Annotated in this window: 70 protein-coding genes, 2 tRNA genes, 1 pseudogene and 1 riboswitch; of the genes and pseudogenes, 42 read left to right on the top strand and 31 right to left on the bottom strand. The window is 74.9% G+C overall.

Translation table 11 applies throughout. The features are described 5' to 3' along the window. Positions 1-250: 250 nt before the first annotated feature. Positions 251-1,576, bottom strand: a pseudogene (locus ACFC1T_RS28180) (SpoIIE family protein phosphatase); the annotation flags it as partial. Positions 1,577-1,746: 170 nt separating this feature from the next. After that, entirely contained in the window at positions 1,747-3,096 is a 1,350-nt protein-coding gene (locus tag ACFC1T_RS28175) for an NAD(P)/FAD-dependent oxidoreductase (RefSeq protein ID WP_375892935.1), read from the bottom strand. A 574-nt stretch (positions 3,097-3,670) separates the two neighbouring features. Here ACFC1T_RS28175 and ACFC1T_RS28170 point away from each other — a divergent pair. Continuing rightward, the gene (locus tag ACFC1T_RS28170; protein WP_375892933.1) at positions 3,671-4,543 is read left to right on the top strand and encodes a TetR/AcrR family transcriptional regulator; all 873 of its coding nucleotides are present in this window, start codon (positions 3,671-3,673) and stop codon (positions 4,541-4,543) included. 433 nt (positions 4,544-4,976) lie between these two features. Then, positions 4,977-7,241 (top strand): sigma-70 family RNA polymerase sigma factor, encoded by a 2,265-nt coding sequence (locus ACFC1T_RS28165; protein ID WP_375892931.1) that lies wholly within the window; start codon positions 4,977-4,979, stop codon positions 7,239-7,241. 92 nt (positions 7,242-7,333) lie between these two features. Here the strand turns inward: ACFC1T_RS28165 and ACFC1T_RS28160 are convergent, their stop codons facing one another. From ACFC1T_RS28160 to ACFC1T_RS28150, 3 genes are all read right to left on the bottom strand, one after another. Beyond that, a complete protein-coding gene (locus ACFC1T_RS28160) occupies positions 7,334-8,038 on the bottom strand; it encodes a DsbA family oxidoreductase (RefSeq protein ID WP_375892929.1) in 705 nt (234 codons plus the stop codon). 128 nt (positions 8,039-8,166) lie between these two features. Beyond that, entirely contained in the window at positions 8,167-8,688 is a 522-nt protein-coding gene (locus ACFC1T_RS28155) for a universal stress protein (RefSeq protein WP_375892927.1), read from the bottom strand. Between the two features lie 180 nt (positions 8,689-8,868). Further along, entirely contained in the window at positions 8,869-11,028 is a 2,160-nt protein-coding gene (locus tag ACFC1T_RS28150; RefSeq protein ID WP_375892925.1) for an asparagine synthase-related protein, read from the bottom strand. A gap of 770 nt (positions 11,029-11,798) precedes the next feature. On the opposite strand from ACFC1T_RS28150, the gene ACFC1T_RS28145 reads away from it, so the two are divergent. From ACFC1T_RS28145 to ACFC1T_RS28105, 9 genes are all read left to right on the top strand, one after another. Beyond that, on the top strand, positions 11,799-13,226 hold the full coding sequence (locus ACFC1T_RS28145; protein WP_375892924.1) for an MFS transporter: 1,428 nt from the start codon (positions 11,799-11,801) through the stop codon (positions 13,224-13,226). A gap of 87 nt (positions 13,227-13,313) precedes the next feature. Continuing rightward, positions 13,314-13,375, top strand: a tRNA-Ser gene (locus ACFC1T_RS28140). A gap of 433 nt (positions 13,376-13,808) precedes the next feature. Continuing rightward, the gene (locus tag ACFC1T_RS28135) at positions 13,809-15,386 is read left to right on the top strand and encodes a TROVE domain-containing protein (protein ID WP_375892922.1); all 1,578 of its coding nucleotides are present in this window, start codon (positions 13,809-13,811) and stop codon (positions 15,384-15,386) included. 475 nt (positions 15,387-15,861) lie between these two features. Further along, a complete protein-coding gene (lhgO, locus tag ACFC1T_RS28130; protein ID WP_375892938.1) occupies positions 15,862-17,097 on the top strand; it encodes an L-2-hydroxyglutarate oxidase in 1,236 nt (411 codons plus the stop codon). Positions 17,098-17,201: 104 nt separating this feature from the next. Beyond that, entirely contained in the window at positions 17,202-18,032 is an 831-nt protein-coding gene (gene trmB, locus ACFC1T_RS28125) for a tRNA (guanosine(46)-N7)-methyltransferase TrmB (protein ID WP_375892920.1), read from the top strand. A 116-nt stretch (positions 18,033-18,148) separates the two neighbouring features. After that, complete coding sequence (locus ACFC1T_RS28120; RefSeq protein WP_375892919.1) at positions 18,149-19,465, top strand: PrsW family intramembrane metalloprotease; 1,317 nt, start codon at positions 18,149-18,151, stop codon at positions 19,463-19,465. Between the two features lie 87 nt (positions 19,466-19,552). Continuing rightward, positions 19,553-19,626: transfer RNA gene (locus tag ACFC1T_RS28115), tRNA-Met, on the top strand. Positions 19,627-19,823: 197 nt separating this feature from the next. After that, complete coding sequence (locus ACFC1T_RS28110; RefSeq protein WP_375892917.1) at positions 19,824-20,651, top strand: hypothetical protein; 828 nt, start codon at positions 19,824-19,826, stop codon at positions 20,649-20,651. A 400-nt stretch (positions 20,652-21,051) separates the two neighbouring features. Then, the gene (locus tag ACFC1T_RS28105; protein ID WP_375892915.1) at positions 21,052-22,185 is read left to right on the top strand and encodes a hypothetical protein; all 1,134 of its coding nucleotides are present in this window, start codon (positions 21,052-21,054) and stop codon (positions 22,183-22,185) included. On the opposite strand, the gene ACFC1T_RS28100 is transcribed toward ACFC1T_RS28105, so the two are convergent. The 4 genes from ACFC1T_RS28100 to ACFC1T_RS28085 form a co-directional block, all read right to left on the bottom strand. Then, a complete protein-coding gene (locus ACFC1T_RS28100) occupies positions 22,182-22,643 on the bottom strand; it encodes a GNAT family N-acetyltransferase (protein ID WP_375892913.1) in 462 nt (153 codons plus the stop codon). The genes ACFC1T_RS28105 and ACFC1T_RS28100 overlap by 4 nt on opposite strands. 36 nt (positions 22,644-22,679) lie before the next feature. Next, entirely contained in the window at positions 22,680-23,426 is a 747-nt protein-coding gene (locus ACFC1T_RS28095) for a hypothetical protein (RefSeq protein WP_375892912.1), read from the bottom strand. A 158-nt stretch (positions 23,427-23,584) separates the two neighbouring features. Next, positions 23,585-24,328, bottom strand: coding sequence for a sensor domain-containing protein (locus ACFC1T_RS28090; RefSeq protein WP_375892910.1), 744 nt, complete (start codon positions 24,326-24,328; stop codon positions 23,585-23,587). A 113-nt stretch (positions 24,329-24,441) separates the two neighbouring features. Further along, the gene (locus ACFC1T_RS28085; RefSeq protein WP_375892909.1) at positions 24,442-25,068 is read right to left on the bottom strand and encodes a GNAT family N-acetyltransferase; all 627 of its coding nucleotides are present in this window, start codon (positions 25,066-25,068) and stop codon (positions 24,442-24,444) included. A gap of 42 nt (positions 25,069-25,110) precedes the next feature. Here ACFC1T_RS28085 and ACFC1T_RS28080 point away from each other — a divergent pair, with 42 nt between their 5' ends. Continuing rightward, a complete protein-coding gene (locus ACFC1T_RS28080) occupies positions 25,111-26,034 on the top strand; it encodes a hypothetical protein (protein WP_375892907.1) in 924 nt (307 codons plus the stop codon). A gap of 57 nt (positions 26,035-26,091) precedes the next feature. On the opposite strand, the gene ACFC1T_RS28075 is transcribed toward ACFC1T_RS28080, so the two are convergent. Continuing rightward, positions 26,092-26,955 carry a M23 family metallopeptidase gene (locus tag ACFC1T_RS28075; protein WP_375892905.1) on the bottom strand — a complete coding sequence of 288 codons (864 nt, stop codon included), beginning with the start codon at positions 26,953-26,955 and terminating at the stop codon, positions 26,092-26,094. A 12-nt stretch (positions 26,956-26,967) separates the two neighbouring features. Continuing rightward, positions 26,968-27,126, bottom strand: a riboswitch (cyclic di-AMP (ydaO/yuaA leader). A gap of 196 nt (positions 27,127-27,322) precedes the next feature. On the opposite strand from ACFC1T_RS28075, the gene ACFC1T_RS28070 reads away from it, so the two are divergent. The 12 genes from ACFC1T_RS28070 (at position 27,323) to ACFC1T_RS28015 (ending at position 39,689) form a co-directional block, all read left to right on the top strand. Then, positions 27,323-27,613 (top strand): YiaA/YiaB family inner membrane protein, encoded by a 291-nt coding sequence (locus ACFC1T_RS28070; RefSeq protein WP_375892903.1) that lies wholly within the window; start codon positions 27,323-27,325, stop codon positions 27,611-27,613. Between the two features lie 102 nt (positions 27,614-27,715). Further along, on the top strand, positions 27,716-28,540 hold the full coding sequence (locus ACFC1T_RS28065) for an alpha/beta fold hydrolase (protein ID WP_375892901.1): 825 nt from the start codon (positions 27,716-27,718) through the stop codon (positions 28,538-28,540). Between the two features lie 29 nt (positions 28,541-28,569). After that, entirely contained in the window at positions 28,570-29,151 is a 582-nt protein-coding gene (locus tag ACFC1T_RS28060; protein WP_375892899.1) for a TetR/AcrR family transcriptional regulator, read from the top strand. A 1,289-nt stretch (positions 29,152-30,440) separates the two neighbouring features. Then, the gene (locus ACFC1T_RS28055) at positions 30,441-31,565 is read left to right on the top strand and encodes a PP2C family protein-serine/threonine phosphatase (RefSeq protein ID WP_375892897.1); all 1,125 of its coding nucleotides are present in this window, start codon (positions 30,441-30,443) and stop codon (positions 31,563-31,565) included. A gap of 31 nt (positions 31,566-31,596) precedes the next feature. Further along, on the top strand, positions 31,597-33,759 hold the full coding sequence (locus ACFC1T_RS28050) for a SpoIIE family protein phosphatase (protein ID WP_375892895.1): 2,163 nt from the start codon (positions 31,597-31,599) through the stop codon (positions 33,757-33,759). 286 nt (positions 33,760-34,045) lie between these two features. Further along, positions 34,046-35,272, top strand: coding sequence for a sensor histidine kinase (locus tag ACFC1T_RS28045; protein ID WP_375892937.1), 1,227 nt, complete (start codon positions 34,046-34,048; stop codon positions 35,270-35,272). Between the two features lie 81 nt (positions 35,273-35,353). Beyond that, on the top strand, positions 35,354-35,767 hold the full coding sequence (locus ACFC1T_RS28040) for a roadblock/LC7 domain-containing protein (RefSeq protein WP_375892893.1): 414 nt from the start codon (positions 35,354-35,356) through the stop codon (positions 35,765-35,767). Continuing rightward, positions 35,764-36,111, top strand: a complete 348-nt coding sequence (locus tag ACFC1T_RS28035; protein WP_375892891.1) for a DUF742 domain-containing protein — start codon at positions 35,764-35,766, stop codon at positions 36,109-36,111. The genes ACFC1T_RS28040 and ACFC1T_RS28035 overlap by 4 nt, the downstream gene beginning before the upstream one ends. Then, entirely contained in the window at positions 36,089-36,715 is a 627-nt protein-coding gene (locus tag ACFC1T_RS28030; protein ID WP_375892889.1) for an ATP/GTP-binding protein, read from the top strand. The genes ACFC1T_RS28035 and ACFC1T_RS28030 overlap by 23 nt, the downstream gene beginning before the upstream one ends. Beyond that, positions 36,712-38,265 (top strand): cytochrome P450, encoded by a 1,554-nt coding sequence (locus tag ACFC1T_RS28025; protein ID WP_375892888.1) that lies wholly within the window; start codon positions 36,712-36,714, stop codon positions 38,263-38,265. Before ACFC1T_RS28030 ends, ACFC1T_RS28025 begins: the two co-directional genes overlap by 4 nt. Next, positions 38,250-39,350 (top strand): cytochrome P450, encoded by a 1,101-nt coding sequence (locus tag ACFC1T_RS28020; RefSeq protein WP_375892886.1) that lies wholly within the window; start codon positions 38,250-38,252, stop codon positions 39,348-39,350. Before ACFC1T_RS28025 ends, ACFC1T_RS28020 begins: the two co-directional genes overlap by 16 nt. 81 nt (positions 39,351-39,431) lie before the next feature. Beyond that, entirely contained in the window at positions 39,432-39,689 is a 258-nt protein-coding gene (locus ACFC1T_RS28015) for a hypothetical protein (protein ID WP_375892885.1), read from the top strand. 120 nt (positions 39,690-39,809) lie between these two features. On the opposite strand, the gene ACFC1T_RS28010 is transcribed toward ACFC1T_RS28015, so the two are convergent. Both ACFC1T_RS28010 and ACFC1T_RS28005 read right to left on the bottom strand, forming a co-directional pair. Further along, a complete protein-coding gene (locus ACFC1T_RS28010) occupies positions 39,810-40,619 on the bottom strand; it encodes an isocitrate lyase/phosphoenolpyruvate mutase family protein (RefSeq protein WP_375892883.1) in 810 nt (269 codons plus the stop codon). Positions 40,620-40,630: 11 nt separating this feature from the next. Further along, the gene (locus ACFC1T_RS28005; RefSeq protein WP_375892882.1) at positions 40,631-41,119 is read right to left on the bottom strand and encodes a carboxymuconolactone decarboxylase family protein; all 489 of its coding nucleotides are present in this window, start codon (positions 41,117-41,119) and stop codon (positions 40,631-40,633) included. A 224-nt stretch (positions 41,120-41,343) separates the two neighbouring features. Between ACFC1T_RS28005 and ACFC1T_RS28000 the strand changes: the two genes are divergently transcribed. The 4 genes from ACFC1T_RS28000 to ACFC1T_RS27985 all read left to right on the top strand — a co-directional run bounded on the left by ACFC1T_RS28000 (position 41,344) and on the right by ACFC1T_RS27985 (position 44,454). Further along, positions 41,344-42,123 (top strand): NRDE family protein, encoded by a 780-nt coding sequence (locus ACFC1T_RS28000; protein WP_375892880.1) that lies wholly within the window; start codon positions 41,344-41,346, stop codon positions 42,121-42,123. 207 nt (positions 42,124-42,330) lie between these two features. Continuing rightward, positions 42,331-42,510 (top strand): hypothetical protein, encoded by a 180-nt coding sequence (locus tag ACFC1T_RS27995; protein WP_375892878.1) that lies wholly within the window; start codon positions 42,331-42,333, stop codon positions 42,508-42,510. A gap of 136 nt (positions 42,511-42,646) precedes the next feature. Next, positions 42,647-43,564 (top strand): undecaprenyl-diphosphate phosphatase, encoded by a 918-nt coding sequence (locus ACFC1T_RS27990; RefSeq protein WP_375892876.1) that lies wholly within the window; start codon positions 42,647-42,649, stop codon positions 43,562-43,564. A gap of 119 nt (positions 43,565-43,683) precedes the next feature. After that, entirely contained in the window at positions 43,684-44,454 is a 771-nt protein-coding gene (locus ACFC1T_RS27985) for a glucose 1-dehydrogenase (RefSeq protein WP_375892874.1), read from the top strand. Positions 44,455-44,562: 108 nt separating this feature from the next. On the opposite strand, the gene ACFC1T_RS27980 is transcribed toward ACFC1T_RS27985, so the two are convergent. Next, a complete protein-coding gene (locus tag ACFC1T_RS27980; RefSeq protein WP_375892872.1) occupies positions 44,563-45,462 on the bottom strand; it encodes a sigma-70 family RNA polymerase sigma factor in 900 nt (299 codons plus the stop codon). A gap of 186 nt (positions 45,463-45,648) precedes the next feature. Here ACFC1T_RS27980 and ACFC1T_RS27975 point away from each other — a divergent pair, with 186 nt between their 5' ends. Continuing rightward, positions 45,649-47,082 (top strand): PLP-dependent aminotransferase family protein, encoded by a 1,434-nt coding sequence (locus ACFC1T_RS27975; RefSeq protein ID WP_375892870.1) that lies wholly within the window; start codon positions 45,649-45,651, stop codon positions 47,080-47,082. 75 nt (positions 47,083-47,157) lie between these two features. Here the strand turns inward: ACFC1T_RS27975 and ACFC1T_RS27970 are convergent, their stop codons facing one another. From ACFC1T_RS27970 to ACFC1T_RS27930, 9 genes are all read right to left on the bottom strand, one after another. Continuing rightward, a complete protein-coding gene (locus tag ACFC1T_RS27970) occupies positions 47,158-47,364 on the bottom strand; it encodes a DUF6126 family protein (RefSeq protein WP_375892868.1) in 207 nt (68 codons plus the stop codon). Between the two features lie 32 nt (positions 47,365-47,396). Beyond that, positions 47,397-48,041, bottom strand: a complete 645-nt coding sequence (locus ACFC1T_RS27965; RefSeq protein WP_375892867.1) for a helix-turn-helix domain-containing protein — start codon at positions 48,039-48,041, stop codon at positions 47,397-47,399. A gap of 100 nt (positions 48,042-48,141) precedes the next feature. Then, positions 48,142-49,875 (bottom strand): pyruvate dehydrogenase, encoded by a 1,734-nt coding sequence (locus tag ACFC1T_RS27960; RefSeq protein WP_375892865.1) that lies wholly within the window; start codon positions 49,873-49,875, stop codon positions 48,142-48,144. Positions 49,876-50,001: 126 nt separating this feature from the next. Next, entirely contained in the window at positions 50,002-52,407 is a 2,406-nt protein-coding gene (locus tag ACFC1T_RS27955; protein ID WP_375892863.1) for a glycoside hydrolase family 65 protein, read from the bottom strand. Next, a complete protein-coding gene (locus ACFC1T_RS27950) occupies positions 52,404-53,162 on the bottom strand; it encodes an HAD family hydrolase (RefSeq protein WP_375892861.1) in 759 nt (252 codons plus the stop codon). The genes ACFC1T_RS27955 and ACFC1T_RS27950 overlap by 4 nt, the downstream gene beginning before the upstream one ends. A 101-nt stretch (positions 53,163-53,263) precedes the next feature. Next, positions 53,264-54,064, bottom strand: a complete 801-nt coding sequence (locus ACFC1T_RS27945) for a VOC family protein (protein ID WP_375892859.1) — start codon at positions 54,062-54,064, stop codon at positions 53,264-53,266. 234 nt (positions 54,065-54,298) lie between these two features. Then, positions 54,299-54,748 carry an SRPBCC domain-containing protein gene (locus ACFC1T_RS27940; RefSeq protein ID WP_375892858.1) on the bottom strand — a complete coding sequence of 150 codons (450 nt, stop codon included), beginning with the start codon at positions 54,746-54,748 and terminating at the stop codon, positions 54,299-54,301. Between the two features lie 124 nt (positions 54,749-54,872). Continuing rightward, positions 54,873-56,633: an LCP family protein gene (locus ACFC1T_RS27935; RefSeq protein WP_375892856.1), complete on the bottom strand. Its 1,761-nt coding sequence runs from the start codon at positions 56,631-56,633 to the stop codon at positions 54,873-54,875. Positions 56,634-56,926: 293 nt separating this feature from the next. After that, the gene (locus tag ACFC1T_RS27930; RefSeq protein ID WP_375892854.1) at positions 56,927-57,913 is read right to left on the bottom strand and encodes a LuxR C-terminal-related transcriptional regulator; all 987 of its coding nucleotides are present in this window, start codon (positions 57,911-57,913) and stop codon (positions 56,927-56,929) included. Between the two features lie 370 nt (positions 57,914-58,283). On the opposite strand from ACFC1T_RS27930, the gene ACFC1T_RS27925 reads away from it, so the two are divergent. The 3 genes from ACFC1T_RS27925 (at position 58,284) to ACFC1T_RS27915 (ending at position 60,201) form a co-directional block, all read left to right on the top strand. After that, the gene (locus ACFC1T_RS27925; protein WP_375892852.1) at positions 58,284-58,520 is read left to right on the top strand and encodes a hypothetical protein; all 237 of its coding nucleotides are present in this window, start codon (positions 58,284-58,286) and stop codon (positions 58,518-58,520) included. A 146-nt stretch (positions 58,521-58,666) separates the two neighbouring features. Further along, entirely contained in the window at positions 58,667-59,557 is an 891-nt protein-coding gene (locus ACFC1T_RS27920; RefSeq protein WP_375892851.1) for a hypothetical protein, read from the top strand. Further along, the gene (locus tag ACFC1T_RS27915) at positions 59,491-60,201 is read left to right on the top strand and encodes a VOC family protein (protein ID WP_375892849.1); all 711 of its coding nucleotides are present in this window, start codon (positions 59,491-59,493) and stop codon (positions 60,199-60,201) included. The genes ACFC1T_RS27920 and ACFC1T_RS27915 overlap by 67 nt, the downstream gene beginning before the upstream one ends. Positions 60,202-60,245: 44 nt before the next feature. On the opposite strand, the gene ACFC1T_RS27910 is transcribed toward ACFC1T_RS27915, so the two are convergent. After that, on the bottom strand, positions 60,246-62,789 hold the full coding sequence (locus ACFC1T_RS27910; RefSeq protein ID WP_375892848.1) for an AAA family ATPase: 2,544 nt from the start codon (positions 62,787-62,789) through the stop codon (positions 60,246-60,248). Positions 62,790-63,029: 240 nt separating this feature from the next. Between ACFC1T_RS27910 and ACFC1T_RS27905 the strand changes: the two genes are divergently transcribed. The 7 genes from ACFC1T_RS27905 to ACFC1T_RS27875 all read left to right on the top strand — a co-directional run bounded on the left by ACFC1T_RS27905 (position 63,030) and on the right by ACFC1T_RS27875 (position 74,220). After that, positions 63,030-65,306 carry a TOMM precursor leader peptide-binding protein gene (locus ACFC1T_RS27905; protein WP_375892846.1) on the top strand — a complete coding sequence of 759 codons (2,277 nt, stop codon included), beginning with the start codon at positions 63,030-63,032 and terminating at the stop codon, positions 65,304-65,306. A gap of 21 nt (positions 65,307-65,327) precedes the next feature. After that, positions 65,328-66,854 carry a SagB family peptide dehydrogenase gene (locus ACFC1T_RS27900; protein WP_375892845.1) on the top strand — a complete coding sequence of 509 codons (1,527 nt, stop codon included), beginning with the start codon at positions 65,328-65,330 and terminating at the stop codon, positions 66,852-66,854. Further along, positions 66,851-67,663 (top strand): HlyD family efflux transporter periplasmic adaptor subunit, encoded by an 813-nt coding sequence (locus ACFC1T_RS27895; RefSeq protein WP_375892844.1) that lies wholly within the window; start codon positions 66,851-66,853, stop codon positions 67,661-67,663. Before ACFC1T_RS27900 ends, ACFC1T_RS27895 begins: the two co-directional genes overlap by 4 nt. A gap of 12 nt (positions 67,664-67,675) precedes the next feature. After that, complete coding sequence (locus ACFC1T_RS27890) at positions 67,676-69,958, top strand: NHLP family bacteriocin export ABC transporter peptidase/permease/ATPase subunit (protein WP_375892842.1); 2,283 nt, start codon at positions 67,676-67,678, stop codon at positions 69,956-69,958. Beyond that, positions 69,955-72,867, top strand: a complete 2,913-nt coding sequence (locus ACFC1T_RS27885) for an NHLP bacteriocin export ABC transporter permease/ATPase subunit (protein WP_375892840.1) — start codon at positions 69,955-69,957, stop codon at positions 72,865-72,867. The genes ACFC1T_RS27890 and ACFC1T_RS27885 overlap by 4 nt, the downstream gene beginning before the upstream one ends. 24 nt (positions 72,868-72,891) lie before the next feature. After that, complete coding sequence (locus ACFC1T_RS27880; protein WP_375892839.1) at positions 72,892-73,254, top strand: YciI family protein; 363 nt, start codon at positions 72,892-72,894, stop codon at positions 73,252-73,254. Positions 73,255-73,500: 246 nt separating this feature from the next. Continuing rightward, complete coding sequence (locus ACFC1T_RS27875; RefSeq protein WP_375892837.1) at positions 73,501-74,220, top strand: G1 family glutamic endopeptidase; 720 nt, start codon at positions 73,501-73,503, stop codon at positions 74,218-74,220. A gap of 58 nt (positions 74,221-74,278) precedes the next feature. On the opposite strand, the gene ACFC1T_RS27870 is transcribed toward ACFC1T_RS27875, so the two are convergent. The 8 genes from ACFC1T_RS27870 to ACFC1T_RS27835 form a co-directional block, all read right to left on the bottom strand. Further along, positions 74,279-75,472, bottom strand: a complete 1,194-nt coding sequence (locus ACFC1T_RS27870; RefSeq protein WP_375892835.1) for an MFS transporter — start codon at positions 75,470-75,472, stop codon at positions 74,279-74,281. 111 nt (positions 75,473-75,583) lie between these two features. Continuing rightward, positions 75,584-76,357, bottom strand: coding sequence for an alpha/beta fold hydrolase (locus tag ACFC1T_RS27865; RefSeq protein ID WP_375892833.1), 774 nt, complete (start codon positions 76,355-76,357; stop codon positions 75,584-75,586). Beyond that, on the bottom strand, positions 76,347-77,288 hold the full coding sequence (locus ACFC1T_RS27860; RefSeq protein WP_375892832.1) for a Rieske 2Fe-2S domain-containing protein: 942 nt from the start codon (positions 77,286-77,288) through the stop codon (positions 76,347-76,349). Before ACFC1T_RS27860 ends, ACFC1T_RS27865 begins: the two co-directional genes overlap by 11 nt. Before the next feature lie 25 nt (positions 77,289-77,313). After that, complete coding sequence (locus tag ACFC1T_RS27855; RefSeq protein ID WP_375892830.1) at positions 77,314-78,573, bottom strand: flavin monoamine oxidase family protein; 1,260 nt, start codon at positions 78,571-78,573, stop codon at positions 77,314-77,316. After that, positions 78,570-79,757: a cytochrome P450 gene (locus ACFC1T_RS27850; RefSeq protein ID WP_375892829.1), complete on the bottom strand. Its 1,188-nt coding sequence runs from the start codon at positions 79,755-79,757 to the stop codon at positions 78,570-78,572. Before ACFC1T_RS27850 ends, ACFC1T_RS27855 begins: the two co-directional genes overlap by 4 nt. Before the next feature lie 19 nt (positions 79,758-79,776). After that, complete coding sequence (locus ACFC1T_RS27845; protein ID WP_375892827.1) at positions 79,777-80,637, bottom strand: ABC transporter permease; 861 nt, start codon at positions 80,635-80,637, stop codon at positions 79,777-79,779. Further along, entirely contained in the window at positions 80,634-81,626 is a 993-nt protein-coding gene (locus ACFC1T_RS27840; RefSeq protein ID WP_375892825.1) for an ABC transporter ATP-binding protein, read from the bottom strand. Before ACFC1T_RS27840 ends, ACFC1T_RS27845 begins: the two co-directional genes overlap by 4 nt. A gap of 93 nt (positions 81,627-81,719) precedes the next feature. Then, on the bottom strand, positions 81,720-82,088 hold the full coding sequence (locus ACFC1T_RS27835) for a hypothetical protein (protein WP_223886012.1): 369 nt from the start codon (positions 82,086-82,088) through the stop codon (positions 81,720-81,722). 337 nt (positions 82,089-82,425) lie between these two features. Here ACFC1T_RS27835 and ACFC1T_RS27830 point away from each other — a divergent pair, with 337 nt between their 5' ends. The 3 genes from ACFC1T_RS27830 to ACFC1T_RS27820 are packed head-to-tail and all read left to right on the top strand — an operon-like array spanning position 82,426 to position 84,841. Further along, positions 82,426-83,754, top strand: coding sequence for a cytochrome P450 (locus tag ACFC1T_RS27830; protein ID WP_375892824.1), 1,329 nt, complete (start codon positions 82,426-82,428; stop codon positions 83,752-83,754). Next, a complete protein-coding gene (locus ACFC1T_RS27825) occupies positions 83,751-84,596 on the top strand; it encodes a class I SAM-dependent methyltransferase (RefSeq protein WP_375892823.1) in 846 nt (281 codons plus the stop codon). Before ACFC1T_RS27830 ends, ACFC1T_RS27825 begins: the two co-directional genes overlap by 4 nt. Before the next feature lie 59 nt (positions 84,597-84,655). Continuing rightward, positions 84,656-84,841 carry a hypothetical protein gene (locus tag ACFC1T_RS27820; protein ID WP_360237855.1) on the top strand — a complete coding sequence of 62 codons (186 nt, stop codon included), beginning with the start codon at positions 84,656-84,658 and terminating at the stop codon, positions 84,839-84,841. Positions 84,842-84,971: the final 130 nt, after the last annotated feature.

The raw sequence follows: 84,971 nt of genomic DNA, 5'->3' as shown, positions 1-84,971 counted from the left end.
ACGTTTCAAACTCTAGCCGATCCCCGCTCCGAAAAGCGAATCCGGCCGCAATCCGATAAACAGCGCACGCCGAATAAGCACCGAGCCGAGACGCGAAAAAGCGAAACGACCGGCACGAACCGGAAGTGGTGTTTCAAGGGATTGGCTGCCGCGGGGCCGTCCGCGCAGATGCGTGTCCGGTGCTCCATGACAGGCAGCTCGAAGAACACTAGACCTCTGGAGTGGCCGAGTCAAGCACGGCAAGCGAATTTTCGGTGCCGCCCGCGGTGCCGCCCGCGGCGCCCTGCCTGCCCTCGTCCGCCGGCAGCTGGAAGGCCAGGACGGCGACGTCGTCGTCGTGCTCCGAGGTCACGCCCATCGCCCGGAGGAGCCGGGCGCAGATCACCTCGGGGGCGCCGACCGCGCCGGTGAGGGTGCGGGCCAGCAGGTCGAGGCCCTGGTCGATGTCCTCGTCGCGGCGCTCGACCAGTCCGTCCGTATAGAGGACGCCGGTGGTGCCGGGGAGCAGGCGCAGGGTGTGGGAGACGTGCAGGCCGTCCCCGGTGCCGAGCGGGGGACCGTTCTGTTCCTCGCTGCGCAGGATGGTGCCGTCGGGGCAGCGCAGCAGCATGGGGAGGTGGCCGGCCGACGCGTAGGAGAGGGTGCGGCGGCTCGGGTCCCAGACGGCGTAGGTGCAGGTGGCGATCTGGTTGGCGTCGATCTCCATGGCGAGGCCGTCGAGCAGGCGCATCACCTCGTGCGGGGGGAGGTCGAGGCGGGCGTAGGCGCGTACGGCGGTGCGGAGCTGGCCCATCACGGCGGCGGCCCGCAGGCCCCGGCCCATGACGTCGCCGATGACGAGTGCCGTGCGACCGCCGTCGATGGCGATGACGTCGTACCAGTCGCCGCCGACCGCGGCCTCGGCGCCGCCCGGCTGGTAGGTGGCGGCGACCCGCAGGTCGGCGGGCTGGTCGAGCTTCTGCGGGAGCAGGCTGCGCTGGAGGGTGACGGCGGCCTCGCGCTGGCGGCGTTCGGCTTCGCGCAGGCGGGCGGCGGCGAGCACCTGGTCGGTGACCTCGGCCGCGAAGATCAGGACGCCGGCGGGCGGGCCCTCGGCGGGGGTGTCGCCGGTGTCGCCCGGGCCGAGCGGGACGCAGGAGACGTTGTAGTAGCGGTTGCCGGTGAGCCCGAGGATGCAGCGCGCCTTGACGCTCCGGGGGCGGCCGCCGCGGATGACCTGGTCCATCAGGGGCAGGACGCCCATGGTGCCGAGCTCGGGGAGGGCCTCCCCCGCGGGCAGGCCGGTGGGGCGTTCGCCGAAGAGTTCGCGGTAGGCCCGGTTGGCGTAGCCGAGCTGGTGGAGCGGGCCGTAGGTGACGGCGACCGGGGCGGGGATGCGGTTGAGCACCTCGCGCAGGTTCTGCGGTTTGAGGGGGTCGAGGAGTTCGGCGGTGGCGGCGGGGCTGGTGGGGTCCCGGGGGCCGGGGACGACGATGCCGTCGGTGGAGGGCGTGCCCTCGTCGGTGCCGGCCCCGTTGGACGGGGCGGCACGCCAGGGGACTCCGGTGAGCCGGGCGCTCCAGCGCATGAGGTTCAAACGACGGCCGCTTCCTCGTTTTCCAGGCATATCATCACTTTTTGTGTGCACAGCATCACATGGGGTAATGACCAGTTCGGGCTGATCCTGTCAGGCGGAGGCCCGGTTCCGGAAGTCGCGCGCCCGGCGTGGCCGTCGGTTCGGCTCCGGACCCCTGGCGGCGGGGTCGCTCATCGGGGGGCGTCCGGCCCGGCACCGGACGGCCGTTCCGGCCCGGAATCGAAACCGCCCTCGAAGGCCGAACGCGGGTTCTCCATCGCCCCCAGCGAGACCACCTCGCGGGAGAACACCCCGCCGAGCACCCAGTCCATCAGCACCCGGACCCGTCGCTCCGCGCTCGGCAGCCGCCGCAGGTGCCGGGCCCGGTGCAGCCACCACGCCCGCCGTCCGGTGAGCCGGCCGCCGCGCCGGGTGTGGGCGACGGCCCGGTGCAGCCCCAGCGAGGTGGAACAGGCGGCCGGCCCGGGGCGGTACTCGACGAGGCCCGGCGCGTGCGGTCCACCCGCCAGCGCGACCGCGATGTTGCGGGCGAGCAGCTCGGCCTGGGCGAAGGCGTGCTGGGCGTTGGGCGCGCAGGGGGCGCCGTCCGCGTTCGGGTCGGGTACGGCGGCGCAGTCGCCGGCCGCCCAGACCCCGGGCAGTGCCCGCCCGTCCGGGCCGACGGCCTGGAGGGTGGCCAGGCAGCGGACCCGGCCGGCCGTGTCCAGCGGCAGGTCGGTGTCGCGCAGCAGCGGCGAAGGCCGGACGCCCGCCGTCCAGACCAGGGTGCGGGCGCCGAAGCGGCTGCCGTCGGAGAGCGTGGCGACCCCGTCGGCGGCGGACTCCAGGGTGGTGCGCAGGCGGACGTCGACGCCGCGTTCGCGCAGCTGGCCGAGGGTGTGCTCGGCGAGGTCGGCGGACTCCTCGGCGAGGATCCGGTCGCCGGACTCGACCAGGACCCAGCGCAGGTCCTCGGCGCGGACGTTGTGGTAGCTCCGCACGGCGGTGCGGGCCATGTCCTCCAGCTCGGCCAGCGCGCCGACGCCCGCGTAGCCGGCGCCGACGAAGACGAAGGTGAGCGCGGACTGCTGCAGGGCCGGGTCGCGGGTGGCGGAGGCGAGGTCGAGCTGCTCCAGCACGTGGTTGCGCAGGTGCACCGCCTCGCCGACGGTGGAGAAGCCGAGCCCGTGCTCGGCCAGGCCCGGCACCGGAGCGGTGCGGGAGACCGACCCCGGGGCCACCACCAGGACGTCGTAAGGGAGTTCGAGCGGCGCCGGGGTCTCGCCGGGGCTCGCGGCGTCGGCCAGGGCGCGCCGGGCGGCGTGTTCGACGCGGGTGATCCGGGCGGTCACCACCCGGCAGTGCGGCAGGGCCCGGCGCAGCGGGACGACCACGTGCCGGGGATCGATCGAACCGGCCGCGACCTCGGCCAGCAGCGGGTGGTAGGTGGAGTACGCCTGGGGCTCGACCACGGTGATCTCCACCTCGCGGCGCCGCAGCTGTTCCCACAGGACGCGCTGGAGGTGGAGTGCGGTGGCCATCCCGGCGCAGCCGCCGCCGACGATCAGGATCCTGATGGTGCACCTCCTGCCGGTGTGACGATTCGTCCCGGCCTCGCGGCCGGGGGTGTCCCCCCATCACGCCCCCCTATGAAGGACCGTCGGGGGTGGTCTTGTCCACAGTCCGTACGGGGCTGGTTGCGACGGAAGTGACGGGCGTGGCCAGTTGTGCTTCCCGGGCGACTTTCTGACGCACTTTCGGCTTCGAAGAGCCGTGAACTATGGTCGGATTGTGTGCCGGAGCGGCCACCGCCATGACAACCGGCGGCGACGCACCGTGGAGCGGCCACTACGGCCAGTTCCAGCGTTGGCGCGAGATCCCGACTGGGGGAGAGTCATCCGGGGAAGGGTAGTTCCCGGACGAGGCCCCGGTCGGTGCCGACGCGCCGAGCCGGACGCCGATGCGGTCCGGCGGCACGACCGTGGTCACCGGAACGCGACGGGCGGCACGAGCAATGGGTCATCTGGTCACTTCTGACGAGCTGAGCTGCACCGGGGGGTGCAGGGGCGGGCGACGACAGGGTCCGGTTTCGGACGCCTGCGGGGGAGAGTTGGGATGATGGAACAGAAGCAGGCATTGGGGCGGGCGAGCACACCGCACGCCGGACAGGGCATGGTCCCGGAGCAGCGCGGCCCGGTGGACCTGCCACCGGGCGGGATGTCGTACGCGGCGGTCCCGTACCGGACGGAGCCCCCGCAGGCCACCGCGCCGGTACCCGGGGCCCGGCTCCGGGTCGACGCGCGGCGGAACCTGGAGAGCGTGCTGCGCGCGGCCCGGGAGGTGTTCGGCGAGTTCGGCTACGGCGCTCCGATGGAGGAAGTGGCGCGCCGGGCCGGGGTCGGGGTCGGCACGGTCTACCGGCGGTTCCCGAGCAAGGAGGTGCTGGTCCAGCGGATCGCCGCCGAGGAGGTGGCCTGGCTGACCGCGCAGGCGCGGGAGTCGCTGTACGGCGGCGACGGCGCCTGGGAGGCACTGGCCGGCTACCTGGCCCGGGCGGTCGGCACCGGGGCGGGGCGGCTGCTGCCGCCGGAGGCGTTCCGGTACGCGGAGGAGCTGGGCCGGGTGCCCGAGCAGCGGGCTCCGGAGGCGCCGGCTGCCGTGCGCTTCGACCTGCGCGGCGAGGAGTCGCGCTCCGGGGCGCCGGTCGAACCCTCGGCGGCGGACGCCGATCCGCGGCTGCTGCTGCAACTGCTGGCCGCCCTGGTGGCGCGGGCCGGTGCGGCGGGCGAACTGCGGCCGGGCGTCACGGTGTCGGACGTGGTGCTGGTGCTGACCGCGTCGGTACCGGTGCACGCGGCGCGGCCCTCGGTCACGGCGCCGCCGTCGGCCGGTTTCACGGCGACCGGTCCGCAGCCCGACGGTCAGTCGGCTCCGGGGCCGGCGGACCGGCTGCTGCAGCTCCTGTTGGACGGTCTGCGGGCCCGCTGACCCCGGCTCGGACCGCCCCGGGGCACGGGGCGGTGCCGGTCGCGTCGGTACGGGCGTCGGTCCAGGCACGGTCGACGCACCCGACGGGCCCGGGAGTTGGACGGGAGCCGGACAGGAATCGGGCAGGACTCGGACGGGAGTTGCGCGGGACACCGGCGCGCGGACAGGGCACGCGCGCCGGGTGCGGCCATCGTGCGACCCCGCGCAACACGCTGGGCGAACACGGCGCGAGGGCCCCTCGGAAGAGTGGGTACCGGCCGGTCCGGCTACCGCCCGTCCCTGCGCTATGCCATCCTTTGCCCGTGGTTGGAGCCAATGTCCCGATGCGCGCCCTTCGCGCGCCGTCGGCGCCGTACGCCGGGGAACCGTGCGCCTACGCACTCCCGCGCGCCCTGCCACACTACGGGGGCTGTCGTGGAATCTGGGGTCCGTTGTGAGCGCCGAGGAACAGAACGACTACGGGTACGGCCTCGACTTCGGAGGCTACTCCGGTAGCGCGGCCGAAGGGTCCGCCGCGGGCCCCGGCGGCACCGGGGCCGCCCAAGTACCCGGCGCCGCAGCCGGTTCGGGCCCGACCCCCGGTTCGAGCCCCGGACACGTCCCCGACCAGGCCGGGATGCCCAGCCGCGAGACGCTGTCCGCCTCCGCCGCCGCGCTGCCGCCCGGCCGGGTGCCCGGCCAGGCCCCCGCCGGCCGCGGCCGCGTCGCCCCCGAGGCCTTCGTCGGCGACGGGCGGACCGCCCGGCCCGGCGCCCGGCCCACCGTCCCGGCCCCCGCCGACCCGGTCGACGGCGACCGCCCGCCCTCCGACGCCGAGTTGACCGCCCGGGTCCGGGCCGGCGACGACCGCGCGTACGAGGAGATCTACCTCCGGCACGCCGACTCGGTGCGCCGCTACGCCCGCACCTGCTGCCGGGACAGCTTCACCGCCGAGGACCTCGCCGGCGAGGTCTTCGCCCGCACCCTGCAGGCGCTCAAGGCGGGCAAGGGGCCCGAGTTCGCCGTCCGCGCCTACCTGCTGACCGCCGTGCGCAACGTCGCCGCCGCCTGGACCCGCAGCGAACGGCGCGAACAACTCGTCGACGACTTCGGCGTGTTCGCCCAGACCTCGGCCGCCGTGGTCGACTACGACCTGGCCGACCCCGGCGCCGACGCCTGGGCGATGGCGATGGCCGACCAGCGGATGGTCATGCAGGCCTACGCCGAACTGCCCGAGGACGACCGGATGGTGCTCTGGCACACCGAGGTCGAGCAGGAATCGCCCAAGACCGTCGCCGTGATGCTCGGCAAGACCGCCAACGCCACCGCCGTCCAGGCCCACCGGGCCCGCGACCGGCTGGCCGCCGCCTTCCTCCAGGCCCACGTCTCCGGCAGCCAGGCCGGCAGCTGCGAGGCCTACGCCAACCGGCTCGGCGCGTACGCCCGCGGCTCACTGCGCAAGCGGGCCTCGGCCGAGGTCGGACGGCACCTCAAGGAGTGCGACCGCTGCACGGCGGCCTGCCTCGAACTCGCCGAGATCAACACCGGCCTGCGCGCGCTGCTGCCCGGCGGCGTGCTGGTCTGGGTCGGGGTCGGCGGGTTCAGCGCCGCGGCGGCCGCCCTGGGCGGAGCCGCCGCCGTCGGCGGCGCGGCCGCCGCAGGCACGGCGGCCGCGGCGGCCGGCTCCTCGGGCACGTCCGCGGGAACCGCGGGGGCGGCCGGAGCCGCCGGTGCCTCCGGCGCGTCCGGCGGCAGCGGGGCCGGCGCGGGTGCCCTGGCCGGCGAGGGCCTCGGCACCGCCGCCAAGGCCGGGATCGCCGCCGCCGTGGCGGTCGCGGCCGCCGCCGTGGCCGCGTACGCGCTGACCGGCTCCCCCGAGCCGACGCCCCCGGCCGCCGCCCCGCCCGCCAGCAGCGCGCCGGTCGCCCCCGCCCCGGCGACCCCGGCCCCGGTGCTCCCCGCGTCCGCACCGCCCGCCCCGGCCCCCGACAGCGCCGCCCCGGCTCCGGCACCGCCCGCGACCAGTCCGAGCGCCGCTCCCAGCCCCGGTCCCAAGCCCAGCGCCAGGGCGAGCCAGGCGCCGGCGACCACCCGGGCACCGCGCAGCGAGCCGCCCGCGGTCACCCCCGAACCGCCCGCCGTCCCGGTGCCGACCCTCCCGCCGGTGCCGACGCCCGAGGTCCCCGTCGTCCCGACGCCGACCCTCCCGCCGGTGCCCGAACCGACCGTCGCCACACCCACCCCGCCCACACCCACCCCGCCCGCGCCCAGCGACTACTGGGGCGACTCGCTGCCCGTGGTCAAGCCCGGCCACCACCGGGTCCCGCCCGAGGGGCCGAGCATCCGGCAGCAGGGCAGCGACCGGTTCTGGCAGCACGACGGCGGCTGGATCGGCGGGGAGTACCACCGGCACGCCATCACCGTGCACGCGCCGGCCACCACGCTGATCGACCTCAACCGCGGCTGCACGTCCTTCGACGCGGTCGCCGGGGTGGACGACGCCACGCTCAGCCCCGGCGGGGTGGTCTTCACCGTCCAGTCGGGCGACGGCGGCACCCTGTGGCGCTCCCGGATCCTCGCCGCCGGGGACGACGCGGTGCCGGTGCACGTGCCGCTGGCCGGGCAGAAGTCGATCCGGCTGGTGGTCACGCCGGCGAGCGGGATCTGGTCGGCGCTGAACGTCGCGGACTGGGCACAGGCCCGGTTCCGGTGCACGTGACGCCCTGAGAGGTGACGGTGAAGGGGCCCGGGGCCGTTCCGGCTGGTTGCCCGGAACGGGCCCCGGGCCCCTCGTCACTCGGCTGCTGGGCGTCAGACCGCGCAGGAACCGTCCGCGCAGGCCTCACCGGCCGGGGCGACCTGCACCGGTACCGGACGGCGCTCGCCGATCTCGGCGGCGACCTGCTCCAGCACCTTGCGGAAGGTCTCGGCGTCCTGCCCGCCCTGGACCGCCCACTTGCCCTCGAACACGAAGGTCGGCACGGCGGTGATGCCCAGCTCGCGGGCCTCGGCCAGCTGCGCCCGGACCTCGGCGGTGCCCTCCTCGCCCGCCAGGTAGGCCGTCACCCGCGCGCGGTCCAGGCCCGCTGCGACGGCCACGTCGGCCAGCGCGGCGCGGTCGCCGACGTCCACGCCGTCGGTGAAGTGCGCCTTGAGCAGCGCCTCCTTGAGCCGGCCCTGCACCTCGGCGCCGTACTCGGCCTCGGCGAGGTGCAGCAGGCGGTGGCCCAGGAAGGTGTTGGCGTGCAGGGCGGCGTCGAAGTCGTACGTGATGCCCTCGGCCAGGCCCAGCTCGGCCACCCGCGCGTCCATCGCGACCGACTGCGGGCCGTAGCGCTCGGCCAGCCAGGCGCGGTGCGGGCTCGCCGTCGCCGGGGCGTCGGGGACCAGCTGGTACGGGCGGTAGACGACCTCGACGGCCTCCTTGCCCGGGAAGTCCGCCAGGGCCTGCTCGAAGCGGCGCTTGCCGATGTAGCACCAGGGGCAGGCGATGTCGGACCAGATCTCGACCTTCATGTTCGGGGGGCTCCAAGGGGCGTCTCGTGGCGGATGTACGAGATAGGTGAACGATGAACCATCTCGGTACATTCCCGACACCGCGCCGGAAGGCCCCGGGGTCGCTCGAGCGCGCCCCGACGATACGGTCAGCCCTCGGCCGGCGCGGGGACCACCAGGACCGGGCAGGCCGCGTGGTGCACCGCCGCCGAGCTCACCGAACCCAGCAGCAGCCGGACGAACCCGCCGTTGCCGCGGGTCCCCACCACCAGCGTGTGCTGCCGGGTCGACGCCTCCAGCAGCACCTCGATCACGTTGCCCAGCACCACGTGCAGCGACAGCTCCCCCTCGTACGGCCGGACCCGCTGCCGCAGCACCGTCCCCACCGCCCGGCGCAGCCCGTCCGCCATGCTCTCGACCAGCGTCTCCACGCTCTCCTGCACCAGCTCCGCCATGCCCGGCGGGTAGCCGGCCGGCGCCGGGTTCACCACGGCCAGCACGTACAGCGGAAGCCCGAACAGCTCCGCCTCCGTCATCGCCCGGTCCAGGGCCCACAGCGAACCGTCCGACCCGTCGCAGGCCGCCAGCACCCCGGGCGGCCTGCCCGTCGGCGGCCGCCCCAGCACCGACAGCACCACGGGAACCTCCCGCCCCGGGCCCACACCGCCCACCGCACACGCTCCTCACCGCGGACACAGAACCACGCCATCATCCCGCCCGGCCCCCGCCCCGCCCGGCGACGCCGCGCCGGGCGGGGCAGGGCGGGGCGGGGCGGGGTCGGGGGGTGGATTCGGGCGGGCCGGGGGCTGGGGGCTGGGCAGGACGAGCGGGGCGGCCCGGCGGCTGTGGGGTCAGGGGGTGAGGGCCGGGGGTTGGGGGCGGGGGAGCCCGGTCCAGCAGGCGCCGTGGCGGCGGGCGCGGAGGCGGCGGAGCCAGAGTTCGGTGGAGACGAGGTCGGCCAGGCCGGCCAGGGCGGCCGGGGAGAGCGGGGTGGCGGGGTCGGTGGAGTGGGCGAGGCCGGCGCGGACGGCGGGGAGGTCGATGAGGCCGGCCTCGGCGAGCAGGGGGGCGTCGAAGAGCTCGGCGAGGCCGTCGGCGGCGAGGCGCAGGCCGGCCCGGGTGGGGGCGGTGCGGTCGGGGCGGGGGCCGCGGCCCCAGTCGGGGGGCAGGTCGGTGCGGCCGGCGCCGGTGAGGACGGCGTGCAGGAGGGCGTGCCGGGCGCCGGGCTGGAGGCGGACGTCGTCGGGGAGCAGCCTGGCGGCGCGGACCACCTGGTTGTCGAGGAAGGGCGCGTGCAGCCGCTGGCCGGGCCGTTCGGCGGCGTGCAGGAGCGTGCGGTAGGAGCGTGCCTGGCGGTAGAGGGCGTGCCGGGCCCGGTGCGCGCCCGGGTGTTCCTCGGGCGCCGGTCGGCGCGCCGCCAGCCGCAGTCGGAGGGCGACCGAGGAGAGCGCCTCGTCGGAGAGCCAGCGGGCGGCCGGGCCGGGGACGCACCAGGCGAGGTCGACGGCCGAGCGGTCGCCCGCGGTGCCGCCGCCGTCGGGGACGTGCCGGGCGGTCAGCTTGGCGGCGGCCTCGTCCAGTGCCTCGGCGTAGCGGACCCGGGAGAGCCGGTGGGCGGCCCGGACCACGGTGAGCGGGGTGCGCAGCGCGCCGGTCAGCACCCCCGCGGCGGCCCGGTCGGCACCGGCCAGGGCCGCGACCGGGGGCAGCAGTTCGCGGGGCCGGCCGGCCCGGATCAGGTCGGCGAGCCGGGCCGGGTGGCCGTCCAGGACCTGGCGGGCGCCGTAGCCGGTGAGGTGGTCGGTGCCGCCGGCGTCGAAGCGGGCTCCGGCCCGGGCGGCGGCGACGAGTTCGGGGCCGGGCTCGTCGGTGAGCGGGCCGGACTGCGGGTCGGTGCGCAGGACCGCGTACGGGAGGGTGTCGGGGCCGGGGTCGAGCACGGTGTGCCGCAGCCGCGGGGTGTCGGGGGCGAGCGCGAGGCTGGTGGGCGCTTCGGTCTCGCCGAGCGTGACGGCGGCCAACTGCTCGGGGGCGGAGGGGCCCTGGGCGGCCTCCCGGGCCCAGGAGCCCTTGACCGCGCCGCTCCTGGCCCCGGCGGCACTCCGGCCGCCGGTCGCGGCCGGCCCCGTCGACGCACCCGGAGCACCGGCCGGCACCGGCGGCAGCGGCACGGCGGCCGCGAGCAGGGCCACGGTGGCGGAGGCCGTCCCGTACGAGAGGTCGACGCCGAGCCGGGCGCGCCCGGCCGGGTCGGTGGCCGGGGCGGGGGTACGGACCCGGGAGCGGACGGACTCCAGCAGGGCGCGGGTGAGTTCGCGGATGGCGGGGGCCTCGTCGCGGGGCTGTTCGGCGCCGGGCGGCTCGTCGTAGGCGTCGAGGTACGGGCGGCCGCCGCGGACGGCGAGCACGTGGCCGGGCGGCACCCGCTGGACGCCCAGGTACGGCGTGCCGGTGCCGAGCGCCTCCGGGGACTCCGGGCAGGCGAGCCGGGCGGCGAGGTGGCCGGTGTCCAGCGCGGCGCCGACCAGGTCGGCGAGCGGAAGGGCGGCGGTGGCGTACGCGGTACCGCCGGCCCAGGGGGTGTGGAAGACCGGCTGGGCGCCGGCGAGGTCGGTGAGCAGCAGGGTGGAGCGGGTGCCGGTGCGCAGCACGACGGTGTAGCTGCCGGGCCAGGCGGTGAGGTGGCGGACGGCGCCGCCGCGGGCGGCGGCGAGGCCGGCGGCGAGTTCGGCGTCGGTGGCGCCGCAGTGGCCGAGGACGGCGAGCCGGGTGGTGGCGGGGGTGTCCTCGACCGGGTCGGGGGTGGTAGGGCCGGTGGTGACGACGGGGCGGGCGCCGGGGCGGAGGGTGACCAGGCGGATCTCCTCGGGCCGCCAGTCGCCCACGGCCCAGAGCGGGTTGGGGCCGGTCCACAGGGGGCGGGCGGCGATCGGGGCGACCGTGGCGAGGGCCTCGTGCACCGGCGCGCCCGGCCGGGGCGTGCCCGTGCTCCAGCCCGTCAGCCACCGCATCGCGCCTCCACCGGACGAGGACCTGCACTCGCGCGGCGCGTCCGGCGCCGGGCGGGCGGCCGGGTGGGTGCCGGGGGCGGCCCGTGGGCGCGTCCGGGCGTGCCCGCGTTCCGGCGCGCCGTCTGGAGACATCGTGCCACCACCGGGCGCTGCCGGGGCCGGTGTTGTCGGTTCCGCTTCCGTTTCGACGGGCCCGGCGCGGGTGTCGGGCGCGGGAAGGCGAAGGGGCCGGGCGCGGGGAGGCGGCCAGGACGGCGACGGGGGCGGGGTCGGGGGGTGGATTCGGGCGGGCCGGGCCTCCCCCTCCCCGGCCCGGACCGCCCGGGCGCACGCCCTTGACATGGGCATCGCGAGATGGCCGAAAGGCGTCGCCCCGCCCGGGAGGGCATCCGCATGCCCTCCCGGACTTCGCCGCCACCCGCGGGGATTGAGGCGGCGGCGTCCCCCGGCCCGCCGGGTCCTCGACGGCGGGCCGACCCACGACCACCAGCGAATCGCCGAGCAGCCGGTCGGGCCAGGGGGCACGGCCGGGCGCACGTGAACACGGGACCGGAGCACGACGCTCCGGCGCACGGCGCGGCCGAACCGCTCCGGGTGGTCCGGACCAACCCCCGCGGCGGCCCGGCGCCGCGCCGCCGGGTGCGCGATCCCGCCATCCGGAATGCGGCCTCTTAACCGTCGGAACGCGTCCGACTACTCTAGGTACAGCAGCTACGGCCCGGTGCCGCCCGGGCCCCGCGCACAAGGCCGCAGGAGGTGCCGCCGCCACCATGACCGTCAGCCCACGAGGACCGAACGAACGGCTCGGCACGCTCCTGACCCTCGCCCAGATCAGCAACGCCGGACTGGCCCGAAGGGTCAACGACCTTGGCGCGCAACGCGGTTTGACGCTGCGGTACGACAAGACCTCGGTCGCCCGCTGGGTCAGCAAGGGCATGGTCCCGCAGGGGCCCGTCCCGCACCTGATCGCCACCGCGATCGGCGGCAAGCTCGGCCGGCCCGTCCCGCTGGAGGAGATCGGCCTGGGCGACACCGACCCGGCGCCCGAACTCGGCCTGGCCTTCCCGCGCGAGGTGGCCGACGCGGTGCGCTCGGCCACCGACCTGTTCCGGGTCGACCTCGACCTGCGCCGCGGGCCCGGCGGCGGCCGCTGGAGCGACAGCCTGGCCGGCACCTTCTCGGTCGCCGCGTACGCCACGCCCGTCTCCCGCTGGCTGATCAACCCGGCGGACGGCTCGGTGGCCCGCGACGTGCCGCGCTCCCCCAGCGAGAACTCCTCGTACCGGGTCGGCCACTCGGACGCGGTCAAGCTCCGCGAGGCCGCCCAGGAGGCCCGCCGCTGGGACTCCAAGTACGGCGGCGGGGACTGGCGTTCGTCGATGGTGCCGGAGTGCCTGCGGGTGGAGGCGGCGCCGCTGCTGCTGGCCTCGTACAGCGACGCGGTCGGCCGGGCGCTGTTCGGCGCGACCGCCGAACTGACCAGGCTGGCCGGGTGGATGGCCTTCGACACCGGCCAGCACGAGGCCGCCCAGCGGTACTACATCCAGGCCCTGCGGCTCGCCCGGGCCGCCGCCGACGTGCCGCTCGGCGGCTACGTGCTGGCCTCGATGAGCCTCCAGGCCGGCTACCGGGGCTTCGCCGAGGAGGCCGTCGACCTCGCCCAGGCCGCGCTGGAGCGCAACCGCAGCCTGGCCACCGCCCGGACCATGAGCTTCTTCCACCTGGTGGAGGCACGGGCCCAGGCCAAGGCTCGCAACGCGGCAGCGTGCGCGACGGCGCTCGGCGCGGCGGAGAGCGCACTCGAACGAGCACGCGCCGGGGACCCCGATCCGGCGTGGATCGACTTCTACGCCTACGACCGGCTGGCCGCCGACGCCGCCGAGTGCTTCCGCGACCTCGGAGTGCCCTCCAAGGTCCGGCAGTTCACCCGCGAGGCACTGGCCAAGCCCACCGAGGGCTACGTCCGCTCGCACGGCCTGCGGCTGGTGGTCTCGGCGATGGCCGAGGCCGAGGCGGGCAACCTGGACGCCGCGGTCGCCGCCGGCGAGCGCGCCGTCGAGGTGGCCGGCCGGATCTCCTCGCAGCGCAGCCGGGAGTACGTGGTGGAGATGCTGCGGCGGCTGGAGCCCTTCCAGGGCGAACGGCGGGTCCGCGAGCTGACCGAGCGGGCGCGGGCGGTGATCGTCGCTCCGGCGTGACGTCCGAGTGGCGCGGCGTTCGGGCCCGGCGATAAATGGGGTGCACCTGCGGGAGGGGACTGGATATGTTCTCTCTCGTCCAGGTGCGCAGGCGGAGGTTACTTCCACTCTTAATGGGCGTGTCGCGGGTTCGAGTCCCGCCACCGGTACTTTCGCACCGGTGTAGCTCAGTTGGCAGAGCAGCTATGTCACCTCAGCCGTCCTTGAACTCTGGACACCCATACCTGAATAGAATTCCGCACCTCCCGGTGCGCCGGCAGCGGTTACTTCTGTGGAGTGCCCCTTCGACGGGGTGCGTTGAAGCAAACCCAAAAACCGCAGCCGAATCCATTGATCTCGGGAGGCAGCTGCGCTTCGGAGTGCCCGGTGCGCAGGCGGGGGTTACTTCGGATCTTGTGGTTCCGGGTTCAAATCCCGGGCGTGCCGTGCGCGAGCGCGGCCGCTAGCTCAATCCGGTAGAGCACAAGGCATATACCTCCGCCGACGTCGGTCGTCGTTCGACGACCGGCACGATCTCGGGCACCCCAGCCGCAGCATGCCTCCCTCCCGCTGACGACCGAGCACGCCGAGGGGGGCTGCAGCATGTCCAGGTTCAACATCCGCAAGACCAAGGCCAGTCCGAAGTCACCGGTGACCACGACCGGGAAGCGCACCACCAACCACAACGGCGGCGTCGGGTTCGCCCGGGACGCCAAGTCCGAACTCTTCCTCCTCGCCGTGGCCAACATGGTCGGGCAGGACACCTTCTACGAGCGCGGCGGCGCCCGCGACGACCGCTACACCGCGCTGGTGCGCGAACTCGCCGTCAGCGACCCGGAGTGGACCCTCGGGCTGCTGCGCTGGCTGCGGTACGGCGCGCAGCTGCGCACCGCCGCGCTGGTCGGCGCCGCCGAGTTCACCCGGGCCCGGCTGGACGCCGGTGCCCACGGGCACTCCCGGCAGGCCGTCGACGCCGTGCTGCGGCGGGCCGACGAGCCCGGTGAGCTGCTCGCGTACTGGACCTCGCGCTACGGCCGGGCGCTGCCCAAGCCGCTCAAGCGCGGCGTCGCGGACGCGGTGCGGCGGCTGTACGACGCCCGCGCGCTGCTCAAGTACGACACCGCGGGCAAGGGCTACCGCTTCGGCGACGTCCTGGAGCTGACCCACCCGGCACCGGACCCGGCCAAGCCCTGGCAGGGCGCCCTGTTCCAGTACGCGCTGGACCGCCGGCACCGGCCGGAGGAGGCCGTCCCGCCCGCCGTCGACCAGATGCTGACCGCCAACCGCGAGCTGCTCGCGCTGCCCGTCGGGGAGCGCCGGGCGGCCGTGACGGCGGAGGACGGCGCGGAGCGGCTGGCCGCCGCCGGGCTGACCTGGGAGGCGTTGGCGGGCTGGCTGCAGGGTCCGATGGACGCCGCGGTCTGGGAGGCGGTCATCCCGTCCATGGGCCCGATGGCGCTGGTGCGGAACCTGCGCAACTTCGATCAGGCGGGGGTGTCGGACGCGGTCGCGGCCGAGGTGGCCCGGCGGGTCTCCGACCGGGGAGAGGTGCGGCGCTCGCGCCAGTTCCCGTTCCGCTACCTGGCCGCGTACCGGCACGCGCCCTCGCTGCGGTGGGGGCACGCGCTGGAGACGGCGCTCGGCCACTCGCTCGCCAACGTGCCCGAGCTGCCCGGCCGGACGCTGGTCCTGGTCGACCGCTCCGGCTCGATGTTCGACCGGCCCAGCGCGCAGACCCAGCTCAACCGGGCGGACTCGGCGGCGATCTTCGGCACCGCGTTGAAGGTGCGGGCGGCCGAGGCGGACCTGGTCGAGTTCGGCAGCGTCAGCCGGGTGGTCGAGGTCGGCCGCGGGGAGGCGGTGCTGCGGGTGCTGGGGCGCTTCTCCAACCTCGGCGGCACCAACACCGCCCAGGCCGTCCGGGACCACTACCGGGGCCACGACCGGGTGGTGATCATCACCGACGAGCAGCCCGGCGCCGGGTACGGGGGCAGCGATCCGCTCACCGCCGTACCGGCCCACGTGCCCGTCTACACCTGGAACCTGGCCGGCTACGCCACGGGCCACGGCCCGAGCGGCGGTGCCAACCGGCACACCTTCGGCGGCCTGAGCGACGCGGCCTTCCGGCTGATCCCCCTGCTGGAGGCGGGGACCGACGCCGGCTGGCCCTGGGAGGTCTGACCACGACGCGGCCGGACGGGGGCGGCGGCGACGCGCGGAGCCGGGGGGCTCTGCGCGGCGGCGCCACGGCCGCACAGAGGGGGGCGCGGCGCGCGGAGCCGGGGGGCTCTGCGCACCGCACCACGGCCGGTCCGGGGGGACCGGCCGATGCCCCGGGGGGCGAGGTGGGCGGCAGGACACTGCCGCCCACCTCGGCATGCCCCGGGCCGACCGGACGAAGGACGAACCCACGACCGGACGAAGGCCGGACCGACGAAGGACGACCGGACGAGGGTCGAACGGACGAAGGACGCGTACCCGCGCAGCGGAGCCTTGACGGGCCGACCGCCGCGCGACGTCCGCCCCGCCCGTCACGCGGTCTCGACCCCCGCCCGGAGCCGTGGCAGCATCTGCGGCGGAAGCCGGGGCGGGGGCGACGCACGCCGCCCGTACCGGCTTCGGCGACGGCGACCCGGCGGTGGACGAGGAGCGCAGCGTGGCGGACGACTTCGATGTCCTGGTGGTCGGCGGCGGGATCGTCGGGCTGGCCACGGCGTACGCCCTGACCCGGGCCAGGCCCGGGCTGCGGCTGGCGGTGCTGGAGAAGGAGAACGGCTTCGCGGCGCACCAGACCGGGCGCAACAGCGGGGTGATCCACAGCGGCGTGTACTACCGCCCCGGCTCGTACAAGGCCCGCTTCGCGGTCGCCGGCGCCGCCGAGATGGTCGAGTTCTGCCGTGAGCACGGCCTCCCGTACGAGGTCACCGGCAAGCTGATCGTGGCGACCGAGGACGCCGAACTGCCCCGGCTGGCGGCGCTGGCCGAACGCGGGCGGGCGAACGGCATCCCGGTCACCGAGCTGGACCGGGCCGGGATCGCCCGGTACGAGCCGGCCGTGGTCGGGCGGGCCGGGCTGCACGTCGGCACCACCGGCATCTGCGACTTCCCGGCGGTCGCCACGGCCTACGCCCGGCTGGCCCGGGAGGCGGGCGCCGAACTGCGGCCCGGCACGGCGGTGCGGGCGGTGGCCCGGCGCCGGGACGGGGTGACGGTCGGCACCTCCGGCGGGGAGCTGCGCTGCGGGGTGCTGGTGAACTGCGCCGGGCTGCACAGCGACCGGATCGCCCGGCTGGCCGGGGACGACCCGGGGGTGCGGATCGTCCCGTTCCGCGGGGAGTACTACGAACTGGCCGAGCACCGGCGGGACTTGGTCCGCGGCCTGGTGTACCCGGTGCCCGACCCGGCCTTCCCGTTCCTCGGGGTGCACCTCACCCGGGGCATCCACGGGGACGTCCACGTCGGCCCGAACGCGGTGCCCGCGCTGGCCCGCGAGGGGTACGACTGGCGGACCGTCCGCCCGGGCGACCTGGCCGAGACCCTCGCCTTCCCCGGCACCTGGCGGATCCTGCGGCGGCACTGGCGGTACGAGGTCGGCGAGTTGCACCGCTCGTTGTCCAAGCGGGCGTTCACCGCCGCCGTCCGACGGCTGCTGCCCGCCGTCACCGCCGCCGACCTGGTGCCGGCCACGGCCGGGGTGCGGGCCCAGGCGGTGGCCCGGGACGGCTCGCTGCTGGACGACTTCGCCTTCGCCGGCTTCGACCCGGCGGACCCGCGCTCCCCGCGCCGGGCGGTGCACGTGCTGAACGCCCCCTCCCCCGCGGCGACGGCCTCGCCGCCGATCGGCCGCGAGGTGGCCCGCCGGGCCCTGGCCGCCCTGGAGGCCGGCGGCTGAGCCCGCCGCCGTACCGGCCCGGCGGAGCGCGCGGCCCCGGCCCGGATGAGCCCCGTCACACACCCCTCCGGGTGCCCCGCGCGGCCCCGTAGACTCGGTTGATTGTGACTTCCACCGCCCCGATCCCCCAGCAATCGCCGTCCGCCCGGCTGTCCGCGGCGCCGGCCGCCTACCCCGCGCCGATGTACCCGCACAAGGCCACCGAGGAACAGCACCGGGAGCGGCGGATCCGCAGCTTCCAGCCGCGCCGGGGCCGGATGACCAACGCCCAGGCGGGCGCCCTGGACCGGAGCTGGGAGACGTACGGCGTCCCGATCGACGGCACCCCGCTCGACCTCGCTGAGCTGTTCGACGGTCTGCCGGTCACCCTGGAGATCGGCTTCGGCATGGGCGAGACCACCGCCGCGATGGCCGCCGCCGACCCGTCGACCGGCATCCTGGCCGCCGACGTGCACACCCCCGGCCACGGCAACCTGCTCGGCCTGCTGGAGCGGGACGGTTCGCGGAACGTCCGGCTGGCCGCCGGGGACGCGATCATCCTGCTGCGCGACATGCTGCCGGACGCCTCGCTGAACGGCCTGCGGGTCTACTTCGCCGACCCGTGGCCGAAGCCCAAGCACCACAAGCGCCGACTGGTCCAGCCGTCCTTCCTCGACCTGGTGCTGCCCCGGCTCGCCCCGGGCGCCCTGGTGCACTGCGCGACCGACTGGGAGCCGTACGCGGAGCAGATGCTGACGGTGCTGTCCGCCTCTCCCGAGCTGGAGAACCTGCACCCCGAGGGTGACGGGACCGGCTGGCTGGAGCCCGCGGACCACCCGGACGGCAGCGTCCCCGGCTACGCGCCCCGACCGGACTGGCGGCCGGTCACCAAGTTCGAGCGGGCCGGGATCGCCAAGGGCCACGTGGTGCACGACCTGCTGTTCCGCCGCCGCTGACCCGTCGGCAGCCGTTCGAACGGGCCGCGGCGGGCTGACCGGCCGGTCGCGGCCGGGACGAACGGTTCGTCCCGAGTCCTCCCGACGGGCCGCCGCCGTGGCCTACCCTGAGCCGCATGGGCAGCCCGCCCGGCGGCGGGCCCCGGGCGACCGCCCGCACCGCCGCCGACGCACCGGGTACGGTCCCGCGCACCGGCGTCACCCGGACCATCCCGGGGCCGCGGAGGCGCCGGGCCGACCGGCTGCTGTCCCGGCCCGGCGGCACGGCACCGGCCGCCCCGGCCACCCTCGTCGCCGGTCGGCTCCCGGCCGGCCCGACCACGGGTCGCGTCCGCTCGCTGGCGCTCTCCTCCGTCACCACCTCCGCCGTCCTGACCCTGGCCTGCTGCGGGGTGCTGATCCTGCACCTGGTCCAGCGGCAGACCGGCACCGTCGGACTGCTGGTGGGGCTGGGCCTGGCGATGGTGCCGCTGCCCTTCGTGCTGGGCGGCCTGGCCTGGCTCAACCTGACCGCCCGGGTGCCGCTGCGGCACACCGTGTTCTGCCTCGGCTGGGGCGCCTGCGCGGCCACCACGATCGCGATCCTCGCCAACAACTGGACCGCCGACTACCTGACCGCCCACCACCACGCCTTCGGCGGGCTGCTCGGCTCCGGCGTCGCCACCCCGGTGATCGAGGAGAGCGCCAAGGCCACCGCCCTGCTGGTGCTGCTGCTGCCGCTCGGCCAGCGGCTGCGCTGCCACGGCCGCCGCTCCGGCCGCCCCTGCGCGCCGCTGCTGCACCGGGCGCCCGCGCCCCGGCGCCCCCGCCCGTACCAGCGCCGCCCGGCCGGACCGCACGCCCGGGGCCGGCTGCGGCTCCGCCCGTACCTGCGGCCCCTGCCCTACCTGCGCCCGGCCCCGGGCACCCCGGGCACCCCGGGCGCCGCGCACCGCCGCTCCCGGCCGCGCACCCTGGCCGCCGGGATGGTGCTCGGCGGGATGACGGCCTGCGGCTTCGCCTTCACCGAGAACGCCCTCTACCTGGGCCGGGCCTTCACCACCGACCAGCGCAACCGACTGGACAGCATCGGCCTGGGCGATCCGCCCAGCCTGCGCGACTTCGACAGCACCGTGCAGACCTTCGTCCTGCGCGCCCTGCTCTCCCCGTTCGCCCACCCGCTGTTCACCGCGCTCACCGGGATCGGCCTGGCCGTCGCCCTGACCACCGGGCGGCGCTGGCTGGCCCGGCTGGCCGCACCCGCCGGACTGCTGCTGGCGATCGTGCTGCACGGCACCTGGAACGCCGCCGCCGACCTGGGGACGGACGGGTTCCTGGTGGTCTACGCGGTGCTGATGGTGCCCTGCTTCGCAGCCCTGGTCGGCTTCGCGCTCTGGGCCAGGGCCCGGGCCGCACGGCACGGCGGGCGGTCCGGGGAGCGACACGGAAGGTGATTTTCCGGCGACGCAGGGTGAGTTGGGGCCGTCCTGCAGAACCGATTTCCCATCTCGGCGACTTCCCCGTATTGTTGTGTTCACCGACGCGGGGTGGAGCAGCTCGGTAGCTCGCTGGGCTCATAACCCAGAGGTCGCAGGTTCAAATCCTGTCCCCGCTACTCAGTAGCCGAAAGGGCCCGGAGGATTCGTCCTCCGGGCCCTTTCGTTTTCCCGCCACACCCAGGGCACGGTCCCGCCACGAAGCGGTAACGGCACCCCGTTTTCAAGATCTGCTGTCAGACCGCTCCCCCATACTGAGGAAAATTTCATCCAAGTGGGGGGCGGCGGGACCGTTCCCTGGATAAGGAACGACCTCATGCTGTCGAAGCGCCTGGCGAGCACCGCCGCGATCTGCCTCCTCCTGGGAGCCGGCACGGCCGCCTGTGGCGACAACAAGGACTCGGACAAGGCCGCGGCGCCCGCGACCACCACCGCCGTGGCGGCCGCGACTCCGACCGCCACGCCGACTCCGACTCCGACCGTGGCGAAGCTCGACACGGACAAGCTGACCGCCCAGGAGATCGAGAAGAAGGCCAAGGACGCGCTGGCCGGCGCCACGTCGCTCAGGATCAGCGGCAAGATGGCGAGCGACGAGGGCGAGATGACCATCAACATGGTCATGGACTCGAAGGGCGCGTGCCAGGGCAGCATGGCGCTGCCCGGGATGGGCTCCTTCGAGCTCCTCAGCGACGGCAAGCAGTACTTCCTCAAGCCGGACGCCCAGTTCTGGAAGACCTTCGGCGGGCCGAAGGGCGACGCGGTCGCCGAGGTGTTCAAGGGCCGCTACCTGACCGGCTTCCAGGACGACCCGAAGATGAAGGACCTGACCGACTTCTGCAAGCTCACCGACGCGAGCAACCAGATGCTCGACGACGGCTCCAGCACCCCCACCAAGGGCAGCGCCGGCACCGTCAACGGGGTGAAGACGTTCAGCCTCCGACAGAAGGACGACAAGGGCGAGGAGTCGCTGCTCCACATCGCCACCGAGGGCAAGTTCTACCCGGTGCGGATGGAGAAGACCACCGGCTCCGACAAGGGCCAGGTCGACTTCACCGACTACGACAAGCCGGTCACCATCCAGGCCCCGTCGCCCGACAACGTGATCGACTACACCAAGTTCCAGGACAAGGTGAAGGGCGCCTGAGCGGCGCCCGCGAATAATCCGTTGCCCTCCCGACAGGAGGCTGCCTACAGTGGCGGCACACTGAAAGGAGGTGATCCTGAGTTGAGTTCCATCAGGATGTGTGAGGTGGCTGCTCGCTAGAGCCGCCCCTGCCTGCGCAGGATGAGGCCCCTGGCCTCCGGCAGGCGAAATCCACAGCAGTCACCCGACCCGCAGGCTCACCGGTACATCCCCGGTGCCTCGGCGTCAGGCCAGTGCACGGGCCTGCGTCGAGGAGCAGCCTGCGGGTCGTCTGCGTTTCCGGCCGCCCGTCGTAGCCGCGGCACCCCCGGGTCGTTCCCGTGCTGGGGCCGCAGCGCTAGAGTCGGCGCGGCCCCGCGGTGGCGACGGGGCGCAGCGGCGCGGACACAGGGGGTGGGCGATGGCGAGGGTACGGCGACGGGCCGGCGGGTCGGCGCTGCGGACGGCGCAGTGGACGGCCGCCGGGGTGCTGACCGGCACGGGCCTGCTCGGACTGCTGCTGTTCGCGCTCGGCCGGGCCCAGGCCTGGCAGGCGCTCGGCGGCGGCCTGGTGGTGGCCGGCGCCTCGACGGTGCTCGGCGGCGCGCTGGGCTTCCTGTTCGGGGTGCCCCGGGTGAAGAGCGGCTCCGGCGAGCCGCAGGGCTCGTACGCGCCCAACACCAATCTGGAACAGGTCTCCGACTGGCTGACCAAGGTGCTGCTGGGTGTCGGGCTGACCCAGCTCGGCTCGCTCGGTGAACGGCTGCACCAGCTCGGTACGGCGCTGGCGCCCGTGCTGGGCGGGGAGGACGCCGCGGTGCCGTTCGCGGCCGCGCTGGTGCTGTACTTCCTGGTGCTCGGCTTCCTGGCCGGCTGGCTGGTGACCAGGCTGGCGCTGCCCCGGGTGCTGACCGAGACGGACGAGGCGCTGGACCTCTTCCTGGCCGGGCAGGACCGCGACCGGCACGGCGACAAGGTGGGCGCCGACGACCTGCGGGTGCGCGCGATGCAGCAGCTCGGCCTGCTCGGTGGCAGCGCGGAGCAACCCGCCGCGCTGGCCGCCCAGTTGCCGCCGTCCTCGGACTCCCCCGCCGGGCCGGACGGCGTGGTGGCGGAGGTCCGCTCGACCGCGACGCGCTCGGCGCTGACCGCCGACCAGGTGCGGGCCCTGTTCGCGGCCGGCTCGGAGGGCCGCCGGATCCAGGCCCTCGCGCTGATGCAGGGCGATCCCTCGCTGGCGGACCTGCCGAGCGTGCTGGAGGCGATCGAGCACCCCCGCTCGGGGTTCGAGCAGTACCACGCGCTGCTGGCCGCCCGGGGCCTGCTCTCCCGGCTGCCGGGCGCCGAGGCGCAGCGGCTGCGGGACGCGGTGGCGGCGCAGTTGGTCGACCCGCAGGGCATTCCGTACGGGTCGGACCGCAGTTGGCTGGCGGAGAAGATACTGTCCCGGCTCCAGGCGGCGGCCTTCGTCCCCGCGCAGCCGACGCCGACGCCGGTGGCGTCGGCGGCAGTGGCGTCGGCGGCAGTGACCGTCGACCCGCCGGCGAATCCCTAGCCGGTGAACCCCTTTACCGTGAAGCGCAGTTCGGGCTGCGACCAGGGGGTCTTGGGCTGCGGCGGGCGGGTGCCGGTGCGCACGGCGCCCACCTGGAGGTAGAAGCCCTCGGCGGGCGGGTGCGAGACGACCTTGACCGCCGCGATCCCGGCGGCCCGGGCGCGGTCGAGCATGTCGGCGATCAACACCCGTCCGATGCCCAGTCCTTGGGCGTCGTCGGCGACGAACATCAGGTCCAGTTCGGCCGGTTCGTGGATCAGCCCGTAGAAGCCGAGCAGCCGGTCGTCGGTACGGTCCACGGCCATCCGCACCTCGTGGCGCTCGATGTAGTCGGGCCGCACGGCATAGCCGTCGATCATCGCGAAATACGCACCGCGGTAGGCGGCGGAGGCCTGGATCAGCGCGGTGAGCCGGTCGGCGTCGGCGGGCCGGGCGGGCCGGATCGTGGTCTCGCTCATGCGAGCGAGTATAGGGGCCAACCGGCCCAGTGACCATTACAGGAGTATGGCCGGTTCCGGCCCGCGGGGCCGACCCCGGGCGGCCCGGAGCACCAGGACCCCGCTGGTGCGGCCGCCTTCGTGCGGCACCCGGTGGACCTCGCTGGCGATCCGGCGCTCGCCGAGCGCGTACCGCAGCCGGTCGAGGTGGCCGCAGCGGCGGCCGCGACCGTCGTTCAGCGGCTGGACCCGTACCTCCCCGTCCGCGGCCGTCACCCGGACCAGCTCGGCCAGCGCGGCCAGCTGCCGCTCCGGGCCGAACAGTTCGGGGTAGGCGAAGATCAGGTAGCCGCTCAGGGTGAGTGCGAAGGCGCCGTCCGCGAAGGGCAGCCGGGGCAACGCGGCGGCCAGGTAGCACTGCGGGTGGGCGGCCGAGTCGGCGGCGAACAGCCGACGGGCGCGGTCCCAGCTGCGCAGGTAGCGGTCCGGGCGGGCGGGGCGGCGCAAGGGGTACAGCTGCGGGCGGGCCGCCATCGCGACGGCCATCGACGCCCGGGCGGCCCGTGCCCGGGCGGCCAGCTCGGGCGGCGGCAGCGCGTACGCCGGGTCGACGGCGATCACCCGGCAGCCCAGCTCGCGCGCCTCGGCGGCCAGGCCGGACGTACCGCCCGGGCAGTCCAGCAGCGGGCCGGGCAGGGCGGCGAGCCGGGCGCGGGTCAGGCCGAACAGGGCGCAGTACTCGTCCAGCGGACGGGAGGTGACCAGGACGTCCGGGGCCGGCACGGGGGTGGGGGCGGTCGCCACCCGGCCATCCGAACACGGGGCCGCCCCACCCGCATCCGGAAGGCGTCCGGAGCACGGGCGGGGCGGAGGCAAGACAGAGGCAGGGCGGGGCAGAGACGGGGGCGGAGCGTCAGGAAGCGGCGCGTCAGGGAGCGGGCCGGGAGCGAGCGGGCCGGGCCTCAGCGGCCGAGCAGCCCCCGGGTGGCGGCCCGGTTGACGTTGGTCAGGCCGCGGACCAGCCGCGCGGTGAGGAAGATCAGCAGGACCCCGATCGCCGAGAACGCGGCGATCTGCCAGGTGCCCTCCACGTAGTAGGCGTGCCGGACGTGGTGGCTGTCGGTGAAGTCGAACAGCTGGTACCCGTGCCAGGAGGTGTAGCGCGGGAAGACCCAGTGGTAGAGCGGGTAGAGCGCCATCGCCCAGCCGAGCAGCAGGAACGTCAGCGTGAGGCAGAAGCTGAACACCGCCCAGGGGAACATCACCAGCTGGTACAGCGCGGCCTTCCAGCCCGCCCCGTCGGCCAGCCGTGCGGTGATCGAGCCCCAGCTGCCCGGGCGCACCTGCTGCACCGGCGCCGGGCCGGGCACGTCCAGCGCGAGCATCCCGCGCACCCGGGCCCGCTCGGCCCGGCCGAGGCCCCGGGCGGTGCTGGTCAGGGCGGCCAGCACCGGCAGGCCGAGGACGGTGACGAAGGTGCCGACGCCGAGGCAGAACAGGACGATCGCGACGACGAAGCCGACGATCGCGACCGGCAGCCCGGTGAGCGCGTAACCGACCTCGCGGTAGTAGTGCCCGGAGAACGGCGCCCGCCAGAAGCCGGGCGGCTCCTCGGTGCGGCGGGCCCGGGCCGGACGGGCCCCGTCGTCGCCGTAACCGCCCGCGGCGTCCCACCCCTGACCCAGCGTGCTGCCGCTGCTGCTCATCTCCCGGTCCCCGGCCCCTCGTTGTCGTGGTCTTCCGTACTCGCTGACGTGGTCAAGTCTGGCCGAGGCGGGGCCCGGTGGGTATCGGGCCGACCGGCGGATCGGGGGTGGGGTTAACCCCCCTGCCCGGCCTCGCGCCCCTGCCCGGCTCCCGGGCGCGGCGCGGGCGGGCCGGACCACTCGTCGGCGAGCAGCGCGTAGCGGTACGAGTCGCGCCAGGCGCCGCCCTTGTACAGGTCGTGCCGGACGTGCCCCTCCAGCCGGAAGCCGAGTCGGGTGAGCACCTTGGCCGAGGCCGTGTTCTCCACGTCGACCCGGGCGGCCAGCCGGTGCAGGCCGAGCGCCCCGAAGGAGAGCTCGCAGAGCAGTCCGGTGATCTCGCCCGCGTAGCCGCGGCCCCACACCGGGCGGCTCAGCACGTAGCCGAGGCGGGCCGAGCGGTACTCGCCGAGGGTGAGGGCGGCGTGCGCGACCGGCAGCGCGTCCTCCGGGTCCCCGGTGTCCCCGGCGTCCTCGCGCCGGACGACGGCGAGCCGGTAGACGCCCCGCTCCTCGGCCATCGCCTCCTCCAGGTAGAGCTCGATCTGGTCGGCGCAGGTCTCGCGGTCGCGCGGCTCGAAGGGGAGGTAGCGGGTCACCTCCGGGTCGCCGTACAGCGCGTGCAGCGCGTCCACTTCCTCCGGGGTGTGGCGGTACTCGCGGAGGGCGAGTCTGGGGCCGGTGAGGCGTACGGGGACCATGGCTGCCGACCCTACCCGCGTCCGGCGGCTACCGTTCGGAACATGAACGACGAAGACCTGCGGCTCGCCCCGCGCACCAGGGCCGCCGACCTGCTCGCCTGGGCGGCCGGCCAGGACCGCGCGCCGGTGGCCGAAGCGCCGCTGCGCGCGGTGCTGGCGCTGCTGGAGCTGGGCGGGGGCAGGATGCACGACGGCTGGCCCGAACTCACCTCCGACGAGGTGGAGCACCTGCTGTACGAGCGGCTCCACCTCTACGTCCAACCCGCGCCGGAGCAGGACCCGCTCGCCTACGGCGAAGCCGTACGGCTGCTGGTCGACCACCAGCGGGCCGCGAAGCGGCTCAACGCCAAGCGCCAGGAGCGGCTGCACGCCGAGGCCGAGTGGCAGGGCGAGGTCGCGGCCGGGCTGCTGCACCGCGCCGACCTGGTGACCTGGCCCCGGCTGTACGCGGTGCTGCTGCACGCCCACGGGGTGGACGTGACGGACCCGGCGGCCGTCCGGGACTGGCTGGCGGGCTTCGCCGCGCTCGACGAGGAGCAGCGGCTGGCCGGGTACGAGGCGCTGACGACGACCGGCTGGCTGGACGAACCGGACGAGCAGGGCTGGGGGCCGGGCCGGGTGCTGTCCGTCGGCATGGCCACCGACGGCGCGCGGCTGCTGCTGGAGCAGGGCCTGATGCGGCGCAGCTACCGCAACCTGGCCGAGCTGAACGCGCTGGGGCGCCCGATGCCGGACGAACTGACCGGTGGCTTCGAGGAGTTCGAGGCGGCGGCGGCCGAGGCGGCGCTCGACCTGCTCGGCGAATGGACGGTGCCCGGACTGCCGCGCCTGCTGGTGGAGGAGTTCCCGGAGCTCGCGCCGGAGCCGGGGGCGGCCGAGATCGACGCCTACCTGGCGCAGCTGCCCGCGGAGGAGCAGGAGCAGCCGGAGGGGTCGGAGGAGCCTCAGGAGCAGGAGCAGCAGTGAGCCGACGTGGCAGGGCCCCGGGCGTGCGCCGCCGGGGCCCTGCCACGTCCGTCGGTCCTACGGGGTGAGGCCGCGCTGCTGGAGCCAGGTCTCCGGGTCGACCGGGGCGCCGCCGCCGGGGCGGACCTCCAGGTGCAGGTGCGGGCCGGTGACGTTGCCGGTCGCGCCGACCTTGCCGATCTGCTGGCCGGCGGTGACCTTGCCGGAGCCCTTGATGATCGAGGAGAGGTGGCAGTACCAGATCTCGGTGCCGTCGGGCAGGGTCTCGACGATCCGGTAGCCGTACGAGCCGGACCAGCCGGCCGAGGTGACGGTGCCCTGGCCGACGGCGTAGACCGCGGTGCCGGTGTCGGCCGCGAAGTCCAGGCCGGTGTGCAGGTGGGCCCAGTAGCGGGCGCTCTGGCCGTAGTGGGCGGAGAGGTCGTAGTCCTTCACCGGCAGGGTGAGGGCGGCGGCCTTGGCCCGCTCGGCCTCCTCGGCGGCACGCTTGGCCTCCGCCTCCTTGGCGGCGGCCTTGGCCTCGGCCTCCTGGGCGGCCTGGACCCGGGCGCCCTCCTCGGCGGCGGTGCGCTGGCTGTCGGCCTGCTGCTGGATCCGGGCGGCGAGCGCGAGGCCTGGGTCGGCGGCCAGGGCGACCGTCTCGTCCGGGGCCTCGACGGCGGGCGCGGCGGCCGGGGTCGCGGAGGCGAAGCCGGTGGCGCCCAGGGTGGCGGCGACGGCGGTGACGCCGAGCAGCGGGGAGGCGCCGCGGGTCTGACGCGGCATCCGGTGGCGGTTGGCCTCGGCCTCCGGGGCGAACGGCTCGGCCGGTCCGGCGGACCCGCCGTCGCGGGGCTCGGCGCCGTGCGGGCCGGGGTGGTCGAGGAGCTGGGTACCGGCTGCGGGGCCGGCCGGGTGTGCCGGGGTGTGCGTCGACGCCACGGAGGCGCGCTCCTTTCCTTCCTTCGCGCCTACCGGGTTAGCTGACGGGTTCGGAGCAGGAAGGTCTCCTACGGCCGGGCCGGAGCCCCGCCGATTCACCCCAAGGAACGTGGTTCCCCGGCTCCCTGACCTGCCCGGAGGCCGGTCGGTGGGATTAGGCGACGGCGCACGGTGCCGTCTGGGTACGGCATTGACGACCGCGCTGCGTTATCAGACGTTAATCCTAGGACGCTCCGATTCCAAGCCATCCGCTCGGGGCCGCTGGGGAACAGGTGATCGGACGTCAACGAACGACCCCTCAGCCACCCGGTCCATCTGAGTACTCCTACTCATGTGCGACCCGGCCGCCCCGCCGCATCCTGGCGCCATGAGCACACCGATGCAGTCACGGACCACGGCCGCGTACTTCGTCCAGGCCGTCCTCTCCTTCGCCCTCTCCGGCACCGCCCTCGCCGCCGGGATCGCCTACCTGCCGGTCGGCGGCTGGACCCGGGCCTTCCTCGGGATCGGCCTCCTCTACACCGTCACCTCCTCGTTCACGCTGGCCAAGGTGGTCCGGGACCGGCAGGAGTCCTCGGACACCGTCGCCCGGGTCGACCAGGCCCGGCTGGAGAAGCTGCTCAGCGAGCACGACCCCTTCCGGGTCGAGGGGGCGTGAACGGAAGAGCGCCCCCGGTACCGGCCGGACGCTTGACGGCTAAGGCTATTAGCCTTAGCTTTATGGCTACAGGCAGAAACGAGCGAGTCGGCGGAGGCCACCATGAACGGCACCAGCACCCCGAGCACCCAGTACCTCGACGTCCCCGGCGGCCGCCTCGCCTACGACGACACCCGGCAGGGCGACGGCACCCCCGTCGTCCTCCTCCCCGGAATGCTCGACTCCCGCCGCGCCTACCGGCACCTGCACCCGCTGCTCACCGCCGCCGGCCACCGGGTCGTCACCATGGACCTGCGCGGCTTCGGCGACTCCTCGATCGTCTGGGACGACTACGGCCCCGCCGCCGTCGCCACCGACGTCCTCGCCCTGCTCGACCACCTCGGCATCGAACGGGCCGTCCTGGTCGGGCAGTCCTACACCGGGGCGACGGTCGTCAAGGTCGCCGGCGACGCACCCCAGCGGGTCGCCGGGATCGCCCTGATCGACGCCTTCGTCGAACACCGGGCCAACGCCCTCATGCAGGGCGTCATGGTCGTCATGGGCGCCGCCATGGTCCGGTGGCCCGGCGTCTGGGGCTTCTACCTGCGCAAGATGGCCTACCCCGGCCCCCGCCCCGCCGACCTCGACGGCTACGTCGACGGACTCGTCGCCGCCCTGCGCACCCCCGGCCGGCGCACCGCCACCCGCGGCCACGTCACCGGCGACTCCGCACCCGTCGGCTGGTGCGCGGCCGTCCGCTGCCCGGCCCTCGTCCTCATGGGCAGCAAGGACCCCGACTTCCCGAAGCCCGAGGCCGTCGCCGACCTCCAGGCCGAGAAGCTCGGCGCCCGCAAGGTGATGATCGACGGGTCCGGGCACTACCCGATGGCCGACAACCCGCAGGCCGTCGCCGACGCCCTGCTGCCCTTCCTCGCCGAACTCGCCTGAACCCCCCGCCCGTACGGAGAAACGAAGCCATGCCCCGCGTAGGACTGACCCCCGACCAGGTCGTCGACCACGCCCTCGCCCTCATCGACGACCAGGGCGGTGAAGCCCTCACCCTCGCCTCCGTCGCCACCCGGGCCGGCGTCGCCACCCCCTCGCTGTACAAGCACGTCAGCGGCGGACTCGGCGAACTGCGGCGCCTCATCGCCGTCCGGGTCACCGAGGAGCTCGCCGACCGGCTCGCGGACGCCGCCGTCGGCCGCAGCGGGGACGACGCCGTCACCGCCGTCCTGCGCGCCTACCAGGCCTACGCCACCGCGCACCCCCACCGCTACGCCGCCCTCCCCCAGGCACCCCAGCCCGACGACGACCTCACCCGCGCCGCCACCCGGCTCGTCGGCGTCATCATCGCCGTCCTCCGCGGCTACGGCCTCGACGGCCCCGAAGCCATCCACGCCGCCCGCACCGTCCGCTCCCTCGCCCACGGCTTCGCCTCCCTCTCCATCGCCGGCGCCTTCCAACTCGCCGAGGACCTCACCACCACCCACGACCGCCTCATCACCACCCTCACCACCGCCCTCCACACCTGGCCCGGCACCGCCACCCCCGCCTGACCACCCCGGGCCCACCCCCACCCGCACAGCACCTGAGCGGCGCAGGAAGTCGGCCCGGCCGACTTCTGGTGCGGCGGGGCTGCCGGTCGGCCGACTTCTCGCGACCGCAACCCCGCGAAACCGCACCGCAGAAGCCCGCCGGAGCGGAGCCCGGACCGCGCGCTGGAAGTCGGCCCGGCCGACTTCCAGCGGCGCGGGCTGCGGATCGGTCGACCTGAGCGGGCAACGGCCGCCGGCCCATCGACCAACCCGCGGGGCCGGAGTAGTGCGCAGGAAGTCGACCTGGCCGACTTCCTGCGCAACACCACGTAGACAGGGGCCTACCAGGCGAACGGCCACGCGCGCCTCGGGCCACAGGGGAACGCGGCGGCGTCGGCGGGCGCGCCAGAAGTCGGGCGGGCCGACTTCCTGCGCTTGCCGCCCCCACGGAACCCCACCGCAGAAGCCCCCCGGGGCAGAGCCTGGGCCACACATTGGAAGGCGAGCTGGCCGACTTCCAGTGGCGCGAAGCTGCCAGCTGGGCCGGGGAAGCGCACAGGAAGTCGACCTGGCCGACTCCTGGCGAGGCGAAGTTGCCGGCTGGGCCGGCGCGGCCGGGGGTGAACAGGCTGACTCCTGCGCAGCACCTCGTAGGCAGGGGCCTACAGGGCGACCCGCCGCGGGCCTCGGGGGCGGAGAAGTGCTGCGGCATTGGTGGGCGCGCCAGAAGTCGGCCCTATCGACTTCTCGTGCGAGGCCGGTCGAGAAGGAGCCCGGCGGGGACGACCGGGGCAGCCGAAAGGCGCGGCTCTACCGATCGGCAGGATCAGGCGGACGCCTCGGCGAGGAGGCCGATCTCTCCGAGAGGCAGGGGCTGTGCGCAGGAAGCGGCGGAGGGAGCACGGAGCTGCGGGCTTTGCCGGGTGACGGGCAGCCGAGAGGCGGCGGCAAGAAGCGGCGCGCCAGAAGTCGGGCGGGCCGACTTCTGGCGACAGCGGGTCGCCTGGTTGTCGAGCCGCTGGGGCGAGGGCATCGCCGTAAGGAACCGCAGCAGTGTCGGCGGCCGGCGCTCAGGTGCGCACCGGAAGTCGGGTGGGCCGACTTCTGGTGCGCGTGGGGCCGGAACGGGCTTGGTGGAGACGGGTGGAGCGCAGCAGTGGGCACCTCGGGGGAGGAGGGTTGCGGGGCGGCAGGCGGGGGCGGGTGGGAGTGGGAACTGCGCTGAGGGGGGTGGGAGGGGAGGGGTTAGTGTGGCCGGGCTGACTGGTGGTCACGACAGGGGACCGCCCACGCCTTCGCGGAGGTTCCGGGTGCCCGCACTGATAGCGAGGGTGCGGCGGTGGTACGGCCGGGTGCTGGACGGGGACGTCCGGGCCGGGCGGGTGGCGCTGGGGGTGCTGCTCGGGGTGACGGTGGTGCTGGGGGTGCTGCCGGTCCTGTTGCCGTACGGGTGGCCGCCGTCGGCGCTGGTGCTGCCGGTGGTGGGTGGCGGGTTGGTGCTGCGGCGCGGGCAGTTGCGGGTGCTGGTGTGCGCGGCGCTGGCGGGCGGTCTGCTGGGGGCGGTGGTGCAGGACCCGCACGGGGTGCGGCTGGGGGTGACGCTGGTGGTGGCGGCGACGGGGGCGACGGTGCTGACCGCGAACCGGTTCCGGGACCGGCTGGGGCTGCGCGGCACCCAGGGCGATTCGATGCTGCTGGAGCTGGCGGAGCACAACCGGGCCCTGGCCCGGCTGCCGGAGCGGCTGCTGGACTGGCACTTCGACAGTGCGCTGGCCCCGGCGGGCGGCACGTCGTTCTCCGGGGACTTCCTGCTGTGCGCCCACCGGCCGGAGGAGGACCTGCTGGAGCTGGTCCTGGTGGACGTGTCGGGCAAGGGCAGTCGGGCGGCGGCCCGGTCGACGCACCTGTCGGGGGCGTTCGCGATGCTGCTGGGCCGGGTGCCGCCGGAGGCGTTCCTGCCGGCGGCCAACGACCACCTGGTGCGGATGGGCTGGGAGGACGACTTCGCCACGGCCGTGCACCTGGCGCTGCACCCGGCGACGGGCCGCTACCGCCTGTTCAACGCGGGCCATCCGCCGCCGGTGCGGTTCTGCCGCCGGGCGGGCTGGGTGCCGTCGGAGCACGGCGGTCCGGCGCTGGGGCTGGTGCCGGGGGCGCCGTACCCGGGGGTGTCGGGGCGGCTGGCGTACGGGGATTCGCTGCTGCTGTTCAGCGACGGCCTGGTGGAGGTGCCGGGCCGGGACCTGGACGAGGGGGTGGGCCGGCTGTTGGCGGCGGCCGAGCCGGAGGTGCGCACCAATCCGCCGCAGCGGCAGGCGGTCCGGGGGGCGGCGGGCCGGCTGGTGGAGGCGGTGGCGCAGGACGTCGCGGACGACCGGACCCTGGTCCTGGTGCGGCGGCTGAGAGCGACCGCGGACCACGGAAATGGGGTATGAAGATTTGGTGTCCTCTCCCGTTCGTAGTCCGATGCGCTGCGTGCGCCTGCTGCTCGGCTGCACCAGCGCCGCCGAGCTGCTCGGCACCGTCCTCGCCGAGGGCCCGAACTGGATCACCGGCGAGGGCTCCGCGCTGTACCTGCTGGACCCCGCCGGGATGCTCCGGCTGACCGCCTCGCACGGGCTGCCGGACTGGGCGCACGAGCGCTACGGCCTGGTCGACCCGGCCGGCGAGCTGCCCGCCGCGATGGCGCTGCGGCTGCGCCGCCCGTACCTGCTCAGCCCGGAGCACACCAGCGTCGACTACCCGAACCGGAACGCCGGCATGGGCACCGGGATGGTCGCCGTGGTCAGCCTGCCGCTGGTGGTGGACGAGCGGCCGATCGGCGTGCTGGCCCTCGCCCTGGCGCACCGGGGCACCGTCCCGGGGCGCGACCTGGACGTGCTGGAGACGATCGCCGGGGCCTGCGCCCACCGGCTGCACCACCTGCTGGACCACGTCCTCGACCACACCGGCGACCGCACCGGAAACCGCACCGCGGAGCGGCCCCCGACCGCCCCGACCGCCCCGGACGCCGCCCTGGCCCACCCGCTGCTGTCGCTCGCGGTGCGGGCCGCCGGGCACGGCGCCTTCGAGCGCGACCTGGTCACCGGGGAGAGCTACTGGGACGCGGCCGCCTTCGCGGTGGCCGGCCGGCCCGTCGACCCGGACGGGACCGCCCCGGAGCTGGAGCGGATCGTCCACCCCGAGGACCTGCCGGACGTCCAGGCGGCCCTGGCGGAGGCGCTGGCGAGCGGGGGCCGCTACCGGATCGGCTACCGGATGCTGCGCCGGGGCGGGAAGGTCGCGCGGGTCGAGGAGTCCGGCGAGGTGATGCTGGACGTGCACGGCCGCCCGGTGCGCATGGCCGGGCTGATCGCCGACGTGGAGCACCGCCGGGCGCGGGACGCCGAGCCGCCGCACGACCCGGCCGGGGCCCGGACGGCCCTGCTGCTGTCGCTGACCCGGGCGCTGTCCCGGGCGGTGACCGTCCGGGACGTCACCGCCGCCGTCACCGACGTGGCCCGTCCGGCGCTCGGCGCCGCCAGCATCGTGCTGGACCTGGTGGACGAGGGCCGGCTGCTGCCGGTCTCGCACACCGTGTACGGCGGACCGCGCCGGGCCGAGCTGACCCGGCTGGCGGACCTCTCCGAGCAGGTGATGCAGCACTCGCTGGCCCGCTCGGCCCCGCTGTTCAGCCAGCCCGGTGCCGGGCCGGTGCGGCCGGACGCCCCGGCCGCCTGGGCGGTGCTGCCGCTGGTCGCCTCCGGCCGGCAGGTCGGCTCCTGCCTGATCACCTTCGCCACCGAGCGCGCGTTCGGCCGCGCGGACCGCACCCTGTACTCGACCTTCGCCGGCATCCTCGCGCAGTCCCTGGAGCGGGCCCGGCTGTACGACACCCACCACCACCGGGCCGGTGAACTCCAGCGCGCGATGCTCCCGCGCACCCTGCCCCGGCTGCCGGGGATCGCCAGCGCCGCCCGCTACCTGCCGAGCACCGAGGGCATGCAGATCGGCGGCGACTGGTACGACCTGCTGAAACTGCCGGACGGCCGGATCGGGCTGGTCATCGGCGACGTGCAGGGCCACAACGCCGAGGCGACCGCCGTGATGGGCCAGCTGCGCAGCGGCCTGCGGGCGTACGCGACGGACGGGCACGACCCGGCGGCGACCCTGGCCCGGACCAGCCGGCTGCTGTCCGAGCTGGACACCGAGCTGTTCGCGACCTGCCTCTACCTGACCCTGGACCCGGCCGACGGCAGCCTGACCGCGGCCCGGGCCGGCCACCCGGCACCGGTACGGATCGCCGCCGACGCCACGGCCGTCGAGCTGGAGCTGCCGGGCGGCCCGCCGCTGGGCGTGGACCCGGGGCAGCCGTACCCGCTGGCCACCGGCCGGCTGGCGGGCGGCGAGACCCTGCTGGTCTACACGGACGGGCTGGTCGAGGACCGCGAGGAGGACTACGACGAGTCGGTGCACCGGATGATCGGCGGGCTGGAGCTGTGGGCCCGGCAGACCGGCCCGGAGCGGATCGGCGCGGCCCCCGCGCTGGAGCGGCTGGCCGACCTGCTCACCCTGAACGTGACCGAGCGCCGCTCCCGGCCGGACGACGTGGCGCTGCTGCTCCTGCACCGGATGCCGCCCGAGGCCTGACGCCCGAGGCCCGAGGCCCAAGGCCCGGCACCTGATGACGCCGGTTCGGCGACACCGTGCACACAGGCCCCACACATCACGGGACGCGAACCGGCCACCACCCGCCACATCGAGGGGGGTCGAAAGACCCTGGACGAACGATCGGACGGCTTGTCAGGGCCCCGCGATCGCGGTCGAACGACGCGGGAACGGCGGCGTATTGACTCGATATTGACGAGATCCAGTCACATGGCGAGATCCGTTCACACCTTCGTAGGATCATCGCCCTAGAATTCGCGGCGTGACGATGACTCAGTGGTGCGCAACGGCTACCGGCGTGCTCGCCGTCCTCGCCCTCGTGGCCGCCGCGCGGTACCGCGCCGTGTCCGTCACCCAGCGCGGCCGGGCCGACCGGCTGGCGGGCGAGCTCACCCGGCTCCAGGAGCAGCTGGCCGCCGAACTCTCCCGCCGGGGCGCCGACCTGGCCGCCGTCCAGCAGGAGCAGGAGCTCACCGCCTCCAGTCAGCGGGCCTTCCTCAGCGTCGCCCGCCGGATCCTGGTCATGGCCCACGACCAGCAGGCCCTGCTCGACGAGATGGAGCGCACCCACGACGACCCGGCGCTGCTGGAGGGCCTGCTCAAGGCCGACCACGCCGCCGCCCAACAGGCCCGGCTGGCCCAGACCCTGGCCGTGCTGTGCGGCGCCCGGGCCGGGCGGCACTGGCCGGAGCCGGTGTCGCTGGAGGACGTGGTGCGCGGCGCCCAGTCGCGGATCCTGCCGTTCCAGCGGGTGGTCGTCCGCAGCCGGATCGAGACCGCGGTGGTCGGCGCGGCCGCCGAGGCGCTGATCCACGCCATCGCCGAACTGCTGGACAACGCGACCCGCTACTCCCCGCCCAGCACCCAGGTGTTCGTCACCCTGATGCCGGTGCACAACGGCGCGGTCATCGAGATCGACGACGGCGGCGTCGGCATGCCGGAACAGGCCGTCGCCAAGGCCGCCGCCGCCCTCGCCGGGGGCAGCAGCCTGGAGGTCTCCCGGCTCGGCGAGGTGCCCCAGCTGGGGCTGGCCGCCGTCGGCCGGCTCGCCGAGAGCTACGGGTTCCGGGTCACCCTCAGCTCGGCGCCCTCCCCGTACGGCGGCGTGCGCGTGGTCCTGCTGCTGCCGAACGCCCTGCTCACCGAGCCGCTGCCGCCCACCGTGCCCGGACTCGGGCCGGACGACCGGGCGTTCACCCCCGACCCCCGGCCGCTCGCCGGCCCCGACCACCCCGGCGCCGTTCACCCGCTGGTGGAGGCCCCGCCCACCAGCCGGGCCCCGGCGGCCGACACCCCTCCGCCGCTGCCCCGCCGGAGCCACCGGCGCGACCGTGCGAACCGACCCGCCCAGCACGCCGCTCCCCCACCCGCGCCCGAGCCGCCGTACCGCTCGGCCCGGGACGCCCAGGCGTTCATGGCGATGTTCCAGGCCGGGACGGCCAGCGGCCGGTCGGCCGCCCGCACCCGGGCCCAGGGCCCGCCCGGCCCGCACTGAGCCGGCCCGGCCCGCACCGAGCCCGCTCCCGTCCCGCTCCCCCGACCTCCCCCCGACTTCCCCATCGCCCCGGAGAGTTCCATGACCACCACCCCCGATCTCGGCTGGCTGCTCGCCGACATCATCGCCGTCCCCCAGGTCCAGCACGCCGTCGTCGTCTCCAACGACGGTCTGGAGATCGGCCGCAGCGCCGACATCGCCCGGGAGGACGCCGAACGGCTCGCCGCCGCCTGCTCCGGGCTCCAGTCGCTGGCCCGCGGCGTCGCGACGGGCTTCGGCGGCCCCGGCAGCGCCACCCGCCAGATCATCATCGAGTACGGCGGCGGCTACCTGTTCGTCGTCGCCGCCGGGGCCGGCGCCCACCTGGCCGTGGTGACCAGCGAGGCGGTCGACGCCGGGCTGGTCGCGTACCAGATGCAGGTCCTGGTCGAGCGGATCGGCACCCACCTCACCAGCCCGCCGCGCGTCGACCACGCGGCGGGGGGGCACCGGTGAACGGGCCGGTCCGGCCCTACGTCATCACCGGTGGGCGCAGCCGCCCCACCCGCGCCGACCTGGCGATCGAGAGCCTGGTCAGCGCGTTATCAGATCCCCCGGCACTGCCCGAGCACGTCCTGCTCAACCGGGAGCACCGGCGCATCCTCGGACTCTGCCACAGCCTGCTGTCCGTCGCCGAGGTGGCGGCCCACCTGGGGCTGCCGCTCGGCGTCGTCAAGGTGCTGGTCGGCGACCTCTGGGACCTCGGCGCCGTGCAGGTGCTCCCGCCCGTCCCGCAGGCCGAACGCCTGCCCACAACCCTCCTGGAAGAGGTGCTCGTTGGCCTCCGCCAACTCCGCTGAAGCCCCCGCCGACGTGCCGGCCGGACCGCAGTACCTGCCGTCCTCGGTGCAGGGCGCGGTGAAGATCCTGGTCACCGGCCCGTTCGGGGTCGGCAAGACCACCCTGGTCGGCTCGCTCAGCGAGATCACCCCGCTGCGCACCGAGGAGACCATGACCGCCGCCAGCAGCGGCGTGGACGACCTCACCGGGCGCAGCGGCAAGACCACCACCACGGTCGCGCTGGACTTCGGCCGGATCACGCTCAACTCCCGGCTCGCGCTGTACCTGTTCGGCACGCCCGGGCAGCAGCGCTTCTGGCCGCTGTGGGACGACCTGTCGCGCGGCGCGCTCGGCGCCATCGCGATGGTCGACCTGCGCCGGCCGGACGAGAGCTTCGACGTGCTCGGCCGGTTGGAGGAGCAGCGCATCCCCTTCGCGGTGGCCGTCAACACCTTCCCGGACACGCCGAGTTACCCGGAGGAGGAGCTGCGCTCCGCGCTGGACCTGCTGCCGGAGGTGCCGATCCTGTACTGCGACGCCCGGGACCGGCGGGCCTCCTACGACCTGCTGATCGACTTCGTCGACCACCTGCACCGCAGCTCGCTGCTGGAGCTCCAGCAGTGACCGCCCCCGAGCCCCCGCGGCCCTCCGGCTGCCCGGTCGCGCACGGCACCGGCGGGCCCCACGGCGCCGGCGGCCCGTACGGCACCGGCGGTCCGTACGGGACCGGAGCTCCGTACGGCGCCCCGCCCGGTGGCGGGCTGCCGGTCGGCGTCCCGCTCACCCCGCTGTACGGGCAGGCCGTCGCCGACGACCCGCACGGCCTGTACGCCCGGCTGCGCGAGCGCTACGGCCCGGTCGCGCCGATCGAGCTGGAGCCCGGGGTGGAGGCCTGGCTCGTCCTCGGCTACGCCGAACTGCTCGAACTCACCCGCAACGAGGCGCTGTTCTCCAAGGACTCGCGGCAGTGGCGGGTGCCCGCCGAGGGCCGGCTGGCCGCCGACTCCCGGCTGCAGCCGATGACCGCCTGGCGGCCCACCCTGCTCAACCTGGACGGCGCCGAGCACCAGCGGCTGCGCGCCGCCGTCTCGGACACCCTGGCCCAGATCGACCACCGGCAGCTGCGCGAGACCACCGAGGCCGCCGCCAACGGCCTGATCGACAGCTGGGGCCCGGACGGCACCGCCGACCTGATCGGCCAGTACGCCCGCGCCCTGCCGCTGCTGGTCTCCACCCAGCTGGTCGGCCTGCCCACCGGCAGCGGGCCCCGGATGATCGAGCTGATCAGCCACTTCGTCGACAGCGGGCCCGAATCGGTGCGCGCCGCCGGGGAGTTCCAGAACACCCTGGTCGAACTGGTCCGGCAGCGCCGCACCGCCCCCAGCGCCGACCTCACCTCCTGGCTGCTCGCCCACCCGGCCGCGCTGACCGACGAGGAGGCGGTGCACCACCTGGTGGTGATGATGGTCGCGGGCAACGAGACCTGCATCAACTGGATCGGCAACACCCTGCGGCTGCTGCTCACCGACCGCCGCTTCCGGGCCACCCTGACCGGCGGGCGGCTGACCGTCTCCGACGCGCTGGAGGAGGTGCTCTGGCGCGACCCGCCGACCCAGAACTTCCCCGGCCGCTGGGCCACCGGCGACACCGTCCTCGGCGGCCAGTACGTCAACAAGGGCGACATGCTGGTGCTCGGCCTGGCCGCAGCCAACGCCGACCCGGCCGCCCAGGGCGCCTCCTCGGCCGCCCAGGGCTCGCTCGGCGGCAACCGGGCCCACCTCGCCTGGGGCGCGGGCCGGCACGTCTGTCCGGCCCAGCACCCGGCCCGGATCATCGTCGAGACCGCGATCGAGACCCTGCTGCACCGTCTTCCCGACCTCCAGCTTGCCGTACCCGCAGGCGAGTTGACCTGGCGTCCGTCCCCGTGGTCACGGGCCCTGGTCGCCCTCCCGGTGCTCTACAGCGCCTTCACCCCGCCCCGCCCGCCAGCCCCCGAAAGGCCCGCATGGACACCGCCGACGACCCCCGCGGCCCCCGCCCCGAGCCCGTCCGCCCCGAGCCCGTCCGGCTCGACCCCTTCGGACGCGACCAGCACGGCGAGAACGCCCGGCTCCGGGCAGCCGGCCCGGCCGTCCTGGTGGAGCTCCCTGGCGGGGTGGTGGTCTGGGCGGTAACCCACCACGACACCCTCCAAGCACTGCTGGCCGACCCCCGGATCGGCAAGAACCCCCAGCTGTGGACCCTCTTCCGGGAGGGCCGACTGCCGTACGGCTGGCCGCTGCTCAACTTCGTCACGGTGCCCGGCATGATCACCGCCGACGGCGAGGACCACAAGCGGCTGCGCGGGCTGGTCAGCCAGGCCTTCACCCCGCGCCGAACAGCCGCGCTGGCCCCGGCGATCGAGGCCCGGACCGTCGCGCTGCTCGACGGGATCGCCGCGCTGGAGGGCGAGTTCGACCTGCGCGAGCACTTCGCCTACCCGCTGCCGATGCAGGTGATCGGCGAACTCCTCGGTCTCGCGGCGGAACAGCAGGACGAACTGCACCACCTCTCCGACACCCTGGTCTCCAGCTCGGCCACCCCCGAGGCGGCGCTCGCCGCCCAGCGGGACCTCAACGCCCTGCTGGCCTCGGTGGTCGCCGCCAAGCGGGCCGAACCCGGGGACGACCTCACCACCGACCTGATAGCCGTCCGCGAGGCCGGGGACGGGCTCAGCGAGGCCGAACTCGTCGGCACCCTGCTGCTGATGCTGGTGGCCGGGCACGAGACCACGCTCAACCTGATCACCAACGCCGTCCGGGCCCTGCTCGCCCACCCCGACCAGCTGCGACTGGTGCTGGACGGCGCGCAGCCGTGGTCCGCGGTGGTGGAGGAGACGCTGCGCCACGACTCGCCGGTCGGCCAGTTCCCGCTGCGCTACGCGAGCGAGGACATCGAGGTCGGCGACGTGGTGATCCGCCGCGGCGAGGCCCTGCTCGCCTCGTACGCCGCGGCCGGGCGCGACGCCGGGCACTACCCGGACGCCGACCGCTTCGACCTCACCCGGCAGCCCGCCCGGCACCTGTCGCTCGGACACGGCCCGCACTTCTGCCTCGGCTCGGGGCTGGCCCGGCTGGAGGCGGAGACGGCGCTGCGGCACCTGTTCGCCCGGTTCCCGGCGCTGGCCCTGGCGGAGGGCGAACGGCCGGAGCCGATCGGCTCGTTCGTGAGCAACAGCGTGCGGACGCTGCGGGTGACGGTCCGGGGGACGGGCGCGTGATGCGGGCCGCCGGAACGGGCGACAGGGGTGACGGTTGCCGCCACCCGGTTACCTGAGGGCGGCCCGGTCGTTCGGCAGGGCATGAAGAAACTCGCCACCCTCGCCGCCCTCACCATGGCGGGCCTCGCCCTCGCCGCCCCGGCGGCCTCCGCCACCAGCCAGGTCGCCAGCTCGCCGGACGCCACCGGCGGCCTCACCGACGGCCTCACCCTCTCCCCCGCCGACCTCGCCCTGCAGACCGCGGGCAAGCTCCCGGTGGTCGGGCACACGGCCGACGAGGTGGAGGCCATCGGCACCAACCAGATGTCCCACCCGGGGCTCAGCGGGCAGATCGGCTGACCCACCCGCCGCCACGGGCCGCCCGCCGCACCGGGCCGCCCGGACGCGCGGTGGAGCGGGCGGCCGACCGACCCCCGTCCGGTCCGCCGCCCGCTCCTGTCTGCTGCCCGCCCCCGGGGCTCAGCCCGTGAACAGGCCGTTGAGCTCCGGGTAGGTCAGCCCGCCGTCCAGGGCGGCGTACGTACCACTCCCGTACACCTCTTCGGCCGCCCGGCGGACCGCCGCGTAGGCCACCTTGGCCAGGCCCGGACCCAGGCTGATCCGGGCCACGCCCAGCTTCGCCAGCTCGGCGACCGTGGGTGCGCCCGGCGCCGCCAGCACGTTCAGCGGGGCCGGGACGGCCGCGACCAGGGCGGCGATGGTCTCCGGGTCGGCGACGCCGGGGACGAACACGCCGTCCGCGCCCGCCTCGACGTACGCCCGCAGCCGGCGGACCGCCTCGTCCAGCCGGCCCTCCGGCTCGCCCAGGCCGTGCAGGAACACGTCGGTCCGGGCGTTCAGGAACAGCGGGACGCCGGCCGCGTCGGCCGCCGCCCGGGCCGCCGCGACCCGCTCCGCGGCCTGCTCCGGGGTGTGGTCCGCGTCCTCCAGGTTCACCCCGACCGCGCCGGTGGCGAGCAGCGCGGTGACGGTCGCGCCGACCCCGGCCGCGGTGTCCGCGTAGCCGCTCTCCAGGTCCGCGGTGACCGGCAGGTCGACCGAGCGGACCACCTCGGCGGTACGGGCCAGCACCTGGTCGCGGTCGGCGCCGCCGCCGTCCGGGCTGCCGAGCGACCAGGACACGCTGGCGCTGGCCGTCGCCAGCGCCCGCGCCCCGGCGCCGGCCACCAGCCGGGCGCTCGCCGCGTCCCACACGTTGGCCAGCACCAGCGGCTCGCCCGGGCGGTGCAGCTCCCGGAGCAGCCGGGCCTTCTCCTGCTGGGTGGTCATCGCGGCCCCGCTCACTTCGCGGCCGGGCTCATGCGGGTGGACACGCCGATCCGGTTCCAGGCGTTGATGGTGGCGATCAGCGCGATCAGCTGGGCCAGTTCGGCCTGCTCGAAGTGCGCGGCGGCCTCGGCGTACACGGCGTCCGGCACGTGCCCCTGGGTGAGCAGGGTGACCGACTCGGTGAGGGCGAGGGCGGCCCGCTCACGGGCGGTGAACCACGGGGTCTCGCGCCAGGCGGGGAGGGAGACCAGGCGGTGGTCCTGCTCGCCGTTCTTGCGGGCGTCGGTGGCGTGCATGTCGATGCAGAAGGCGCAGCCGTTGATCATCGAGGCGTGCACCTTGACCAGCTCGGCGAGGACCGGGTCCAGGCCCTGCCGGGAGGCCCGGTCCACGGCGATCATGGCCTGGTAGAACTCGGGGGCGAGCCGCCCCAGCTGCAGGCGCAGCTCGGGGGCGGGCACGGTGTCGGTCTGGTGGGTCTCGGTCTCGTTCGTCGTCACGGTCGCCAGCCTAGGAGCCGACTGGCCCGTCCCACTGGTGCATTCGCCGCTCGGATCCTTGGGCCACTTCCGGCGCACGAACGGGCGTGCGAGGATCGCTGGTGGATCTTCGGATCGTCGGACCTCCGGATCCTCGCACCTTCCGAGCGGATCGGACCAGGGGGCGGGACCGGCGGATCGGACCGGCAGATCGGACCAGCGGATCGGACCAGGGGGACGGGACCGTGTGCACGGCGTTCATCAGCATCGAACCGGAGGCAGCGGTACCGGTGCTGCTGCTCTCCGTCCGGGACGAGTACCTCGGCCGCGCCTGGCTGCCGCCGGACCACCACTGGCCGCAGCGGCCCGAACTGCTCGGCGGACTGGACCTCGCGGCCGGCGGCACCTGGCTGGCCGTCGACCCGACCCGGCGCACCGCCGCCTGCCTGCTGAACGGCTTCGGCCCGCTCGCCCCCGCCGACAGCAGGCTCAGCCGCGGCGAACTCCCGCTCACCGCCGTCCGCGAGGGCGGGATCGGCCACCTCGACCTGACGCCGTACGACCCCTTCCACCTCGTCCAGGTCCGCCCCGACGGCGCCCGGGTCGCCAGTTGGGGCGGCGGCCGGCTCACCGAGCACGAACTGCCCACCGGGCTCAGCGTGGTGCTCAACGACGGGCTGGAGGGGATGGCGGCCAACCGCACCGCCTCCGAGCGGATCCGCTCGCTGATGGCCGCCCGCGCGGACCACTTCCGGGCCCGGTTCCGCGCCGAGCCCCGGCCGAGCCCCACCGCCGACGGCCCGACCGAGCGGGCCTGGGGCGGCTGGCTGCCGGTCGTCACCGGCGACGGGCTGGCGCCGGACGAGGACGCCGCGCTGATCCAGCGCCGGGACTTCGGCGACGGGCGGATCTGGGGCTCCTCCTCGATCACCCTGCTGGCACTCGGGCCGGACCTGCTGCGCTACGACTTCGCGACCGCCCCGGTGCCCGCCGACGGGTCGGGGTGGCGGCGGGTGGAGGCCTGACCGGGACGGACGTGCGTCCAGGTCGTACGTCCGACCGACACGGACGTCTGAGACGGACGTACGTCCCGGCCGGCCGCCCGCGAGCGATCTGGGCGTCCGAGACGGACGTACGTCCGGACCGGGTCCCGGAAAAGGACTTGAAGCTGACGCTGCGGGAGGCTGCATCGTAGGGCTCCGTCGACCCCTCGCCCCCGTAGGAGGCGCCCGATGGACCGCCTGCCCCGCACGCCCCGCCCGCCCCGCCGGTCCGCCCTGCTGGCCGTCGCCCTGCCGCTGCTGGGCGTCCCGCTCGCCGCGACCGCCGGTCTGCTGCTCGGCGCCGCCGTGCACCGGAGCGTGCCGTTCGGCAGTCTGCTGGGCGCCCTGGCCGGCGCGCTGTTCGGCTGAGTCCGGGCCCGGTGACGCCCGGACATACGCTCGATGAACTTCTGGGAGCGGGCCTGCCAGGCGTCTACATGCCCGTAGTAGCTTCGCGGTGGCCACCGGGATCGGGCGGCCGCAGACCCCCGAGCGAAGGTGCGCGATGTCCACCCTGACCTACCCGGAAGCGATAGGCGTCGGCCTGCTGCAGGGTGTGACGGAACTCTTCCCGGTCTCCAGCCTGGGCCACAGCATCCTGCTTCCGGCCGTGCTCGGCGGGAAGATCCAGCAGGACCTCGACATGACCGCCGACGGCTCCCCCTACCTCGCCGCGCTGGTCGCCCTGCACCTGGCCACCGCGCTCGCCCTGGTGGTGTTCTTCCGGCGGGACTGGGTCCGGGTGGTCAGCGGCCTGGTCAGCTCGATCCGGCACCGCCGGGTGCAGACCCGGGACGAGAAGCTCACCTGGCTGCTCATCATCTCCACCATCCCGGTCGGCGTGGCCGGACTCGTGCTGGAGAAGGCCCTGCGGCACGCCCTCGGCAAGCCGCTGCCCGCCGCGGTCTTCCTCGCCCTCAACGGCCTGGTGCTGCTCGGCGCCGAACGGCTCAAGCGCGGCGGCAGCGGCCGCCGCCGGGCCGGGTACGCCGCCCCCGTCGACGAGCCCGGCCTCGACCCGGCGACCGCCTCCGACGTCCGGCTGACCAGGCTCGGCTACGGCCAGGGCGCCTGGATCGGCGCCGCCCAGATCCTCGCGCTGTTCCCCGGCATCAGCCGCTCCGGCGTCACCATGAGCGCCGGCATCCTGCGCGGGCTGCACCACGAGGACGCCGCCCGGTTCTCCTTCCTGCTCGCCACCCCGGTCATCCTGGCCGCCTCGGTGCTGAAGGTGCCCGAGCTGTTCAAGCCGGAGAACTCCTCCGTGCTCGGCCCGGTCGCGGCCGGCAGCGTCGCCGCCTTCGTGGCCGGCTACATCTCGGTGCGCTTCCTCACCAAGTACTTCGAGACCCGCAGCCTGACCCCGTTCGCGGTGTACTGCTTCCTGGCCGGCCTCGGCAGCGCGATCTACCTCTCGATCTGAGCCCCCCTCCCGCGGCTCCGACAGCCCACAGTCGGCCCCGCCGGAAATCCCGCGCGCCGAACGGCCGCCTCGGCGACCATGTCACCGGCAGGACAGGCGACTTCGCGAGAGGTGGAACGGTGGCAGGAACGGCGGCAGGACAGGTGCGCAAGGTGGCCGAGGGCAGGGCGGCGGTCGTCACGGGCGGCTCGCGGGGCATCGGACGGGCGATCGTCGAGCGGCTGGCGCGCGAGGGCGCGGACGTCGTCCTCGGCTACGCCACCGACCGGGCGGCCGCCGAGGCGGTGGTCGACGCGGTGGCGGCGGGCGGCGGACGCGCCTGGGCCGTACCGGCCGACCTCGCCGAACCGGGCGCCGCCGAGCGGCTGATGGCCACGGCCGAGGAGCGGCTCGGCGGGCTGGACATCCTGGTGAACAACGCCGCGCGGTCCTTCACCCCCACCCCGCTGGCGGACCTCGACGACACGGCCTTCGACGCCGTCCTGGCCGTCAACACCCGCGCCGTGTTCGCCACCGTCCGCTACGCGGCCCGCCGGATGCGCGACGGCGGACGGATCGTCAACATCTCCAGCGTGAACACCGTGCGCCCCGTCCCCGGCATCGCCGCGTACGCCGCCAGCAAGGGCGCCGTCGAACAGCTCACCGCCGTCGCCGCGGCCGAACTCGGCCCGCGCGGCATCACCGTCAACACCGTCTCCCCCGGCGCCACCGACACCGACCTGCTGCGTGCCGCCAACCCGCCTGAGGCGCTCGACCGGGTCGCGGGCCTGACCCCGCTGCGCCGGCTCGGACAGCCCGAGGACATCGCCGACGTGGTCGCCTTCCTGGCCGGACCGGACGCCCGCTGGGTCACCGGGCAGAACCTCCGGGCCACCGGCGGCCTGGGCTGACCGACGGCGCACCGACGGCGCTCCGACGGCGCTCCGACGACAACCCGACGACAACCCGACGACAACCGGCGGGCCGTACGGCGAACTGCCGTACGGCCCGCGGGCGTTCTACCCGGTGAGCCCCAGGGCGGCCAGCCGGTCCGGGTCGGTGAGGACGTCCAGTCCGGTGATCCGGCCGCGGTGGATCGTGAAGGACATGACCGACAGCGGGCGGCCCCCGGCGAAGGACACCACGCCGGGCGAGCCGTTGACCAGCACCAGGCGTCCGTCGGCGGAGAACCGGGCGAAGGCGATCGCCTGGGCGGCGACCTCGGCCGCGCCCCGGCGCAGCACGCTCGGCACCAGCGGGCCGCCGTCGGACCGGGCCACCACCTCCGGGTCCAGCACCGTCAGCAGGGCGTCGAAGTCCCCGCCCCGGGCGGCGGCCAGGAAGGCCTCCACCACCGTGCGCTTGAGCCCGTCGTCGGTGTCTCCGGCCGGGGTGGCGCCCTGCACCCGGCGGCGGGCGCGGCTGGCCAGTTGGCGGGTCGAGGCGGCGGTCCGGCCGAGCACCTCGGCGATCCCGTCGAAGGGCACGTCGAACAGGTCGTGCAGCACGAAGGCCACCCGCTCCGCCGGGGAGAGCGTCTCCAGCACCACCATCAGCGCGATGCCCACCGAGTCCGCGACCAGGATCCCGTGCACCGGGTCCAGCGCCGCCGACCCGCTCACCACCGGATCCGGCAGCCGCACCCGCCCCTCCTGCTGCTCGGGCAGCGGGTCCTCCCGCCGGGAGGCCCGGGAGCGCAGCTGGTCCAGGCAGATCCGGCCGACCACCGTGGTCAGCCAGGCCCCGAGGTTGCGCAGCTCGCCCGTGTCACTGCGGCTCAGCCTGAACCACGCCTCCTGGACGGCGTCCTCCGCCTCGGCGACCGAGCCCAGCATCCGGTAGGCCACGGACCGCAGTTGGGGCCGCTCCGCCTCGAACCGCGCGGCCAGCAACTCCGCTCCGGAGTTCTCCTCGCCCATCTGTCACATCCTCGTCTCGGCACCCGTCGGATCGATGACGGACACCGACCGCCCACCCCGACGGTCCCACCGGCCCGACCGGCCCCACCAGCCCCGACGACCCCACCCGATTCTGCCGAACCCGAGGGAGGACGGCCACCGCTTCGAGCACATCGGCACCCGCCGCGACAGGCGAGAATGGGGCCCGTGAACGGCTCCTGGACCGCCTTCGGCGGCGATCTGCATCTGGACCTCACCGGGCGGCGCGCTGCCGGCGCCGGGCTGCGGGCGGCGCTGGAGGACGCGCTGCGCGAGGCGGTGCAGGACGGGCGGCTGGCGCCCGGGACGCGGCTGCCGTCCTCGCGGGCGCTCGGGGAGGACCTCGGGATCGCCCGCAACACGGTGGTCGAGGCGTACGGGCAGCTCGCCGCCGAGGGGTGGCTCAGCTCGCGGCAGGGGTCCGGCACCACCGTCGCGCGGCGGGCCGTGCCGGTGCGGGGCACGCGGTCCGCGCCCGCCGGGGGGCGGCGGCCGAGCGTCCGGCACGACCTGATGTCCGGGCGGCCCGACCTCTCGCTGTTCCCCCGCAACGCCTGGCTGGCGGCGGCCCGCCGGGCCCTCGCCACCGCACCGCACGACGCGTTCGGCTACGGCAGCCCGCTGGGCCGGATCGAACTGCGCGAGGCGCTGACCGACTACCTGGCCCGGGTCCGCGGGGTCCGCACCGACCCGGACCACCTGCTCGTGTGCAGCGGCTTCCAGCAGGGCCTGGGGCTGCTGTGCGCGGCGTTGAAGGAGCGCGGGGCCCGTTCGCTCGCGGTGGAGGCGTACGGGCTGCCGCCGCAGCACGCCGTGGTGCGGGCCGCCGGGCTGGCGACCGTCCCGCTGCCGCTGGACTGCGAGGGCGCGCTGGTCGACCGGCTGGACGCCGGCCCCGCCGCCGCCCTGCTCACCCCCGCCCACCAGTTCCCGACCGGCGCGCCGCTGTCCGCCGACCGGCGGGCGGCCGCGGTGCGGTGGGCGCGCGAGCAGGACCGGTACGTGATCGAGGACGACTACGACGGCGAGTTCCGCTACGACCGGCAGCCGCTCGGCGCGATGCAGGCCCTCGACCCGGAGCGGGTGGTGTACGCGGGCACCGCCGCCAAGAGCCTGGCCCCGGGCCTGCGGCTGGCCTGGCTGGCCCTGCCGGACGCGCTGGTCGAACCGGTCGCCCGGTCGAAGGTGCTGGCGGACACGATGTCCCCGGTGCTGGACCAGCTGACCCTGGCCGAGCTGATCACCTCGGGGACGTACGACCGGCACGTGCGGCGCTGCCGGCTGCACTACCGGCGCCGCCGGGACCGGCTGGTCGCCGCGCTCGCCGAGCACGCCCCGCAGGTCGAGATCACCGGCATCGCGGCCGGACTGCACGCCGTCCTGCAACTCCCGCCCGGCGCGACGCCGGAGGCGGAGCTGCTGGCCCGTGCCGAGGCCGCCGGACTGGCCCTCAGCGGCCTCGACCGGCACCGCGCCGACCCGGCGACGCCGGGGGCGGAGCAGGAGACCGGGCCCGCGCTGGTGATCGGCTACGGGTCCCCGCCGGAGCATGCCTTCCCGGCGGCCCTGGAGGCCCTCTGCCGGGTGCTCCGCGACGCCTGACGCCGCCGGGCGGTCGGGCGGTCGGGCGCCCGCCTCCGACGGGGGCGGAGGCGGACGCCCAGCAGGTGGGGGCGACTACTTGTTGCGGGTGCCCAGTTCGAACAGCAGGATGATGAACCCGGCGAAGAGGTGGCAGCCCACGGTGTAGATCACCAGGCGGTGGTAGACCCGCTTGTTGGCCCACTTGCCGGCGTCGACGGTCTTCGGGCCGGCAGCGGTGTCGGGGGCACCGACGGCACCGGTGGTGGTGGCGGCGGTGTCGGCGGTGGTGGGATCGGCCATGGTGATCTCCTCCGAGGTGTTCTGACGGCTGGTCAGTGGCTCGCGGCGGGGCCGCCGCCGAGGCAGAGTTCGCCGCCGGGGCTCTGCAACAGGGTGTGGACGAAGAGCAGTTCGACGCCGGTGCCGGATGCGGCGGCGATGCAGTGCGGGGTGAGCGAGTCGTAGTGCGCGGAGTCGCCGGGGGCGAGGTGGTGGACGCGGTCGCCGAGGGTGACCCGCAGTTCCCCGCGCAGGACGTACAGCCACTCCTCGCCGGGGTGGACCCGGACCACCTCGTCCTGGACGCCCGGCGGGACGAACACCCGCAGGGCCTGCATGGCGCGGCCGGGGGCGCCGGCCCGGCGGTAGCCCCAGCCGCCGGCCCGGCCGGGCTCGATGGCGCCGCCGCGGACCACCGGGTCCGGTTCGACCAGGGCCTCGCCGAGCAGCCCGGAGACCGAGGTGCCGTAGGCGCGGGCCAGGCCGAGCAGGACGGGCAGCGAGGGCTGGCGGCGGCCGGTCTCCAGCCGGGACAGATAGGCTGGGGAGAGGCCGATCCGGCCCGCGGCGACCTCCAGGGTGAGGCGGCTGCTGAGCCGGTGCTCGCGGAGGCGGGCGGCGAGGCCGGCGACCTCCTGGTCGTCGAGCCGGCCGTCGTCGGCGGGAGTGCCGGTGGCACCGGTGGTGCTGCTGCTCATGTGTCCAGTGGACACCCGCCCTGCCGCAGGGGCAAGAAACTTGCCTCAGGGGCAAACCGCTCCGAGGGGGGCTCACGGCCGGGTGCTCACGGCCGGGCGCTCACGGTCGGGGGATGTTCCGCAGGTTGCTGCGCGCCAGGTCGACCATCCGCCCGACCCCGCCGGACAGCACCGTCCGCCCGGCGGCCAGCGCGAAGCCCTTCACCTGGGCGGCGGTGATCCGCGGCGGGATGGACAGCGCGTTGGGGTCGGTGACCACGTCCACCAGGGCCGGTCCGGGCCGTTCCAGCGCCTCCGCCAGCACCTCCCGGACCCTGGCCGGCTCGGTGACCCGCTTGGCCGGGATGCCCATCGCCCGGGCGATGCCCGCGTAGTCCACGTCCCCGTTGTCGATCTCGTACTCCGGGTAGCCGGAGACCAGCATCTCCAGCTTGATCATGCCGAGCGCGCCGTTGTTGAGGACCACCGTCTTCACCGGCAGCCGGTGCTTGGCCACCGTGAGCAGTTCGCCGAGCAGCATGCCGATCCCGCCGTCGCCCGCCATCGCGATCACCTGCCGCCCGGGGCAGGCGAGTTGGGCGCCGATCGCGTGCGGGAGGGCGTTCGCCATCGAGCCGTGCAGGAAGGAGCCGATCACCCGGCGGCGGCCGTTCGGCCGGAGGTAGCGGGCGGCCCAGACGTTGTTCATCCCGGTGTCCACGGTGAACACCGCGTCCTCGGCGGCGACGTCGTCCAGCACCGAGGCGACGTACTCCGGGTGGATCGGCAGGTGCTTCTCGATGTCCCGGGTGTAGGCGCCGATCACGTCCTCCAGCGACTTGCAGTGCTTGCGCAGCAGGCCGTCCAGGAAGGAGCGGTCCGGCTTCGCCTCCAGCAGCGGCAGGACGGCCCGCAGGGTGGCCGCGACGTCGCCGTGCACGGCCAGCTCCAGGGCGGTGCGCCGGCCCAGCCTGGTCGCGTCGTGGTCGACCTGGACGGTGTGCGCCTGCGGCAGGAAGGAGTCGTACGGGAAGTCGGTGCCGAGCAGCAGCACCAGGTCGGCGGAGTGCAGCGCCTCGTGGCAGGCGCCGTAGCCGAGCAGTCCGCTCATCCCGACGTCGTACGGGTTGTCGAACTGGATCCACTCCTTGCCGCGCAGCGAGTGCCCGACCGGCGCGTGCAGCGCCTCGGCGACCGCCATCACCTCGGCGTGCGCACCGCGCACCCCGGCACCGCAGAACAGGGTGACCCGGCGGGCCGCGTTCAGCAGCCGGGCCAGCTCCCGCACCTGGGACCAGGGCGGCGCCGCCACCGCCTGCTCGGTGAGGAAGTGGCTGCTGCCGGTCGGCCCGGCGGCGGGCAGGGCGGCGACGTCCCCGGGGAAGGCGAGCACCGAGACGCCGTGCGAACCCAGCGCGTGCTGGATGCCGACCCGCAGCAGCCGGGGCAGCTGGGCGGGGGTGGAGAGCATCTCGCACCAGTTGCTGCAGTCGGTGAACACCCGCTCGGGGTGGGTCTCCTGGAAGAAGCCGGTGCCGATCTGCCCGGACGGGATGTGCGAGGCCAGCGCGAGCACCGGCAGGCCGCTGCGCTGGGCGTCGTACAGGCCCTGGATCAGGTGGGTGTTGCCGGGGCCGCAGGAGCCCGCGCAGACCGCCAGCCGCCCGCTGAGCTCGGCCTCGGCGGCGGCCGCGAAGGCGCCGGCCTCCTCGTTGCGCACGTGCACCCAGCCGATGCCGTCCGCCCGGCGGATCGCGTCGACGACCGGGTTGAGGCTGTCCCCGACGACGCCGTAGACCCGCTCCACCCCGGCCTGCCGGAGCACCTCCACCATCTGTTCGGCCACCGTCGCCACGGGCGCACCCCTTCGCCGGGCGCCGGGCTCGGCCGGGCGCCGGTTGTCACCGGACGTGCCCACCCTCCGAGGTGCGGGCCCGCCCCGCATCCGGAGCGGGCCCGAACAGGCGAGCGACCGGCGCGGCTACTCCGCCGCCAGGTGGTCCTGCTGGCCGAGCTTGCCGGCCACCAGGCCCGCCTGGGGCTGGCGGCGGGCCGGCTCACGGCCCGGGGGCTGGGCGCAGCGCTCCTGGGCGGGCGGGACGGTGGTGGGCAGGGTGACCGGGGTGCCGGCCTTGACCTGGACCGTCTCGCCGTCGTGCCGCAGGTGGATCACCTCGCCGCGGCGCAGGGTGTAGGTGGTGCCCTCGTGGGTGATCCGGACGCCGAGCAGGTGGCCGCGGACCAGCAGCGAGAAGCTCAGCCGCATCAGCCCGGAGGGCAGCCGGGGCCGGAAGTCCAGCGTCTCCCCGTGGTCGCGCAGCCCGCCGAAGCCGGCCACCAGGGCGATGCAGGCCCCGGCGAGCGAGGCCATGTGCAGGCCGTCGCGGGTGTTGCCGCCGAGGTCGTGGAGGTCCATCAGGGCGGCTTCGGCGGTGTAGTCGTAGGCGAGGTCGAGCTGCCCGACCTCGGCGGCGATCACGGCCTGGGTGCAGGCGGAGAGCGAGGAGTCCCGGACGGTGAGCCGCTCGTAGTAGGCGAAGTTGCGGGCCTTCTGCTCGTCGGTGAAGGCGTCGCCGCGGACCTGCATGGCGAGCACCAGGTCGGCCTGCTTGACCACCTGCTTGCGGTACAGGTCGAAGTACGGGTAGTGCAGCAGCAGCGGGTACTTCTCCGGCGGGGTGCCCTCGAAGTCCCAGACCTGGTGGTGGGTGAAGCCGTCGGCCTGGGGGTGGACGCCGAGGTCCGCGTCGTACGGGACGTACATCGCGGCGGCGGCGTCGCGCCAGGCGGCGGTCTCCTCGGTGTCCACGCCGAGCGCGTCGGCCTCGCGCGGGTGGCGGACGGCGGCCTCGGCGGCGGCGCGCAGGTTCGTCTGCGCCATCAGGTTGGTGTAGACGTTGTTGTCGGCGACGGCGCTGTACTCGTCGGGGCCGGTGACGCCCTCGATCCGGAACCGGCCGGCGCTGTCGTGGTGGCCGAGCGAGCGCCACATCCGGGCGGTCTCCACCAGGAGTTCGAGACCGTACTCGCGCTCGAACTCCGCGTCCCCGGTGGCCCGGACGTAGCGGGCCACGGCGGCGGCGATGTCGGCGCCGATGTGGAAGGCCGCGGTGCCGGCCGGCCAGTAGCCGGAGCACTCCTCGCCGCGGATCGTCCGCCAGGGGAACACGGCGCCGGCCAGGCCGAGCTGGGCGGCGCGTTCGCGGGCCAGCGGGAGCGTGGTGTGCCGCCAGCGCAGGGCCTGGTTGACGGCGCTGGGCAGGCAGTAGGTGAGCACCGGCAGGACGAAGGTCTCGGTGTCCCAGAAGCTGTGCCCGTCGTAGCCCGGGCCGGTCAACCCCTTGGCGGGGATGGCGCGTTCCTCGCTGCGGGCGCCGGCCTGGAGGACGTGGAAGACGGCGAACCGGACGGCCTGCTGGAGTTCGACGTCGCCCTCGATCTCGACGTCGCTGGTCTCCCAGAACTCCCTGAGGTAGTCGGCCTGTTCGGCGACCAGGCCGTCCCAGCCGGTGTACCGGGCGGCGTTCAGCGCGGCCTCGACCTGGTCCCGGACGGCGGGCAGCGAGCGGGTGCCGGACCAGCCGTAGGACATGAACTTGACCAGCCGCAGCCGCTGTCCGGGGGCGAGCACGGTGGTGACGCTGATCCGGCAGTGGTCGGCCTCGGCCTCGGCGACGGTGTCCAGCCGCTCCGGGCCCTCGATGACGTGGTCCATCCCGGCGGCGACCCGGATGCCGCTGAACCGGGTGCGGTGCACCAGGACGGCCTTGGTGCCGCTCGCGTGGTGCGCCTCGGCCTGCAGCGGCGCCTCCAGCACGGCGGCGGCCCGCGGGTCCCCCTCGGGGCCGCCGGGCAGCTGCTCGTTGGCGACCAGTTCGGACTGGAGCACGATCCGCACCGGCCCGTCCACCGCCTCGACGGTGTACTCCACGGCGGCGATGGCCCGTTGGGTGAGCGAGACCAGCCGGGAGGAGCGCACCCGGATGGTCCGCCCGGCCGGGGAGGTCCATTCGCACTCGCGGTGCAGCAGTCCCTCGCGGAAGTCCAACCAGCGGGTGTGGCCGACCAGTTCGCCGTAGCGCAGGTCGAAGGGCTCGTCGTCCACCAGCAGCCGGATGATCTTGCCGTTGGTGATGTTGATGACGCTCTGGCTGGACTCCGGGTAGCCGTAGCCGCCCTCGCCGTAGGGCAGCGGCCGCAGTTCGAAGACGCCGTTGAGGTAGGTGCCGGGCAGGCCGTGCGGCTCGCCCTCGTCCAGGTTGGCGCGCAGGCCGATGTGGCCGTTGGAGAGCGCGAAGACGGACTCGGCGCGGGCCAACGAGGCCGGGTCCAGGCCGTGTTCGGTGATCTGCCAGGGGTCGATGGCGAAGTTGTCGGCGGGACTCATGACGTCGCCCCCTCGTCGTCCGACAGCAGCTCGGCGAGGTCGTCGACGACCACGGTGGCGCCGTCGCGGCGCAGTTCGGCGGCCTGCCCGGTGCGGTTGACCCCGACCACCGCGCCGAAGCCGCCGGCCCGGCCGGAGGCGACCCCGGCCAGCGCGTCCTCGAAGACGGCGGCGTGCGCGGGCTCGACGCCCAGCTCGCGGGCGGCGTACAGGTAGGTGTCCGGGGCGGGCTTGCCGGGCAGGGACCGCTGCTTGGCGACCACGCCGTCCACGATCACGTCGAAGAGGTCCAGGATGCCCGCCGAGCGCAGCACGTCCCGGCAGTTGGCGCTGGAGGAGACCACCGCGCGGGGCAGTCCCAGCGCGCGCAGCCGGTGCACGTAGGCGACCGAGCCCTCGTACGGGGCGACGCCCTGCTCGCGGATCAGCCGCAGCACGGTGTCGTTCTTGGCCCGGCTGACGCCCTGCACGGTGCGGGTGTTCGGCGGGTCGTCCTCGGTGCCCTCGGGCAGGTCGATGCCCCGGCTCCGCAGGAAGGCCCGGGTGCCGTCCAGGCGCGGGCGGCCGTCCACGTAGGTGTCGTAGTCGGTGACGGCGTCGAAGGGGACGAACGGCCCGCCGGTGCGGGCGGCTTCGGCGCGCAGGAGGGCGTCGAAGGTGTCCTTCCAGGCCGCGGCGTGCACGGTCGCGGTCCGGGTGAGCACCCCGTCGAGGTCGAAGAGGAAAGCGCGGATGTCGTCCGGTAGCCCCAGCATGGGTGCAGTCTGCCCCGGGAACGCGGGGGATGCCGCCCATTCCCGGCGGCGCGTCGCCGGAAGGGCGGCATCCGGTCGCCCACCGCGTCCGGGGGCGGCGGTTACGGCGAGTCCGGCATCTGCGCCTCGGGCGACTGGACGACGGCGAACAGCGCGCCCTGCGGGTCCCTGACCACGGCCATCCGGCCGGACTGCATGTCGAACGGCGGCTGGAGCACCGAACCGCCGGCCTTGACCAGGGCGTCCACCGTGGAGTCGGCGTCGTCCACCGAGAAGTACGCCATCCAGTGCGAGGGGGTGCCGGACTCCAGGTACCCGGGGACCGCCTGCATGCCGCCCACCGTGCGGTCGCCGACGTTCAGCGAGTAGTAGCCGTCCATGCCCTGGATGGTGGCCGGGCGCAGTCCGAGGGCCGGCTGGTAGAAGCGGCCGGCCGCCTCGGTGTCGGCGGTGTTCAGCTCGTTCCAGACCAGCGCGCCGGGCTCGTTGACGACGCCCGCGCCGATGAAGTCCATCGCCTGCCAGACCCCGAACACCGCGCCGGTCGGGTCGGCGGCGACCAGCATCCGGCCGACCGTGCCGACGTCCATCGGCGGGTAGACCACCGTGCCGCCGGCCCCGGTGATGGCGGCGCCGGCCGCGTCGGCGTCGTCCGAGGCCAGGTAGGTGGTCCAGCCGACCGGCGGCAGCGGCTGGCCCTCGGGCGCGGACCGCGCCATGATCCCGGCGACCGGGCGGCCGTTGAGGGTGCACACGGCGTAACCGCCGAACTCGGCCGGGCCGAGCTCGCCCTGCCAGCCGAACAGGTCGCGGTAGAAGTCGAGCGCGGCCTGCTGGTCGCTCGCCATCAGGTCGATCCAGCACGGGGTGCCGGGCTGGTACGGATCGGTCACTAGGGGCATCGCTGGGCCTCCCGGAGGCGGTGGTGGCCGGCTGGGGTCGTCGGGCGGGCGGGCCCGGCCCGACCGGTACGGCCGTCCGCGCGGACGGCGGTACGACGGCGGTACACCGCCCACCCTCAGCCCGGCGCCGCGTTCCCGCCACCGGACGGCGCCCTGGTGGGCGACCGGTGGCGGGGCGGCGGCCCGGCGGCGGCCGGACGGTGGCCGGACGGTGGCCGGGCGGTGGCCGGGCGGTCACTCCTCGTCGTGGCGCAGGGCGGTGACGAACAGCGGCTGCGCCTTGCCGCTCTGCGCGTAGTCCTTGAGCCGGACCAGCAGTTCGGCCCAGGTGCCGGCCACCATCGGGACGCCCTCCTCGCTGCCCGGCTGCCAGCCGCCGTGCCGGAACAGCAGCCGGGTGCGGCCGGGGTCGCCGGGCCGGTCGGCGAGCTCCCAGCTGATCCAGGTGCCGGCCCAGTGCGGCGGGAAGGCACCGGTGTTGGCCCACAGCACCCGGTCCCGGTCGGCCCGCTCGCGGCGCAGCCGGAACGGCTCGGGGACCCCGGGGAAGTCGAACAGCAGCACCTCGCCCTCGCGGCCCACCCCGGTGGTCCACCAGCCGGTCAGCCCGTCGTGCGTGTTGAGCGCGGCCAGGACGGCGTCCCGGGAGGCGGCGATGTCGAACTGCATGGCGATCTCGGGCATGGGGTCCGCCCTTTCGGTGCCGGCGACCGGTGGGCCCCCCGCTACCGCCACCATGGCACGACCCCCGGGGCCACGCGCTCCGGGGGCCGTGCGGTCGGTCCGGCCGGTCGTCCGGCGGGTGGGATCAGCCGCCGCTGCCGTAGGTGGTGTTGGCGCAGATGTCGTCGTCCGCCGAGCGGGCGTCGTTGGTGACGGTGGTGGGCAGCGGCTGCGCGGGCGTCTGGGCGCCGGGGGTGGCGGCGGCGCCGGACGCGCCGGCCCCCATGCCGTTGGCCGCGGCGAAGTCCTGGCCGACGATCAACGAGATGCCGCGGGAGCTGCCGGGCTCCAGGCTGGCGCCCGGGAACAGCGCGGCGAGCTTCTCGGCGTTCGCCTTCTGGCTGGAGCCGTACTCGATGGTGGTGGTCTTGTACTTGGTGCTGGCCGCCTGACCCGCCGTACTGGCCGAGTACTTGGCGCCCTTGAGCAGGTCGGTCGCCTTGCCGGCCAGGCCGTTGACGGCCGTGCCGTTGTAGACCGCGACCTTGACCGAGGCGTTGGAGGCGTCCGCGGCCGCCGCGGCGGAGGTGGCGGCCGCGGTCGGCTGGGGGGCGGCGCTCGGGCTGGCGCCGGCGTCCGGCTGCTGGCCGGTGGCGTTCTGGCCGTCGATGGTCTGGTCGGCCTTGAGGGTCTCCCAGAGCTTGTTGGAGTCCGGCTGGACCAGGTCGATGTTGGCGTCCTGGGTGCGGTAGCGCCAGGGCGCGGTCACGAACTTGAGGTCGTGCATGTCGATGTTCTTCAACGACAGGCCGAAGGAGAGCAGCTTGTCCGCGGAGTCCAGCCCCGGGTCGACGGTCAGCGACTTGGTGGCCGCGTCGGCCAGCGGCAGCAGGTTGGTGGGGCTGAGCCCCTCCTTCTTCATCTTGGTGGCGAGCGAGCTCATGAAGGCCTGCTGGCGCTTCATCCGGCCGATGTCGGAGCCGTCGCCGATGCCGTGCCGCAGCCGGACGTAGTCGAGCGCCTGCTGCCCCTGGACGGACTGCTTGCCCTGCGGGAGGACGAGGTTGCCCTTCTTGTGCAGGTTGGGGTTGATGTCGCCCTCGTAGATCGCCTTCGGCAGGCAGACGTCCACGCCGTTGACGGCCTTGGTCATCGCGGAGAAGCCGTTGAAGTCGACCACCATGGTGTGGTCGACCCGGATGCCGGTCACCTTCTCCACCGTGTTCTGGGTGCAGGCCGGGTTGCCGCCGTCGCTGCCGCCGACCGAGAAGGCGGCGTTGAACAGGTCGTTGCCGCCCTTGGTCCACTTGCCGTTGGGGAGCTTGCAGGAGGGGATCGGCACGATCGCGTTGCGCGGGATCGAGATGCCCACGGCGTGCTTGTGGTCGGCGTAGACGTGCAGCAGGATCGTGGTGTCCGAGCGGGCGCCGCCGTCCTCGCCGCCGCCGAGGTCGGAGTTGTTGCCGCCGCGGCTGTCGGAGCCGATCAGCAGCACGTTCACCGGCTTGTTGCCGTCCGCGTCGGCCTTGGCCTCGGGCGGGCGGTCGGTGGCTATCGCGTCGGCGTCGAAGGACTTGATGTTGGCGTTCAGCTTGTAGTAGATCGCGCCGCCGGCGCCCGCGATCAGCACCAGCACGCCGGCCGCGGACCAGGCGACGATCTTCTTCACGTTCTTCTTGGGCTTGGCGCCGCGCCGCGCCGCCGCCCGTCCGCCCGCGCCGCCCGCGCCGCCGGAGGTTCCGGAGCCGCCGTCCGCCCGGCCGCCGCCCTTGCCCTGGGCGGCGCGGCGGGCCTCGGCCCGGCCACCGGAGCGCGGCCCGGGCACGCCGCCCGCCGCACCGTCCTCGGGGAGTGCCCCGGGCGCGTCCTCGCCCTGAGCCGGGCTCTCGCCCCTGCGACCTGCCATGCGCGTACCTTTCACCGACGGAAGCGACGCCCCGGACGATCTGGCGCACCGCACTCAGGGAGACGACCCGAACCGCTCCCTGGTTGTACGTACGAAGGTCGGTACAGACCGACCATCGTGGCTTCCGATCATATGGAGATCGAAGGTGATCACCGACCCCCGGTGCACCAACCACCCCGGCGGTCACGGGACGATCCCGTCACAGAACATCCGAAAAGGGCTGATTCCGGCGGGCTCCGGCGCCGGCCCTGGCGGGCCGGTGCGGAGGTCGGTCGGGGTAGGGCGCGACGGGCTCAGAGCCAGCCGCGCCGGCCGGCGAGCAGACCGGCCTCGAAGCGGCTGCGGGCGCCGAGCCGGTCCATCAGGTCGGCCATCATCCGGCGGGTGGTGCGCAGCGAGATGCCGAGGTGCTTGCCGGCCGCCTCGTCGGTGTAGCCCTGGCCGAGCAGGCGCAGCAGCTCCTGCTCCTGGCGGGTGAGGCCCTCCTCGTCGCGCTCGCGCGGGGCGCCGAAGGGGGTGGCGTCGGACCAGGTCTGGTCGAAGAGCGAGACCAGGGCGGTGAGCACGCCCGGTGACGAGATCTGGACGGCGCCCTTGAGGGTGTTGGCGGGGTCGATCGGGACCAGGGCGACCCGCCGGTCGATGACCAGCATCCGCAGCGGCAGCGCGGGCACGGTGCGCACCTCGCAGCCGAGGCCGGTGAGCCACTCGGCGTGCAGGACGGTGGCCCGGTCCTTGCGCACCGCGTCCAGGTAGACGGTGCGCATCGACACCCCGCGGGCCAGCAGCTCCTCGTTGTCGGGGCGGCTGGCCTGGAGGGAGGCGGCGGGCCGGGCGCGGCCGGGCGCGAAGGTGAGCAGTTCGTCCTGGACCGAGCTGACCAGCTCCTCCATCCGCGCCGCCACGGTGGCCATGCCGAGCAGTCGCTCCAGCTGGCTGTCCTCGGCCGACTCGTCGCGGAACTGGGCGAGCATGCCGGAGATCTCGGCCTGGCGCCGCTCGAACTCCAGCTGGGCGCGCTGCTGGACGGATTCGTAGTACCGCAGCAGGGCCGGCAGTCCGACCCGCGGGTCGACCGGCCGCAGGCCGCCGGAGGGCGTGCCCGGGGCCTCGACCTCGGAGGGGCGGAGCAGCCGCAGGTCGGCGAGCTGGTCGAGCGCGGCGCGGACCTGCGCCCCGCCGAGGCCGAGTCTGTCGGCCAACCCCTCGACATCCAGCTGAGGATCCGTCAGCATCAGTCGATAGACCGCCTGCGCGGCATCGTCGATCCCCCGCGTCATCGGCGCACCACTCCCCCGCAGCCGGTACCGGTTTTCCGGCGCTCGGCCGGACAAGTCCGCTGCCCGATCATGCCAGGACGGGCAGGTCAGGACAACTGCGGAAGCGTTTCTTTCGGGGCTCCGGATCGACCGGCCGGGATAAGGGTAATGAGAAGGCAATGGCACCAAGGTGCCACCGCGATCTTCCTGCCGCCCCGAACACCTTCCGGCGGCCCTCGGCATCCTCCAGACTTTCGGTTGTCGGGAAGCCGCGAGCTCCCCGACCGGGCCCGCCGATGATTACGGACCGTCATCACCGACGGCCGACCGATCAGGTCGGCGAATTGGCCGGCACCCGCTTCCGCACCGCACTTCGTCCTGGGGGACCCTCATGCTGCTTTCCTACCGCAAGCTCGCCTGTACCGCCGCCGTCTCCGCCGTCGCCGCCGCCTTCGCCGGTGGCGTCCTGGCCGGTGCCGCGTACGCCACGCCGGGCTCCGCACCGGCCGTCGGCCCGGCCACGGCCTCGGTGCAGCAGTTCACGAACGGCCTCACCGCCCACCTCCGCGCGTCCCGGTCGGAGATGCTCCAGGGTGCCGCGACCCCGGCCGACTGGCACTGGAACTGACGGCCGCTTCCGCAGGCCAGGGCACCTGACGCCACCCCCGCCACGACCGGCCGACGAGCAGTCCGGCCGGACGGCGGGGAAGGCCTGTCGGCGGAACTCCGGACCGCCGCATAAATTGAACGTGCAACAATCCGCCAGGAGCGACAGTGCCGGTTATCGAACCGATCGTGCTGGACTTCTTCGGCTCGGAGATCGCCCTCGTCCAGGCCGACCGCGACGAGATCTCGTTCCATTTCGGGCCGCACCTCACCGGGATTTCCCGGGACCCCGACCAACTGCGGGTGGAATTCTCCCGTTCACCGGGGAAGGACGCGCCCGGCGATTTCCTGGTGCGCCGCAGTGACGGAACGCCATTGCTGCGCCGCACCTTCCGGGGCTGGGGCAACGTCCCGGGCGCGGTGCCGCCGTTCGCGGCCCTCCAGGACCGGTTCTGCCTGGCCCCCGCCGTGGTGCTGGCCAAGGGCGGCGCCACCGTGGCGCTGCTCGGCGGACCGTACTCGGAGCAGGCCAACGTGGGCGCCGCGCTGGCGCAGCGCTCCTGGGAGTTCGTCTCCGGACGACTGATGGTGCTGGACCGCCGCACCGGGCACGTCCTGCCCTACCTCGCGCCGCTGGAGGCCCGCGGCCCGGCCGCGGCCTGGCTGCGCGGCGCCGGACTGCCGGACGGCACCTGGCGCACCGTCACCTCGCCGGTCGGCGGCGAGGTCCTGCTGGTGCGGCCGGAGAGCCTCGGGCCGGTCGTCCCGGTCCGGGCCCGGCTGGCCCCGCCGGCGCTGGTCCGGCTGTGCCGCAGCGACGACGAGGAAGTGCGGCTGGCACCATGGGAGTTCACCACCAGGACCTGGCCGGCCGGGTCCTCGGGACTGCTCGCCGACGCACCGACCCACTGCCTGCACCTGCCCGGCGTGAGCGGGGCGGAGGAGGCCGCCGGACTGATCGATCACGCCATGACCAAGGAGAAGGACGACTCGTGCCTCGACGTACCGGCTATGCCATCGGCGCACCGTGCTGGGCTGACTGCATCACTCCCGATCTGAGCGGCAGCCGGGAGTTCTACTCGGCGCTGTTCGGCTGGGAGTTCGTCACCGAGTCGCCGGACTACCAACTGGCCGTGCTGGGCGGGGAGGTCATCGGCGGGTTCGGCGCCGCACCGGTCGGGCTGCCGCCGCAGGCCGCGTGGAACGTCTACCTGGCGACCAAGGACGCGGAGCACTGCTGCGTCCAGGTCGGCCGGCTGGGCGGACGCGTGGTGATGCCCCCGGTGCCCGCCGGGGAGAACGGCCGGCTGCTGCTCGCCGTCGACTCCTCCGGGGTCACGGTCGGCTTCTGGGAGGGCGCCCGGGCCGAGGGCGTGGTGCTCGCCGACGAGCCGGGCGCGATCTGCGGCCACGAGCTGCGGGTGCCGTCCGCCGTCCAGGCCGAGGCGTTCTACGGGCCGCTGTTCGGCTACCGGCTCGGCACGGAGGGGGAGTTCACCCTGGACGGCTCCGCCCACGCCCGCGTGGTGGAGAGCGACCAGGGCCGTCCGTGCTGGCTGCCGCACTTCGGCGCGGCCGACCCGGCGGACGCCGTCCACCGGGCGGTCCGGCTGGGCGCCCGGCTGATGCGGCCGGGCTCGGACGAGCCGCCGGTCCTGCGGGACCCGTGGGGCGCGGAGTTCGGGCTGGTGGCGGCGGGCTGAGCCCGCTGGGCGCGTCGGACGGCCCGCCCGGCCCGCGGCCACGGTCACAACGCCTTGACCGCGGCGCCCAGTTCGGGCCGGCCCTTGATCGCCAGCTTGCGGTAGATCCGGCCCAGGTGGGTGTCCACCGTGCGCTTGCTGAGGCAGAGCCGCTCGGCCACCTCCAGGTTGCTCAGGCCCTGCAGCACCAGCTCGGTGACCCGGCGTTCGCTCGGGGTCAGCCGGACCGGACCGGCGTCCCGGGTGCCGATCGCCGGGCCGCCGCGCTCCTCGGCCGGGCGCGGCCGGGCGTCGCCGCCGGGCAGCGGGTCGGCCGCGATGGTCCGGGCGGCGGCGTGCTCGCCGAGCGCCTGGTAGGCCTGGGCCGCGTGGGCGCGCCACGGCACGCAGGCCGGATCGGCCACACCGCGGGCGGCCAGCTGGTGCCCGCACTCCAGGAAGAGCCGCAGCGCCTGCTGGTGGTCGCCGCGGTGCGCGGCGACCAGGCCGCGGGCCTCCAGCAGCACCGCGCGCAGCAGCGGGTGCGCCTCGGCGGGCAGGTCGACCCCGGCCAGCGCGGCGGCGTCCACCGGCAGGCCGCGGCGCAGCCGGGCCCGGACGGCCAGCGCCAGCGCGGCGCCCGCGAGGTCCTCGGCCCGGATCTGCCGGGCCAGGTCGGCGGCCTGCTCGGCGTCGGCGAGGGCGGCGTCCGGCCGGCCCTGCCGGTGGGCGATGTCGGAGCGGGCCAGCAGGGCGAGGGCCAGTTCGCCGCGGTGGTTCCAGCGCCGGGCGGAGCGGACCGCCCGGCCGGCCCAGGCGGCCGCCTCGTCCAGCCGTCCCGTCCAGGCGTAGGCCATCGCCGCGCCCAGCACCTCCGTACCGGCCTCGGCGGGCGAGACCCGGCGCACGCAGCGCCCGGCCAGCCGCACCGCCGTACGGGGCTGGCCCCCGGCGGCGGCCAGCGCGGCCAGCGCCCCGAGCAGGGCGGTGCCGGCGGGCTCGGCCGGCTCGGCGCGCAGCGCGGCCAGGGCGGGCCGCAGGGCGGTGCGCCGGCCGGTGAGGGCGGCCTGGGCGGCGAGCGGCAGCAGCAGTTCGGCCGGGGGGCCGGGGGTGGCGGCGAGCGCCGCGGCGGCCTCGGCGAACGGGACGGCGGCGGCGCCGGCCGAACCGAGGGCGAGCACCGGCCCGGCGAACGGCCGGAGCAGCCGGGCCCGTTCGGCCGGGTCGGGGGTGGTGGCGAGGCCGGCGGCGCAGCGGGCGGCGGCGGCCACGTCGCGGTGGAGTTCGACGGTGCCGAGCTGCCCGGTGAGCGAGCGGACCAGCTCCGGGTCGGCGGCGTCGGCGAGGGCGCGCTGGAGGTAGCGGGCGGCGTCGTCCCAGTGGCCGTCGGCGGCGGCGTCCCGGGCGGCGGTGCGCAGGACGGGGACGGCCCAGTCCAGCCCGGTGGTGCCGGAGGACATCAGGTGTTCGGCGGTGCGGGCGGCGGGGGCGCCGAGCCGGGCGAGCAGGGCGGCGGCCCGCTCGTGCAGGGCGACCAGGACGCGCGGGTCGGTGCGGGCCAGCACGGCAGTGCGGACCAGCTCGTGCCGGAAGGTCTCCGGCGGGCCGGGTTCGATCAGGTCGGTGCGGTGCAGCGCCTCCCGGGCCTCGTCGGCGAGGAGTTCGCCCTGGCCGGTCAGCAGGGCGGCGGTGGCGAGGTCGGCCCCGGTGCCCAGGACGGCGAGGCCGGTGAGCAGTTCGGCGGCCCGGGGGTGGCTCTGCCGCAGCCAGCTGAGGGTGGTGTCGGCGAGGGTGCCGGCGCCGATCCGGCGGACCTTGTCGAGGTCGGGCGAGCCGGGGTTGATCCGGGCGGCGGCCAGCCGGGCGGTGAGCTCCTCGACCACCAGCGGGTTGCCGCGGGAGAGGTCGTGGCAGACGGCGGCGAGTTCCGGGTCGACCGGGGCGTCGAACTCCTCGGCGACCCGCTCGGCCACGCAGCTGTCGCAGAGCGGGCCGGGGGTGAGGGTGCGGGCGTGGCGCAGGGCGGCGAGTTCGGCGGCGAGCGGGTCGGCGGCCTCGTCGGCGGTGCTGGCGAGCAGGGCGACGGGCAGGCCGTCGAGCCGGCGGGCGAGGTAGGAGAACCACTGGCGGGACTCCTCGTCGGCCAGGTGGAGGTCGTCCACGGCCATCACGACGGGGGTCCGGGCGGTGAGCGAGCGGGCCGCGTGGAAAAGGTCGTTCAGCACCCTTTCGCGCCCGTTGCCGGCGTTTTCGGAACCCGCCGGAAGGGCTCTTCCGAGGGCGTCCGGCAGATCTCCGGCGAGGGCCGTCCCGGGGAATTCCCCGGGTGATTCGCCCAGGAACTGCGGGCTTGGCGCCCCACCTGTTGTCATGCGCATGAAGGGGTCGAAGAGCTGACGCACCACGCCGTACGGAAAGTCCCGCTCGTTGTCGTGACATCGGGCCCGCAGCACCACCGCGCCCTCCGGCAGCCGGGCCAGCGCGGCCCGCAGCAGCGCGCTCTTCCCGGCCCCGCGCGCGCCCCTGACCAGCACGACCGCGGACCGGCCGGCGGCCGCCCCGGCCACCGCGCGCGCCAGCTCCGCCAGCTCCGTTTCCCGGTGCAGCAAAACTCCAGTCGGCACCGCAACCCCCCGTCGTACCCGCGTGCGGACACACCAGTATCGCCCGCCGCGCCCCCCTGTCAACGTTCCGGGCGAATACGTACCGGGATACGTACCGGCCGAACGGAATACGCAATTCCACGCGATGCGTAACTCGACGGCGCCGACGGATATGCAGTATGTACAGCCCAATTGGCGCCGTGCTCGAATACTCACGACGAACTTGTGAACACAGGGGGATGACTGATGGAGCGACCGCGGCTCAAGGCCCATTTCCTCACCGAGACGGTGGGAGAAAAGGTCTTCCTGCTCGGAGAGGGGCAGGACTACCTCGTCCCGGGGGCCGCCGCGGTGCGCCTCCTGCCCTACCTGGACGGACGGCGCACCGTCGCCGAGATCCTCCAGGCGCTGGGCACCGAGGTCCCGCTCGGCCAGGCGCTGACCGCACTGCGCCGCTACGAGGCCGCCGGGCACCTCGCCGAGGGCCGGCCCGAACTGCCGGACCACGTCCTCGCCTACTGGGACGCCCAGGGCGTCGACCCGGCCGTCGCCCTGGAGGCCGCCCGGGCCACCGAGCTGCTGGTGCTCGCCCTCGGCGCCGCCGAGGCCGCCCCGCTGGTCGAGGCGCTCACCGCCACCGGCCTGCGCGCCCGCGCCGTCACCGAGGACCAGGCCGTCACGGGCGGCCCGGACACCATGGTCGTCGCCCTCACCGACGACTACCTCGCCCCCGCCCTGGAGCGGCTGAACACCGCCCGGCTGGCCGACCGGCGCCCCTGGCTGCTCGCCAAGCCCACCGGCACCTCCCCCTGGCTCGGCCCGCTGCTGCGCCCCGACGAGACCGGCTGCTGGAGCTGCCTCGCCCAGCGGATCAGCGGCAACCGCCAGGTCGAGCGCTACCTGGCCGGCAAGCGCGGCGAGACCGTGCCGCTGCACCCCACCCGCGCCGCCATCCCGGCCGGCCCGGCGATGACCGCCCAGCTGCTCGCCACCGAGACCGCGCGCATCCTCGCCGACGAGTGCTGCTCCGCCCTCTCCGGCACCATGGTCAGCCTCGACCTCAACACCCTGCAGACCACCGAGCACACCCTGGTCCGCCAGCCCCAGTGCCCCGACTGCGGCGACCCGGCACTGCTCACCGAGCGCAGCCCCAAGGTCGTCCTCCGGCCGAGCCCGGCCCGGCACACCACCGACGGCGGCTACCGCGTCCAGGCCCCGCAGTTCACCTACGACCGGCTCAAGCACCACATCAGCCCGCACCTGGGCGCGATCACCCGGCTCGGCGCGCACGACGACACCGGCAACGGCATCACCTACAGCTTCACCGCCGGCCACAACTTCGCCATGGTGAACGACAACATGGACCTGCTGCGCCGCAACATGCGCGGCCAGAGCGGCGGCAAGGGCCGCTCCGAGATCCAGGCCAAGGTCAGCGCGATCTGCGAGGCGATCGAGCGCTACTCGGCGGTCTGGCGCGGCGAGGAGCCGGTGGTGCGCGCCGCCTACCGCGACCTCGACCCGGCCGTCGCCGTCCACATGGACGCCCTGCTCCAGTTCTCCGACGCCCAGTTCGCGAACCGCGCCGAGTGGAACGCCGACCCCAAGCACCGGCTGCACCTGGTGCCCGACCCGTTCCCGGTCGACGCCGAACTGGACTGGACCCGCGCCTGGTCGCTCACCCACGACGAGGAGCGGCTCGTCCCCTCCGGCTACGCCTGGTACGGCCACCCCGACCTCCAGCAGCACTTCTACTGCGTCGGCGACTCCAACGGCTGCGCCAGCGGCAACACCCTGGAGGAGGCGATCCTCCAGGGCTTCTGCGAGGTCGTCGAGCGCGACGCGGTCGCCCTGTGGTGGTACAACCGCACCGCCCAGCCCGAGTTCGACCTCGACTCGCTGAACGACCCGTACGTGGACACCATGCGCGCCTTCTACGCCTCGGTGGACCGCGAGCTGTGGGTGCTCGACCTCACCTCCGACCTCGGCGTGCCGGTGTTCGCCGCGATCTCCCGGCGCGTGCACGAGGTCGAGGACATCATGGTCGGCTTCGGCGCCCACCCGGACCCGCGGATCGCCGCGATCCGCGCGCTCACCGAGGTCAACCAGTTCCTCCCGTTCATCGACCGGCGGGACGAGAACGGCGACACCCTCTACCGCACCGACGACCTGGAGACCCTGGAGTGGTGCCGGACGGCCACCGTCGCGGACGAGCCCTGGCTGCTGCCGGGCCGTGAACTCGCCGCCACCACCCTGGCCGACTTCGCCCCGCTCGACGGTGACGACCTCGCCGGACACGTCCGGGACTGCGTCGACCGCGCCCGCCGGGCCGGTGTCGAGGTGATCGTGCTCGACCAGAGCCGCCCCGACCTCGACCTCGCCGTGGTCAAGGTGATCGCCCCCGGCATGCGCCACTTCTGGCGCCGCCTCGCCCCCGGCCGGCTCTACGACGTGCCGGTCCGCCAGGGCCGACTGGCCGCTCCGCAGACCGAGGAGCAGCTCAACCCGAAGAACGTCTTCTTCTAGGAACGGCCGGGTACCGACGCAATGACCACCGCCCTTGACCGGATCCACCTGCCCGCCGCCGCCCGTACGGTGCGCCGGCTGCGGCTGCGCCCCGACGGCGCGTTCGCCCCGCTCGGCCCGAGGGCCGTCCGGCTGACCGCGCCGGTCGGCGCGCTCGACCTGCCCGACCTGGCGCCCGGCGCCCGGGAGGCGGTGGCCGCGCTGGCCGCCGGGGAGCACACCGAGGAGGAGCTGGCCGCCCTGGTCGCGGCCCGGGACGGCGACACCGGGCTGCTGCGCTGGCAGCTGGCCCGCCGCCGGCTCGGCACGGCCGGGATGCTGGAGCACTCCGTGCACCTGGCCGTCGACGGCCCGGACGGCGCCGTCGGCACCGAGGAGCCGCTGGCCCGGCTGCGCCCGGTCGGCCGGGGCGCCGCCGAGCCCGGCCCCACCCCGGACCCGACCGGGCAGGTGAAGCTGTCCCGCTTCGCCACCGCCGCGGTCGAGGACGGCGCCCTGCTGGTGCGCTCCCCGGGCAGCCCGCTGGCCGTCCAGCTGACCACCCGGGCGGCCGGCCTGCTGGCCGCCCTGGCCGGCTGGACCAGCCCCGCCGCACTCGCCCAACTCCCCGGCGCCCTGCCGCTGGACGCCGTCCGGCAGACCCTGCGGCTGTTCGCCGCCGCCGGGCTGCTGGCCTACGGCGCCCCCGGCGCCGAGCCCGAGGCCGAGGAGCAGCGGTTCGCCCAGTGGACCGCCGCCGACCTGGCCTTCCACTCCCGCACCCGGCGGCCCACCAGCGTGGCCGGCTACGGCGGCACCTACCGCTTCGGCGACCGCTTCGCCCCCGAGCCCGCCTCGCCCGCGCCGTTCGCGGGCGAGAAGGTCGCCCTGCCCGTCCCCGACCTGGACGAACTCGCCCGCACCGACCGGCCGTTCACCGAGGTGCTGGAGCAGCGCCGCTCGGTGCGCGACCACGACGAGCAGGCGCCGATCACCCTGGAGCAGCTCGGCGGGCTGCTCTACCGCAGCGCCCGCCGGCGCCAGACCTTCACCGGCGGGGACGGCCAGGAGCTGGCCGACCGGCCGTACCCGAGCGGCGGCGCGGTGCACGAGCTGGAGCTGTACCCGCTGGTGACCTCCTGCGCGGGCCTGGAGCCCGGGCTGTGGCACTACGCGACGGACCGGCACGAGCTGGAGCTGGTCAGCGCGCCGAGCCCGGCCACCGCCCAACTGGTCAAGAGCGCCCGCGAGTCCTGCCTGATGCAGGCCGACCCGCAGGTGGTGCTGCTGGTCACCGCGCGGTTCGGCCGGGTGATGTGGAAGTACGAGACGGTCGCCTACCCGCTGGTCCTCAAGCACGTCGGCGCGCTCTACCAGACCCTCTACCTGGTCGGCACCGCGATGGACCTCGCGGTCTGCGGCCTCGGCGGCGGCGACGCGGCCGACTTCGCCGCGGCCAGCGGCCTCGACTACTTCACCGAGGGCACCGTCGGTGAGCTGGTGATCGGCAGCCGGCCGCCGACGCTGCGCCAGGACGTGGGCGTCCCACGGAGAGAAGCCAGAAGATGAAGTTCCGTTTCAAGGCGCTGCAGCGGATGCGCGAGCCGGACGAGCTCGACTCGCCGACGCTGCTCGCCGCGCCGCGGGGCTGGATCGCCCTGTTCGTCGTGATGATCACCATGGCCGCCGCGCTGCTGTGGACCTTCGCCGGAACGATCCCGATCACCGTGGACGCCCCCGGCCTGCTCACCCACCCGCACGGCACCGCGATGATCCAGAGCCCGTTCGGCGGGATGGTCCGCACCGTCCTCGCCAAGCCCTCCGACCAGGTCCGGCAGGGCCAGTCCGTGGTGCGGGTCGAGGACACCGAGGGCCACAGCCGGGAGATCACCAGCCCGTTCGGCGGGCGGGTGGTCGGCCTGTCGGTCACCGACGGCCAGGTCGTCGCCCCCGGCTCACCGGTCGCCTCGGTCGAGCGGGTCGACGACCCGCAGGAGCGGATGGTCGCGATGGTCTTCGTACCGGCCACCCGCACCGTCGGGCTGGAGCCCGGCGACCAGGTCGACCTCAACGTGTCCACCACCCCGGCCGGCGCCTTCGGCCTGCTGCGCGGCACCGTCAGCTCGGTCAGCCCGTACGCGCTCACCCGGGAGGCCGTCTCCGGCCTGGTCGGCGGCGACCTCGCCGCCCAGCGCTACCTCGGCAAGGACGCGCCCCGGCTGGTCGTCGTCGACCTCACCCCCGACCCGAACACCCCCAGCGGCTTCGCCTGGACCTCCCAGAGCGGCCCGCCGAACCCGCTGGGCACCCAGGTCGCCGTCACCGCCACCATCAACGTCGGCGAGCAGACCCCGTTCAACCTGATCCTCGGCCGCTGAGAGGAGGCACCGATGACCGCCACCGTCCCGGAGAGCACCCGGGCCTCCGCCCCCGTGCCGGAACCGGACCCCGAGAAGCCGAAGCGCCGCCGCGGCCGCCCCACCCGGGCGGCCGCGCCGCGGCGCTGGCGGCACGCCGTCCCCACCGTCCTGCAGATGGAATCGGTGGAGTGCGGCGCCGCCAGCCTCGCCATGATCCTCGGCTACCACGGCCGCTGGGTCCCGCTGGAGGACCTGCGCGGCGTCTGCGGGGTCTCCCGCGACGGCGCCCGCGCCTCCACCCTGCTGAACGCCGCCCGCACCTACGGGCTCACCGCCCGCGGCTACCAGACCGAGGCCGAGAAGCTCCGCGACCTCGACGGCCCGGTCATCATCTTCTGGGCCTTCCAGCACTTCATGGTCGTCGAGGGCATCCGCACCCGGTACGGCCGCACCGTCGTCGCCGTCAACGACCCGGCCAGCGGCCCCCGGCTGATGGAGTGGGACGAGTTCGACTCCGGCTTCACCGGCATCGTGCTCTCCTTCGAGAAGGGCCCCGACTTCGAGCCCGGCGGCGACAAGGGCGGCATCGGCCCCGCCCTGCTCGAACGCCGGCTCCCGACCGGGCGCGCCATGCCGCTGGTGCTGCTCGCCAGCCTGCTGCTGGTGCTGCCCGGCATCGCGATCCCCGCCTACACCCGGGTGTTCATCGACCGGGTCCTGACCGGCAGCGGGAGCGGCTACCTCCTGCCGCTGCTGGCCGCCATGACCGGCACCGCCGTCGTCGTCTTCGTCCTGACCTCCGTCCAGCGGCACTACCTGCTGCGGATCGAGATCCGGATGGGGCTGGTCAGCTCGGCCCGGTTCTTCCGCCACCTGCTGCGGCTGCCGGTCGACTTCTTCCTCCAGCGCCGCCCCGCCGAGGTCGCCAAGCGGGTGTCCGGCAACGACGTGGTCGCCGAGATCCTCTCCCGCGACCTCGCGCTCACCGTGATCAACCTCGGCCTGGTGCTGTTCTACGCGGCCGTGCTGATCCGCTACGACATCCTGCTCGGCCTCGTCGGCGTCGGCATGGCGCTGCTCAACGTGGTCGTGCTGCAGGCCGTCGCCCGGGCCCGCACCGACGCCGTGGCCGCGCTGCGCACCGACCGCGGCAACCTCACCGCGACCACCTTCACCACCCTCTCGCTGATCGAGACCGTCAAGGCCACCGGCGCCGAGCAGGACGCCTTCGGCCGCTGGGCCGGCTTCCTCGCCAAGGTCGTCACCGCCAAGCAGAAGCTCGGCATCCCCAGCGCCGTGCTCACCGTGGTGCCGCCGATGCTCGCCGCGCTCAACAGCGGGCTGATCCTGCTGGTCGGCGGCCAGCGGGTGGTGGACGGCGCGATGAGCGTCGGCATCCTGGTCTCCTTCCAGACCCTGCTGGCCGCGCTCAGCCGCCCCGTCACCCAGCTCACCAACCTGGGCGGCCGGCTCCAGGACGTCACCGCCGACATCAAGCGGCTGTACGACGTCGAGCGCTACCCGGTGGCCGCCGCCTTCGCCCGGCCCGAACCGCCCGCCGGGCCCAAGCTCGACGGCACCCTGGAGTTCGAGGACGTCCGCTTCGGCTACAGCCCGCTCTCCGAGCCGATCATCAAGGACCTCAGCCTGACCGTCGTCCCCGGCCGCCGGGTCGCCGTGGTCGGCGGCTCCGGCAGCGGCAAGTCCACCCTGGGCCGGCTGCTGACCGGCCTGTACGCCCCGTGGTCCGGCCGGATCCTGCTGGACGGGCGGCCCCGCGAGGAGATCTCCCGCACCGTGCTGGCCTCCTCGCTGGCCTACGTCGACCAGGACATCTCGCTGTTCGAGGGCACCGTCCGGGACAACCTGACGCTCTGGAACGAGGACGTCCCCGACGAGGCGGTCACCGCCGCGCTGCGCGACGCCGCCGTCTTCGACACCGTGATGACCCGCCCCGGCGGCATCCACAGCCCGGTCCTGGAGGGCGGCCGCAACTTCAGCGGCGGCCAGCGCCAACGACTGGAACTGGCCCGGGCGCTGGCCGGCGAGCCGACCCTGCTGGTGCTCGACGAGGCGACCAGCGCGCTCGACCCGGAGACCGAGCGGGTGATCATGGACAACTTGCGCCGCCGCGGCTGCGCCTGCCTGATCATCGCCCACCGGCTCTCCACCGTCCGCGACGCCGACGAGATCATCGTGCTGCACGAGGGCTCCATCGTCGAACGCGGCACCCACGACGAGCTGTTGGCGCTCGGCGGGCACTACACGGCGCTGATCGAGTCCGCGCGCCGCGAGGAGGAGGACGAACTGTGAGTCTGTCCACCGAGGCGTTCTCGCCCGTTCTCACCGGCGCGGCCGAGTCGCGCTCCGACCGCTACCTCGTGCTGGACGACCCCGGGCAGCTGCTGCTGGTCCGCTCCGGGGCCGTCGACCTGTTCGCCGTCCACCTCGACTCCGGTGCGCCCCGGGGGCGTTGGCACTTCCTCTGCCGGATCGAGGCGGGCACCCTGGTGCCCGGCGCGGCCGCCGACGGGGCCCGCCGGGGCATCGTCGCCCGCCCGGTGCTCGGCGCCGACGCGGCCTTCCTCGCCGCCTCCCGGGTCGAGGCGCTGTCCGCCGACCGGAGCCGGGACCAGGACGGACCGCGGCTCGCCGCCGACCAGTTCCTGGCCGGCCTCGCCCGCGGCCTCACCGCGCTGGCCGGCGCGCTGCGCGACACCCTGCCGCCGCGCGAGTTCACCCCGCTCGACCCGGCCGGGCCGACCGCCCTCAAGAAGGGCCAGGCCCTGCGCTCGGTGGACGGCCTCCAGTGGGTGCGGGTCGAGCAGGGCGGCATCGAGGCGCCCGAGGGCGCGAGCGGCGAACTCACCGAGGGCGCCGAGGTCCTGCTGACCGAACGGGACTGGCTGGTCGCCACCGGCCCGGCCACCGTACGGGCCCGCTCCCCGCGCGAACTGCTCGACCGGGGCGGCCTCTGGGAACGCCTGGCCGACCACTGCGGGCGGCTCCTGGACACCGTCGACCGCCGGATCGAGGGCCGCCGCGGCACCGAGACGAAACAGATCGCCACCCGCCAGGAGCGCGACGCCGGCACCCTCGCCGACTCCGCGCGCGGCTTCGAGACCATCCTGCGCGACACCTCCTCCCGGCTGCGGATCGGCGACGCCACCGGCGACGAGCCCACCCTGGCCGCGGCCCGGCTGGTCGCCGCCCACGAGGGCTTCGGCGTCACCGCCCCGGTGGCCGGGACCGGCCACCACCACCGGCTGGACCGGCTCCAGGCGATCGCCCTGGCCTCGCACGTGCGCACCCGCTCCGTCCGGCTGGACGGCACCTGGTGGCGGGACGACCTCGGCGCGATGGTCGGCTACCGCAAGGCCGGAGCGCCCGTCGCCCTGCTGCCGCTCGGCACCGGCTACGTGCTCGCCGAGGGCGGCGCCGTCACCCCGCTGACCCCGAAGCTCGCCGCCGAACTGCAGAACAAGGCCACCGTGCTGTACCGGCCGCTTCCCTCCGCCGTCCGGTCCGTCTCCGCCCTGCTCCGCTTCGGCCTGCGCAACAACCGCCAGGACCTGTGGATGTTCACCGGGATGGCCGCCCTGGTCGCGCTGATCGGGCTGCTCGTCCCGATCATGACCGGCGAGGTGCTGGGCACCTTCGTCGCCCACGCCCAGCGCAACCTGATCACCGAGGGCGCGCTGGTCGTGATCGGCTCCGCGATGGCCGTCGCCGCCCTCTCCATCGTGCAGAACATCGCCGTGCTGCGGATCGAGAGCCGCTCCACGGCCGCGATGCAGGTCGGCGTCTGGACCAGGCTGCTCTCGCTGCCCGCGCCGTTCTTCGCCAACTACTCCACCGGCGAACTCGGCACCACCGTGCTCGGCGTCAGCGCCGCCCAGGAGACCCTCTCCGGGATGATGACCACGGCGACCCTCGGGCTGCTGACCGGCCTCGCCAACCTCGTCCTGGTCTACTTCTACGACCTGCGCCTGGCCGGCCTGGCCACCCTGCTGGTGCTGGTCGGCGTGGGCGTCGGCCTGGCCGCCGGCCGGCTGGAGGTCCGCTGGCAGCGCCGGCTGTACTCCCACGAGCAGGCCACCTCCGCCCGGGTCTTCCAACTCCTGACCGCCGTGCCCAAGTTGCGGGTCACCGCCGCCGAGGACCGGGTGTTCGGGGTGTGGGCCGCCGAACTCGGCAAGGGCCGTGGCCTGGCCGCCTCCTCCCGCCGGGTGCAGAACGCCGTCACCACCTTCAACGCGGGCTTCCCGCTGGTCTGTTCGGTGGTGGTCTTCGGCGTGATCGCCGGGCCGCTGGACGGCGACGTCCCGGTGCCGGTCTTCCTGTCCTTCTTCACCGCCTTCAACCTGCTGATCGCCTCCAGCCTCCAGTTCACCTCCGCGGCCGTCACCGCCATGGGCGTGGTGCCGATGCTGGAGCGGCTGCGGCCGATCCTGGAGGAGAAGCCCGAGGTCGACGACAGCAAGGCCGACCCGGGCGACCTCTCCGGGCGCCTCGGCCTCAGCCACGTGACCTTCCGCTACGGGGAGGACGGCCCGGCCGCCCTCCAGGACGTCACCCTCGCCATCGAGCCCGGCGAGTTCGTCGCCGTGGTCGGGCCGTCCGGCAGCGGCAAGTCCACCGTGCTGCGCCTGCTGCTCGGCTTCGAGCGCCCCGAGAGCGGCACCGTGCTCTACGACGGCCAGGACCTCGGCGAGCTGGAGGTCTCCGCGGTCCGGCGCCAGTGCGGGGTGGTCCTGCAGAACGGCGCCCTGCTCGCCGGGGACATCAAGGCCAACATCGTCGGCTCCACCAACCACACCCTGGACGACGCCTGGGCCGCCGCCGAGATGGCCGGCATCGACAAGGACATCGCCGCCATGCCGATGGGCATGAACACCGTCCTGTCCGAGGGCACCAGCACGCTCAGCGGCGGCCAGCGGCAGCGCCTGATGATCGCCCGGGCCCTCGTCTCCCGGCCCCGCATCGTCTTCTTCGACGAGGCCACCAGCGCCCTGGACAACCCGACCCAGCGGCTCGTCACCGAATCCACCCGAAGACTCAACGCCACCCGGGTGGTGATCGCCCACCGACTGTCCACGGTCGCCGAGGCCGACCGGATCATCGTGATGGACCAGGGCCGGGTGGTGCAGCAGGGCCGGTACGAGGAGTTGTTGGCCGACCGGGACGGGCTGTTCGCCCGGCTGGCGAGCCGACAGATGTAGCAGTTGGACGGAGAAGAGAGAACGATGGAATACACCCTGCTCATTCACGGCGACGAGCGGGTCTGGAACGGACTGAGCGAGGCCGAGCAGGCCGAACTCGACGCCGCCCACGCGCGGTTCGGCCGCGCCCTGCACGACGCGGGGGTGACGGTGCGGTACGGCGGCGGCCTGCGCCGCAGTTGCAGCGCCCGCCTCGTCGTGCCCGGCGGCAACCCCGGCGGCCCGCAGACCCCGGTCTCGGACGGCCCCTACCGCGAGGGCCACGAGCACCTCGGCGGCCTCTGGGTGATCGACGTGGCCGACGAGGCCGAGGCGGTCGCCTGGGCCCGCTGGATGCCGGCCGCCCCCGGCGACCTGGTCGAGGTCCGCCCGGTCCGGGTGACCTGATCCCCTTCCGCCCCGGTCCGTACCGCGCCCCGTCGAGCAACTGCCGCCGGGGCGCGGCCCGTTGGGTCCGTGGACGGATCGTCAAGAAGTGCACCCGACAGTGCAATGGCTTGGCCAACCTTCCCCCTGATCCTCTTGCCCCGGTCATGACAGTCGGCTCAAGCTGTACTGCCACCCGCCAACGGCCGCCCCCACGGCCCTCGTTGGCGTGTGCGCTCCTGTTCGTCCCCTCACGAAGGAGCCACCATGCGCAGATTCCTGGTCCGCGTCGTCACCCTCGCGGCCGCCGCCACCTCGCTGGCCGCCCCCGCCGCCCCCAGCACCGCGGCAGCCGTCCAGGGGCTCGCCTTCCGCCCCCTCTCGTACAACACCAACGGCTACAACTGGGGCGGTTACGCCGCCCAGGGCAGCGGTTTCAGCTCGGTCGCGGCCTCCTGGACCGAGCCCGACGCGACCTGCAACTCCAGCAACGACCTCTACGCCCCGTGGGTCGGCATCGACGGGTACGGCTCCTCCAGCGTGGAGCAGACCGGCGTCGCGACCGACTGCTCCAGCGGCAGCCCGGTCGACCAGGCCTGGTACGAGATGTACCCGGCCGCCCCGGTCTACCTGAGCCTCAGCTCGTACCCGGTGTCGGCCGGCGACCACATCAGCGCCTCGGTGACCTACGCCGGCAGCAGCCGGTACACCCTCAAGCTGACCGACTCCTCCAAGGGCTGGACCTACACCACCACCAAGTCCACCAGCGCCCAGCGGACCAGCGCCGAGGTCATCATCGAGTCGCCGACCGGCGCCTACCCCGACTTCGGGACCCTGAACTTCACCTCGGCCACCGTCAACGGCAAGTCCCTCGGCTCCGCCGGCCCGGTCGCCCTCGACCCCAGCTCCAACGCCGGCTACGAGGCCACCACCGGCGGCCTCGGCTCCGGCGGCACCAGCTTCAGCGAGACCTTCCTCCAGGAGTAGCGCCCCCCCGGTACCGGAGCGGGAAGTCGGTGGGGCCGACTTCCCGCTCCTCGGGCTTTCAGGCAGTGGCGACGGACCGCGGGGCGAGCTGCGCCACCGCCGCGGCGGCGAGCGCCAGGCACCCGCCGACCACCATCACCGCGGACGGCGACCAGGCGTCGACGACCGCTCCGCCGGCCAGGGCGCCGAGCGAGATCGTGGCCTGGAAGGAGGACGTGAACACCACCGTGGCCGCCTCCGGGGCCTGCGGGGCCGCGCGGACGAACCAGCTCTGGACGCAGACCGGGACGGCGCCGTAGGCGAGGCCCCACACGACGAGCAGCGGCACCGCCCCCGCCAAGGACCTCCCGAAGGCCGGGAGCAGCAGGACGGCGGCCGCGAGCAGGCCGATCGCGAGGGTGAGGCTGGCCCGGCTCCGGCCCGCCCGCAGTCCGCCGGCGAAGTTGCCCGCCACACCGGCGACCCCGTAGACCAGCAGGAGCGCGGAGACGGCCCCCGGCCCGGCGTGCGTCACGTCCGCCAGGAAGGGCGTGACATAGGTGTACGTGCCGAAGTGGGCGGTCACCAGGAGGAGGGTGGCGGCGAGACCGGCGAGGACGGGCCCGGTGCGGAGCAGCCCGCGCAGCACGGCGGGGCGGGTGGGCGTCTGCGGCGGCAGCGGGGGCAGGGTCACGGCGAGGGCGGCGGCCACGGCGAGGCTCAGCAGCGCCATGGCCGCGAACGCGGCCCGCCACCCGGCCAGGTGGCCGAGGAGGACCCCGGCGGGTACGCCGAGGACCGACCCCAGGGGGACCGCCGAGAAGATGACGGAGTTGGCCCGCCCCTGCCGCCGCGCGCCGACCAGGCGCGGGGCGAGCCCGGCGCCGAGCGACCAGAAGGCGCCGATGACGACCCCGAGCACCACCCGGGCGGTGAGCACCGCCCAGTAGCCGGGGGCGAGCGCGTTGAGGAGGTCGGCGAGGGCGAGGGCGAGCATGAGGCCGCAGAGCACCGCGCGCCGGTCGGCCCGCCGGACGGCGACCGTGACGGCCGGGGCGGCGACGGCCGCGACGGCGCCCGGCAGGGTCATCATCAGCCCGGCGGTGCCGTCCGAGATCCGGAAGGTGGCGCCGATCGGGGTGAGCAGGCCGACCGGCAGGATCTCGGTGGTGACGATGGCGAAGATCCCCGTCGTGACGGCGAGGACGGCCGGCCAACCCCGTTCGGGCGCAGGGGCGGTGGCGGGCGGGGTGGGGTGGAGGGTGGTGGACACGCGACCAGTCCAGCAGCGGACCGGTCGCGGGGCTGGCGTGAATGCGACCTGGACGGTCGGGGGTTCGGGCGGGCCCGGGGTTCGGGCGAGGACGGTTCGGGCGAGGACGGTTCAGGCGAGGTGGGCGGCGAGCAACTCGGCGCAGGCGTCGGGGCGTTCGAGCAGCGGGAGGTGGCCGGTCTCGGCCAGGGTCGCCAGCCGGCAGTCCGGGACGGTGTCGCGCAGCAGTCGGGCGTTGCGGGTGAAGGCGGGCATGTCCTCGTCGCCGAGGACGACCAGGGTGCGGGCGGTGATCCGGCGCAGGTCGTCCACCGTGTGCCGGTGGGCGGTGAGGGCGTCCATGGCGCGGTTGCCGAGTTCGGCCCAGCTGTGCCGGGCGACCACCTCCCGCAGGGCGGCGCGGAGTTCGGGGTGGCGCCGGGTGCCGGTGAAGATGTCCGGCGGGGACTGCATCCAGAGGTCGGCGAGCTGGTCGCCGGGGCCGACCATGCGGTGGAGCATGGACAGCTGCTGGTAGCGGACCCGGGCGGAGTCCTCGTTGGGGGTGCCGGCCAGGGTGGGGGCGGCGAGGACCAGGCGGTCGAGCGACCCGGGCTCCTGGAACGCGAGTTGGAGGGCCGAGACGGAGCCGAAGGAGAGGCCGACCAGTCGGCGGGCGCCGGTGTCCGCCGCCACCTCGGCCAGTCGCCCGGCCAGGGCCGGGAGCGTCAGCCCCGGCAGGAGCGGGGCGGAGCCGCCGTGGCCGGGCAGGTCGACGCCGATGTGGGTGAAGCCGGGGAGGCGGTCCCACAGCGGCTGCCAGGTGGTGGAGTCCATGGTGTAGCCGTGGATCCACAGCACGGCCGGGCCGTCGCCCTGGCGGTGGAGGTGCAGGTCAGTCGTCAAGTCGGGCTCCGAAGTCGGCGCAGAACCGGCGGAAGGCGAGCACCGGCTCGTCGCGGGCGTCGTAGCGCGGGGTCATGGTGTGGTCCAGGTGCTCCCAGACCACCTTGTCCTCGGCGAGCGCCTTCTCACTGCCGCCGAGCAGGGCCGGCAGCGCCGCCCGCTGGTCCTCGCGCACGCCGATGGCGACCCGGGCGACGCAGCCGCCGTCCCCGGTCGGGACGGAGCCGGTGACGATGACCTGCCGGGTCTCGGGCGGGCCGAACTCGGTGACCACCACGTGGGGGCTGAACGCCTGGGCGTGGAAGCGCGGTTTGAAGTCCCAGCGGACCCGGCCGGTGCGCACCGCCTCCCAGCGGATCTCCTCCAGCGTGCGGGCGTCCTGCCAGGGCGAGGTCTGCATCAGGAACTCGCCCTCGATGACGAGCTCGCCGTGCTCGCCCGCCCGGGTGGCCATCCCCCGGTTGCCGGGGACGCCGTGCACGGCCTTGAAGTGGTCCGGGTCGAAGGCGTTCTCGACGACGTACTCGGGCGGCACCGCGACCGGCAGGGCGACGGCCGCGACCAGCGGGTACTCGTCCTGCCAGCCCCGGACCGCCCGCTCGAAGCCGCGGTCGCCGTCCGGGTGGTCGGAGAGCCGGACGAACACGGCGTCGCCCCACTCCAGCACCCGGTGCTCGGCGACGGACCAGTGCTTGGACGGGTCGCCGAGGCCGATCCGCTTGCCGTGGAAGGGGCAGACCACGCAGTCGCCCTCGCGCCGCCCGCCGTAGCCCAGGTGGGCGCCGCGGTGCGGGCAGTTGGCGTCCAGGACGCGGACCCGCCCGCCCTCGCGGACGGCGATCAGGCGGCGCGCTCCGATCGCCAACGGGGTGATGTCGTCGGCCAGTTCGGATCGGAAGGCCAGCAGGTACCAGCCGTGGTGCACGGTCATCGGGCTCACGTTCATCGGATGGCGTTCATCGGGTGGCGTTCATCGGAGGTCGTTCATCGGACGGCGTCCGTCGGAGTGCCTTGAGGACTTGTTCCGCGGCCCGCTCGCCGCTCGCCAGGGCGCCCTGCACCCAGGGCAGCTGCTCACCCGCGACGGTCGCCTCACCGGCGAGGAAGAGGGTGTCGTCGACCGGTTCGGCCCAGCGCCGGGCGGCGTCCTCCAGCCCGGCCCGGGGGGCGGTGAACGCCCCTCCCGCGTACGGGTCCTGGCCCCAGTCGGCGACCGCGGTGTCCAGGACGGCGGCGCCGGACGTCCAGGGCAGGGCGGTGGCGAGCAGGGCGGCCAGGGCCGTGCGGTCGGCGACGGCCGCGCGCAGCGACGCGGCGGCCCCCGCCTTGGCGACCACCAGCACCTCGGGGCGCCCGGCGGCGCAGCGGGTGAAGCCGGTGCGGCCGTCCACGTCGAAGACGATCACGGTGTCGGGCGCGGGCCGGTCCAGGGTGACCACGGCGCAGCAGCCGTCCCCGGCGGGCAGCCCGGCGGCGGCGGCGAGCTTGGCCGCGGGCAGCCCGGCGATGCCGCCGAGGGCGGCCGGGGGGACGGTGAGGACGACGGCGCGGGCCACCGCGCTCCCGGCGTCCGTCCGTACCGTGGCCCGGCCCGGTTCGTACGACAACTCCCGCACCACCGAGCCGAGTCGGACGTCCAGGCCGTCGGCGAGCCGTTCGGGCAGCCGGGCGAAGCCGCCGTCGACGGCGTACTCGCCCTCGCCGGCGGTGTCCCCGCGGTGCGCGGCGGCGACCCCGGCGGCGCTGAGCCGCTCCGGGTCGGTGGCCCAGTTCTGCCGGAACCACTCGGTGGCGGCCGCGGCCTCGGCGCCGGTGCTGCCGCACGCGCGCAGCCAGCTGCCGACGGACAGGCCGGTGACGCCGGGGGTGCGCCGCAGCGCGGCCTCCAGCAGCCAGGGTGCGCGGCGGCCGGCGCTCAGCGCGCCCATCGACCGCTCGGCGCCGTCCTCGACGATCCGGGCGGTGACCCGGCGCGGGACGGCGCCGGTGCTCCCCGGTCCGAGCAGCTCGTGCACCGGGTTCCGGTCCCCGTGCACGACCTGGGCGCCGAGTTCCAGCGGCGGGCCGCCGTCGGCGGGCCGGAAGGTGTGGATCCGCCCGCCGAGCCGTTCCCGGGCCTCGTGCACCACGACCCGCAGACCCGCCCGGGACAGCAGTCGGGCGCAGGTGAGGCCGGACGCCCCGGCGCCGACCACGATGACGTCGTAGCTGGTCACAGCGCTGCTCCGAGCTCGATCGGGAGGGCCCGCAGTCGGCGGGGGACGAGGCTCTGGTCCCAGTCCGGGGCGCCGTCCGGGCCGCGCAGGGCCGGGAAGCGGCGGACCAGCCGGGGCAGCAGGAGGGCGGCGGTCTGCCGGACCAGCGGGGCGGCCAGGCAGAAGTGCGGGCCGCCGCCGAAGCCGAGGTGGGGGTTGGGGCTGCGGTCGAGGCGGAGCTCGTCCGGGTCGGCGAAGACCTCCGGGTCGCGGTTGGCGGCGGTGAGCACCGCGAGGACCCGGGCGCCGGGCGGCAGCACGCCGCCGGCCAGTTCGACCCGGTCGGTGGTGACCCGGGCGGTGAACGGGATCGGGGCCTCCAGCCGGAGCAGTTCGTCCACCGCGAGGCGGGCGAGGTCCTCGTCGGCGGCGGCGAGCCGGGCGACGGCCGGGCGGTCGGGCAGCAGCAGGTGCAGCGCGTTGCCGACGAACTCGGCGAGCGGCTGCCAGCCGCCGATCACGGCGAGGTTGAGGACGCCGAGCATCTCGGCGCGGCTGAGCCGGTCGTCGGCGGCCAGGGCGGCCAGCGGGACGTCCCGGTCCCGGACCCGGCCGGCGTGCCCGTCCAGGTAGTGGGTGAGCGCGGTGGCGGCGCTGCGGCCGAGGGCGGCGCGGGCCGGGGGCACCATCGGGTCGAGGTTGACGGAGGCGGCCCGGGCGAGCGCCTCGAAGCGCCGCAGCTCCGCCGCGGGCAGGCCGAACAGCCGCGCGTACACGGCGGTGGCGAGCGGCCGGCCGAGGTCGGCGACGGCGTCCACCCGCCCGCCCGCCGGCAGCCGGTCGAGCAGCGCGTCCACGTCCTCGGCGAGCCCGTCGGCGAGGGAGCGGACGGCCGCCGGCCCCAGGAGCAGCGCCCCCGGGGCCCGGAGCCGCTGGTGGTCCGGCGGGTCGGTGGTGAGCATGGACGGCGGCAGGGCGTCGTCGCGGGCGCGTTCCCGCTGGCCCTGGGCGGCGGAGAAGCGCGGGTCGCGCAGCACCGTCGCGCAGTCGGCGTGCGCGGTGACCAGCCAGAGCCGGGACGCCGGGTCGTGGTGGACCGGGTCGTTGGCCCGGAGCCACCGGTACGCCGGGTGCGGGTCCGCCCGCCCGGCGGGGGCGAACGGGTGGATCAGGTGGTCCGGCAGGCGCACCGGTGCCGTCGTCATGTTCCAGCTCCGAGGGGTCTCAGCGGACCTTGGGTCCGCGCCAGCGGAAGGAGAAGGCGGTCAGCACCAGGCCGGCCAGCGACCAGGCGACCAGGACCATCGCGATGTGGCCCAGTTCCCAGTTCCCGGCGGGCTCCACGGCGGTGAAGGAGTCCGGCAGGAAGACCGAGCGGAAGCCCTGGGCCATCCACTTGACCGGGAAGAACGCCGCCACCGTCTGCATCCAGGCGGGGAGTTGGCCGAACGGGAAGAAGACGCCGGAGATGAACTGCAGCACCATGAAGACCGGGGTGACGATCGCCGCCGCGGACCGGCTGTTGGGGATCAGCGCCGAGTAGGCGGCGCCGGCCATCGCACAGGCGACGGTGCCGAGCGCGAGGTCCCAGCCGAGGGTGAACCAGCGTTCCGGGGTGCTGGGCAGCGGCAGCCCGAACAGGGCCAGCGCGATGCCGATCAGCAGCACGGCCTCCAGCGCGGTGGTGACGATGACCCGCACCAGCTTGCCGACGAAGTACGCCGACTTGGGCATCGGGGTCATCGCGAGCCGGCGGACGGTGCCGGTGTCGCGCTCGATCGCGATGTTGATCGCGAGGCCGGAGAAGGAGGTGCTCATCACGCCGGCGGCGATGATGCCGGCCATGAACACCTGCTTGAGGTCGGTGTCGGTGCCGGCCACCTTCCCGGAGAAGATCGAGCCGAAGACGAACAGCAGGATCACCGGGAACATCAGGGTGAAGACCAGCGACTGCTTGTTCCGGAAGAACGCCCGTAGTTCGACCTTGGAACGGGCCGCGGAGGCCCGCCAGACGCCGGGCATCCGTCCGGCGCGCCGGGCTCCGTCGCGGGCCGGCGCGGCGACGGGGGTCTGGGTGAGGGTCATCGGGTCCCCGTCTCGGAGATCAGCTGGCTGTTGTCCGCGCCGCGGTCGGTGCCGTCGGCGTGCTCCCTGATCAGGTCCAGGTACACGTCCTCCAGGGTCGGCCGGTGCACCCGCAGTTCGGGCAGCTCGCCCACCCCTGCCCGGTGCGCCCACGGGACCAGGGCCGCGAGCAGCGCGGTCGGGGCGTGGGTGCCGATCCTGAGCACGCCGTCCGCGCCCACCGGGGCCGGGTCGGCCCCGGGTGGCAACGACGGCAGCGCGCGGCCGGCCAGCTCCGGCGGAATCCGGAAGGAGACCGTGGTCGGAGTCTGCGTTCGGCCGCCGAACTCGGCCAGCGGCCCGCACTGGACCACCCGGCCGGCGACGATCACCGCGGCGCGCTCGCACAGCGCCTCGGCCTCGTCGAGGTAGTGCGTGGTGAGCACGGTGGTGCGACCGCGCTCGGAGAAGTAGCGGACCAGGTCCCAGGCCTCCCGGCGAGCCACCGGGTCCAACCCGGTGGTGGGTTCGTCGAGGAAGATCAGGTCCGGGTCGCCGACGATGCCCACCGCGACGTCGAGCCGACGGGCCTGTCCCCCGGAGAGGTCGGTGCTCTGCTTCTTCTCGTGCTTGCCCAGTCCGACCATGTCGATGACCTGGCCGACCGGGAGCGGGTTCGGGTAGAACGCCGCGAAGTGCTCGACCACCTCACGGACCGTCAGGTCCGAGTAGGCGCCGGTGGTCTGCGGGACCACTCCGATCCTGGCGCGCCAGTCGCGCCGGTCCTCGGCCGGGTCGCAGCCGAGGACCCGCACGTCACCGCCGGTTCGCTGGCGGACGCCCTCCAGGATTTCGACGGTCGTCGTCTTGCCCGCGCCGTTCGGCCCGAGCAGGGCGAAGACCTCACCCTGGTGGATGTCCAGATCCAGACCCTGGACCGCGTGCCAGTCGCCGTAGCTCTTGCGAAGGCCGCGGACTGAGACGGGGTGTTCCCCGACGGCAGTCGCCACTGTGGATCGCTCCTTGGTGGGGTGATCAGGTCGGCCTGGTCATCAGGTCGACCGGCCGGGCACCTTGCCCGGCTTGCGGGTTTCCCGGCTGGATCAGGTGCAGCAGCAGCACGGGCAGCAGCAGGAGTTGCCGCCGGCCGCGATGTCCGACAGGTCGCCCTCGCTGAGCTCGGCGGTGTCGATCTGCGGGGTCTCCGGGATGTGGAACTCGTAACGGCCGGTCGCCAGACCGATCTCGTACAGCTCGACCTGCACCTCGAGGTTGCCCTCCTGCTCGCCCTCGGCGGCAGTCTGGACGATGACGATCTCGGCGTCGGCCGGGAGCTCCAGGCCGGCCTCGGCGAGGGCGGCGCGGGCGTCGGTCCGCAGGCGGGCCGCGTACTCCTCGCTCGACCAGGCGCTGATCAGGGCGCGGGTGTAGCCGTTGACGAACTCGGCCCGCTTCCTCTGGTCCAAAGCCATGAGAATTTCCTTTTCTCTGGATTCCGGTTGGTCGTCGGCAGGCCTCGGCACTTCCGTGCTTCCCGGCGCTGCCGACGAATGAAGAATGACACGGCCGCAATGGGCCGCCAAGACCTCACTTCCGGTGCCCGGACTAAGTATTGAGCACGTGCGGCGGGTGCGGTAGATTTCAGGCGTCCCGCGCCCTTGAATACGCATCAGAATACGTATCGACATACGCATCCGAATGCGTACGGGGAATTCAGCGGGAAATACGTACGTATGTGTTCGCCGGGCGCGTACGCATTCCGGAAGTCCCGGGTGAGCACCGAGAGGAAACACGGGGGTGGTCCGCACCGTGCCTACGCACACCGTCCCGCCAGGCCCTGCCGACGACATCGACATGGCGCTGATGAGGGAGTCGCCGCTCGACTTCATCACCGGCCTGGCCCGCACCTACGGCGACGTCACCCGGCACCGCGCCGACGGCGACACCGTCTACCTGCTCAACCGGCCCGAGTACGCCCGGCACGTCCTCAAGGACAACGGCGCCAACTACACCAAGGAGGGCACCCCGGACGACGCCATGCTGCGCCCGTTGCTCGGCAACGGGCTGCTGACCAGCAACGGCGCCGACTGGGCCCGCCAACGGCACCTCACCGCGCCCGCGTTCCGCCCCAGCGCCGTCCGCACCTTCGACGGCATCGTCACCGACGCCACCGCGCAGATGCTGGAGCGCTGGCGGCCCGCCGTCGAGGCCGGCACCCCGCTGGAGGTGGACCAGCACCTCACCGCGCTCACCCTCGGCATCCTCACCCACGCCATCCTGGGCGCCGACATCGACGGCATCGGCGAGGGCTTCGCGCGCGCGGTGGACGCCGTCAACCGCTGCATCGGCCACTACGTACCGACCCCGGACCCGGACCCGGCCGACACCGCCCGCCGGTACGCCGACTTCGGCCGCGCCCGGGTGTTCCTCAACACCGTCACCCGCACCCTGATCGCCGCCCGCCGCGCGGGCGGGGGCAGCGCGGGGGCGAGCGGCGACCTGCTGGACACCCTGATGTCCAGCCACCACCTGGTCTCCGACGAGGACCTCCGCGACCAGGTGCTGACCATCGTGATGGCCGGCCACGAGACCACCGCCAAGTCCCTGACCTGGACCCTCCACCTGCTCGACCGCCACCCCGAGGAGCTGGCCAAGGTCCAGGAGGAGGTCGACCGCGTCCTCGGCGGCCGCCCGCCGACCGCCGCCGACCTGGCCGCGCTCCCGGCCTGCCGGCGGGCGATCCAGGAGGCCATGCGGCTCTACCCGCCGGTCTGGCTGATCTCCCGCCGGGCCGTCGGGTCCGACGTCATCGGCGGGTACCACGTCGAGCCCGGCACCCTGGTGTGCGTCAGCCAGTGGGTGCTGCACCGCCACCCCGAGTACTGGGACCGGCCGGACGCGTACCTCCCGGACCGCTTCGACGGCGCCGACCTGCCCAGCCACCTCTACCTGCCGTTCGGCGGCGGCGACCGGATCTGCGTCGGCCAGCACTTCGCGATGCTGGAGGCCGTCCTGGTGCTCGCCTCCCTGCTCCAGTCCGTCCGGCTGGAGCTGGTCGAGGGCTTCCCGGTCGAACCCGAGGCCCTGGTCACCCTCCGCCCCAAGCACGGCATGACGATGATCGCGAGGCCCCGATGAGCACCTCCGTACGACCGGTCGGCGGTTCCTACGACCCCGCCCGCACCACCGGCGGCGGCCTCGCCGCCGAACTCGACCGGCTGGAGGCGCAGGCCGCGCTCTCCTTCCCCGAGGAACTGCGCATCCTGCGCGAACTCGGCCTCCCCTCGGGCCGCACGGTGCTCGAACTCGGCGCCGGGCCGGGCGCGGTGACCCGCCGGCTGCGCGCCGCGCTGCCCGCCGGCACCGAACTGATCGCCGCCGACATCGACGGCGAACTGCTCGCCCACGCGGCCGGCCCCGGGGTGACCCTGCTGGTCGCCGACGGCGCCGACCTGCCGCTGCCGGACGCGAGCGTGGACTTCGTGCTGCTGCGCTACGTCCTCCAGCACGTGCCCGACCCGGTCGCGGTGCTCGCCGAGGTCCGCCGGGTGCTGCGCCCCGGCGGCACCGTCGCCGTCACCGAGGTCGACTCCGCGCTGTGGGGCGCCGCCGAGCCCTCGTACCCCGAACTCGCGGGCGTGCACGCCAAGATGGCCGCCGCCCAGCGGGCCGACGGCGGCGACCGCTCGATCGGGCGCCGGCTCCCCCGGCTGCTGCGCGCGGCCGGCTTCGAACAGCCGGTGCTGCGCCCCTTCGCCACCACCAACGACGACCACCCGACCGACGCCTTCGCCCCGCAGCTCGGCCCGCGGCGCCTGGAGCCGCTGGTCGCCCGGGGCGTCCTCTCACTGGCCGAACTCGCCCTCGCGGCGGACCGCTGGAACCGCTTCCGGTCGGACCCCGACGCCTGGGTGATGCTGCTCGGCCTCACCGCCGCCGCGACCGCACCCGCGGGCCGCGGACCGCAGGAAACCGCCTGACCGCAGGAAACCGCCCGACCGCACCACACCCCTCCCGGAAACCGGAAAGGACCACCTCCATGCACCCCAAGGTGAAGATCTTCATCACCATCTTCTGCTACATCAGCGCCGTCGCCGGCCTGGTCACCGCCGTGATGGACGCCAGCCACAAGCCCGCCGACACCACCTCCGCGGTGGTCGCCGGCGTGCTCGGGGTCGCCTTCCTGCTGGGCGGCCTGGCGCTGACCCGGAAGCCGCGCTACTGACGATGGCGCCCGGTGGCTTAGCAGCGGGAAAGGGTCGGGGGGGGGGGGGGGGGGAAACACCCCCCCCCCCCCCCAAACCCCCCCCCCCCCCCCCCCCGGCGGCCCGGGGGGGTAGAACCCCCACCCCCCC

Origin of the sequence: Kitasatospora sp. NPDC056076, assembly GCF_042266305.1 — a bacterium.
In the GTDB taxonomy this organism is placed as follows: Bacteria; Actinomycetota; Actinomycetes; order Streptomycetales; family Streptomycetaceae; genus Kitasatospora.
Note: the sequence above shows the minus strand (reverse complement) of the source record. Positions and strands in the feature narration are given on the sequence as shown.

What these genes read in the sequence shown, in the direction of transcription:
- ACFC1T_RS28175 (WP_375892935.1), bottom strand. Translation starts at nt 3,096, where the DNA reads ATGGCCACCGCACTCCACCTCCAGCGCGTCCTGTGGGAACAGCTGCGG.
- ACFC1T_RS28170 (WP_375892933.1), top strand. Translation starts at nt 3,671, where the DNA reads ATGATGGAACAGAAGCAGGCATTGGGGCGGGCGAGCACACCGCACGCC.
- ACFC1T_RS28160 (WP_375892929.1), bottom strand. Translation starts at nt 8,038, where the DNA reads ATGAAGGTCGAGATCTGGTCCGACATCGCCTGCCCCTGGTGCTACATC.
- ACFC1T_RS28150 (WP_375892925.1), bottom strand. Translation starts at nt 11,028, where the DNA reads ATGCGGTGGCTGACGGGCTGGAGCACGGGCACGCCCCGGCCGGGCGCG.
- ACFC1T_RS28145 (WP_375892924.1), top strand. Translation starts at nt 11,799, where the DNA reads ATGACCGTCAGCCCACGAGGACCGAACGAACGGCTCGGCACGCTCCTG.
- ACFC1T_RS28135 (WP_375892922.1), top strand. Translation starts at nt 13,809, where the DNA reads ATGTCCAGGTTCAACATCCGCAAGACCAAGGCCAGTCCGAAGTCACCG.
- ACFC1T_RS28120 (WP_375892919.1), top strand. Translation starts at nt 18,149, where the DNA reads ATGGGCAGCCCGCCCGGCGGCGGGCCCCGGGCGACCGCCCGCACCGCC.
- ACFC1T_RS28110 (WP_375892917.1), top strand. Translation starts at nt 19,824, where the DNA reads ATGCTGTCGAAGCGCCTGGCGAGCACCGCCGCGATCTGCCTCCTCCTG.
- ACFC1T_RS28105 (WP_375892915.1), top strand. Translation starts at nt 21,052, where the DNA reads ATGGCGAGGGTACGGCGACGGGCCGGCGGGTCGGCGCTGCGGACGGCG.
- ACFC1T_RS28100 (WP_375892913.1), bottom strand. Translation starts at nt 22,643, where the DNA reads ATGAGCGAGACCACGATCCGGCCCGCCCGGCCCGCCGACGCCGACCGG.
- ACFC1T_RS28090 (WP_375892910.1), bottom strand. Translation starts at nt 24,328, where the DNA reads ATGAGCAGCAGCGGCAGCACGCTGGGTCAGGGGTGGGACGCCGCGGGC.
- ACFC1T_RS28085 (WP_375892909.1), bottom strand. Translation starts at nt 25,068, where the DNA reads ATGGTCCCCGTACGCCTCACCGGCCCCAGACTCGCCCTCCGCGAGTAC.
- ACFC1T_RS28080 (WP_375892907.1), top strand. Translation starts at nt 25,111, where the DNA reads ATGAACGACGAAGACCTGCGGCTCGCCCCGCGCACCAGGGCCGCCGAC.
- ACFC1T_RS28070 (WP_375892903.1), top strand. Translation starts at nt 27,323, where the DNA reads ATGAGCACACCGATGCAGTCACGGACCACGGCCGCGTACTTCGTCCAG.
- ACFC1T_RS28065 (WP_375892901.1), top strand. Translation starts at nt 27,716, where the DNA reads ATGAACGGCACCAGCACCCCGAGCACCCAGTACCTCGACGTCCCCGGC.
- ACFC1T_RS28060 (WP_375892899.1), top strand. Translation starts at nt 28,570, where the DNA reads ATGCCCCGCGTAGGACTGACCCCCGACCAGGTCGTCGACCACGCCCTC.
- ACFC1T_RS28050 (WP_375892895.1), top strand. Translation starts at nt 31,597, where the DNA reads ATGCGCTGCGTGCGCCTGCTGCTCGGCTGCACCAGCGCCGCCGAGCTG.
- ACFC1T_RS28045 (WP_375892937.1), top strand. Translation starts at nt 34,046, where the DNA reads ATGACTCAGTGGTGCGCAACGGCTACCGGCGTGCTCGCCGTCCTCGCC.
- ACFC1T_RS28040 (WP_375892893.1), top strand. Translation starts at nt 35,354, where the DNA reads ATGACCACCACCCCCGATCTCGGCTGGCTGCTCGCCGACATCATCGCC.
- ACFC1T_RS28015 (WP_375892885.1), top strand. Translation starts at nt 39,432, where the DNA reads ATGAAGAAACTCGCCACCCTCGCCGCCCTCACCATGGCGGGCCTCGCC.
- ACFC1T_RS28010 (WP_375892883.1), bottom strand. Translation starts at nt 40,619, where the DNA reads ATGACCACCCAGCAGGAGAAGGCCCGGCTGCTCCGGGAGCTGCACCGC.
- ACFC1T_RS27995 (WP_375892878.1), top strand. Translation starts at nt 42,331, where the DNA reads ATGGACCGCCTGCCCCGCACGCCCCGCCCGCCCCGCCGGTCCGCCCTG.
- ACFC1T_RS27990 (WP_375892876.1), top strand. Translation starts at nt 42,647, where the DNA reads ATGTCCACCCTGACCTACCCGGAAGCGATAGGCGTCGGCCTGCTGCAG.
- ACFC1T_RS27980 (WP_375892872.1), bottom strand. Translation starts at nt 45,462, where the DNA reads ATGGGCGAGGAGAACTCCGGAGCGGAGTTGCTGGCCGCGCGGTTCGAG.
- ACFC1T_RS27970 (WP_375892868.1), bottom strand. Translation starts at nt 47,364, where the DNA reads ATGGCCGATCCCACCACCGCCGACACCGCCGCCACCACCACCGGTGCC.
- ACFC1T_RS27965 (WP_375892867.1), bottom strand. Translation starts at nt 48,041, where the DNA reads ATGAGCAGCAGCACCACCGGTGCCACCGGCACTCCCGCCGACGACGGC.
- ACFC1T_RS27955 (WP_375892863.1), bottom strand. Translation starts at nt 52,407, where the DNA reads ATGAGTCCCGCCGACAACTTCGCCATCGACCCCTGGCAGATCACCGAA.
- ACFC1T_RS27950 (WP_375892861.1), bottom strand. Translation starts at nt 53,162, where the DNA reads ATGCTGGGGCTACCGGACGACATCCGCGCTTTCCTCTTCGACCTCGAC.
- ACFC1T_RS27945 (WP_375892859.1), bottom strand. Translation starts at nt 54,064, where the DNA reads ATGCCCCTAGTGACCGATCCGTACCAGCCCGGCACCCCGTGCTGGATC.
- ACFC1T_RS27940 (WP_375892858.1), bottom strand. Translation starts at nt 54,748, where the DNA reads ATGCCCGAGATCGCCATGCAGTTCGACATCGCCGCCTCCCGGGACGCC.
- ACFC1T_RS27935 (WP_375892856.1), bottom strand. Translation starts at nt 56,633, where the DNA reads ATGGCAGGTCGCAGGGGCGAGAGCCCGGCTCAGGGCGAGGACGCGCCC.
- ACFC1T_RS27930 (WP_375892854.1), bottom strand. Translation starts at nt 57,913, where the DNA reads ATGACGCGGGGGATCGACGATGCCGCGCAGGCGGTCTATCGACTGATG.
- ACFC1T_RS27925 (WP_375892852.1), top strand. Translation starts at nt 58,284, where the DNA reads ATGCTGCTTTCCTACCGCAAGCTCGCCTGTACCGCCGCCGTCTCCGCC.
- ACFC1T_RS27905 (WP_375892846.1), top strand. Translation starts at nt 63,030, where the DNA reads ATGGAGCGACCGCGGCTCAAGGCCCATTTCCTCACCGAGACGGTGGGA.
- ACFC1T_RS27900 (WP_375892845.1), top strand. Translation starts at nt 65,328, where the DNA reads ATGACCACCGCCCTTGACCGGATCCACCTGCCCGCCGCCGCCCGTACG.
- ACFC1T_RS27895 (WP_375892844.1), top strand. Translation starts at nt 66,851, where the DNA reads ATGAAGTTCCGTTTCAAGGCGCTGCAGCGGATGCGCGAGCCGGACGAG.
- ACFC1T_RS27890 (WP_375892842.1), top strand. Translation starts at nt 67,676, where the DNA reads ATGACCGCCACCGTCCCGGAGAGCACCCGGGCCTCCGCCCCCGTGCCG.
- ACFC1T_RS27880 (WP_375892839.1), top strand. Translation starts at nt 72,892, where the DNA reads ATGGAATACACCCTGCTCATTCACGGCGACGAGCGGGTCTGGAACGGA.
- ACFC1T_RS27875 (WP_375892837.1), top strand. Translation starts at nt 73,501, where the DNA reads ATGCGCAGATTCCTGGTCCGCGTCGTCACCCTCGCGGCCGCCGCCACC.
- ACFC1T_RS27860 (WP_375892832.1), bottom strand. Translation starts at nt 77,288, where the DNA reads ATGACCGTGCACCACGGCTGGTACCTGCTGGCCTTCCGATCCGAACTG.
- ACFC1T_RS27850 (WP_375892829.1), bottom strand. Translation starts at nt 79,757, where the DNA reads ATGACGACGGCACCGGTGCGCCTGCCGGACCACCTGATCCACCCGTTC.
- ACFC1T_RS27845 (WP_375892827.1), bottom strand. Translation starts at nt 80,637, where the DNA reads ATGACCCTCACCCAGACCCCCGTCGCCGCGCCGGCCCGCGACGGAGCC.
- ACFC1T_RS27835 (WP_223886012.1), bottom strand. Translation starts at nt 82,088, where the DNA reads ATGGCTTTGGACCAGAGGAAGCGGGCCGAGTTCGTCAACGGCTACACC.
- ACFC1T_RS27825 (WP_375892823.1), top strand. Translation starts at nt 83,751, where the DNA reads ATGAGCACCTCCGTACGACCGGTCGGCGGTTCCTACGACCCCGCCCGC.
- ACFC1T_RS27820 (WP_360237855.1), top strand. Translation starts at nt 84,656, where the DNA reads ATGCACCCCAAGGTGAAGATCTTCATCACCATCTTCTGCTACATCAGC.